Genomic DNA, 114,720 nt, shown 5'->3' on the forward strand with positions numbered 1-114,720 from the left:
TCAAAGTGCTGCCTCCTGGCGCTCGACGCCCGCCATCAGCAGGCCAAGCTCGCCCTCGGTCGCTTCCGGACCGCGCTCGCCGACGATGCGGCCGGCAAACATCACGAGGATGCGGTCGGAGAGCGAGCGGATCTCGTCGAGTTCGACGGAGACCAACAGCACCGCCTTGCCCTGGTCGCGCATGGCGATCAGGCGCTTGTGGATGAATTCGATGGCGCCGACGTCGACGCCGCGCGTCGGCTGGCCGACGATCAGCACGCCCGGATCCTGTTCCATCTCCCGCGCCAGAACGATCTTCTGCTGGTTGCCGCCGGAGAAGTTCGCCGTCTTCAGGCGTGGATTGCCGGGCCGGATATCGTATTTCTCGATCTTGTCCTTGGCGTCGGCCATGATGGCATCGACGTTGAGGAACGGCCCTTTGAGATAGCGAGGGTCGTCGTGATAGCCGAGGATGGAATTCTCGTTCTCCTCGAAGGCCAGCACCAGCCCGACATGATGGCGATCCTCCGGCACGTGCGCCAGCCCTCGGTCGCGCAATTCGCCGGGGTCGGCGGCACCCGTCAGGTCGATCGGCTTGCCGTCGAGCATGACCGAGCCTGAAACGGCATGCCTGATGCCGGAAATCGCCTCGAGCAGTTCGGATTGGCCGTTGCCGGCGACGCCGGCGATGCCGACGATCTCGCCGGCACGCAGGTCGAAGGAGATGTCGTCGACCATGGTGACGCCACGCGAATCCTTCACCGTCAGGTTCTTGACCGCGAGCTTGACGGCGCCGGCTTCCGCTTCGCCCTTTTCGACCCTCAGAAGCACCCGGCGCCCGACCATCAGTTCGGCCAGTTCGCCCACCGTCGTCTTGCTGGTTTCGCGCGTCGCCACCATCGTGCCCTGGCGCATGACCGAGACATTGTCGGTGATGGCCATGATCTCGCGCAGCTTGTGGGTGATCAGCACCACCGTCTTTCCCTGTTCCTTCAATTGCTTGAGGATGCGGAACAGGTGGTCGGCCTCGGCCGGCGTCAGCACCCCCGTCGGCTCGTCGAGGATCAGGATCTCGGCGCCGCGATAGAGCGCCTTGAGGATTTCGACGCGCTGCTGCAGGCCGACCGGCAGTTCCTCGATGATGGCGTCGGGGTCGACTTCGAGCCCATACTCCCTTTCGAGGCGGTCGAGTTCGGAGCGTGCCTTGGCGATGCTGCTTTTCAAGAGGGCATCGCTTTCGGCGCCGAGAATGATGTTTTCCAGCACCGAGAAATTGTCGACCAGCATGAAATGCTGGTGCACCATGCCGATGCCGAGCGCGATCGCGTCATTGGGGGTCTTGATCGATGCCGGCTTGCCGCCGACATGGATTTCGCCGCTGTCGGCCTGGTAGAATCCGTAGAGGATCGACATCAGCGTCGACTTACCGGCGCCGTTCTCGCCGACGATGCCGTGGATGGTGCCGCGCGCGATCTCCAGATTGATGTCGCGGTTGGCGCGTACGGCGCCAAAACTCTTGTTGATGCCGATCAGTTCGATTGCGGCTTGCGCCATGCAGCCAGTCCCACTCTTATTTTTTTATCGCTTGGTCAAAATGCCTAGCATGACGCCCGGCCCGTGCCAATTGGCCGGAGCAGTATCCACTCTCGGCAAATCCCGGTGCGCTTGTCAATTTCCAACGTGTCCGCAGGCTTCATATTCGCTAATATGACGGCGTCGAAATTCGCATCACGACGCAAGGCATTGTGGTGCAAGATCAGGGACTGCGAATGAACATGCCCGCCGACCGGCTGACGACGCTGGAAATCCGCGCCGCCGAGCAGGAAAGGACCATCGAGGAACTGTCGGGACAGATCGCCGAGCAGTGGACGGTGATCGAGCGCATGCAGCGCAAGCTCGACGCGCTGACCGATCGCTTCCTGGCGCTGGAGGAGCAGGCGGCGCCCGACGTGCCGGTGACCAAGCCGCCGCATTGGTGAGGACGAGGGGAGGGAACAAGCCATGGTCGGTGAAAGGGATCGTATCGCGCGAGCCGGCGACTACGTGCTCGGCCTGATGAACGATACCGATCGCGAACGGGCCGAGCGCGATCTGGAGATAGACCCTGCCTTCCGCGACGCGGTGCTGCAGCTTGCCGAACGCATGCATGTTTTCGACCGCGCCGAAAAACCTGCCTTGCCTGCCAATCATTGGGCGCTGGTGACGCAACGCCTCGCCGAATTGCCGCAGATGCGCAGCGTTGGGCTCGGCAATGATGCCAAACCGCAAACGGTGATCCGAAGCCTGTCCCGGTCACCATACGGCGTTGGCGTGCATTCGCTTGGCGGTCGGCGCGGATTTGTCGTCGCCGTCGTGCTGATCGCGGTCTTCGCGCTCGGCTATTTCGTCGGAAAACTATAGGCCGACGCAAAACCGCCGGGCTTTCACCCGGCGGTTCGCAAATCAGTCTCTGCCGATCAATAAGGGCAGGCGTTGTCTGCCGTGTAGTCGTGCACCTGAATCTTGCCGGAGATGATGTCGGCCTTGGCCTTCTCGACCGCCGCCTTCATCTCGTCCGTCACCAGCGCCTTGTTGTTGTCGTCCATGGCGTAGTCGACGCCGCCTTCCTTGAGGCCGAGATTCTCGACGCCACCCTTGAAGGTGCCGTTCTTGCCGTCCATGAAGGCGGTGTAGACGGCAATGTCGACGCGCTTCATCATCGAGGTCAGCACCTTGCCGGGCTGCAGGCCGTTCTGGTTGGAATCGACGCCGATGCCGAGCTTGCCGGCATCCGCCGCCGCCTGCAGCACGCCGACGCCGGTGCCGCCGGCCGCGGCGTAGACCACGTCGGCGCCCTGGTCGATCTGCGTCTTGGCGATCTCGCCGCCCTTGGCCGGATCGTTCCAGGCGGCCGGGGTGTCACCGGTCATGTTCTGAATGACGTCGGTAGCGCCGGCCGACTTGGCGCCGCCGACATAGCCGCATTCGAACTTGCGGATGAGCGGGATGTCCATGCCGCCGATAAAGGCAACCTTCTTGGTCTTCGAGGCCATCGCCGCCATGATGCCGACGAGATAGGAACCCTCGTTTTCCTTGAACACCAGCGAGCGGACATTGGGCATATCGACGGCATCGTCGATGATGGCGAAGTTGAGGTCGGGATAATCTTTCGCGACCGCTTTCAGCGCATCTTCCCAGGCAAAGCCCGCCATGACGATCGGGTTGTGGCCGTCCTCGGCGAAGCGGCGCAGCGCCTGCTCGCGCTGCGAGGCGTTGGACACTTCGAACTCGACATAGGGCGTGCCGGTCTCGGTCTTGAACTTCTCGGCGCCATGGAAGGCAGCCTCGTTGAAGGATTTGTCGAACTTGCCGCCCAGATCATAGAGGATGGCCGGCTGGACATCCGCGGCGAAAGCCGGAAGAACCATTGCGGTTGCGGCCAGGAGGCCGAGAACGATACGTTTCATGTGATCCACACCCTGTCGGTTATTTTTTCCGTTACGCCCCGCCTGCCTGCCCGGTTCTGCGGCCGGCATGCGACGTCAGCCAGGAGTGTATTCCCCTCCCGCTCGGCGGCAATCTGGCACGGCCCGAAACAAAATTCACGCGGAATTTTGACCTTTTGGAAAAGCGTGCCGGGGCAGGCCGCGCCGCAGCTCGATCTTGCCTGGCGAACCTTTGCCGATCAGTTGGCGGCGAATTGGCCGGTGCGCCGCTGGCGCCTGTAGCCGATGGCGTAGAGCAGGAAGGCCAGCACCGCGAACACGGCAAATCCCGGCTGGTCGAGCACCCAGGCGATGGCGCCATCCCACAAAAGCGGGCTGGCCTTGGCGCGGACGAAGGTTTCGAAGGCCGCCCGCGTTTCCGGCGACACCGCCAGCCAGCTGGCATTGAGCGGGGTCAGCACAAGCGCCGAAGCCGCCACCGTGCGCGTCGTGTCGAGCACCGCCATGATGACGGAGACCGACAGCGCGACCATCGCGGCAAGGCGGAAAATGAAGCGAAACATCCAGGTTCTCCCCCGGCCGATCCTGGATGCTTTCCCAAGGGATCTCCGGCACGTGTCCCGAAACGAGAAATAGAATTTGTCTGGCCCGCCCGCAACCGCGATACGCGAATTTGAAGGCCCGCGCTTTTCTGTCCCTATGCCACGGGCTTGCGCCTGCGCCGATGGACGAGCCAGACGGCGAGAATGCCGCCGCCAATGGCGCCGACCACCAGCCCGGCCAGGCCGATGAAGGCGGCGAAATAGCCGCAGCCACCCTCGAAGCAGCTCACCTCGGCGACATCGGCGATCACCGAGCCGGCGAAGAAGCCGACCAGGGCACCGATGACGGCGCCCAGAATGATGCCGAGCAAGGCGGCGATGATGGAAACGAAGACCGGCGGCGCTTCGGTTTGCGGCCTGGCGTAGACGGTCCCGGCGCCGGAGCCGGGGCGCAACAGGTAGATGCAAAGCAGGCCGATGCCGATCTCGATGGCGGTGATGCCGAGGCTCCTGGCGGAGAAGGCGAATTCCGGCACGGTCAGCACATAGGCCTGTCTCGCCAGCACCCAGACGATGGTGGCGATCTGCCAGATGGTGAAATGGCGGGGGAAACGCCCAGAACGGCCAAAGGCGAGGCCGAGCAGGTAAAGCCCCCACAGGATGGTGATGACATTGGCGACGAGCCCGCCAACGAGGAAATAGAAGATCCTGTCGGGCAGGCCGGAATTGCCGACCAGCCACCATGCCGACGCCAGGCCATAGACCGACCACGCCATGACGAAGATGAGCCAGCCCACCGGGACGTAAAAAAGGTCGCCGCCCGGGCGGCCGGCCGGCGCCTGCCCACTCGGTTGTTCGCTGCTCGATGTCATGTCCGGACGATGCCCCCGCAAAGCCTCTGCCTCACTCGACAGGTGGCCGGCGGCGAAGTCAAGCGCGGCGGCTCTTGCGGGCTTGCCTGTGCACATCATTCGGCGCCGGCGCCCCGGAAACCGGTGCGAGGGCGGCCCCGCGAACCGCCATGTGGCCGGCAAAGCGAATAGAGCGCCGTTATGGCTTGGCATTCGGCGCGGGATCGACTAGATGAGCCCCGCGCCTGTTGCTTCGACGGCTCAGGTGCCGGGGAAGGATGTCCGCTGGTTGGGCGGCATCCATGGCGTGGGCATTCCGCGCCGCTGCCCCCAGGAGATGCATCTCCCCAACCCGCGCGGCGAAACCGGCCGGCGCGAAGGCACGGACGGAGAGGTGGCCGAGTGGTTGAAGGCGCACGCCTGGAAAGTGTGTTTACGGGAGACCGTAACGCGGGTTCGAATCCCGCTCTCTCCGCCAGTCTCCTGCTGGCACCTTAAGTAACTGATTTATTTACGCTTATAAGCTGCCTTGGAATTCCGATGCCCCACGCTGGTGCCCCACGATTGCCGTTGGAGAATGGCGCTCCCGTCCGCTAATTGCAGCAGACCCTGCGAACATACGTGTTACCGTTGGTCGAATACGCGTCATTCGGGATGGCGCCTCTATCTTTCATCTCCTTGGTTAGACTCTTGGCCATCGGCTCTGCAAAAGTGTCTTTAAGCGTAATCGCGAACCAACCGTTAGTAACGAGGTAGGCGGAAAGCGGCACTGACGAGGAACGAACATATGACTCCGCCTCGGCGAGGTTGTCGAAGCTCTTAACCTGGACGTGAAACTCTCCGAGGGGCCCGCTGTCGTACTGGTCAACATGGACCCATGTGTCGTGCATATAGCCTACCTGATTTCCCGACTGCACTCGATACCAGCGGCCACTGTTCCCCAGGATCGTTACGGAGCTCCCGTTCCTAAGCACCGCGACACTCACCGACTTTCCATCCGGTTGTGCCTTAACTGGGGCTGAACCCTTTGGGTGCTCTATGTGTCCCGAGCGTGCTGGCGGGATGGCAAGGGACGAGTTGTCAGGCGTTGGTGGCAAAGACGCGACTTGTGGCTGTGGCGGTGCTTGGGGAGGGGGTGGCGTCTGGGATGGCACTTGGTCGGCAGCTGGTTGCTGAACTCCAGGTTCCAACGTGACTATCTTGTATTTCGTCATCTCGCTTTTGGAGAGATACCTGATATCGTCGCTGTCATACTGAAGCGAAAGCTGAAGTAGCGCGGGATCGACACCCATCTCAATCATGTAAGTGATTATATCAGCTGTCATTTGTTGGACACCGGAAACCGCGTCTTTAGTGTTCAGCGAAATGTCGTTGCTAAATGATGATCTGTGAACGCCGATGGAGCCAGCCTCGGCGAATCGCATTACTCCTCCAAAGAAGGCTAGAGAACAGGCCGAGGCGCACTCCACAGCTCTGAATTGGATGGTGGAAAGTCCAAGCCTGCGGATGAGCCGCCCAAGGTCCATTGCCTTTTGGATGTTGCCGCCGGGCGATTGGAAGGTGACCGCGACTGAGGCATTGGACCGCGCCAGATTCTCAAAAGTCGACAGATCATCCTGATATGCAAAGTCACCTGAAACGACGATATAGTGGATTCCAGCGTCCGTTTGCCCCGCCTGGAACTGCAAAGCGGCATGTGCCGCTGGAGCTACCAGCAGCGACAAGGTAACATACAAAAGGACTCTGAGGACGCGATACATAGCCCAAAATAACCCCAAGCCTATGTGTAGCTCCGGTCGACCAACTCTGTCGAATCATACTTTTTAGTTTCAAAGAAGCCCCTCACGGCGCGGTCTATTCATCACCAAGAGCAGACGGCGGAGTGGGAACCAATATCGCGCTCTGCGGCAGGATAAGAGCCGCTCAGCAGCGTGTCATCGAGGCCAGAGAGCGCCTGACGAAGATCGATCCACTCGCGAACTCCAGTTCTACATAATTCGGGCTTCGTTCGGCGTCACGAGCAAGGCGGTGCGCGCCACGGCGCGGTCACCGAGGTTGTGACTTTCTCCACGCTGGTTATCGTCACCGTCTTGCGGTCTCCACAGTTCCCGTTCCAGCATCACGGCAAGCATGGCCAGCAAGCGCGGTGCATTGTGGGCGGCCTTGTGCTCGACAAGAACCGGTCGTCGTGCAAGCGCTCGACGGCTTCGGCCAGGGCAGGCCAATGATTGTTCGGTTGGCGGATGGTGGCGAGCGCTTGTGCCGGCTCCGGGCAAGGTTGCATAGTCCAACAAGGCGACTCAGCGTGCTGTGCGCATCGGCTCGGAGCAATCGTGATTGGACTTTATGACATCTGGCCCGCTTTCGTGGTCGTCGCGCTGCTTTGGCCGCTTGCGGGCATGCCGCTGTTTCAGCGGGTAGGTTTCGAATCGAACTCCTCCAGGGTGCGGGCAATAGACGGAATGCGAGGCTATCTGGCGCTTGCCGTCGTGCTTCACCACGCCGTCATCTACCATGAAATGCTGGCGACCGGCGCATGGAAGTATCCGCCTTCGGCTTTCTATGGCCCACTGGGACAGGTGGGCGTATCCTTGTTCTTCATCATCTCCGCCTATCTGTTCTGGGGGAAACTGCTGTCGGCAAAGTCCTCCGTGGATTTTCCGACCCTGTTCCTCAAGCGGGCTTTCAGGATCGGGCCGCTCTATGTTCTGGCCGTCGGTACGGCGATGGCTTTGGAGGTCGCCGATGGCGCGATCGACTATTCGGCCTTCGCGACCTACGAGCGGGCATTTTTCAATCTGCTGTTCGGTGTCTTCGGCTATGTCCCGCTTTCGAGTTCCCGCGTCTGCGTATTAGCCTGCGTAACCTGGACCTTGCCCTATGAATGGCTGTTGTATTTCAGCCTGCCGATCGCGGCGATATTCAGCCGGCATCCGGTGGCCCGCATGGGCTTGCCAGCCTTTCTCCTGGCGTTTTCAATTCTCATGTCAGTGAACGGGGGCCGCCCCGCCTACGGCTTTCTGGGGCTTTTCGCGGGCGGAATGTTGTGCGCAACGCTTGAAGCGCAAGGCCTGCTGGTGAAGTGGCATCGGCATGCCTTGTCCGCCGCCGCCCTGGTGATGCTGGTGTGTATCTTCGCCGTTTATAAGACTGCCTACGCGCCGGGGCCGATGCTGCTATGCATTGCCACCTTCTTCCTGGTGGTGACGGGCGCTGATTTCTTTGGTCTGCTGACGGCCTCCCGCTCAGTGCGGCTGGGCGAGATCAGCTTTGGCATCTATCTCTTGCAAGGGCTTGCCTTCGTCTCGACGTTCTCCATCGCCCCCCTGCGGGCCTTCGCCATGGACAATGCCGCCCAATATTGGCTCGTGATATTGATTGCGATGGTACTTCTGGTTCTCATGGCGCTGGTCGCGCACCTTGTGATCGAAAAGCCGGGCGTCTCGCTGGGAAACCGTCTTGCGGCAGTTCTTCGCCTGTCGACGCAGCGCGAGGTGCGTGAGACGACAGCCGCTGACGCAGCGCAGCCCTGGCGCACCGCGGACGTCTCACAAGACAGTCTGCAGGCCGCGCACAACGCCCAAGAGCGATGATTTCCGGGCCATTCGAACGCTGTTTGGCCTGGGCTGACGCGAACGATGCGGGCATCGCGATCAGAGCACGACCGCCGCATTTCATATGAAATGCTCCCGGCCCGGAACCTCTTGGCCCGCAGCGCGTTTCACGGCGTCCCGTCCGTGGACCAGCCCGGATATTTCTCCTGGCGCTGCTATAATCAGGAGCCTGCTTCATGTACGACAAGCTGTTTCATTCACCGGTCGCACTGACCGTCGGCCTTGGCTTCAAGCGCGAGATTGCCTCGCTGGCCGAAATGCACGATTTCCTGACCGATTGGACGACCTCGCGCCGTGGCCCCCTCCATCGCAATGCCGTGGAGGCGTGCGGCCTTGCGCTGGAAGGCTGTATCACCAGGGACGAGGCGCGCCATGCGCTCGTCGAGTTCGCACAAGCAACCGGCATCCTCTGGCCCGAAGTCGAGCCGGACATCGTGGCGCGCGCCGTCGCGCGCGGCTATGGCGGCTACGCCGCCTGAGTTTGAGGCCACCTCCCGTCGTGGCGGCTAACGCCGCCACCACCGAAAGCCCGGCTTGGCCTTCCCGAGCCGGGCTTCGCTTTGTTGCAAGGCGATCACAAGGATCGCCGTCATCTGCCGATGATGTTTTGCCCAACGGTGTAGGCGATCAACCTTTCGAAGGCGCGCGCCGACGCGTCGGCTTGGGCCTCGTCGGATCGGGCTCTTGCGATGACTGCGCTGCGAGGCGCAGCTCTCTCAATCTGGCTGTCTTCGCTTCGCGGGCCGCCCGCTCGGCGTCGAGTACGATCTGCGATTCACGCTTGGCGCGCTCATCGCGCTGGGTGTCGACTTTTGCACGGACCATGTGCTGCTAACTCCATTACGAACCAGCGTTGATTTGGAACAAATCGCCGCCTCCATCATCTTCCGGCCCCGCATGGTGCAGCGTTGCGGCGGGGGCGGCGATTACAAATGATGGTTGGAAGGCTTTTGTCATCGATGTTCCGGGATAGAGAGGTGTCAGTCACACCAACCTGACGAGACGACGAGCGACGCCTCGAATATCTGGTGTCCCTCCTCGTCGCGTACCTTGACGGTGATGGCGGTGTGGCCGTTTTCGATGATCTCGTCGCGGACGATGTCGGGCAGAATGCGGATCGCTTCGCGCCGTAGGCGTTCGCGGGTCTCGAAGACCTGGCCGTCATCATCGACCGTCAGACCGTCGCCATTGTAGAGGTCAAGATAATATCGAGGCATGATGGGCTGAACCTCAGACTGATGAGATGGCGAAATATTCAACCGACAATTCGCGGACCAACCAGTTGTTCCGTCAGAGGGGCATTTGCCGCGGAACAAGCAGGCGCTAACAAATGTTAATGCTTAGCAGCGGCCAACGGCGTATGCAGCCGAAGCCGCCTTTGCTTCCGACAGAACAAGATGGCGATCGGCTGTCGAAGCCCTTTCGCCGGAGATTGCGGTGCTTGAATCCCTCTATCTGAACCTGGGGCAGCATGACGCGCTGTCAGACGCCGAGAAGGCGCTGCTCGCCGGCGCCATGACGTTCGAGAGGCATTTCGCCACCGGCCAGGACATCGTCGCATCGGGGTCGCGTCCGACTTATTCGACGCTGATCCTCGATGGGCTGGCGGCGCGCTACAAGGTGCTGGAGAATGGCGGCCGGCAGTTCACCTCATTGCAGGTGTCCGGCGATTTCGTCGATCTCCACGCTTTCCTGCTGAAGACCATGGATCACGGCATCGTCGCTCTGTCGCCCTGTCATGTCATGTTCGCGGACCATAGCCGGCTTCGCGCCATCACCGAGCAGGCGCCGCACCTGACCCGGCTGTTGTGGCTGGACACGCTGGTCGACGGCGCCATCCACCGCGAGTGGATCGTCGCCATGGGGCGGCGCTCCAAGACCTCGCATCTGGCCCATCTCGTCTGTGAACTCTTCGTGCGGCTGCAGGTCGTGCAGCGGACCGGTGGCATGAGCTTTCACCTGCCGCTCTCGCAGGCTGAACTGGCCGATGTGCTAGGCTTGTCGGTGGTGCACATGAACCGGGTTATCGGCGCCTTGCGCAAGGTCGGGGTCGTCAACTGGGCAAACCACACGGTGACCATTCTCGACTGGCACCGGCTGCAGGAAATCGCCGAGTTCGATCCCACCTATCTCAGCATGATGCGGGAGCCGCGTTAGTTTATTCCAGACGCGGCTCCCCGATCCTGTGGGCGAGACGTTCAAGCCGCTTCGGCTGCTACGTTGACCGCCGTCTCCGCGATCTTGGTCAGGGCCTCGTCCGTGGCCTTCTCTTCCTTCAGCGTTGCTTCGAGAAGCGTCACGGCTTCGTTCAGGCCGAGTTCACCGCCCCACGTCCTCAGCGTGCCATAGCGTGAGATCTCGTAGTGCTCGACCGCCTGCGCGGCGGCCAGCAGACCGGCATCGAGCGCGGGAGATCCCTTGTACTCCTCCATGATCTCGCCGCCTTCCTCGGTGATACCCATGATCGCCGCACAGGTCTTGCCGACCGGCTTCTTGCCGATCACGCCGAAGACTTTCTCCAGTCTGGCGACGTGGCCCTCGGTCTCGGTGCGGTGCTTTTCGAAGGCGGCCTTCAGCTCGGCGCTTTGCGCGGCCTTGGCCATTTTCGGCAGTGTCGCCAATATCTTCTTTTCGGCGAAATAGATGTCCTTCAGCGTGTCATGAAACAGGTCGTCGAGCATTTTCTGCTTTGCCATCGTCATATCCTCTGATGCGTGAACCCTCAGGGCGACAATCTCCCGCAGAATGATTCGTTCCATCCGCGCCGCATAGCGCGGTCGAGCGGTCCAACCCGACAAATCCTCATCGGGACGCCATCTCCCCCGACACCGACGGCCGGCAAAACCTTTATAAAATTCCTATTTCTTTCCGCCCCGCGCCGTCTCGAACGTTTATGGCGAACGGGTCCATATTCCGCAGGGGAAAAACGTCGAACGCCGCCAATCGGAATGCGGCGCGCCGTTTTCACGTAATTGCAAGCCTACTCCGGCAGTTGCCGAATAGAAAAATCAAAGCAAGGAACAAGCACAATGGACATCGTTGTTCTCGGGATAGGGGCTTTGTTTTTTGCCCTGTCCTTAGCCTACGTCAAAGCCTGCGACAGAATTTGAGCTGAAGGATCGAGCCATGCTTTTCGATTACATCCTCGGCGGCGGCGTGACCTTGTTCCTGCTCGCCTACCTCACATACGCCCTCGTTCGTCCAGAACGCTTCTGAAGGCACGGAAAGCCACAAGCCATGACACTGAACGGTTGGATACAGATCCTTGTCTTCTGCGCGATCATCGTTTTGCTGACGAAGCCGCTTGGCTTCTACATGCACCGCGTCTTCAACGGCGATCGCACGCCGCTTTCACCGATCTTCGGCCCGCTCGAGCGTGGGCTCTACCGCATTTGCGGCACCAGCGAACGCGAGGAACAGCACTGGACCGCCTATGCGGTGGCCTTGCTGCTGTTCAACCTTGCCGGGTTCCTGGTGCTTTATGCCCTGCAGCGCCTGCAGGGCAGTCTGCCCTACAATCCCGCCGGCATGGGCGCGATCGATCCGGCGCTCGCCTTCAACACCGCCGCCAGTTTCGTGACCAACACCAACTGGCAGAACTACGGTGGCGAAAGCACGATGTCCTATCTCCTGCAGATGGCCGGGATGACGGTCCAGAATTTCGTTTCGGCGGCCACCGGCATTGCCATCGCGATTGCACTGATCCGAGGCTTTGCCCGCGCCTCCGGCAAATCGATCGGCAATTTCTGGGTCGATATGACCCGCTGCACGCTCTACGTACTCCTGCCGCTCTGCATCGTGCTCACCCTGGTCTATGTCCGGCTCGGCATACCGCAGACGCTTGGGCCGTATGTCGACGCCACCACGCTGGAAGGCGCCAAGCAGACCATCGCGCTTGGCCCGGTGGCCTCGCAAGTCGCCATCAAGATGCTCGGCACCAATGGCGGTGGCTTCTTCAATGCCAATGCCGCGCATCCGTTCGAAAATCCCGACGCCATCTCCAACCTGATCCAGATGGTGACGATCTTCGCGCTGGGTGCCGCGCTGACCAACGTCTTCGGCCGCATGGTCGGCAACCAGCGCCAGGGCTGGGCGATCCTGGCATCGATGGGCGCGCTGTTCATCGCCGGCGTCGCCGTCTGCTACTGGGCAGAGGCCGCGGGCAATCCGCTGATCCATGCGCTGGGCATCGACGGCGGCAACATGGAAGGCAAGGAAACCCGCTTCGGCATCGCTCTGTCGGCGCTGTTCGCCGTCATCACGACGGCCGCTTCCTGCGGTGCGGTCAACGCCATGCATGACAGCTTCACCGCGCTCGGCGGCATGATCCCGCTCATCAACATGCAGCTTGGCGAGGTCATCGTCGGCGGCGTCGGCGCCGGCTTCTACGGCATCCTGATGTTCATCGTGATTGCGGTCTTCGTTGCTGGCCTGATGGTTGGCCGTACGCCCGAATATCTCGGCAAGAAGATCGAGGCCAAGGAGGTCAAGATGGCGATGCTGGCCATCCTGTGCTTGCCGCTCGCCATGCTGATCTTCACGGCGATCGCCGTTGTCCTGCCGAGCGCCGTGGCCTCGATTGCCAATGGCGGTCCGCACGGCTTCTCCGAGGTGCTCTACGCCTACACCTCGGCGGCGGCGAACAACGGTTCGGCCTTTGGCGGCCTCAGCGGCAACACGCCCTGGTACAACATCACCATCGGCATCGGCATGTTGATGGGCCGCTTCCTGGTCATCATCCCGGCGCTCGCCATCGCCGGCTCGCTGGCGGCGAAGAAGACCGTGCCGGCTTCGGCAGGCACCTTCCCGACCGATGGGCCGCTGTTCGTCGGGCTGCTGATCGGCGTCATCGTCATCGTCGGCGGCCTTACCTTCTTCCCTGCGCTCGCCGTCGGGCCGATCATCGAGCACCTGGCGATGATCCATGGGCAAACCTTCTGAGGCGGCCATGCCCTTGTTCAGCAGCAAGCGTCGCAAGGCCAGGCCGCCGGCCGACAGCGAGGGGGAGGCCAAGCCTCCTCCCTTCCCGACCGTGTCGACGTTCCTGGGCATTGCGGCCGTCATGATCGTGATCTGGCTGCTGGTCTACGGCCCACCCTTTTCGGCATCCAATCACCCGGTGCCGCCCAACAACAGCGAAGCCGGAGCTTCAAAATGAGTCACACAAAATCAGCCAGCATCGTGGATGCCAGCATTCTTTGGCCCGCCATTGGCGGTGCCTTCCGCAAACTCGACCCGCGCACGCTGGCCCGCAACCCGGTGATGTTCGTCGTCGCAATCGTCTCGGCGCTGACGTCAGTGCTGTTCGTCAGGGACCTCATCACCGGCGGCGGCGACCTGCGCTTCACATTGCAGATCATTATCTGGCTGTGGTTCACCGTGCTGTTCGCCAATTTCGCCGAAGCGGTCGCCGAGGGGCGCGGCAAGGCGCAGGCCGACTCGCTGCGCAAGGCGCGCACCGAGACCCAGGCCAAGCTGCTGGCCGGCGAGGACCGCTCCAAATTCAAGCTGGTGCCCGGCACCAGCCTGAAGGTCGGCGACATCGTGCTGGTCGAAGCCGGCGACATCATCCCGTCCGACGGCGAGGTGATCGAAGGCGTGGCCTCGGTCAATGAGGCGGCAATCACCGGGGAGTCCGCACCGGTCATCCGCGAATCCGGCGGCGACCGTTCTGCCGTCACCGGCGGCACGCAGGTTCTGTCCGACTGGATCCGCGTGCGCATATCAGCCGCGTCCGGCCACACCTTCCTCGACCGCATGATCTCACTGGTCGAAGGGGCCGCGCGCCAGAAGACACCGAACGAGATCGCGCTCAACATCCTGCTCGTCGGCATGACGCTGATCTTCGTGCTGGCCACCGCGACCATCCCGAGCTTTGCCTCCTATTCCGGCGGCTATATCTCGGTGACTGTGCTGGTCGCGCTGTTCGTCACCTTGATCCCGACCACCATCGGCGCGCTGCTCTCGGCCATCGGCATTGCCGGCATGGACCGCCTGGTGCGCTTCAACGTGCTGGCCATGTCGGGTCGTGCCGTGGAAGCCGCCGGCGACGTCGACACGCTGCTCCTCGACAAGACCGGCACCATCACGCTCGGCAACCGCCAGGCGACCGAATTCCGCCCGGTCAAGGGCGTCACCGAGCAGGAACTGGCCGACGCGGCGCAACTCGCCTCGCTCGCCGACGAGACGCCTGAGGGGCGCTCGATCGTCGTGCTGGCCAAGGAGAAATACGGCATCCGCGCCCGTGACATGGCGACATTGCACGCCACCTTCGTGCCCTTCACGGCGCAGACCCGCATGAGCGGCGTCGACATCGACGGCTCGTCGGTACGCAAGGGCGCCGTCGATTCCGTGCTTGCCCACGTCAATCAGTCGACGGTCGCCGCCCACGGCACGCGTCCCGGCAGCGATACCGTCAGGGATCTCCAGGCGATCGCTGACGAGATTGGCAAGTCTGGCGGCACGCCGCTGGCGGTCGAGCGCGATGGTCGCCTGCTCGGCGTCGTCCACCTCAAGGACATCGTCAAGGGTGGCATCAGGGAGCGCTTTGCCGAGTTGCGCAAGATGGGTATCCGCACGGTGATGATCACCGGCGACAATCCGATGACGGCAGCGGCGATCGCGGCGGAAGCCGGCGTCGACGACTTTCTCGCCCAGGCAACGCCCGAGGACAAGCTGAAGCTGATCCGAGACGAACAGGCCAAGGGCAAGCTGGTCGCCATGTGCGGCGACGGCACCAACGATGCGCCGGCCCTTGCCCAGGCCGATGTCGGCGTCGCGATGAACACCGGCACGGTCGCCGCCCGCGAGGCGGGCAACATGGTCGACCTCGACAGCGATCCGACCAAGCTCATCGAGATCGTCGAGATCGGCAAGGCGCTGCTGATGACACGCGGCTCGCTGACGACCTTCTCCATCGCCAATGACGTTGCCAAGTATTTTGCCATCATCCCGGCGATGTTTGCGATCTTCTACGTCGCGCCGGGACAGACGACCGGCCCGTTGCAGGCGCTCAACATCATGCATCTGGGCACGCCGCAGAGCGCCATCCTGTCGGCCATCATCTTCAACGCGCTGATCATCATCGCGCTGATCCCGCTGTCGCTGAAAGGCGTCAAATATCGCGCCATCGGCGCCGGCGCGCTGCTCCGCCGCAACCTCCTCGTCTACGGCCTCGGCGGCATCATCGTGCCGTTCGTTGGCATCAAGGCGATCGATATGATCGTCACCGCCCTCGGCCTCGCTTAAGGAATAGATCCATGCTCACCCAGATAAGACCCGCGGTCATCATGATCGTCTTCTTCACGGTCCTGACCGGACTGATCTATCCGATCGGCATGACCGGCATTGCCCAGGCGCTGTTTCCGCACCAAGCCAATGGCAGCCTGATCGAGAAGGACAAAACGGTCATCGGCTCCGAGCTGATCGGCCAGGTCTTCGCCAGCGACAAGTATTTCCATGGCAGGCCTTCGGCGGCCGGCAATGGTTACGATGCCACCGCCTCCGGCGGCACCAATCTCGGCCCGACCAATCCCAAGCTGATCGAGCGCATCAAGGGCGATGCCGAGAAGCTGAAGGCGGAGAATCCGAACGCACCGGTCCCAATGGATCTGGTGACGACGTCGGGCAGCGGCCTTGACCCGCAGATCAGCCCGGAGGCCGCCTATTTCCAGGTTCCGCGCGTGGCCAAGGCCAGGGGCATCGACGAAGCCAAGGTCAAGGCGCTCGTCGACGGCCAGGTCGAGGGCAGGGAGCTCGGCTTCATGGGAGAGCCTGTCGTCAACGTGCTGGCGCTCAACCTGGCGCTCGACGCGGCTAAATAGGTGATGGAGAGGTCCGGGGATCGACAGCATCCCCGGACCTCGCCATGATCGATCCTGATGCCGGACGACAGAAGCAACGAAAACCGACCTTCCCCCAACGCGCTGCTCGAGCACGCCGAGCGGGAAGGACGCGGCCGCCTGCGGATATTCCTCGGCGCCGCGCCCGGTGTCGGCAAGACCTACGAAATGCTGATGTCGGGCCGTGCCAGGCTGGCGGACGGCATCGATGTGGTGATCGGCGTCGTCGAGACGCATGGCCGCAGGGAAACCCAGACCCTGGTCGAGGGTTACGAAGTCATCCCCCGCCGCAAGATCGACTACAAGGGGCGCGTCCTCGACGAGATGGACATCGACGCCATCCTCGCCCGGCGCCCCGCATTGGTTCTGGTCGACGAGCTCGCCCACACCAACGCGCCCGGCAGCCGCCACCCCAAGCGTTATCTCGACGTCCAGGAGATCCTGGCGCGCGGCATCGACGTCTACACGACGCTCAACATCCAGCATGTCGAAAGCCTGAACGACGTCGTCGCGCAGATCACGCGGGTCAGGGTGCGCGAGACGGTTCCCGATTCCATCATCGATCAGGCCGACGATGTCGAAATCATCGACCTGACGCCCGACGACCTGATCAAGCGGCTGGAAGAGGGAAAGGTCTATTTCCCCAACACGGCGCAGCGCGCCATCGAGAACTATTTTTCGTCGGGCAATCTGACGGCTTTGCGCGAACTGGCGCTGCGCCGCACCGCCCAGCGTGTCGACGAGCAGTTGCTCAATCACATGCAGTCGCACGCCATCCAGGGCCCATGGGCCGCGGGCGAGAGGGTGCTCGTCTGCGTCGACGCGCGTCCGGGCGGCGCGGCCCGCATCCGCTACGCACGCAGGCTGGCCGACCGGCTTCGCGCGCCGTGGACGGCGCTGCATGTCGATACGCCGCGCTCGGCCGGCATGTCCGAGGAAGACAAGGACCGGCTCGCCACGCTGATGCGCCTTGCCGAGCAACTCGGCGCCGAGGTGACGACCATTCCCGGCCAGAACGTCGCGCAGGACATCGTGCGCCACGCGGCGGCCAACAATTTCACCCATATCGTGGTTGGCAGGCCGACCCGGTCGCGCTGGCGCGAACTGATCGAGGGCTCGCTCACCTATGATTTGATCCGCAACGCCGGCGACATCAGCGTCCACGTCATTTCGGGGACCGAGCGGGATGCCGAAGCGACCTCGAGAAGGGTCAAGGCAGCGGCCGAGCAGAAGCAATTCCAGATCTGGCCCTATCTGCTGGCCACGACCTATGTTGCGGGTTCATTGGCCGTCAGCGCCGTCCTCGACCAGTTCCTGGACGTCCGCAATCTGGCGATCGTCTTCCTCCTGGCGGTGCTGACATCGGCGGTGGCCGGCGGCCTTTGGCCGGCGCTCTATGCGTGCTTCCTCAGTGCCCTTGCCTTCAACTATTTCTTCCTCGAGCCGCGCTACACACTGACGATCCGGGATCCCGAGAGCATCGTGGCGCTCGCCGTCTTCCTTGCCGTGGCGGTGATCGCCAGCAATCTCGCCGCGCGCATGCAGCGCCAGGCCGTCGCCGCCCGCTCGCGGGCACGGGCCACCGAGGACATCTACCTCTTCTCCAGGAAGCTCGCCGGCGCCGGCACGCTCGACGACGTGCTGTGGGCCACCGCCTTCCAGATCGCCTCGATGCTGAAGCTGCGCGTGGTGTTGCTTCTGCCCGAAGACGGCACCATCACCGTCAAGGCAGGCTATCCGCCGGACGACACGCTGGCCGAAGCCGACATCGCCGCAGCCCGCTGGGCCTGGGAACACAACCGCGCCGCCGGGCGCGGCGCCGATACGCTGCCTGGCGCCAAACGCCTTTATCTGCCTTTGCGTACCGGGCGCACCGCGATCGGTGTCGTCGGTCTCGACAATGACAAGCAGGGCCCGCTGCTGACGCCCGAGCAACAGCGCCTGCTCGATGCGCTGGCCGACCAGGCGGCGGTGGCGATCGAACGCGTCCAATTGGTCGCCGATGTCGACCGCGCCAAGCTCGCCGCCGAAGCCGACCGGCTACGCTCGGCCCTGCTGACCTCGATTTCGCATGATCTGAAAACGCCGCTCTCGGCGATCATGGGAGCGGCGGGCACGCTCAAGGAATTCGCGCCGGATCTGCCCGAGCCGGACCGGGCGGAGCTCCTGTCGACGGTGATCGACGAATCGGAGCGGCTGAACCGCTTCATCGCCAATCTGCTCGACATGACCAAGATCGAATCCGGGGCCATGGAGCCGAACTATGCCCTGCATTATGTCGGCGATATCGTCGGCACGGCGCTCAACCGCGCCCGCAAGATCACCAGCGAGCACAAGATCGAGGTCGATATTCCGCCCGACCTGCCGATGCTGAAGCTCGATCCCGTGCTGTTCGAGCAGGTTCTGTTCAACCTTCTCGACAATGCGTCGAAATATTCGCCGTCCGGCTCGACGATCCGCGTGCAGGGATGGGCCGACAATGGATCCGTCATCGTGCAGATCATGGATGAGGGGCCGGGTATTCCGGGGCATGATTTGGAACGTGTGTTCGACACCTTTTACCGGGCGCGCAAGGGCGATCAGGTGCGCGCCGGCACCGGCCTTGGCCTGTCGATCTGCCGCGGCTTTGTCGAATCGATGGGCGGCACCATCTCGGCCGCCAACCGGACCGACCGCACAGGGGCTGCGTTCACCATCAGGATCCCGATGCCGGCGGAAGCACGCGATGCCGGCAATCGCGGCGAAGAGACCAGCGTGGATCGGCCTTCATGACAAATTCGAATGTCAGGATACTGGTCGTCGATGACGAGCCGCCGATCCGCAAGCTGCTTCGGGTCGGCCTCGGCAGCCAGGGCTATGTCATCAGCGAGGCGCCGAACGCCAAGGTGGCGATCGAACTGATGGAACAGGAAAAGCCGGATCTGGTGCTGCTCGACCTCGGCCTACCTGGCATGGGCGGTCATGAGCTCCTGCGCAAATGGCGTGACGAGGGCCTCGACATTCCCGTCGTCATCCTCTCCAGCCGCACCGACGAGGCCGGCATCGTCAATGCGCTCGAACTCGGCGCCGACGATTATGTCACCAAACCGTTCGGCATGAACGAACTGGTGGCGCGCATCCGCGTGGCGTTGCGTCACAAGTTCCAGCAACAGGGCGAGAAGCCTGTATTCCAAAGCGGCGACCTCAGCGTCGATCTGGTCAAGCGCATCGTCAAGGTCGAGGGCAAGGAGATAAAACTCTCGCCGAAGGAATACGACATATTGCGCATCCTGGTGCAGCATGCCGGCAAGGTGCTGACCCACCATTTCATCCTGAAGCAGATCTGGGATGATTCGACCGACGTGCAGTATCTCCGGGTCTATGTCAGGCAGCTCCGGCAGAAGATCGAGAAGACCCCCGACCAGCCGCGCTACATCACCACCGAGACCGGTGTCGGCTATCGGCTGCGTGTCGATTGAGACAGCTCGAATTGAAGTTCTAACTTTTTGTTTTGACGCAATTCCGGGCGGAAAACCGTACACACTTTTCCTGGAATTGCTCCAGTCAGACGACGGCTTCCAACGGCCGAGTTGCGGCCACCGACGTCCGCAAGGCGGCGAGACAGCCGAGGATGCCAAGCGGGACGAAGGCAAGGAACAGCCAGCTCGCGACATTGGCCGCCGCGTCGTGGTTCAAGCCTTGCGAGAAGCCGCTGGCATTGGCGACGATGCCGGCAAGGGCGGCCCCCACGGCGTAGCCGATGCGCTGCATGGTCGGCACCGCGGCCGAGGCGATGGTCTGCTCGTCGTCCGGGGCGGAGGCGACGATGACGCGGGTCAGGAACGGCCAGGCAATGCCGAAGCCGCCGCCCTGCAGCAAGGCGCAGACCAGGATCAGCGGGATCGAGCCCAGGGGTATCGTATAGGCAAAGCCGGCGATGCCCGCCGCGATCATCAGCGCGCCGGTAACAATGATCAGCCGTTCACGCTGCGGCGGCGCGTTGGCGACGAGGATCGACAGGATCGACCAGGCGATCGATTCGGCGGCGATGATGTAGCCGGTGGTCAGCAGCGGGATGTCGTGCAGGCTGGTCAAAAGCAGCGGCCCGTAGACGCCGAAGGAGCAGGTCGCGACGGAAAAGGCGGCGACCATGGTCATGCCGGCACCGACCGGAGTGCGCCACGAAAACAGCCGCGCCGGGAACAGCCGCGAGCGCGGCTTCAGCGCGTCGATGGTGAAGAACAGCGCGAGCCCGGCCAGGCCCAGCACGATCAGCAGAGAGGAACGCAGCAGGGCGATGTCGATGCCGGCCGAGGCGATCAGCACCACGGCGACGGCCAGGCAGGCAAGGGCGGCGAAGGGGAAGGGCGGGGTCTTGCCGGCGCTCGTGCTGGGTTTCTTCGCCTCCGGCGTGTTGAGCACGAGGAAGCTTGCCAACGCCATGGCGGTACCGCCGAGGGTGAAGACGCCGAAGGCCCAGCGCCACGACAGGAATTCGGTCATGATAGCGCCCAGCAACGGGCCGCCGAACGCCGCGACGCCCCAGATCGCCGACATGATGCCGAAGAGCTGCGGCCAGATGGTGCGCGAAAACAGCCGCTCGACCGAGACGAAGGCGAGCGATACCAGCGCGCCGCCGCCCAGCCCCTCGATCAGCCGGCCGGCCAGGAACAACTGCATGGAAGGCGAGGTGGCGCAGATCAGCGCGCCGGCGGCGTAGAGCAGGGCCGCGACCACCATATTGGTGCGCAGCGCCACGTAGCTCACCAGTCGCCCGGCGGCGGCACCGGCGACGATGGCGCCGAGCTCGTAGATCGCCAATGACCAGCCGACGAGCTGCACCCCGGCCAGTTCGCCGACCATCGCCGGCATGACGGTTGCCACCATCGTCTCGTTGGTGGCGTGCAGCAGGATGCCGAGGCTGATGAAGCAGAAGCGCGCCAGGTCGCCGCTCGCCCACAATGCGCGCCAGTCGACCCTGTTTGTGCTGATTTCAGTCATGTCCACCCCATGCTTTTGCATATCGCGATGCCGGCGCATGGCACCAGAAGCCAGCAAGGCTTTCCGGCAGGACCATGCGCGGCAACAGCGCCGGATAGCGTGCCCATCGGGGGTGCCGGTCCGGTCGGGCTGGGCTTGTAGGACCTCAACCGCGGTTGAGCTCAAGCGGTTTTTTCAAGGCGGTCAGTTCTCGGTGCTGCGCAGCTGGAACTGGCTGACGCCGATGGCGAGATTGATGCCGGTCTGCGTCTGCAGGCTGAGCGGCTGGAGGGTGAAGGCCTGCGAGGAGCCGCCGGCCAGGAGATTGGCGCCGGCGCCGACGGCGGCCGTCACCTCGGCGCTGGCGCCGATATAGTCGCCCGCCAGCGCACCCGGCGCGTAGATGTTCTTCAGCGGCGTCAGCACCAGCCAGCGCATCACCGACTGTTTTGTCGTGCCGATGTCGAGGCCGTATTTGTTGACCGCGCCAAAATAGGCCTCCGGCGCGAAGCTCTTGTCGGTCGGCGTGAAGGTGCAGCTCAGATCCTTGGTCGAGCCGAAGATGAAGCCGGTGCCCCCGCCAATGGCGCATTCAAGGGTACCAAGTTCGATGCCTCGGTCCTGCGCCTGCGCCTGTGTCGCGCCGAGCACGAGTACGATCACGGCAGCGGCGATGGCTGTCTTCGGCATATCGTTCCCCTCAAAATCAAACGGCGCGGAACCATCCTATATGGTTCCGCGCCGTAAGGTAGAGAGGAGCGCGTGGCTCCGTTCGATCACTTCAGCGAATGAATCAGCTGAAGCGAGGTCACGGCCACGGCGAGATTGACGCCGGTCTGTGCCTGGACGCTGAGCGGCTCCAGCATGAAGGCGCCGTCGAAGCCGCCGACCAGCAGGTTGGCGCCGCCGCCGGTGACGACGCTCGCCTCGGCATTGACGCCATAGTAGCTGCCGGCAAGGTCGCCCGCGTCGCGGTCACGGGTCGCGGCAAGAACCGCCCAGACGAGCTGGCCCTGATGCGTCTGGCCGAGATCGACACCGATCTTGGAGATGACGCCGGTGTAGATCTCCGACGGACCGTGGTGGTAGGGACGGAAGACGCAGGACACGCCCTTGTTGGAGGCGACGATATAGGCGGTGCCGCCGTCGATGGTGCAGTCGAGAGTGCCGAGCTGCAGCTTTCCGGCGCTGGCCGGAGCGGCAGCGAACACGGTCGTTGCAAGGGCAGCGGCGCTGACGAGTTTCTTGATCATGGGAGGGTCCTTTCGCAAATCGCTTGGAATAACGGCTCGAGTGACCAGACCGTTCCGCTGAAAACTTGGCGCGAACAAGGCAAGGGTTAACGGCTTGGTGCGGGGGTTAACGCGCGGTTGCCGGATGGGCGGCGATCTTCAGCGCGGCGTGTCCTTTCGGACACGCCGACGTCGCCATAATGCTTAGCCGGCTCTGCTAACGCCGATATCAGCTGACGCGGGCGAGGCCGTCCTTGGCCGGCTGGTAATTGGGGTTGAGGCGCACGGCTTCCTTATAGGATTTCGCCGCCTTCGCCTTGTCGCCGCGCCGCTCGTAGATGAGCGCCTGATTGGCCCAGGCCTCGGCGTTCTTGCCGTCGAGCTTGATGGCCATGTTGAAGTCGGAGAAGGCGTTGTCCTCGTCGCCCGTCGCCAGATAGGAGAGGCCACGGCCGTTGTAGGGCTCGGCGGCATCCGGCGCCAGTGAGATGGCGGTCGAGAAATCCTCGATGGCGAATTTGTGCTGGCCCTGGCTTTGATAGATCAGGCCGCGATTGTGGTAGGCGCGGGCGTCCGTCGTGTCGAGCTGGATCGCCTTCTGGAAATCGTTGAAGGCGTCCTGGGTGCGGCCCGCCTTGCGGTAGAGATTGCCGCGGCCGATATAGGCGGCGTCATAATTGCCGTTGATCTGGATCGACTTGTTGTAGTCGTCGAGCGCGGCCGCCTGATTGCCGAGGAAGCGCTGGATGAGCGCGCGGTTGGAATAGGCCTGGTAGAAATTCGGATTGAGCTGGATGGCCTGGTTGAAGTCCTTGAGCGCCGCCTGATACTGGCCACCGCGGCCATAGGCCGAGCCGCGCACATTGTAGCCTTCGGGATCCTGGGGATTGCGCTGGATGACGGCCGACAGCGAGGAGATGTTCTCGCTCGACCCTTGCGCCTTGTCGATGTTGTTGAACTCGCCGGTCGGGCCCGATGTCTGGCAGCCGGCCAGCACCAATCCGGAAAGCAGGGCTGCCGTCAGGGCGAAACCACGCAATGCGGTCCCGCGCTCCACGCTTATTGCGTTCATGTCTGCCCTGTCCTCACTTATGCCGCGTCGTTCAGGTCCGGATCCCCCCTCCGGGCCGGGTCACAATCAAAATAAAAAGGTGGCGGCGATTCCGCATCGCGCCACCTTGGTATCCTTCGAAAAGGACGAAATATTGGCGATAATCAGCGCGGCGGACGCGCTGCGCCAGCAGCACCACCGGCAGCCACCGGACGCGGCGTCATCGGCAGCAGGCCTTCGCGCTGGGCGCGCTTGCGGGCCAGCTTGCGGGCGCGGCGCACGGCTTCTGCCTTTTCGCGGGCGCGCTTCTCGGAAGGCTTCTCGTAGTGGCCGCGCATCTTCATTTCGCGGAAAATGCCTTCGCGCTGCATCTTCTTCTTGAGCGCGCGAAGCGCCTGATCAACGTTATTGTCGCGGACGAGTACCTGCACGGGCAATCCTGTCTTTCGGGTTTGATATCAACAGGCAAGTAGCCATAGCCACTAGCCTCCGCGGCGGTCGACACCACGAATTGTGGCGGCTGATAGCAGAATCAGGCCGCGCTGTCCACAGCCGAAATGCAGGACAACAGCCAAATTGCCACGGTCGCCCCGAGATAGGGCGCCAACTACGCCGTGGCCAGGTGCAGCCGTTCGAAATCCTCGAAGAATTCGCCGTAGTCACAAGTGATCTCTTCGCCGGCGGCAATGTCGCGGGTAGCTGTCGCGCCGCCATATTGCGAAAAATCGGTGTTCGGCGTCGCCGAATGGTTCATGAAGCGGCCATTGTCGACCTCATAGACCATGAAGCCCGGCCGATCCGGGCTCGGATAAGCATAGCGGTCGAGCAATTCCTTCAGAGGCTGGGGTGCGGCCTCGTATTCGTCCATCGGGATCAGCCGGTCGAAATCCGGGTTAAGCCGCCAGATCGACGCGCCCTTCCGGATTGGCTCGGCGGCGAACATGCCGACGCCCTCGATCGCGCTCGCGGCCACATAGGTTCGGATCAGCATCATGGTTTCGGGACCCGTTTCGACAGGAAACGGAATCGCCAAATCGCGCGGAAAAAGCAAGACCGGCTGCCTGCGTCAAAGCGGTGAACCGGCCTGTTCGCCGCAAAAAAACTTCACGTCCGGTTGATCGAGACCCCGCCATCGGCGAACAGCGCGGTTCCCGTTGTGAAGCTCGAGGCATCGGAGGCGAGATAAAGCGCCGAGCGGGCAATCTCCTCCGGCTGCGCCATGCGCTTCAGCGCATGGATGCCTTCGACGAAAGCGCGGGCTTCGGGCGTCGTTGTCGTTGCGCCCGGTGTGTCGGTGCCGCCCGGCAGCAATGCGTTGACGCGCAGGCCTTTCGGCCCGTATTCGGCGGCCAGCACCTGTGTCAGGCCGATCAGGCCGGCCTTGGCGGCGGCGTAGGCGGCCATGCCCGGCATGCCGGCAGTGTAGCCGACAAAGCTCGAAGTGAAGATCAGCGAGCCGCCGCCGCGCTCCAGCATGGCCGGTATCTGATACTTCGCGCCGAGAAAGGCGCCGGTCAGATTGACGTCCATCGTCTCGTGCCATGCCGTCGGCATCATGTCGGGCAGGGGCGCCATCAAGCCGACGGCGCCGGCATTGTTGAAGGCGATATCAAGGCCGCCGAAGCGTTCGACCGCCAGATCGACAAGTGCCTTCGCATAGGCTTCGTCCCTGACGTCGCCGGCAAGCGCGATGGCCTTGCCCTCCACGTCCGATATCTCGGCGACAAGCGTATCGAGCTCGGCCTGGCGACGGGCGGCGACGACGAGCCTGGCCCCTTCCTCAGCGAAGAGTTTTGCCGTGGCGCGGCCGATGCCGGAACTGGCGCCGGTGACGATGGCGATCTTGTTGGCGAGTGCGAGCATTTTTGGCATCCCTGTTTTTCGCGCCAGTCTGGCCGGCAATCGGGATGTTGGTCGCAGATGGAGCAGGTCGGAGCCACCCGATACCTGCGAAGGTCGCGTCGTCCTGACTATTGCTTCAGCAGCCAGCCCAGCCGGTCGTGCGAAAATGCGTAGCTGATGGCTACGAGCAAGGCGACGACGATGCCCGCGGTCGTGTGACCCGCGGCATAGAATCCGGCAGCGCCGCCGAACAGGATGACCAGTTCGAGCGCCAGCCGCACCGTGCCCGGAACCGGCACAGGTGCGCGTCCCGACCGGCTTGGGTCGTTGAGCACCGCGAAAGTACCCCAAAGCAGGGCCGCAATGATCGGCAAGGCCAAAGCGAGGACCCAGCGCCACCATCCGTCGGAAAGGTGCCAGCCGGCATTGCCGAGACCGAGCAAGGCGGCAAGCTCCAGCAGGAAGCGCAAGGTCAGATTCCACCAGGCATTGCCCATATTCGTCCTCCAGAATCGCCCGACGGATAATGTGGCTGAACCCAACCACGGCAGCCAGCCCGCATGGGTCTTTTTCGTCGTGGCGCAAAACGGCAAGCGCCGTCGCAAACAGCGCAAGGGTGGAAGCGCTGTTTCGCTAGTGATACACCTCGCGCACCGGGCCGAACAAAAGCCCGGCTGCAATCCGCGAGATCTGTTGGCGCGAGGCTGGGACGTTGAAAAAATATTCGGTATTCGCCATCGCCCGCGAGGCCATGCGCGGCCACAAGGGTTGGGAGGAACAATGGTCCTCGCCTGAGCCCAAGAAGGAATACGACGTCATCATCGTCGGCGCCGGCGGCCATGGCCTGGCCACCGCCTACTATCTCGCCACGGTGCATGGCATCACTAATGTCGCGGTGCTGGAAAAGGGCTGGCTCGGCGGCGGCAACACCGGCCGCAACACCACCATCATCCGCTCCAATTATCTCTATGACGAAAGCGCCGGCATCTACGACCATGCGCTGAAGCTGTGGGACGGGCTTAGCCAGGAGCTCAACTACAACGTCATGTATTCGGCGCGCGGCGTCATGATGCTGGCCCACAATGTGCACGACATCCAGGTGCTGAAGCGCCATGTCCACGCCAACCGGCTGAACGGCATCGACAATGAATGGCTGTCGCCTGAGCAGGCGAAGGAATTCTGCCCGCCGCTCAACATCTCCAGGGATGCGCGTTATCCGGTCGTCGGTGCCGCGCTGCAGCGGCGCGGCGGCACGGCGCGCCATGACGCGGTCGCCTGGGGCTATGCGCGCGGCGCTTCGGCGCGCGGCGTCCACATCATCCAGAATTGCGAGGTCACCGGCGTCAAGCGCGCCGCCAACGGCGCGGTCACGGGCGTCGACACGACGCGCGGCTTCATCGGCGCCAAGAAGGTCGGCGTGGTTGCCGCCGGCCATTCCTCGGTCATCATGAACATGGCCGGCGTGCGCATGCCGCTGGAAAGCTATCCGCTGCAGGCGCTGGTGTCGGAGCCGGTCAAGCCGGTGGTGCCATGTGTGGTCATGTCGAACACGGTGCACGCCTATATCTCGCAGTCCGACAAGGGCGAGCTGGTGATCGGCGCCGGCACCGACCAGTATGTCTCCTATTCGCAGACCGGCGGCCTGCACATATTGCAGCATACGCTGGACGCCATCTGCGAGATGTTCCCGATCTTCACGCGCATGAAGATGCTGCGCTCGTGGGGCGGCATCGTCGACGTGACGCCCGATCGCTCGCCGATCCTGGCCAAGACGCCGGTGCCCGGCCTCTACGTCAATTGCGGCTGGGGCACGGGCGGCTTCAAGGCGACGCCTGGTTCGGGCCATGTCTTTGCCCACACCATCGCCAGGGACGATCCGCATCCGATCAATGCGCCCTTCACCATCGAACGCTTCCGCACCGGCCGGCTGATCGACGAGGCGGCGGCGGCGGCAGTGGCGCACTGATGATGGCGCAGATGGCTGTCGCGATGCCGCTGATGCTGGCGGGGGAACAAGGCATGTTCCACATGCCTTCGGCTGAAGAGGTGCGGCTGCAGCCGATCACGCGCGCCGGCAACGAGGCCGGATGGCCGTTTTCGGTCGACGAGGGAATGCTCGCTTGCGTCTGGGGCGGCGGCCAGAAAGTTGTGATGTTCTTCGAAGGCCGGCCGAAGGGCCTGGATGAAGACGAGGATTTCAACCCGCGTGGCGTCATCGTCACGACCGACCCGATGCAGCTGACGCTCGGCAACATGGCCAACCGCGCCCTGTTTCGCGATTCCGCTGACGTCGAGGAGCGGCTGCGGCTGGTCGCGCCGTTCGTGACCATGGGCCAGAAGCTTTGCGACCAACCCCCCGGCGCCCGCGTCGGCCACGGCGAATTGTAGGAACAAACAGAATGCTTCTCATCCGCTGCCCCTATTGCGAGGAAGAGCGCCCGGAGCTCGAATTCCGCAACGCCGGCGAGGCGCATATTGCGCGCTCGACCAACATTGCCGGCGAGAGCGACGACGATTTCGAGAAGTTCTTCTTCATCCGCTCCAACCCCAAGGGCATCATCTATGAGCGCTGGCGGCACATGCATGGCTGTGCGCGCTTCTTCAACGCGGTCCGCGACACCGTCACCGACAAGTTCGTCATGACCTACAAGGCCGGCGAACCCAAACCCGCCAAGCTGCCGGGAGTTGCCAAATGAGCGGCGCGTTCCGCATCCCGAGAGCCGGTCGCCTCAGCCAGGCCAAGACCGCGCGGTTCAGCTTCGACGGCCAGTCCTATACCGGCATCGAGGGCGACACGCTGGCCTCCGCGCTGCTTGCCAATGGCGTGCATCTGGTCGGCCGCTCCTTCAAGTACCATCGGCCGCGCGGCTTCCTGTCGGCCGGCGCGGAAGAACCCAATGCGCTGGTGCAGATCGTGCGCGACGACGCGCGCAAGACGCCGAATGTACGCGCCACCGTGCAGGAGCTCTATGACGGGCTCGCAGCCAATTCGCAGAACCGCTGGCCGTCGCTGTCCTTCGACGTCGGCGCGGTCAACGACCTGGCATCGCCGCTGTTTTCGGCCGGCTTCTACTACAAGACCTTCATGTGGCCGAAGGCCGCCTGGAAAAGCCTTTACGAGCCGAAGATCCGTGAAGCCGCCGGCCTTGGCGTTTCGCCCGACAAGCCCGATCCCGACCATTATTCGTCGCGCTACGCGCATTGCGACGTGCTGGTGCTGGGCGGCGGTGCGGCCGGCCTCGCGGCGGCCTTGGCGGCAGCGGAAACCGGCGTGCGCGTCATCCTCGCCGACGAGCAGGCCGAATTCGGCGGCAGCCTGCGTTTCGAGACAGGTGCGAAAATCGACGGCCAGGACGGTTTCGTCTGGGCGCAAGCGGCGATCGCCAAGCTCACAGCCATGGACAATGTCCGTGTGCTCTCGCGCACCACGGCCTTCGGCTATTACGCGCAGAATTTCGTCGGGCTGGTCGAGCGCGTCAGCGATCACCTGAAGGCACCCGGCCATGATTTGCCGCGCGAGCGGCTGTGGCAGGTGCGGGCCAAGCGCGTGGTGCTGGCTTCGGGCGCCATCGAACGCCACATGGTGTTCGCCAACAACGACCGACCGGGCATCATGCTGGCGAGTGCCGCGCGCACCTTCCTCAATCACCATGGCGTGGCGGTCGGCAGGAATGTCGGCGTCTACACCGCCAATGACTCGGCTTACGCCGCGGCGATCGACCTGAAAAAGGCTGGCGTCAACATCGCGGCGATCGTCGATCTGCGCGACAACCCGACCGGTCCGGTAATCGACGAGGCGCGGGCGCTCGGCATCGAGATCAATTTCGGCCGTGCGGTGATCCGTGCCGGCGGCAAATTGCGCGTGTCCTCGATGACCGTGCAGCCGAAGAATGGCGGCGGCGAGCGCACCATTTCCGTCGATGCGATCCTGATGTCGGCCGGCTGGACACCGTCGGTGCATCTGTTCTCGCAGTCGCGCGGCAAGGTCGCCTTCAACGACGAGACCAAGCGCTTCGTGCCCGGCACCTATGCGCAGGATTGCGTCTCCGTCGGCGCCTGCAACGGCACGGATGGCTTGTCGGCGACGGTGGACGAGGCCTATGCGGCCGGGGCCAAGGCGGCCAAGGATGCCGGTGCGAAAACCGCCAAGGGCGCCAAGCCGAAGGTCGACGCCTCGGAAAGCTGGTCGCGCGGCATGCTGGGCGCCGCGCCCGGCGCCGGCCCGGACACGACGGTGAAGGCCTTCGTCGACTTCCAGAACGACGTCACCGCCAAGGACATCCGCCAGGCGGTGCATGAGGGCATGCGCTCCATCGAGCACGTCAAGCGCTTCACCACCAACGGCATGGCGACCGACCAGGGCAAGACCTCCAACATGCACGGCCTGGCGATCGCCGCGGAGACGCTGGGCAAGCCGATCCCCGAGGTCGGCCTGACGACCTTCCGCGCGCCCTACACGCCGGTCACCTTCGGCGCGATCGTCAGCCATGCGCGTGGGCCGCTGTTCGACCCGACGCGCAAGACGGCGACGCATCCGTGGGCCGAAGCGCAAGGCGCGGTCTTCGAGGATGTCGGCCAGTGGAAGCGTGCCTGGTATTTCCCGAAAGCCGGCGAGGACATGCATGCCGCGGTCGACCGCGAATGCGTTGCGGTCCGCACCACGGCCGGCCTGTTCGATGCCTCGACGCTCGGCAAGATCGAAGTGGTCGGGCCGGATGCGGCCAAGTTCATGGAACTGCTCTACACCAATCCGTGGGAGAAGCTCGAGCCCGGCCGCTGCCGCTACGGCATCATGCTGCGCGAGGACGGCTTCATCTACGATGACGGCGTCGTCGGCAGGCTGGCGCCGGACCGTTTCCATGTGACGACGACGACCGGCGGTGCGCCGCGCGTCATGAACCACATGGAAGACTATCTCCAGACCGAGTTCCCGCATCTGAATGTCTGGCTGACCTCGATCACCGAACAGTGGGCGGTCATCGCGGTGCAGGGGCCGAAATCGCGCGACATCATCGCGCCCCTGGTCGAAGGCATCGACATGTCCGACGAGGCGCTGCCGCACATGTCGGTGCGCGAAGGCAAGATCTGCGGCGTGCCGACAAGGCTGTTCCGCATGTCGTTCACCGGCGAGCGCGGCTTCGAGGTCAATGTGCCGGCCGATTACGGCCAGGCCGTCTGGGAAGCGCTGTGGGCGGAAGGCCAGAAGCACGGCGCCACCGCTTACGGCACGGAGTCCATGCACGTGCTGCGCGCCGAGAAGGGCTACATCATCGTCGGCCAGGACACGGATGGCACGGTGACGCCGAACGATGCCGGTCTCGACTGGGCGGTCGGCAAGAAGAAGACCGACTTCGTCGGCATCCGCGGCATGGCGCGGCCGGACCTGGTCGCCAAGGGCCGCAAGCAACTGGTCGGCCTCAAGACCAAGGACCCGAAGGCGGTGCTGGAGGAAGGCGCGCAGATCGTCGAGGATCCGAAGCAGGCAATCCCGATGAAGATGATCGGCCACGTGACGTCCAGCTACTGGTCGCAGAATTGCGGCCGTTCGATCGCGCTGGCGCTGGTTGCCGGCGGCCGCGACCGGATGGGCGATACGCTCTACGTGCCGATGCCGAACGGGGTGATCGAAGTGGAGGTTACCGGCATGGTGTTCTTCGACGAGACGGGAGGCCGCCTCAATGGCTAAGGCTGCTGCAAAGAAGACGGCTGCGGCCGCATCGCCTTCGGTCGACCGCCGTCCGGCATTGGCTGGACGCAGTACGACAGCGACGGGCGTGAAGGTTGAAGTCCTGCCGCCAGCCGGGCGCATCTCGTTGCGCGCGCCGGAGGCTTCGGTCGCGGCGCTGTCGAAGGCGCTTGGCCTGACCTTGCCGAAGAAGCCGAAGACTTCCGCGTCGAAGGGCGGGCGCACCGCTTTGTGGCTCGGCCCCGACGAGTGGCTTGTCATCGACGAAGGCGGAAACGATCCGCTCGCCGACTGTGCGACGGTCGCCGCGCTTCATTCGGCTGTCGGCATCTCACACCGCAACATCGCGATCTCCGTCGCCGGTCCGGCGGCCGAAGCCACGATCAATGCGGGCTGCCCGCAGGACCTGTCGCTCGACGCCTTCCCGGCGGGCGCGGCTTCGCGCACCATCCTCGGCAAGGCCGAGATCGTGCTGTTGCGCACGTCGGACGATGCCTTCCGGGTCGAGTGCTGGCGTTCGTTCTCGGACTATGTCTTTACTTTCCTGTCCGAGGGAGCCCGCGACGCGGCTGGCTGACCCGGAACGTTTTGCCGCCCGCGTTCGTTGTGCGGCGACAGGTCGAGGGAGAAGTGTCGATGCCGTCGAAGTCCGCGCCGAAATCGCCGCAGTCGAAAGCCAAAACCGACGCGGTGCGCTCGCTTGAACATGAGCGGCATCGCGAGGCCGACGCCGAAGAGGAACTCGAGGAAGGCTTGGAGGACACGTTCCCGGCCAGCGATCCTGTGTCCATCACCAGTTCGGCGATCCCCGGCGCGCCCGCCAAGCCGGGCAAGGCCAAGACCGTTTCTGGTCGAAAAACCCGCAAGCCCTGATTTTCAGCAATTTTGGTCGACAGGCATCTTTCCAAGGCATCGCCAGTTGGGATATTCAAAGCGCTTTGGAGGAGGAAAAATGCCGATAAAAGCTGTTGTCTGGGGCGAGAACGTCCATGAACAGACCAATGCCGCCGTGCGTGACCTCTATCCGTTGACCATGCATGGCACCATTGCCGCGGCGCTCAACCAGGACAAGGGCATCGAGGCAACCACCGCCACCTTGCAGGAGCCGGAGCACGGGCTGAGCGAGAAGCGCCTGGCCGCCACCGACGTGCTTTTGTGGTGGGGCCATGCCGCGCATGGCGAGGTCAAGGACGAGATCGTCGAGCGCGTGCAGAAGCGGGTCTGGGAAGGCATGGGGCTGATCGTGCTGCATTCCGGCCATTACTCGAAAATCTTCAAGCGGCTGATGGGCACGCCCTGTTCGCTGAAATGGCGCGAGGCGGGCGAGCGCGAGCGTGTCTGGGCGATCAACCGTGGTCACCCGATCGCCCAAGGCATCGGCGAATGCCTGGAGATCGGCGAGACGGAAATGTATGGCGAGCCCTTCGCGGTGCCGGAGCCGCTGGAGACGGTCTTCGTCTCCTGGTACGAGGGCGGCGAGGTGTTCCGTTCCGGGCTGACCTACCAGCGTGGCGCGGGCCGCATCTTCTATTTCTCACCCGGCCACGAGACCTATCCGATCTACCACAATGAGGGCGTGCAGCAGGTGCTGCGCAATGCCGTGCACTGGGCGCACAATCCGGCACCCACATGGTCCGGCATCACCAATGCGCCGAACGTGCCGACGGACAAGGCCAAGGAGAAGATCGTGCAGAAGGGCCTGCGCCTGCATGCCGATGGCGATAAGGGGTTGAGTTGATGGGGAACCTGATCTGATGCATCGCCTGCTCTTGCTCGGCACCGGCTGGATCGCCGGACATCATATCGAAGAGTTCGCAAAGGTTCCTGGTTGCAGCATCGTCGCCTGCGTCGATCAACTGCCTGGCCGCGCCGCGGCGTTTGCCGCTGCCAACGACATCGGCGCTTCTTTCGAGAGCCTTGAAGCGGCGATCGCCTGGGGCGATTTCGACGCCGCCATCAACGCCACTCCGGACGGTGTGCACAAGGCGACGACGCTGGCGCTGCTTGCAGCGGGAAAACATGTCTTTTGCGAAAAGCCGCTGGCACCGAACCATGCCGATGCGCTTGCCATGACCGAAGCGGCCGAGGCCGCCGGCCTCGTCAACATGGTCAATCTCACCTACCGCAATTCACCGGCGATCCAGGAAGCAAGGCGTCTGGTGTTGGCGGGCGCGATCGGCGAATTGCGCCATGTCGAGGCGAGCTACAAGCAGAGTTGGCTGGTCAGCAAATCCTGGGGCGACTGGCGCGTCGAGGACAAATGGCTGTGGCGATTGTCGACCCGGCACGGTTCGACCGGGGTTCTGGGCGATGTCGGCATCCACATACTGGACTTCGCCACCTATGGCGCGGCCCAGGATATTGTCAGCCTGCACGCCGACCTAGTGACGTTTCCGAAGTCCGAAGGCGACCGGATCGGCGACTATGTGCTGGACGCCAATGACAGTGTGGCGATGACGGCACGGCTGGCATCCGGCGCGCTGGCGACGATCATGGCGAGCCGCTACACAACCGGCCATGGCAATGACCTGTCGCTGACGCTGCACGGCACCAAAGGAGCGCTCAAGGTCGAGACCGATGGCAAGGCAGCGCGGCTGTCGGCGTGCCTGGGTGAGGATGTCGATGTTCAGCTCTGGCGAGAGCTGGCCCTGCCGGATGTCAAGCGCAACGCCCGGCGTTTTGTCGACGCGCTGGATGCCGGGCAGAATGGCGCCCCGTCCTTCCGGCGCGCCGCCGACATTCAGAAGCTTATCGACGCCGCCTTCGAGAGTTCGGCGAGCAGGCTGCCGATCTCGGTCGGCTGACATCCGGCCATCGCAGCGGTTGGCAGTCTTGGCGCCTTCAGCACCGCGTCCAGCGGCAAGGTCGGCTGCGCACGAACTCAGGCGCAGACCCTGGGCTGGCTGCGAGTCTCGTCCATGCCCGGGGAAACCCCGGGCGGGTATGCGGTCGATCTTAGAACGCGCTCGGCAGGATCCAGGGATTGATGCTGATCCCAAGGCGCGGGCCCTTGCCTTCAGCGGTATTTTCCGCGGCGCCCTTCTTCTCGACCGAGCCGGTCGAGGCGCAATCCAGCTTCACATTGGTCTTGGTGTCGACGCAGGTCGCGGCCGGCAGGTGCTTGACCGGCTGGGTGGTGCCGGCGGCGAAGGCCGAACCGGAAAGTGCCAGCATGGCGGCGAGGGTGAGGAGTGTCTTTTTCATCGTCAGTCTCCGTTTTCGACGAGTGAATTTCTTTCGTACATGTACGGTGCTGCGTACAGATACGTCCGCCGATCGCGAAGTTCAAGTCAGGTTCGTACGCGTACGATAAATTTTTTGTTAACCAAGAATTTGCCCTCGGTTTGGTTCGAAAGGTGGCGAGGAAGCGTGGAAACGAAGGAGATGTCGTTCAGCAGTTGACCGGTGTGTCGGTCAATGGCGGCACGTTCTGGGTGCTGAGTGCGGCCAGTTGGAAATCGCACATGCGTTTCACGAAAGCCTGCGGGTCGCCGAAGGGGTAGAAGGGAAAGGTGATCAGCAGCGAGATCGTGCCGTGGCCGACCGCCCACAACATGGTGGCGATGGCGCGCGGATCGCCTTGCAGTTTTCCGGCGGCGACGCAGGCTTCGACCCGCGTGATCAGCACCTTCATCGCCGGGTTGGCCTCGTGCATTTCTTGAAAACTCCGACCTTCCGGCGGCCTGGTCTTTTCGGTCATGAAAACGGTGCGGTATTCATTGGGATTGCCGAGGCCGAAGGCGGCATATTCAGTCATCACCGCCTGCAAGGCCTCGATCGGATCGTCGGACGGATGCTCCTCGATGCGGCGGGCGAGCGTTTCGAAGGCGTCTTCGGCCAGCGCGAACAGGATGTCCTGCTTGTCGGCGAAATAGGAATAGACCGACATCGGCGCATAGCCGACCCGCTTGGCCAGTTTGCGGATGGTCAGGCCCTCATAGCCTTCTTCCTGAACGAGCTTATGCGCGGCTTCGACCAGTTCGGAACGCAGCTCGGCCTTCTGTTTTTCGCGGCGTTTCTGGACGCTCAGCGGCAAGTCCGGTGCCTTTCGGTGGTGTCTGGGGTTGGCGGTATCTGGGCTAAATTATATACGCTGTACGGAAACGGACAAGGGCGCCGCAGGTTCCCAAGCGGGAAGCATCAGATCGCCCCGACGCCACCGTCTATGGCCAGCGCATGGCCGGTCATGAAGGAGTTGGCCGGGTCGGCGGCGAAGAGGATGGCGGCGATGATTTCGTCGACCTCCGCCACGCGTTTCATCGGCACGCCGCGTGTCAGTTCGGCCAACGCCTCTGCCTCCGGGGCACCCGAGGCGCGCACGAAACTGTCCACCATTGCCGTCCTTGTGTGGGCCGGGCAGATGGCGTTGATGCGCACACCCTTGGTGGCATATTCGGCGGCCGCCGATTTGGTCAGCCCGACGACGCCATGCTTGGCGGCCGCATAGACCGAGAGTTTCGGCGCGCCGACCAGTCCGGCAACCGAGGCGATATTGACGATAGCGCCGCCCTTGGCCGTCGCCCCGAACTGGCGCTCCATCTGCGGGATCTGGTGCTTCATGGCATAGAAGACGCCAAGCAGGTCGATCTCAAGCACGCGGCGGGCCTCGTCCGACGCAACCTGCGGCAGGCGCACGAAACTCTGGACGATGCCGGCATTGTTGATGGCGACATCCAGCCTGCCGAATCTTTCGACCGCCAGCCGGACCAGTTCCTCGGACAATTTTTCGTCCGCTACGTTGCCGGCCAGGAACGCCGTCTCGGCCGGCAAGGTTGCGGCGAGATCGGTGAGCGCCTTTTCATCGATGTCCGACAGCACCAGCCGCGCGCCCTCGGTGGCAAAGCCTTTCGCAGCACCCCGGCCGAGGCCGCCGGCGGCGCCTGTGATCAGCACCGTTGCCCCGTCAAAGCGGCCCATAATGGCTCCCCGTCATGTCTGCTTGTCGATCAGTCTGGCGGCGAGATGCGACAGCAGCTTCACCGCCTCGCCATAGGTCCTGGCCTTTTCGGGATTGGAGGCATTGCCGTCCAGCGCGCGCTTGTAGACGCCCTGGCAGATCGCCGCCAACCGGAAGAAGGAGAAGGCGAGGAAGAAGGTCCAGTTGCCGATGCCGCTGAGGCCGCGCTGCCGGCAGTAGGCAGCGACGTAGTCTTCCTCGGAAGGCAGGCCGAGCGCGGCGCGGTCGACGCCGCCGAGGCCGCGAAAGCCGGAAGCATGCGGCAGGCGCCATTGCATGCATTGATAGGCGATATCGGCAAAGGGGTGGCCAAGCGTCGACAACTCCCAGTCGAGCACCGCGATGACCCTTGGCTGGCCCGGCGCGAAGATCAGATTGTCCAGCCGGTAGTCGCCATGCACCAGCGATATCAGGCCGTCATCGGCGGGCAGGTGCGTTTCCAGCCAGGCGATCAGTCGGTCCATGTCGGCAATGATGGCGGTTTCGGAGGCGCGGTACTGGCTGGTCCAGCGTGCCAGCTGCCGTTCGAAATAGTTGCCCGGCCGGCCGAAATCGGAGAGACCCACCGCGTCGACATCGACATCGTGCAGGGCCGCGAGCGTGCCGTTCATGGCGTCGTAGATGGCGGCGCGTTCTTCGTTGTCACGTGCCTCGGGCAATGCCGGATCCCAGAAGATACGGCCGTCGAGGAAATCCATGACATAGAACATGCGGCCGATCGGCGAGTCCTCGGCCGATAGATGCAGCATTTCGGGCACCGGAACGGCGGTGCCGGCAAGCGCCTTCATCACGCGGAATTCGCGGTCGACCTGATGCGCCGATTTCAGCAACGGCCCCGGCGGCTTGGCGCGCAGCACATAGCGGCCGCTGGCCGCCGTGATGAGATAGGTCGGGTTGGACTGGCCGGATTTGAATTTTTCGATTGAAGCAAGCCCGGAAAAGCCGGGTATTTCCGCCTCGAGGTAAGGCGCAAGCGCTGCCTGGTCGAGCGCGTTGGGGTCGATCATGCGGTCTCGGGCTGGCGCTCGATCAGCGTCAGCGTCAGCCAGCGGGCGGTCAGGGCCGGTTTCTTCGAGCCCTCGATCTCGATCGTCACGTCGTGCGCCGTCTGCACCCAGCCCGAGGGTCTCACCTTGACGTCGGCCAGCACGAAACGGGTGCGGATGCGCGCGCCGGTCTTCACCGGCGCCAGGAAGCGCAGCGAATCGAAGCCGTGGTTGACGCCCATCTTGCTGTTTTCCAGCGGCGGCATTGTCTCGAACGTCATTGCCGACAGCAGCGACAGCGACAGGAAGCCGTGCGCGATGGTGCCGCCGAACGGCGTCTCGCGCTTGGCCCGCTCGGGATCGCAGTGGATGAACTGGTGGTCGTCGGTGGCGTCGGCGAACTGGTCGATCATGCGCTGCGTCACCACCCGCCACGGCGAAACGCCAACCTCCTTGCCGACACTGGCCAGAAGCACATCGAGACTGATCGGTTCCACGCTCATGTCCTCCAGTTCACCTCCGGCTTCTACGGCCGGAAAATGTCATTCCTTGAACAAGGTCAATCCATGCTGCACCGACTGCCCGCCGTCGATCGGCAGGATGGCGCCGGTGACATAGCTGCCTGCACGGCTGCACAAATAGAGCGTTGCGCCGGCAATGTCATCCGGTGCGCCGATACGGCCGATCGGAACATGGTTGCCGACATGTTTGGCCTGCTCATCCGTACCGGTGGCAAAGGCCGTCATGCGGCTCTGGAAAGGGCCGGGGGCAAAGGCGTTGACGGTGATGCGGCGGGCGGCGAATTCGAGTGCGAGCGTACGCGTCAGGTGATGCACCGCGGCCTTGGACGCCGTGTAGGAATAGGCGTCGTCGGCCAGCGGCTGCGTCCCCATCACCGAACCCAGATTGATCACCCGTGCCGGATCGGCGTCGCTTGCCGCGGCCTCGAGCAGCGGCAGCAACTCGCGGGTCAGGTGGAAGACGGCGGTGACATTGACGCCGAGCACCTTGGCCCATGCCGAATAAGGAAAACTCTCCAGCGGCGCGCCCCAGGAAACGCCGGCATTGTTGATCAGGATATCGAGCTTGGCGGTCCGCGCCTTGACCTCGGCGACAAGTGCGGCGATGCCGGCTTCGCTGGAGACGTCGCCGGCAAAGCCCTCGGCCCGGCCAGGGGCGCCAAGTCCGTTCAACGCATCGGCGACCCTGATGCAATCCTGGCCCTTGCGCGAAGCGATCATCACGCTGGCGCCGGCCTTGACCAGCGCTGTCGCCGCCATGCGGCCGATGCCGGTCGCCGCGCCCGTCACCAGCGCGGTCTTGCCGGCCACCGAAAACAGCTCGTCGAGATAGGCCATTCCAATCCTCCGCGCTCTGCCCTGGGCAAAGAGTTCGCGTTGACAAGGCTATCCGAAGTACGGTCATCCTTGCCACGGGTAAATTGCCGGGCCTCTATGAAGGGTTAGCGACCGATGACGGAGATGAATCTCGGCATGACCGAGCGGCTGAAGCCGATCCACGCGCGCGTCGCGGCCATGGTGCGTGACGAGATCATGCCGCTCGACAAGGAATTCTTGGGCGAAGTGGGCAAGGCAGGCGACCGCTGGGTCTACAGCCCACGCCAGGGCGAAATCCTCGAAGGGCTGAAGAAGACCGCAAGGGAGCGCGGCCTGTGGAATTTCTGGCTGACCGGCTCGGAACGCGGCTATGGCCTGTCCACCGTCGAATATGCCTATCTCGCCGAGGAAATGGGCAAGGCGCATCTCGGCGCCGAAACCTTCAATTGCTCGGCGCCGGACACCGGCAATATGGAGGTGCTGGAGCGCTACGGCTCGGCCGACCACAAGAAGGAGTGGCTTGAGCCGCTTTTGGACGGAAAAATCCGCTCGGCCTATCTGATGACCGAGCCGGATGTCGCCTCGTCCGACGCCACCAACGTTGCGATGCGCTGCGAGCGGCAGGGCGACGACTATGTGCTCAACGGCGAGAAATGGTGGGCCTCGGGCGCCGGCGATCCACGCTGCGCCATCTACATCGTCATGGTGCGGACCGGCGGCGACGGCGAGCCGCAGCACCGCCGCCATTCGATGATCCTAGTGCCTTCGGACACAAAGGGCGTGACCAAGGTTCGGGCCATGCAGGTCTATGGCGACGACGACGCGCCGCATGGCCATATGCACCTGCGCTTCCACAATGTCAGGGTACCGGCAGCGAACCTGATCCTCGGCGAGGGCAGGGGTTTCGAGATCGCGCAAGGACGGCTCGGTCCCGGGCGCATCCATCACTGCATGCGCGCCATCGGCCAGGCCGAGATGGCGCTGGAGATGCTGTGCCAGCGCTCCGTGCGCCGCGAGGCCTTCGGCCAGAAGCTGGCGAAACTCGGCGCCAATTTCGACATCATCGCCGAATGCCGCATGGAGATCGAGATGGCCCGGCTGCTCTGCCTCAAGGCGGCTTGGATGATCGACCAGGGCGATGCGCGCGCCGCTGCCCCCTGGATCAGCCAGATCAAGGTCATCGCGCCGCGCGTCGCGCTGAGGATCACCGACGAGGCGGTGCAGATGTTCGGCGCGCAAGGCATCAGCCAGGACACGCCTCTGGCGCGCTCGTGGACGCATCTGAGGACATTGCGCCTGGCCGACGGGCCCGACGCCGTGCATCGCCGGCAAGTGGCGCGGACGGAGCTGAAGAAGTACACGCAGGAGAAGCTCTGAGCAGGCGCTCGGTCAACTGCGCTATGGGCCTTCTGCCAACAACAAGGAGTGTCACCGATGACCATTCCCTCCGAAATGAAGGCGTTGCTCCTGGTCGGCGACGGCTACACCAAGACGCCGAGCGGCAGCGCGCTCGCGTCGATGGAGCCCTATCTCGAGCCGGGCCGCATCGCGGTGCCTACGCCGGGCCTGAGCCAGGTGCTGATCAGGGTCAGCCTGGCTTCGATCAACCCATCCGACGTCGCCTTCATCAAGGGTCAGTACGGCCAGCCGCGCGTCAAGGGCCGGCCAGCCGGCTTCGAGGGCGTCGGCACGGTCGTTGCCGGCGGCGACGACCCCTATGCCAAAAGCCTCGTCGGCAAGCGCGTCGCCTTCGCCACCGGCCTTAGCAACTGGGGCTCGTGGGCTGAATATGCCGTCGCCGAAGCGGCGGCCTGCATTCCGCTGCTCGACACGGTGCGCGACGAGGACGGCGCGGCGATGATCGTCAATCCGATTACCGCCATCGCCATGTTCGACATCGTCAAGCAGGAGGGCGAAAAGGCCTTCGTCATGACCGCCGGCGCCAGCCAGCTTTGCAAGCTGATCATCGGCCTGGCCAAGGAGGAAGGGTTCCGGCCTATCGTCACCGTGCGCCGCGATGAGCAGATCGCGCTGCTGAAGGAGATCGGCGCTGCCCATGTGCTCAACGAGAAGGCGCCGGATTTCGAGGCCACGCTGCGCGAGGTGATGAAGGCGGAGCAACCGCGCATCTTCCTCGATGCGGTCACCGGGCCGCTGGCTTCGGCCATCTTCAACGCCATGCCGAAGCGCTCGCGCTGGATCATCTATGGACGGCTCGATGCCGACGCCACCATCATCCGCGAACCCGGCCAACTGATCTTCCAACACAAGCATATCGAGGGCTTCTGGCTGAGCGAATGGATGCGGCAATTCAAGGAGCGGCGCGGTCCAGCGATCCTGGAAGCGCAGAAGCGCTTTTCCGACGGACGCTGGTCGACCGATGTCACGGCTGTCGTGCCGCTCGCCGAGGCGATCGCGCGGGTGCCGGCGGAACTGGCCAAGCCCAACGGCAAGGTTTTCATTCGGCCTTGATGCTGTTCGAAGCAACGCCAGAGGCGCGAATACGAGGCCGTTCAGAGGTTCTTCCCGGTCAGAAGCCGCGGCGTCCAACCATCCGCGGCGGCCCGCGGAGATGATGGCCGCGTCTTTCAGCCCCTATGCCACTTCGCTTTGTCCGTGATATGCCGCCATCGAAATGCCGGACGGTGCGGGCAAGGGCTTGTTCCGGAATGTGTGGGGTGCCTTTGATGACGATTTCCAAGCCGGTTTTCGACCGTCTGGGACTTGGCCTGTGGATGGGAGCGTTCCTGGTCGTCCTTGCCATGATCCTGTGGTCACCCGACACGCGTTCGGTGTTGCAGGCCTACAGATACGGCAGTCAGGAATTCCTGGCCGGCCGGCCGCTCTACGATATCCAGTCCGAGATGGGATATCTCTACGCCCCGGCCTTTGCCGCGCTCTATGTTCCCATACTCGAGCTCGGACCGCATCTGGGTGGACTGGCGTGGCATATCATCGGTTTCGCGGTGCTGACCTACGCCGCGATGCGGCAGGTGCGCAGGCTCGGCGGCGGGGAATTGCCATGGCTGCTTTCCTACGGCCTGTTCCTTGCCTTGCCGATGGCACTGGGGGCGATCCGCAACGGCCAGGCGACGATCCTGCTGACCGGCGCCTGTTGGCTTCTCACCTTGTCGGCGCTCGAAGGGCGGCGTGCAGAAACCTTCTTCTGGGCTTCGGTCGCCATCATCGCCAAGCCGACCGCGATCATCATGCTTTTGCTGGTCGGCGCCCTGCGCCTGCGGCTGATACCGGTGCTGGTGCTGGCGGTGCTGTTCGTGCTCGCCTTGCCCTATGCGTTCGCTCCCGCGAGCTATCTCAACGACCAGTATCGTGTCTTTGGCGGGATGCTGACCTCGATGGCTGTCGACAATACCAGCCACTTTGTTCCCACCGACTTCACGGCGCCCTTCACCACAATCGGCTTGCCCCTCCCGGAATTCGGCGCAACCATCGTGCGTATCGTCATGGCCTTGTTCACGCTTTCATTCGTCATCTGGTTCGATCGCAAGCTCGAACGCGGGACGGCTGGTCTTGTCATCTTCCTGGCGGCGACGTTCTACATGTGCGTCTTCAACCCGCGCGTCGAGCCCAACACCTATGCCATGATCGCCGTGCCGGCCGGTCTCGCTATCGCCTTGTTGTGGCGCGAGGAACGGGGCGGCGTCCTGGCTTCGGTGCTGTCCGTGATGCTGTTCCTGACCGGATTGACGGGCGTCGAACGTCACATCCATGATTTCCTGTACCCCTGGTTCCGGCCGATCGCGGTGACCCTCATTGCCGGTCCCCTGATCTGGTGGTTCTGGGCCAGGGCGCGAGGCAAGGTGAGGGGAGTCAAGGTGATGAATGAAAGGCCTGTCGCAAATGGCTGAGGCGCGGCCCATTCTCGATATCGTCGCGCCGTTCTTGAACGAGGCGCAGTCGGCATCGGCCTTTGCCGCATTGCTCGACAAGCTCGAAGCGGAAGTGTCGCAGCGTTTCGGCATGGAAGTCCACAAGATTCTGGTGGACGACGGCAGCCGAGACGATGGCGCCGAGCGGTTTTCTCAGGCGCTGTCGGGTTCCTGGGAGATCGTCCGGCTCAGCCGCAATTTCGGCAAGGAGGTCGCGGTGCTCGCCGGCCTCGACCAGTCGCGCGGCGACATGGCGCTGGTCATGGACGCCGACCTCCAGCATTCGATGGACATCAGCCTGAAGATGATCGCCGAACTGGTGGAAAATCCGGATATCGACGTCGTCTACGCACAGAACGACCGCCGCGAGGCCAGTTGGCGGCGCAGCCAGCTGGCGAAGCTGTTCTACAGCCTGATCAACAGCAGCCAGCGTTTCGACATTCCAGAAAATGCCGGCGACTTCCGCGTCATGCGTGGCGCCGTGGTGCGCGCACTGACCAGCCTGCGTGACAAAAGGCGCTTCAACAAGGGCCTGTTCGCCTGGGCCGGCTTCCGCCAGAAGGCCATAAGCTATTCGCCGGAAAACCGTGTCACCGGCAAGTCGAAGTGGAGCCGGCTCAACCTGATCGCCTTCTCGCTGGAAGGGTTTACGTCCTTTTCTGTCATCCCGCTGCGCATCATCAGCCTGAGCGGGATGCTGGCGGCGCTGGCGGGGATCCTCTACGGAGCCAAGGTGTTCTTCGAGGTGCTGTTCTACGGCATCGCCGTCCCCGGCTATCCCAGCCTCATGGTCGCCGTCGTCCTGCTCGGCGGCCTCAACCTCACCTTGCTCGGCCTGATCGGCGAATATGTCTGGGTCACGCTTTCGGAAAGCAAGGACCGCCCGATCTATATCGTGCGCGACGTCGTGCGCGGCGTTTCGGACAGGCCGCCAGGCGCGTCCGGCGCATGACGCGGCGCATCCGCCTGATCGCCGACGATTACGGCCTGGCGCCCGGCGTTTCCGCCGGAATTCTCGACCTGCTCGATCGCGGCCGCCTGACCGGCACCAGTTGCATGACCGGCTTTCCGGAATGGCGTGATGCGGCGGCGCGCATAAAGCCGCTGCGCGGCCGCGCAGCGGTGGGGCTGCACTTGACCCTCACCGACCAGCCAGCCGTCACCGGCCGGTCGAGCCTGGCGCCGGAAGGCCGGCTGCCGCCGCTGCGTTCGCTGGCGCTGCCGGTGCTGCGCGCAAGCATTGACGAGCGCGATGTCCATGCCGAGCTGGACGCGCAGCACAGCCGCTTCGTCGAGGCGCTTGGCCGCCAGCCCGACTTCATCGACGGGCATCAGCACGTGCATTTCCTGCCCGTCGTGCGCACATGGCTGCGGGGGTGTTTTCCCGAAGCCGGCGGCCGGCCGGCGCTGCGTGGCGCTCCGGCGCTGGGCGATGCCGTCGTCGCGCCGAAGGTCGCGGCAATCGCCGCCGTGGCCGCCGGCTTCAACCGGTCGATGGCACGCGCCGGCTTTACCCTTTTCGAGCCGCTCGCCGGCATCTATGACTGGCGGCAGCCCGAACGGTTCGCGCCGGTTCTGCAGGCCGCCCTCGAGGCGCTGCCGGAACGAGGCCTGTTCATGTGCCATCCCGGCCATGTTGACGAGACGCTGCGGGCGCGCGACCCGATGCAAGGCGTGCGCGAGGTGGAATACGCGGTGCTGGCCTCCGACGCGTTCGGTGCGAGCCTCGCACGCGCCGGCGTCGAGATCATGGACGGCAAGGGATGAGCGGCGCCGACCAGCCCCGGCGTTCGACCGGCAGCAAGATCGTGCGCTTTGCCATTGTCGGACTGGCGAACACGGCCATCGACCTTGCCGGCTTTTTTCTGCTGCTCAAGCTGCATGTCCCGCCGCTGCCGGCCAATGTCGTCTCATGGTCGATCGCCGTCATCTTCTCTTTCTTGGCCAACGGCTTCTGGTCGTTCGAGCGCAACCAGGCCATCCGGCTGCATGACGCCTTCCTGCGTTTCGTCTCGCTTGGTGCGTTGATTTCGCTCGGCGTCTCCAGCCTGTCGATCGCACTTTTTGCCGGTATTGCCGGCGTGTGGCCGGCAAAGATCGGCGGTGTCATCGTGGCGGCGGTGCTGAATTTCCTTGCCGCGCGCTGGTCGATCGAAGGCCGGTTGCTGAAATAACGGCTACTGCGCCGGCTCCACACCGACATAGGCGGCTTCCTCGAGCTCGCGCTTCAGGCGTGTTTCCTCATGGGTCTTCGGTGTGACGAAGCGGCCAAGCAGGAGATAGGCGACCGGCGTCAGGAACAGTGTCGAGACGGTGGCCAGCCCCAGCCCGCCGACGATGACCCAGCCGAGCGCCACGCGTGCCTCGGCACCCGCGCCCGCCGCCAGCACCAGCGGCACGCCGCCAAGTATGGTGCAGATCATCGTCATCATCACTGGCCGCAGGCGGATGGTCGAAGCCTGCTCGATCGCCTCGCGCACGCCGAGCCCGCGATCGCGCAGCTGGTTGGCGAACTCGACGATCAGGATGCCGTTCTTCGCCATCACGCCGACCAGCAGCACCAGGCCGATCTGGCTGTAGGCGTTGAGGCTGGTGCCCGACAGCAGCAAGGCGAAGATGGCGCAGGCCAGGCCGAGCGGCACGGTCGCCACGATGATGACGGCGCTGACGAAGCTTTCGAACTGGGCGGCCAGCACCAGGAGGATGATGACCAGCGCAAAGCCGAAGATGGTGACCATGGCGCTGTTGGTTTCGCCCAGCGTGGCGGCTTCGGCCAGCGGCAGGATGCGGCTGCCCGGCGGCAAGAGCGGCGTGGCGATCGCCTCGGCGCGGCCCAGCGCGTCGCCAAGCGCGGAATTGCCCGAGAGGTTGGAGGTGATGGCCACCGATGGCTGCTGCTGTTCGCGCGACAGCGATGGTGGCACGGCGCGTTCGGTCAGCGTGGCTATGGTCGACATCGGCACGAAGCGGCCGTCTCCCGTCTTCAGGAAGACGTTTTCCAGATCGGTCGGATCGTTGATCGGATTGGTGGTCGAGACCAGTTTCACGCCATAGCTGCGGTCGGCGATGTAGACGTCGACGACATCGTTGCCGTCGAGCATGGCCTGCATGGTGTTGGCCAGCCCCGTGATGTCGATGCCGAGGTCTGAGGCGCGCTCGCGGTCGATGGCGACGGCCAGCTGCGGCTGCGTCGGGTCGATCGACAAGCGCGGCGTCTGGAAGCCCGGATCCTTCTGCATCTCGGCGATGATCTTCACCGCCGCGTCGCCGAGCGCCTTGCGGTCGTTGCCGACCAGCGCAAATTGCAGGCCGTTGCCGGCGCCGCGGATGCCGAGGCTGTTGGGCTGCACCGGGAAGATGCGCACGCTCGGCACCTGCCTGGTCAGCTGGCTGATCTCGGCCATGATCTCCTGCTGGCTGCGGCTGCGCTCGTTCCAGGGCGCCAGCGTCATCACCATGAAGCCGGAATTGTAGGAGCCGTTCTGGCCGGCATTCTCGAAGGTCGAGCGGATCTCGCCGGAATCGCGCATCGGCTGGATCAGCTTCTCGATCTTCTGCATCTGCTGCGTCGTGTAATCGAGGCTGACGCCTTGCGGCGCATTGATGCGCAACAGCACGGCCGCGCGGTCCTCGGTCGGCGTCAGTTCCTGGCGGATGGTGCCGAACAGGGTGAAGGCAGTGCCGGCAAACAGCACCGCGACCAGGACCACGATCCAGGGCGCATCGAGGCAAGCGTGCAGGGTGCGCCTGTAGGCGGTATTCAACACGCCGCCGATACGGGCGCCGAAGCCGTGGCCGCCCTCGTGGTGAAGTGAGGCGCCGGTCAGCATGCGCGAGGCGAGCATCGAGCAAAGCGTCAGCGCCACCACGCAGGACAGCAGCACCGACATGGCAAGCACGAAGCCGAATTCGCGGAACAGGCCGCCGGTCTGGCCGGGCAGGAAGGAGATCGGCACGAAGACGGCGACCAACGTCAGCGTCGTGGCAACGACGGCGAAAAACACTTCCTGCGCGCCGAGCACGGCGGCCGCACGCGGCCCCATGCCTTCGTTGCGCCGTCGCACGATGTTTTCAAGCACAACTATGGCGTCGTCGACGACAAGGCCCGTCGCCAGCACCATGGCGAGCAGCGTCAGGATGTTGACCGAGAAGCCGGCCAGATAGATGGCGGCGATGGTGCCGATCATGGCGACCGGCATCGACAGGCCGGGGATGAGCGTGGCGCGCCAGTCGAGCAGGAAGATGTAGATGACGATCAGCACCATGGTCACCGACAGGCCGAGCGCGATCTCGACCTCGTGGACCGCGCCCTTGACGAAGACGGCGTCGTCGCTGGTGATCTTGATCGCCATGCCCTTGGGCAGGTTTTCCTGCAGCTTGGCGACAGCGGCCTGAACGCCGGTCGAGATGTCCAAAGTGTTCGATTCCGCCTGGCGGATGATGCCGATGCCGATGCCGGTCTTGCCATCGGAACGCAGCGTGGTCTGGCCGACATCGGGGCCGAGCGTGACGGTGGCGATATCGCGGATGCGCGTCGTGCCGCCGATGATGATGTTTTCGAATTCCCCGGGCGTGGTCACGTCCGCCGTGGTGCGGACGATGAGGTCCTGGTTGGTCGTGGTGATCGATCCGGCAGGGGAATCGAAGGCGACCGACGCCAGGGCTGTCCGGAGGTCGGCGACGGTGAAGCCGAGGCTCGCGAGCTTGTTCTGGTCGACGTCGATGCGGAAGATCTTGTCGCGGTCGCCATAGACCTGGACGTCGGCGACGCCGGGCACGGCTGCCAGTTCGTCCTCGATCTGATCCTGCACCACCACGGTCATGTCCTGGACCGACATGTTGTCGGACGTCACAGCAAGCCGCATCACCGCATCGGAATTGGCATCGGCCTTGACGATGCGCGGCGGATCGGCGGTGTCCGGTATCTGGTTGGCGACGCGGCCGACGGCATCGCGCACGTCGGAGGCCGCGACGTTGAGGTCGACGCCGTCGTTGAATTCGATGGTGACGCGGCTCTGGCCGAACGAGGAGGAAGACGAGATCGACTTGACGCCGGAGACGCGGGCGACGGCACCTTCGATCGTGTCGGTGAGCTCGCGGTCGACGGTTTCGGCCGCGGCGCCCTGGAAGGTGGTGGAAACGGTGACCACGGCGCGGTCGACGTCCGGAAGTTCGCGGATCTCGACGCCGTAGAAGGCGGCGAGGCCGGCAACCGCGATGAGGACGTTGAGCACGAAGGCCATGACCGGCCTGCGGATGAACAGCGCGGTGAAGCCGGTATCGCCGGCGGCGTTGACGGGTCCGGTCATGAGCCTTCGGCGGTGTCGGCGGCGCGCTGCTCCTGGCCGGCGATGCGGACCTCGCCGCCCTCGCTGACGCTCTGCGTGCCTTCGGTGACCACCATGTCGCCGCTGTCGATCTCGGCATCGATCAGCACGGTCTCGGTGTTGCGCTGGATGATGCGCACCGGCACGCGCTTGGCCTTGCCGTCCTCGATCTGCCAGACATAGGCGCCGTCCGAGCCCCACAGGATCGCCAGCGGGCTAACGGCCGGGTAGGTCTCGCCAGGGAATTTCATGGTGATGGAGAATGACATTCCGGCGCGCAGCGAATCGGCGGGATTGGCGATCTTGGCCTTGACCAGCAACGTGCGGCTCTTCTCGTCGATGTGGTTGTCGATGGCCGAGACCGTGCCGGTATAGGCGCTGCTCGGATTGGCGATCGGCGTCGCCGTCAGTTGCGCGCCGACCTTGACGGCGGCGGCGAAGCGCTCGGGCACCTGGAAATCAACCAGGATCGAGGAGCGGTCGTCGAGCGTGGCGATGGCCGACTGGTTTGTCACGTAGTTGCCGGCCGAGATCGGCAGGATGCCGACGGTGCCTGATATTGGCGCCAAAATGGAGCGGCGCTGCAGCGCAAGCTCGGCGTCCTGCAGCGCCAGCTTGGCGCCCGCCAGAATCACCTCTGCATCAGCGACGGCGACCGGCGTCGCGGCATTGGAAGCGCGCAGCGATTTGACGCGGTCGAGCTTGGACTGCGCATCCTGCAAGGCGAGCTTGGCGCGGTTCTGTGCGATGATCTCGGTCTCGGAATCGAGCGTCGCGATCATCTGTCCCTTGTCGATATGGCCGCCGGATTCGACCAGCAATTCTGCAAGGCGGCCGGAACTGTAGGGATTGACGGTCACCGAAGCGTTGGCGCGGCCGGTGCCGATCGCCTGCAGGCGGTCGTTGATGACAGCCGAGGCGGCCGGCGATGCAACGATGGTGGCAATCCGGAGGCCGTTGCGCCCTGCCTGCCGGGAGCCAGCCGCCGCAGTGTGCTGCGCCGAAGGTGTCGCGCCATAAGCCCAGTCGATGCCCCAACGCGCCAGCACTTGAGGAGCGCCGGGGTAGAAGCGCGCCCACACAGCCGCTGCTGCGACCACGACCACAAACGCAAGGACAATCTGTTTCCAGCTCGGCATCGACACTCCAGCGGCAAGAATCGCCTGCCGGTTCCAGACGGAAGCGGATGCAGCGACGATACGGGCTGGCGGCGAAAACCGGCCACGCCACATCCCGGTATCAGCGGTTTATGGCAATTATCACGCAATCGTGCACATTAAATCTCGGTAACGTGAATTCGAGATGCCCGCCTGGAACGGATGCGATTGGCAGGTGACCTTGCTAACGCAGACCTTCCATCTCGCGGATGCGCCGGGCGCCGTCGGCCTCGAGCTGTCTGGTGACGGCGCCGATCAGCGTTTCGGCGACGACGAAGAGCGCGGCCGAGGAATCCCAGGCGGAAGGCACCGCGGTTCGTCCGGCGATGACATGGCGGGCAAACCGGGCGATCGGCGACAACCACTGGTCGGTGAACAGCACGATCTGGACGCCGCGCTGATGCGCCTTTTCGGCGAAGCGGACGAGGCTGTCCTGGTAGCGCCGGATGTCGAAGATCACCAGAACGTCGCGCTTGCCCATGTCGATCAGCCGGTCGCGCCACATGCTCTCCTGGCCGGCTAGGTGAAAGACGTCGGGCTGGATGACGGCAAGGTGGGCGGCCATGTAGCGCGCCAGCGGATCGGTGAAGCGGCCGCCGATGAGGAATGTCTTGCCACGCCGGTCGGCAAGTCGTGCCGCGATGTCCGCCAGCTGCTTGTCGGAGAGGTGGCGAAAGGTCTCGCGCATATTGTCGAGCGTCGCTTCCAGCATCGGCGAGACCGTGCCGCCGCCGGGCGAGGGCGGGTTGAGCGTTCGTATTGCCGGCGACTGCAGCTGCGCCGCCAATTCGTCCTGCAGGCTCGACTGGAACTCCGGATAGTTCTGGAAGCCGAGCCGGGCCACGAAGCGCAGGATCGTCGGCGAGGAGACGCCGGCCGCAGTCGAGAATTCGGCGACCGTCTTCAGGCCGATCATCGGATAGCTGGCGATCAGCGTCTGCGCCGCGCGCCGTTCGCCGGCCGGCATCGTGCCGATGCGGTCGGCTATCAGTTCGGCAATGCTGGAAATCATCTTTTCCCCCACCCCTTGGCCTGGCCCATGAGATCGCATTTGACAAAGCCTGGTAAACTGTATGAAATCATCCATAGGGACGCAATGAGGCAAAATACGTAACATACGATACAGCGCTCCCCGGGGACGACAGACTATGGAGAAAGCACGGCCCGCCAGCCTTGCATCGCCCGATACCGTGAGGGTCACGAACCCGGGCGGATCGAGCCCTTTCGTGCTGACTTGCGACCACGCCTCCAATTTCCTGCCCGCCGAATTCGGCACGCTCGGCCTTGCCGCCGAAGACCTGTCCCGCCACATCGCCTGGGATCCAGGCGCGCTGCCGGTGGCAACGCGCATGGCGCAAGCGCTCGATGCGACGCTGGTCGAAACCCGCATTTCGCGTCTGGTCATCGACTGCAACCGGCCGCTCGACGCGCCGGACCTCGTGCCGCCGGTCAGCGAGACGACATCCATACCGGGCAATGCCGGCCTGTCGGAAAAGCAGCGCGCGGCACGGATCGCCCTGTCATGGCAGCCATTTCACGGCACCATCGAACGCATCGTCGAGGAACGGCTGGCGCGCGGCCAGGAGACCCGGCTGGTGTCCGTGCATTCCTTCACACCGGTCTACAAGGGCCGCGACCGGCCCTGGCATATCGGCATCATCCATGACGAGGATCGCCGGCTGGCGTCGCCACTGATATCGGCGCTCAAGCGGCTTGCCGGCATCACCGTCGGTGTCAACGAGCCCTATTCGCCGGCCGACCGCGTCTATTTCACGCTGGAACGGCATGCACGCTCGCGCGGGTTGCCCTGCGCGATGATCGAAATCCGCAACGATGAAATCTCCGGTGAGACCGGGCAGCGGAAATGGGCGGATCTGCTCACCGGCATATTTTCGAATCTGGAGCCCGAGGAGGCCAGGGGCTCCCGACAACGCGCCATGGGAAAGTCAGTTCAATCGGCCAGCTAAAAACCAAATAGGGGACTAAAATGTCAGCGCAAGACTACACAGAAGTCGACAAGCACGAGGACCTAAAGGTTCTCCACGGGATGGGCTACGCCCAGGAATTGTCGCGAAGCATGAGCCGCTTCTCGAATTTCGCGATATCGTTCTCGATTATTTGCATTCTGTCGGGCGGCATCAATTCCTTCGCCCAGGCCATCTCGTCGATCGGAGGCGCCGGCGCCGGCATCGGCTGGATCGTCGGCTGCGCCGTGTCCGGATTCTTCGCCCTTGCCATGGCGCAGATCGCATCCGCATTTCCGACCGCGGGCGGCCTCTACCACTGGTCGTCGATTCTTGGAAACCGCTTCACCGGCTGGCTTACCGCCTGGCTCAATCTGCTCGGGCTGATCACCGTGCTCGGTGCCATCAATATCGGCACCGCATTCTTCTTCGTTGGTACGTTCGGAAGCTGGTTCGGCATCACCGGCACGCCGGGCGAGATCGTCGGATTTGTTGCCATCATCACGGTCATCCAGGCGCTCTGCAATCATTTCGGCATCAGACTGACTGCCATGCTGACGGATGCCTCTGGCTTCCTGATCCTCGGCGCCACGGCCGTGCTGATCGTGGCCTGCCTCGTGTTTGCTCCGGCGATCGACGTCACGCGGCTGTGGACCTTCACCAACTATTCCGGCGATGCCGGCGGCGGCGTTTTCCCGCAGTCGGATTCCATGACCTATCTGTTCCTGCTCTGCCTGCTGCTGCCGGTCTATACGATCACCGGTTATGATGCGTCGGCGCACACTTCGGAAGAAACCCTGAAGGCGGCGCACTCCGTGCCGCGGGCGATCATCTCGTCGGTGCTGTGGTCGTCGCTGATCGGCTGGGTGATGGTTTGCGCGATCACTCTGGCCATTCCGGACCTGGCGGCAGGTGCCAAGCAGGGCTGGAGCGTGTTCTTCTCGACCATGGACACAATCCTGCCGGTTTGGCTCAAGGAACTGCTCTACCTTGCGATCCTGATCTCGCAGTTTCTGTGCGGCCTTGCGACCGTCACCTCCGCCTCGCGGATGCTGTTTGCGTTCTCGCGTGACGGCGGCATGCCCGTCGGATCGGCCGGACTGGCGAAGGTCTCGCCGAAATATCGCACTCCCGTCAACGCGATCTGGACGGCCGCGATTCTTGAGATCGTCTATGTTTTCCTGGCCCAGTTCATCTCGATCGGCGGTACAAACATCTACACCATCGTCGTCAACTCGACGCTGGTCTTCCTGTTCCTGTCCTTCACCATTCCGATTGTGCTCGGCATGATGACTTTCGGAACCGCCAAATGGCCGAATCCCGGACCGTGGAATCTCGGCAGCGGCCTGTTCAAACTATTCTGCCTCCTGTCCGTCATCGGCATGGCGATTATCTTCTACATCGCCGTCCAGCCGCCGAACGACAAGGTGCTCTACATTACCATCGGCTTCCTCGTGCTGACCGCGGTGCTCTGGTACGGCTTCGAGAACCGCCGCTTCCAGGGGCCGCCGATTGGCGACCAGATCGCAGCGCGTCAGGCGGCGATCAAGGCCGCCGAACAGGCGGTCGGCGAGACCGGAAACTGATACTTTTCTTCATGACCATGGCCGGCATCGTGCCGGCCATGGTTTCGTTACTCCCTCTCAATCGACCAGCGCTGGAGTGCCACAGGAATGGCCGGAAATTTCTCGTTCGATCAGTTGAAGAAAGCGGTCTCCGGCGGTGAGATCGACACGGTGCTGGCCTGCATCGTCGACATGCAGGGGCGGCTCGCGGGAAAGCGGTTCCTGGCGCAGTATTTCGTCGATTCCGCGCATGACGAGACGCATGGCTGCAACTATCTCCTGGCCGCCGACATCGATATGGAGCCGGTGCCGGGCTACAAGGCGGCAAGCTGGTCGAAGGGCTATGGCGATTTCGTCATGAAGCCGGATCTCGCCACGCTGCGGCGCATTCCATGGTTGGAAAAGACGGCGCTGGTGATCTGCGACGTGCTCGATCACCACGACCATGAGGATTTGGCACACTCGCCCCGCGCCATCCTGAAGAAGCAGGTCAAGCGGCTCTCCGAGCGCGGCTATATCGGCTACTTTGCCTCCGAGCTCGAATTCTACCTGTTCAGCGAGACCTACGACTCGGCCCGCAAGAAGCACTGGCAGGGCCTCGACACCGCCTCGCCCTATATCGGCGACTACCAGATCGGCATCACCACCAAGGAAGAAGGCGTCATGCGCCGGCTTCGCAACGAGATGGAAGCGGCCGGCATTCCGATCGAGAACTCCAAGGGCGAATGGGGTCCCGGCCAGGAAGAGATCAATGTGCGCTATGCCGAGGCGCTCGACATGGCCGACCGCCACGTCATCCTGAAGAACGGCGCCAAGGAGATCGCCGAGTCCGAGGGCAAGGCGATCTCTTTCATGTCCAAGTACAATTACGGGCTCGCCGGCAACTCCAGCCACATCCACAATTCGCTGTGGAGCGCCGACGGGAAGACGCCGCTGTTCTTCGACAAGAAGGCTGACTGGACGCTGTCGACGCTCGGCCAGCAATGGGCGGCGGGGCAGTTGAAATACGCCAAGGAGTTCACCTGGTTCCTGGCGCCGTACATCAATTCCTACAAGCGCTTCCAGGCGGGCACCTTCGCGCCGACCAAGATCATGTGGAGCGAGGACAACCGCACCGCCGGCTTCCGCCTGTGCGGCGAGGGCACCAAGGGCATCCGCATGGAATGCCGCATCGGCGGCGCCGACCTGAACCCCTATCTCGCCTTCGCGGCGCTGATCGCCGCCGGCCTTGCCGGCATCGACGAGAAGCTCGAACTGCAAAAACCTTTCGTCGGCGATGCCTATCAGGCTTCGCGCCTCCCGGAGATTCCCAAAACGCTGCGCGACGCCACCGAGACGCTGGCCAAGTCGAAGATGCTGAAACAGGCGCTCGGCGAGGACGTGCTCGAACATTATGTCCACACCGCCAAGTGGGAGCAGTTGGAATACGACCGCCGCATTACGGATTGGGAACTGCACAGGGGGTTCGAGCGGTACTAAGATGGATTGGAACAAGCGCCATCGCGGCTACGACATGTCGGCGGCGGAATGGGTTGCGCGCGTTCCAAATGAACTTGACGTTGATGCCGTCGGCTTGTGGCAGATAATTCCGGTCGGGCGGCACGAATTCGGTCTCGACGGTGTGGACTTGGAAACGTTCACTAAGGCGGCCCTGAAGGGCCTCCTGGCAAAGGGAGCGATCCCGATTACCGGTCGGGACAAGATCTGGGTGGCGGAACACAAGTATGGGTCAAGACCGGAAGAGATAATCGAGACTGTCGTGAAAATTTGGCTGTCGAAAAATATGCGCGAACCAGACGTTGGAGACGTCTGGTTCGGCACGTCGGTTGTGTTGGAAGAATGAAGTTCAGGAGCGTTTAATTGGAAACCGTAAAACTCAAATCCCCAATCGATGGTTCGATCTATGCCGAGCGGCCCGTGGCAACGGACCAGGCGGTCAACGCCGCGGTCGAGCGCGCCAAGGCGGCGCAGGAGAAGTGGGCGCAGGTACCGATCGTCGAGCGCGGCAAGTACATTCTCGCGATGCTCGAAGCGCTGGTGGCGATGACCGACGAGATCGTGCCGGAGATCGCCTGGCAGATGGGACGTCCGGTGCGCTATGGCGGCGAGTTCGGCGGTGTCAAGGAACGCAGCAATTACATGGTCGAGATCGCCGAGCTGGCGCTGAAATCCGTGCCGGCCTCAAACCCGAAGGATGGGTTTCGCCGCTATGTGAAGAAGGATCCGCTCGGCGTCGTCATGGTGATCGCGCCGTGGAACTATCCTTACCTGACCGCCGTCAACACCGTCGTGCCGGCGCTGATGGCCGGCAATGCCGTCATCCTCAAGCATGCCGCACAGACGCTGCTCGTCGGCGAGCGTTTTCAGCAGGCCTTCGACAAAGCCGGCCTGCCAAAGGGCGTGTTCCAGAATGTCGTGCTCAACCACGCGCAGACTGAAAAGCTGCTCGGCTCAGGCAAGATCGACCATGTGAACTTTACCGGTTCGGTCGGCGGCGGCCGCGCCATCGAAAAGGCGGCGGCCGGCACTTTCATGACGCTCGGCCTCGAGCTTGGCGGCAAGGACCCGGCCTATGTGCTGCCCGACGCCAAGATGGACCATGCGGTTGCCAATCTGGTCGACGGTGCCTTCTACAATTCCGGCCAGTGCTGCTGCGGCATCGAGCGCGTCTACGTGCACGAGAAGGTCTATGACGAGTTCGTCGAAGGCTTCATCGCCGAGACGAAAAACTATGTCGTCGGCAATCCGCTGGAGCAGGCGACGACGATGGGGCCGATGGCGCAGGCGCGTTTCGCTGACCTGATCCGCGAGCAGAAGGCCGAAGCGCTGCGCAAGGGCGCCAAGGCGCACATCAACATGAAGGTGGCTGACGACAAGGCCGGTTCGCCCTATCTGGCGCCGGAAGTGCTGACCGAAGTCGACCACCAGATGAGCGTCATGCGCGAGGAAAGCTTTGGCCCGATCGTCGGCATCATGAAGGTGCGCAACGACGAGGAGGCGATCGCGCTGATGAACGACAGCGCCTATGGGCTGACCGCCTCGATCTGGACGCGCGATACCGAACACGCGGTGGCGATCGGCAACCGCGTCGAGACCGGCACGGTATTCATGAACCGCTGCGACTACCTCGATCCGGCGCTGGTCTGGACCGGCGTCAAGGACACCGGCAAGGGCGCGGGACTGTCGGCCATCGGCTACGACAACCTGACTCGGCCGAAATCCTTCCACCTGCGCGAAGCCATCTGATTTTTCGAAAGACAAAAAATGTCCAAGCTGATCTCCAAATGGAACTACCCCACCACCGTCCGTTTCGGCGCCGGGCGCATCAAGGAACTCCCAGAGGTGCTTGCAGCCACCGGTATCAAGCGGCCGCTCTTCGTCACCGATCCGGGCCTGGCGAAACTGCCGGTCGTCGCTTCGACGCTGAAAATCCTCGACGACGCCAAGGTGCCTTACGGTGTGTTTTCCGAGGTGAAGCCGAACCCGGTCGATTCCAACCTCACCGCCGGCATCGCCGTGTTCAAGAAGGGCAAGCATGACGGCGTCATCGCCTTCGGCGGCGGCTCGGCGCTCGATCTTGGCAAGCTGATCGCCTTCCAGGCCGGCCAGACGCGGCCGGTGTGGGATTTCGAGGATGTCGGCGACTGGTGGACGCGCGCCAATTCGGATGCGATTGCCCCGATCATCGCCGTGCCGACCACGGCCGGCACCGGGTCGGAAGTCGGCCGCGCCGGCGTCATCACCAATGAGGAGACCCACACCAAGAAGGTCATCTTCCATCCGAAGCTCTTGCCGGCGATCGTCATCGCCGATCCGGAACTGTCGGTCGGCATGCCCGCTTTCATCACCGCCGGCACCGGCATGGATGCGCTTGCCCACTGCCTCGAGGCCTATTGCGCGCCGGGTTACCATCCGATGGCCGACGGCATCGCGGTGGAGGGCATCCGGCTGGTGTTCGAGAACCTGCCGAAGGCCTATGCCAACGGCAAGGACCTGGTCGCGCGCGCTCATATGATGAGCGCGGCCGCCATGGGTGCCGCCGCTTTCCAGAAGGGGCTGGGTGCCATCCACTCGCTGTCGCATCCGATCGGCGCGCTCTACGACACCCATCACGGCATGACCAACGCGGTGTTCATGCCCTATGTGCTCGCCTTCAACCGTGACTCCATCGAGGAGCGTATCGCCCGGCTCGCCGCCTATTGCGGCATCAAGGGCGGCTTCGACGGCTTCGCCAAGGCGATCATCAAACTGCGCAAGGAGTTGAAGGTGCCGCACGCGCTGCCGGGCCTGATCAAGGGGCTCGACATGGACAAGAAGCGCAAGGCGCTGATCGCCGACATGGCGGTGGTCGATCCGACTGCCGGCGGCAACCCCGTCAAGCTGACCAAGAAGGCGGCGCTGACGCTGCTGGAAAACGCCATCGCCGGCACGATCTGAGACGCTTTCCGCATGGAAAATTGATCTGAAAAAGGGGCAGAAAAACAAGGGGAGGAGATGAAGGGCAAGGCACAAACTAATTAGCCGGAAAAAGAATCGCGAGGCGATTGCTACAACCGGTTAAAAAGAGTTTACTTTTTCGCACTGCGAGCAGCCGGTTTCACAAAGCTTTCATCTGGCTGTCACATGAAAACGATACCGCATCGCAGGCGTCCAACGGCGTCAGTTCAACGGAGAGAACACATGTTCAAATTCACGGGGAAGGTGCTTTCCCTTTCGGCCGCGACCCTGATGGTGTCGTCGGTGATTTCGTCCGCGGCTTCGCTGGATGATCTCGTCAAGGCCGCGAAGGCCGAAGGCCAGCTCACCACCATCGCGCTGCCGCATGACTGGTGCGGTTACGGCGCGGTCATCGACGGCTTCAAGGCTAAGTATCCGGAAATCACCATCAACGAACTCAACCCCGATGCCGGTTCCGGCGACGAGGTCGAGGCGATCAAGGCGAACAAGGACAACAAGGGTCCGCAGGCTCCCGACGTCATCGACGTCGGCCTGTCTTTCGGCCCGTCCGCCAAGAAGGACGGTCTGATCCAGGCTTACAAGGTGTCGACCTGGGACTCGATCCCCGACAGCGCCAAGGATGCCGGCGGCTTCTGGACGGGCGATTACTACGGTGTGCTTTCCTTCCAGGTGAACAAGGACCTGGTGAAGGTATCGCCGACGGACTGGGCCGACCTGCTGAAGCCGGAATTCGCCAACTCGGTCGCTCTTGCCGGTGATCCGCGCGCTTCGAACCAGGCCATCCAGGCGGTATATGCCGCTGGTCTCTCGTCGGGCGCGGCGGCTGGTGAAGCTGCTGGCACCGCTGGCCTCGACTTCTTCAAGAAGCTCAACGCCGCCGGCAATTTCGTGCCGGTCATCGGCAAGGCCGCGACGCTGGCCCAGGGCCAGACCCCGATCCTCGTCACCTGGGACTACAACGCGCTCGCCGGTCGCGACACGCTGAAGGGCAACCCGCCCGTCGACGTGGTCGTGCCGAAGACAGGTGTCGTCGCCGGTGTCTACGTGCAGGCAATCAGCGCCTACGCACCGCACCCGAACGCAGCAAAGCTCTGGCTGGAATACCTGTATTCCGACGAAGGCCAGATCGCCTGGCTGAAGGGCTATTGCCACCCGATCCGCTTCAACGATCTCGCCAAGAACGGCAAGATCCCGGCTGACGTGCTGGCCAAGCTGCCGCCGGCCGAGTCCTATGCGGCCGCGGTGTTCCCGACGCTCGACGAGCAGGGCAAGGCCAAGGAAGCCATCACCAAGAACTGGGACGCCGTTGTCGGCGCCAACGTCAAGTAACAGTTGAGATCCACCGGGCGGCTTCACGGTCGCCCGGTTCTTTCTCTCGAAGACGGTAGCCGGCGCATGACCGATATCTCAATGTCCGACCCCGCTGTTACCGGCAAGACGGCGCCTCCCGCCGAGGCGCGCAGCGTGAGGCTGCCGACGCAATGGCTCGGCGTCGCGCCATTCTTCATCTTCGCCATCATGTTCCTGATCTTGCCCACGCTCTACCTCATGCTGGGCGCATTCCAGAACGATGCCGGCGAATTCACACTCGAAAACATAGTCGCATTGGCGCAGCCGTCGATCGTTGCCGCCTACTGGATTTCGATCAAGGTCAGTCTTGCCTCATCGCTGATTGGCGCCTTTGCGGGTTTGGCGATTGCGATCGCCATCGTGCGCGGTGGCCTGCCGGACTGGATACGCTCGGCGACACTGACGTTTTCCGGCGTGGCCTCGAATTTCGCCGGCGTGCCGCTGGCCTTCGCATTCCTCGCCACACTCGGCCGGCTCGGCCTCGCGACGGTCATACTGAACACCCTGTTCGGCCTCAACATTTACGCACACGGCTTCAACATCCTGTCGTTCTGGGGCCTGACGCTGACCTATGTCTACTTCCAGATCCCGTTGATGGTGGTCATCATCGTGCCGGCCATTGACGGGCTGAAGAAGGAATGGGGCGAGGCCGCCGCGACGCTGGGCGCGACCGTGTCCCAGTACTGGCGCATGGTGGTCATTCCGGTGATCTGGCCGAGCTTCCTCGGCACCGTGATCCTGTTGTTCGCCAATGCCTTCGGCGCCATCGCCACCGCCTATGCGTTGACCGGCTCGTCACTCAACATCGTGCCGATCCTGCTCTATGCCCAGATTCGTGGCGACGTGCTGCACAATGCCCATCTCGGCTATGCCATTGCCTTCGGCATGATCCTGATTACCGGTCTTGCCAATGTCTTCTACATCTGGTTCCGCACCCGTTCCGAGAGGTGGCTCAAATGAAGGCTGGCAGATTCTGGGCCTGGGTCGTCTTCGCGCTGGGCGCGGCCTATTTCTTCATCCCGTTGATCGCGACGGTGGAGTTTTCCATGCGCATGCGGCGGGGTGCCTATTCCTTTGATGCCTACAAGGTCGTGCTGGGCGACGCACGCTTCCAGGCGACATTCGGGTATTCGGTGCTTGCCGCCGTTTTCACCATCATTCTCGGCGTACTGATCGTGGTGCCCGCCGCCTATTGGATCCGGCTGCGCCTGCCGCAGCTGCGCCCGATCGTCGAGTTCATCACCTTGCTGCCGCTGGTCATCCCGGCCATCGTCATCGTCTTCGGATACATCAGAATGTATGGCTCGAATTCGCCGTTGCCGTTCCTGGCGACCGACACGGGCACCAATGCCTTGTTGGTGATCGGCTATGCCACACTGTCGTTGCCCTATATGTACCGCGCGGTGGATACAGGACTTCGCACCATCGACGTGCGCACTCTGACGGAAGCGGCGCAGATTCTGGGCGCCGGTTGGGGGACGATCGTCACCCGTGTTATCCTGCCCAACGTGTTGATCGCGGTGTTGTCGGGTGCGTTCCTGACCTTCGCGATTGTCATTGGCGAATTCACCATGGCAAGCCTGCTCAACCGGCCGGCCTTCGGCCCGTATCTGCAGAACATCGGCGCCAACCGCGCCTATGAGCCGGCAGCGCTTGCAATCATTGCCTTCGCCATCACCTGGGGTTGCATGTCACTGATCCAGATCCTGTCCCGCTTCGCGCCGAAATCGGCGAACCGCCCGAACTGATCGAAAGAACACCACCATGGCCGACCCGTTCCTCTCCATCCAGCACGTCCGGAAATCCTTCGGCGCCACCACGGTCGTGGAGGATTTCAATCTCGACGTCGAGCCGGGTGAATTCGTCTCCTTCCTCGGGCCGTCCGGCTGCGGCAAGACCACCGTGCTGCGTATGGTCGCCGGCTTCGAAGAGCCGAGCGCCGGCAAGATCGTCGTCGCCGGCAAGGACATCACCCGGCTGAAGCCCAATCAGCGCAATGTCGGCATGGTGTTCCAGGCCTATGCGTTGTTCCCTAACCTGACCGTCGCGCAGAACATCGGCTTCGGCCTGAAAGTCGCCGGCATGCCCAAAGCGGACATCGACGCCCGCGTTGCCGAGATGCTCGGCATCATCAAGCTGCCGCAGATGGCCGACCGCTATCCCTACCAGCTCTCGGGCGGCCAGCAGCAGCGCATCGCGCTGGCCCGTGCGATCGCGCCGAAGCCGAAGCTGCTTTTGCTCGACGAGCCGCTGTCGGCGCTCGACGCCAAGGTGCGCGTGTCGCTGCGCGAGGAAATCCGCTCGATCCAGAAGAAGCTCGGCATCACCACCATCTTCGTCACGCATGACCAGGAAGAGGCGCTGTCGATCTCCGACCGCATCGCCGTCATGTATGGCGGCAAGGCCGAGCAGGTCGGCACGCCGTTCGAGATCTACAACCGGCCGGCAACCAAATTCGTCGCCAATTTCGTCGGCACGCTCAACGTGCTCGAAGGCAAGGTTACCGACGCCGCGGCCGGCACGGTTCAGGTCAACACGCAGGAAGTCTCGCTCAAGGGCAAGCTCAACGGCTCGAAGTCCGGCGACACGCTGTCGCTGGCGCTGCGGCCCGAGGCGATTTCGCTCGGCCGCCAGCCCGGCCGCGATTCCAGCCTGATCGGAGAGATATCCGAAGTGCACTTCCTCGGCTCGGTGATCCGGGTCCGCGTCGGCATCGGCGGCAACACGGTGTCGCTCGACACCTTCAACAACTCGGCCACGCCGCCACCCGCGGTCGGTGAGAAGGCCGAGATTTCGTTCTCATCGGGCGACATGCTGGTCTTGCACTAGCGGAGCGAACGTCATTCCGCGGCGGTCTCTAATGCGCCGAACAACGCGTCTTGATCGTCGATGCTCGCAACCCTCGATGCCGTGGGTTCGATGTCTGTAGTGACGAACCGTCGGCGCCGCCCCTCAGGTCACTTTTAAATCCCAGGGCAGGCCAAGGCTTCGACAATCAACAGTATCCTGCCGAGGGGTACTGCCAACAGTCGCTCTTCGCCGCTACGATGAGCCATGGCCCTTTTTGAACTCACCCTTGTCCTGCTTTTGACGGCTGTCGCGCTGACGGCGCTGTCGCGGCGGCTGGAGGTCCCCTATCCGTCGCTGCTGGCCCTGGCCGGGGTCGGCATCGCCTTCGTGCCTGGCGCACCGATGATCGAGATCGATCCGGAACTGGCGCTTGCGCTGTTCATAGCGCCGGTGCTTCTCGATGCCGCCTATGACACGTCGCTGCGCGACCTGAAGCGCTACCGGCTGTCGCTGCTGCTGCTGGCGCTTGGCGCCGTCGTCTTCACCACTGTGGTGGTTGCCTTCGTCGGCTGGAAGATGGCCGGCCTGCCGATCGCCGCGGCGATCGCGCTTGGCGCCATCGTCGCGCCGCCGGATGCCGTGGCGGCGAGTGCCGTTCTCGGGCAATTCAAGGTGCCGCACCGCATCACCGCCATCCTGCAGGGCGAAAGCCTGCTCAACGATGCCACCGCACTCTTGATCTACCGGCTGGCGGTTTCGGCAGCACTCGGCTCGATCATGCTGAGCAACGCCATTCCGGTGATCCTGCTGTCAACGATCGGCAGCCTGATTGGAGGTTATCTGCTTGGCCGCCTCTCGCTCTTGACGCTGACCCGCATCGAGGATGCGGCGAGCAGCACCGTGGTGCAGTTCGCCGGGACATTCGGCGTGTGGATATTGGCCGACAAGCTCGGTCTTTCCGCCATCATCACCATCGTCGTCTACGCCATCACGATTGCGCGCAGTGCACCGCGCCGCATGTCGGCGAGACGCCGTGTCAGCACCTATTCGGTCTGGGAGTCGGCGGTGTTCGTTCTCAACGTTTTGGCTTTCGTGCTGATGGGCCTGCAGGCACGGTCGATCGTCGGCCGGCTTTCCGGCGAAGGGCAGGGCGAGGCCTTTCTGTTTGCCGCGACGGTGCTGGTTGTCGTCATCGCTGCGCGCCTCGTCTGGGTGGCGAGTTATGTTGCGATCATCCGATGGCTTGCCCGTCTCGGCGGCGAAGACAGAAAGCGGGATTTGCCGACATTTGGCGGCGCCGTGCTGGTCGGCTGGTGCGGTATGCGCGGGCTGGTGACGCTGGTGGTGGCCATTGCCCTGCCTGCCGGCTTTCCCGGCCGCGATCCGATCGTGCTTGCCGCCTTCGCGGTGGTTCTGGGTACGCTGGTGCTGCAGGGGATGACGCTGAAGCCTCTGCTGCGGATACTCAACTTCGATCCCGACAGAACCGTCGACAATGAGGTTGCGCAGGCGCGCGTTGCCGTCATGCAGGCCGCACTTGACGTGTTGAGCCGCAAGACATCGGCCGCGGCGGCTGTCGTGCGCGAGCAGTACGAGGCTCAGCGCGTGATCGCGGAAAACCCGGAGGACGCACAGGCGGCAACCGAATACGACCGGCTGCGCCTCTACGCCATCAACCGCCAGCGCGACACGCTGGAGGAATTGCGCAGCAACGGCACGATCGGCGACGAGGCCTATCACCGGCTGGAAGAAGAGATCGACTGGGCGGAACTGGCGGCGTCGCCAGCGGGCCGGTTCCAGCCGTTGACGACGGATTAGAAGATCGCGCGGCGGGGCAGGGGAGGCTGCTGGCACAAGCCGCTTGCATTCTCCTGCACATTGCAAGCAATCCACTGAGCCGCTACTGCCATCGCCGAAGGTGAGCCGGATAAGCAATGAAGCTGGTCAGCTACAACATCCAGTACGGGTTCGGCAGCGACGGCCGCTATGACCTTTCGCGCGCGGCGCGCATCGTCGACGGCGCCGATGTCATTGCCCTGCAGGAGGTCGAGCGGCACTGGCAGCGCAGCCATTTCGACGACCAGCCGGAGCTGCTGTCGCGCCTGCTGCCGGACTATCACTGGATCTACGGCCCGGCCTTCGACATGGACGCCAGCGAGCGGCGGGACGGTCGCCTGGTCAATCGGCGCCGGCAGTTCGGCACCATGGTTCTGTCGAAACTGCCGATCGTCTGGACGCGCCTGCATGCGCTGCCGATGCGCCGGACGCTCAGGCCGCTCAACACGCGCAACGCGGCGCTCGAATGCATGATCGGCACACCGGCCGGCCCGGTGCGTGTGCTGTCCTTGCATCTCGCCCATATCGCGGCGGAAGAGCGGCTGGAGCAGATCGACTATCTGCTGGCCGAACACCGCCGTGCGCCGTCCGAAGGCGGGCCGTGGAGCGGCATCGATGACGAGCCTTCGCGCAACTGGACCAGCGGCGAAGCCGAGCCGGAAAATCCGCTGGCGGCGATCTGGATGGGCGATTTCAACATGGAGCCGGGCAGCGCCGAATACCGCCGCATCGTCGGCAGCACGCCCTATCATCGGGGTGCTGCCTATCTCGACGGCTTCGTCGATGCCGCCGTTGTGGCGATCGAACCCGCTGATGACTTCCACACGCATGAGAAGATCATCGACGGCAGGCTGGCAAAGCGCCGGCTCGACCACTGCTTCGTCGGCGGTATGTTCGCGGGGCGGGTCCGCTCGGTCGCATCCGATACAGGCGAGGTGGCGTCCGATCACTTCCCGGTCCGGGTCGACATCGATCTCGAAACGCCACTCGGCTTGGGAGGTCGATAGACCCGAAATGACGCTTTTCGTCTTCTTCGCGGTGCTTGCCGCAGCCGCCATGCACGCGATCTGGAACGCGCTGGTCAAGGTGCATCTCGACCGCTTCCTGTCGATCACGCTGATGACATTGGGCATGGGGTTTGCCGCGCTGTTCGTGCTGCCTTTCGTCGAGTTCCCGAAGGCCGCGGTCTGGCCGTTCATTCTCGCTTCGGTGGTCTTCCACATGGGCTACCGAACCTTCCTGATCGGCGCCTACAAGGCCGGCGATTTCGCCCAGACCTATCCACTGGCGCGCGGCACGGCACCGCTGCTGGCCGCACTTGGTGGCATCGTGGTGGTGCAGGAGGTGCCGGCGCCGTTTGCCATTCTCGGCATCCTGCTTTTGTCGGCCGGCACGCTGGTGATGTCGTTTCGCGGCGGCGCGCATCTGGAGAGGCTCAACCTGCGCGCCGTCGGCTTTGCGCTCGGCACGTCGATCTTCATTGCCAGCTATACATTGTCGGACGGCAGCGGCGCGCGGCTGGCGGCGACGGCGCAAAGCTACGCGGCCTGGCTGTTCGTCTGTGACGCGACATGGGCGCTGGTGCTGTGCCTCATCTTCCGCGGGCCGCAGTCACTGCCCGTGCTGGCGCGCGACTGGAAGGCCGGGCTGTTCACCGGCGTGCTCAGCGGCGCGGCCTACTGGATCGTGATGTGGGCGATGACCAAGGCGCCGATCGCCTCGGTGGCATCGCTGCGCGAAACGTCGATCCTGTTCGCCATGCTGATCTCGGTCTACGCGCTCGGCGAGAAGATGACGGGCTGGCGCGGCGCCGCCGCGCTCAGCATTGTTGCCGGGGTTATCGCGCTCCGGATGGGTTAGGCCGCACTCAACCCAGGACTGTCATCACCTGGCCGCGCCGCTCCGGGCTGAAGCGGATGACGACGATGATGCAGACGGCGACCACGCCGGCGAAAAGCGCCAGCGCATAGCCGTAGCTGCCTCCGGCCGACTCCGCTATGCCCGCCTGATACGGACCGCCATAGGATGCGGCAAGGTTGCCGGCCTGATAGATGAAGCCGGGCAAGGTCGCGCGGACCGCCCCCGGCGACAGTTCGTTGAGATGAACCGGGATGACGCCCCAGGCGCCCTGGACGGCGACCTGCATGACGAATGCGCCGATGGCCAACATGAAGGGCGTGGTGCTGTAGGCCCATAGCGGGATCGACGGCAGGGCGATCAGGCAGGCGAGCGTGATGGCGTTGACGCGGCCGATCCTCTCCGACAGCGCGCCGAAGGCCAGGCCGCCGACGATGGCGCCGATATTGGCGACGATGGTGATCCAGCTCACCGTGTGCGGATCGAAGCCATGCTGCTTCTTCAGGAAGGTCGGGTAGAGGTCCTGCGTGCCATGGCTGAAGAAATTGAAGAACATCATCAGCACGACGGCATAGAGCGCGACGCCCCAGTGCTTCTGCAGCGTTTCCAGGAGCCCCGGCTTGACCGATTTCCGCGCCTCGGCGAAGGCCGGCGATTCCGGCACGTGCGAGCGGATGAAGAGCACGATCAGCGCCGGCAAGAAGGAGAGCAGGAACATGGCACGCCAGCCGATCGTGTAGCCGCCGATCGTCTGCTGGTAGAGCAGGCCGTAGACCACCGCCGCCAGGAGGTAGCCGGCGGGATAGCCGCATTGCAGGATGCCCGATACGAAGCCGCGCGCGCTGGGAGGGATGGATTCCATCGCGAGCGAACTGCCAAGCCCCCATTCGCCGCCCATGGCGATGCCGAACAAAGCGCGCAGGGCGAGGAAAATGCCGAGATTGGGCGAGAAGGCCGCGAGCGCGCCGATCACCGAATAGCTGACGATGTTGAGCATGAGGATGGGCTTGCGCCCATATTTGTCGGCGAGCATGCCAAAGAAAAACGCGCCGATGAAGCGCGTCGCCAAGGTCAGGAACAGTGCCTTCGAGACTGCCGGGACATCGGTGTGGAATTCACTCGCAATATCGGTGAGCAGGAATGTCAGAAGGAAGAAATCAAAAGCGTCGAGCGTCCAGCCCAGGAATGAGGCCAGAACGGTTTTCTTCTGCTCGGCAGTGAGATTCAAGGCGTCCTCCTTTGGTGCCCCCAAAGGAACGATATGTCGCCCCGCTCGCAAAAGAGAACAGCGATCAGCCGGAACCGGCGGTCACTTTTTCGTAAGGTCGAGGTCGAAGACCATCAATCCGTCCGTGCCGCCTTCGAGTGCGGCGACCAGCCGGGCGCCGGCGCGCTGATGGGCTTCATGGACGAGATAGGCGTCGCGGGCGGCGGCATCGCGGAAATCGATGGTGAAGCCATGGCCAAAGCCGCGGGCAAAGGGCTCGGGGCTGACATTGGCACTGAAGTGGACCGTGTCCATGCCGTCGATAACCTTTCGAAGCGCCTCGAGGTCGGCATGGATCGCCGTGCGCTCGCTTTCGGGGACATCGCCGCGAAACCGGGCGAAGACACAGTGCCTGATCATTTCTCCATCCCTTCAAGCAGCCCGGTTGCCGGAAAACACAGCCGGCGGCAGGGGTTCGCGGCCGAGGATCAGGTCGGCACCCTTCTCGCCAACCATGATGGTCGGTGCATTGGTATTTGAGGAGGGCACGCGCGGCATCACCGAGGCGTCGCAGACGCGCAAGCCTTCGATGCCGCGCAGCCGCAAATCCGGCGTCACGACAGCCATCTCGTCATGGCCCATGCGGCAGGTGCCGACAGGATGGTGATCGGTCTTTGCGCTGCGGCAGGCGTAGTCGAACAGTTCGTCGTCGGTCGCCAGCGACGGGCCGGGCAGCACTTCGCGCAGCACGTAGGGCTGAAGCGCCTTCTGCCGCATGATCTCGCGCGCCAGCCGCAGGCCCTTGATCGACATGGCGCGGTCATAGGGATCGGACCAGTAGTTGGGATCGATCAGCGGATGGTCGGCCGGGTCGGCGCTCTTCAGTCGCACCGTGCCGCGCGAGCGCGGCCGCAGGAAGGCCGAGTTCAAGGTGACGCCCGGATTGTTCAACTTCTCGACGCCGGCCTCGATGCCGGAGCCCAGGCCGAGATGGAACTGGATGTCGGGCGAGGCGGCGGTCGGGTCGGCGTACCAGAAGCCGCCGGTCTCGAACAGGCTGGAGGCCACCGGCCCCTTCTTCAAAAGCAGATATTGCAAGCCGGCCCAGGCCGTGCGGTGCAGCTTGGCGTAGTTGTCGTAGGTGTGGTCGCCAGTGCATTCGGCGATGACGAACAGATCGAGATGGTCCTGCATGTTGGACCCGACGCCGGGCAGGTCATGCACCGGCGTCACGCCGACCGATTTCAGGTGGTCGGCCGGGCCGATGCCCGACTGCATCAAAAGCTTCGGCGAGCCGATGGCGCCGGACGAGACGATCACCTCGCGCCCGGCGCGCAGGATCTTCTTCTCGCCACCTGGCCGGTCGACGACTTCAACGCCGACAGCGCGGCCGTTCTCGACGACGATGCGTGTCACCAGCACATCGGTCCGGACGGTGAGGTTCTTGCGGGCGCGGATCGGCTTGAGATAGGCGACCGAGGCGGAGGAGCGCCGGGCATCCTTCTGGGTGAGCTGGTAATAGCCGACGCCTTCCTGGGCAGCGCCGTTGAAGTCGGGGTTGAAGGGAATGCCCATCTCCTGGCCGGCGCGGAAATAGGCTTCGCAGATCGGCAGCGGCGAGATCGGGTTCGACACGCCGAGCGGTCCCTGGTCGCCGTGAAAATCGTTGGCGAAACGCTGGTTGTTCTCGGCGCGCTTGAAGTAGGGCAGCACGTCGCGATAGCCCCAGCCGGCGAGACCCTCTTCCTTCTCCCACGCGTCGTAGTCGCGGGCATTGCCTCGCGTGTAGATCTGGGCGTTGATGGACGAGCCGCCGCCGACCACCTTGGCCTGCGTGTACCAGAAGACGCGGTCCTTCATGTTTTTCTGCGGCACGGTGGACCAGCCCCAGGACGCAATGCCCTTGGTCATCTTGGCGAAGCCCGCCGGCATATGGATGTAGGGGTGCCAGTCCTTGCCGCCGGCTTCCAGCAGCAGCACGGAATTCAAGGGATCCTCGCTCAGCCGGTTGGCCAGAACACAGCCGGCCGGGCCGGCGCCCACGATGATGTAGTCTGTCATGTCGTTTCCACCTATAGCCGCGGCACGGAGAGCGCGCCGTCGACATTGATGATCGAGCCGGTCGAAAAGCCGAGCCTGCCGGCGGCAAGCGTCGCCACCACCGCGCCGATGTCTGACGCTTCGCCCCAGCGTTTGGCCGGCACCAGCCCGCTGTCGATCAAGGCATCGTATTTGGCGGTCACGCCTGCCGTCATGTCGGTGCGGATGATGCCCGGACGCAACTCGAACACGCCGATATTTTCAGGGGCGAGCCTGAGCGCCAGGTTCTTCACCCACATGGAAAGCCCCGCCTTCGATATGCAGTATTCGGAGCGCTCCGGCGAAGCCATCTCGGCGCTGACCGAGGTGACGGTGATGATCGATCTTGCATGGCCGCCGGGTGTGGCCAGCATTGCCTTGGCGACGGCCTGGCTGAGGAAGACCGTGCCGCGCAGGTTGATATCAAGCGTGCGGTCGAAATTTTCGGGCTTCAGCTCCAGCAGGTCGCCGCGCACCACGGCGCCGACGCCGGCATTGTTGACGAGACAGTCGATGCGGCCGAAGACGCGCATCGCGGCATCGACCAACACGGCGTGGCCGTCGAGATTGGCGACGTCACAACTGACATAGGCGAGTTTCGCACCGCGCGCCGAGATATCTGCGTCGAGCCCGTCAGGCGCCTGTTCGGCGAGGTCGGCAACCAGAATGTCAAAGCCTGTATCGGCCAGCGCTTCCGCGCAAGCCAGCCCGATCCCGCGCGCGCCGCCGGTGACGATGGCTGCGGGGCGGGTCATGCGGCAAGCTCCACCTTGCGGATATGGTCAGCCACCCGCAACGCCTGGGCGGCGATCGACAGCGCCGGGTTGACCGCAGCCGAGTTCGGCAAAAAACTGGCATCGACGACGAACAGGTTCCGGTGGTCGAACGACCGGCAGAACGGGTCGAGCGGCGCGGTCGCCGGATCGTCGCCCATCCTGACCGTGCCGCACTGGTGCGAGGGCGTGCGCTTGTCGAAGGGGCGCGACAGCACGATGGGGTAGCCGCAGGCGCGGAAGTTTTCGCGCATCACCTTGGTCAGTCCGTCGAGCGACTGCATGTTGGAGCGCCGCCACTGCATGACTATGTCCTTGCCGTCGACCATGATGCGGCTTTCGGGATCGGGCAGGTCCTCGCACATCAAATACCAGTCGACGGCATGGCCGGCCATGAAGTCGAGCACGAATTTCGGCATCGTCCTCACATTGGCCTTGAGCATGTTGCCGTCGATCTTGCCGAGCAGCTGGACATTGCCGAGCGGCTTGCCGCCCCTGCCGTCCGACAGATAATAGTCGTTCAGCATCAGCGTCTTCTGGTAGACGGCATCGTTCCTGCGGCGCGGATCGATCGCCAGCATGGCACTGGAATTGTGGTTCATGAAGTTGCGGCCGACCTGGTCGGAGCGGTTGGCGAGGCCCTTGCCGCCTCCTTTGCCGTTGCCCGGTGAGGGCGAGCGCAGCAGGATGACGGCGGAATTGACCGCGCCGGCGGACAGGATGACCAGTTTCGGCGACACTTTCTTCAGTTCGCCGTTCTGCCGGTAGTGGATCGCGGCGATGCTTTTGCCGTCGGGCGCCGCCTCGAGATACTCGACGTAGCAGCCGGTCTCGAGCCGGATGTTGCTGTCCCCAAGCGCCGCCGCCAGTGGCGCTGTCTGGGCGTCCATCTTTCCCAGGCCGGTGTTGGGGAAAGCGTCCCAGCCGGTTCTGCCTTCCTTCAGCCAGGTATCGATGTCGACGCCGAGCGGCAGCGAGGCCGGATGCAGGCCGAGGCCCTTCAGTTCAGCACGGGCGCGCGCGATCGGTGCTTCGTCGGGCACCGGCTTGAAGGCGTAGGGGATCGAGTGGAACGGTTCGGTCGGATCCTCACCCAGCGTGCCGCGCACGCGAAACAGCTGCTCCGCCCTGGAATACCAGGGCTCGAACTCGTCGTAGGAAAACGGCCAGGCGGGCGAGACGCCGCCGTAATGCTCCATGGCCGAAAAATCTTCCTTGCGGTAACGGATCAGCACCGCGCCGTAGAATTTCGAATTGCCGCCGACATAGTAGTAATTGCCGGGGTTGAAGGCGGCACCGCCGGCCTCGCGCCACATCTCCTTTGGGCGATAGTGGCCGTCGACGAAGATCGAGCGGGTGTCGCGGGCATGCGGGGTTGCCGGCAAGGGCTCGCCACGCTCCAGCATCAGGATCGAGGCGCCGCTGCCGGCCAGGCCGGAGGCGATCGTGGCGCCGCCAATGCCGGAGCCGATGATGACGATGTCCGGATTTGCCATGGCCGTCAGCGGATGCGGCTCTCGGTCGCCGGATCGAAGAACACCGCCTTGGTCAGGTTGAAGGCGAGCGGCGTGCTGGTGCCAGGCTGGATGTTGGCGTCGGCGCGCAGCCGTGCCACCACGCCCTTGCCGCCGAGATTGGTGACGGCGAACGTGTCGGAACCGGCCGGCTCGACGACCTCGATATGCAGGTCGGCGGTGGCGATGTTCGAGGCGTTGCGCTCGGCGCCCTCCGGATCGGTCAGCGCTTCCGGCCGTACGCCGAAGATGATCGGCTTGCCCTGGAATGCCGAGAGACCTGCTGGCGCATTGGCCATCGGCAGCGTGATCGGCTCGCGGGCCTCACGCTGCAGAACGACGGAGAGCGCATTGCCCGATGTGGTGATGGTCGCCGGGATCAGGTTCATGGCCGGCGAGCCCATGAAGTCGGCGACGAAGAGATTGGCGGGGTTGTTGTAGATCTCGGCCGGGGTGCCGAACTGCTGCACCTCGCCGTCGCGCATGACGGCGATCTTTGTCGCCAGCGTCATCGCCTCGATCTGGTCGTGGGTGACGTAGACGATGGTGGTGCCTGTCGTGGCGTGCAGGCGCTTGATCTCGATGCGCATGTCGACGCGCAGCTTGGCGTCGAGGTTGGACAAAGGCTCGTCGAACAGGAAGAGTTTGGGGTCGCGCACCAGCGCCCGGCCCATGGCGACGCGCTGGCGCTGGCCGCCCGAAAGCTGGCTCGGCTTGCGCTGCAGGAGATGACCGATCTGCAGGACCTTGGCCACCTTGTCGATCGCCTTCTGGCGCTCGTCGGCCGGCACGCCGCGCATCTCCATGCCGAACGAGATGTTCCCGGCCACCGTCATGTTCGGGTACAGCGCGTAGCTCTGGAACACCATGGCGATGTCGCGCTTCGAAGGGTGCAGATCGTTGATGGCGCGGCCGTCGACGCGGATCTCGCCCTCGGTGATCTGCTCCAGGCCGGCGATGGTGTTGAGCAACGTGGACTTGCCGCAGCCGGATGGACCGACCAGCACCAGGAAGCCGCCCTTTTCGAGCTCTACATCGATGCCCTTCAGGATCTCGACATTCCCGAAGCGCTTCTTCAGCCCATCAATTTCCAGAAAAGCCATGGTCGTTCCTTCTGAATTGGTCAGCCTTTGACCGCGCCGGCCATCAGCCCGCGCACGAAATAGCGGCCGGCGACGACATAGACGATCAGGGTGGGCAGGGCGGCGATCATCGCGGCCGCCATGTTGACGTTGTATTCGACGACGCCGGTCGAGGTGTTGACGACATTGTTGAGCGCCACCGTCATCGGCATCGCATCGCCGGTGCCGGCATAGGCCGAGGCGAACAGGAAGTCGTTCCAGATGTTGGTGAACTGGTAGATGACGGTGACGACGAAGATCGGCATCGAGTTCGGCAGCATGATGCGGCGGAAGATCTGGAAGAAGGAGGCGCCGTCGACCTGCGCGGCCTTGATCAATTCGGTCGGGAAGGCCTCGTAATAGTTGCGGAAGAACAGCGTGGTGAAGCCGATGCCGTAGACGACGTGGACGAAGACCAGATTGACCGTCGAATTGCCGAGGCCGAAGCTGGTTCCGACGGAGTTCTGCAAGGTCACGCCGAAGCGGCCGACGCTGCCAAGGATCGTCGCCATCGGCAGCAGCACCGACTGGAACGGAATGAAGCAGGCGAACAGCATCAGCCCGAACACCAGCGTCGCGCCGCGAAAGCGCCATTTGGTCAGCACGTAGCCGTTGAGGGCGCCGAGCATGGTCGAGATCAGCACGGCCGGAACCACCATCTTGATGGAGTTCCAGAAATAGCCCTTGATGCCGGCGCAGGTGAGGCCGACGCAGGTCTCGCCCCAGGCCTTCAGCCACGGGTCGAAGGTCGGCGCCTTGGGCAGCGCCAGCATGTTGCCGTTCTGGATCTCGTCCATGGTCTTGAACGAGGTGACCAGCATGACGAACAGCGGCATCAGGTAGAACAGCGCGAACAGCGCCAGAAGCCCGTAGATGACGATGCGGTTGACGAGCTTGGTGTTGATGCCGCCGGAGGCCTGGCGGGCAGGGGTGGCGACGGCGCTCATCGCGGCTTCTCCCTGAGTTCCGAATAGAGATAGGGCACGATGATGGCGACGATGGTCATCAGCATGATCACCGCACTGGCCGATCCGACAGCCATTTCGTTGCGCTTGAAAGTGTATTCGTACATGAAATTCGAAGGCAGCCAGGCCGAGCCGCCGGGGCCGCCGGACGTCAGCGCCACGACAAGGTCGTATGACTTGATGGCGAGGTGGGCGAGCACGATGAAGGCCGATAGGAAGATTGGCCGCAGCAGCGGGATGACGATGCGGCGGTAGAGCTGGAAGGTTGTGGCGCCATCGATCTGCGCTGCCTTCATGATCTCGCCGTCAATGCCGCGCAGGCCGGCCAGGAACATCGCCATGATGAAGCCGGAGGCCTGCCAGACGCCGGCGATGACCACGGTGTAGATGACGAAATCCTTGTTCTTGATCCAGTCGAAATGGAAGCTCGTCCAGCCCCATTGATGCAGCGTCTGTTCGAGGCCGAGGCCGGGATCGAGGAACCATTTCCAGGCGACGCCGGTGACGATGAAGGACAGCGCCATCGGATAGAGGTAGATCGGCCGCAGCACGCCTTCGCCGCGGATCTTCTGGTCGAGCAGGATGGCCAGGAACAGGCCAAGCGCCAGGCAGATCAGGATGTAGAGAAAGCCGAAAATGCCCATATTGGTTATCGACGTGTACCAGCTCGATGGCGGGTCGGTGTCGAAGGTCCAGCCCCACAGCCGCTGATAGGCGCGCGAACCTGTGATGACGTAGGACGGGAAGGTCTTGGAATTGGTGAAGGACAGATAGATCGTCCACAGGATGAAGCCGTAGACGAAGACGATGGTGATGGCGAAGCTCGGCGCCAGAACGATCTTCGGCAAGGCGTCCTGCAGGCGCGAGCGCACCGAGGTGCGCGACCGCTCCGGCGTCAGCTTGATCTGGCTTGTTGCTACTGTGCTCATGAGCTCCTCCCGTTTCGGGTCGTCCGTGCGCCGCCGTCAGGCGGCAAGGCGGCCCCGTGCATACGGGTCTTCGGTCGGCATGGTGTCGAGCCGGCCAATCCTGAGATAAAACCTTCCCCGCCGAAGCGGGGAAGGTGATTTCGAGCGTTGCGCTTACTTGGCGTCGTCGATCGCCTTGACCAGTTCGGTCACGGCCTCGTCCGAGGTCTTGATCTGACCATGGACGAACTTCGAGACCACGTCCTTGTAGGCATTGGCGACAGCCGGCGGGGCGCCGTAGCCCTGGGCCAGCGAGCCGAACAGCGTGCCGCCTTCGTTGGCCGCCTTCAGGTCGGCGATGCCCTTCTTGCCGCAAGCGTCGAAGTCGGTGTCCGGAACGTCGGTGCGGGCCGGAACCGAACCCTTGACGACGTTGAAGGCCGACTGGAAGCTCTTCGACAGGGTGGCGGTGGCCAGCGCGACCTGGGCGGCCTTGCGGTCGTCCGGAACGTTGAACATGCCGAACATGTCGGAGTTGTAGATCACCGAGCCGTCGGTGCCCGGGAAGCGATAGCACAGGAAGTCGGTGCCCGGGGTCTTCTTGGCGGCGTGGAACTCACCCTTGGCCCAGTCGCCCATGACCTGCACCAGGGCATCGCCCTTGATGACCATGGCGGTGGCAAGGTTCCAGTCGCGGCCCGAGAAGTTCGGGTCGACATAGGTGACGAGCTTGGCGAGGTTGTCGAACGACTTCTTCATCGTGTCGGACTTGAGCGAAGCATCGTCGAGGTCGTTGAAGGCCTTCTTGTAGAACTCGGGTCCGCCGGTCGACAGCACGACGGAGTCGAACATGGTGGCTTCCTGCCAGTTCTGGCCGCCGAGAGCGAGCGGGATCACACCCGCGGCCTTGGCCTTGTCGAGCAGGGCGACAAAGTCGTCGAAGGTCTTCGGCTCGGTGCCGCCGATCTTGTCCATGACGGCCTTGTTGATCCACAGCCAGTTGACCGAGTGGACGTTGACCGGAGCCGCGACCCACTTGCCTTCATAGACCGAGAACTTCTGCAGGGCCGCCGGAACCGACTTGTCCCAGCCTTCCTTCTTCGCCGTCTCGGTCAGGTCGCCCATGACGCCGGCCGCGGCATAATCGAGCACGGTGTAGCCGAGCATCTGCGAGGCGGTCGGATAGTTGCCGGCCGCGACCATCGCCTTCAGGGCGGTCATGGCAGCATCACCGCCGCCGCCGGCGACAGGGACGTCCTTCCAGGCATAGCCTTCCTTGGCCAGGTCGCCCTTCAGCACGTTGAGGGCAGCCGCTTCGCCGCCCGACGTCCACCAATGCAGCATCTGCACTTCCTTGACGTCCGCGGCGTGCGCCGAGAACGCAAAGCTCGTCGCAAGAGCCGTTCCGATAAGCAGTTTGCGCAACATGTACTTCCTCCCTTGTTGCATTACACGACCGGTGGAAGCCCACCGGGTTCTTCCCAACTCAGCCGACCCACCATCCGGTGCGCTGGCCGCGATGAAACTGGATTGTCTTTTCCTCGGTATAGTCCTCGACGGCGCGTTTGCCGAGTTCGCGTCCGAGACCGGACTGCTTGTAGCCCCCGAAAGGCAGCTCGGGATAACCTTCCATGAATGTGTTCACCCAAACCGTCCCCGAACGCACCCCACGCGCCACCGACATGCAGGTGTCCATGCTGGCGCTCCACACGCCTGCAGAGAGACCATAGGGCGTGTTGTTGGCGATGTGCAACGCCTTCTCAATCGATTCAAAGGTGAGCACTGAGAGCACCGGTCCGAACACTTCCTCACGCGCAATGGCCATGTCCTCGGTGACGCCACGCAGGATGGTCGGGTCGAGATATTGGCCGGCATTGGAGGCCAGCTGCTTGCCGCCGCTGAAGACATTGCTGCCTTCGCCCGCCGCTGCCGCAACGTAATCCGTCACCTTGGCCAGATGGTCGGACGAGATCATCGCGCCGACCTTGGTTTGCTCGTCGAGCGGGTCGCCGACCTTCACCCTGGCGGTGAGTGCCTTGACGGCGCTGAGAAAATCTCCGGCGATCGCCTCGTGCACGATCAGCCGGCTGCCGGCATTGCAGCATTCGCCGGCATTGAAGAAGCCACCGAACACCGCCGCGTCGGCGGCGGCCTCGAGGTCGGCATCGGGAAAGACGATCTGGCCGTTCTTGCCGCCAAGTTCCATCGAGACCTTCTTCAGCGATTGCGCGGCGGACGCCATGGTCATCTTGCCGACGCGGGTCGAGCCGGTGAACGACACCATCTCGACCAGGGGGTGGCCGACCATCGGCGCGCCGACATCGGCGCCCAGACCGGCCAGGATGTTCACGACCCCGGCGGGCAGGCCGGCTTCGAGCAGGATGTCGCCCAGCACGAAGGTCGAGGCCGAGGTCATTTCGCTCGGCTTGACCACTGCCGTGCAGCCGGCGGCGAGCGCGAAAGGCAGTTTCTGGCTGACGATGAGGAACGGGAAATTCCACGGCGTGATGATCGAAACGACGCCGATCGGCTCGCGCACGACCACGCCCAGCATGGCATCGCCGAGGTTGGCGTAGCTCTCGCCATGCAGTGTGCGGGCGAGCGAGGCGGCATAGCGCCAGATGTCGACGGCGCCGCCGATCTCGCCGCGCGCCTGGGCGATCGGCTTGCCGGATTCCAGCGCGTCGAGCCGCGCGATGTCTTCCAGCCGTGTCTCGATCAGGTCGGCCGCCCTGAACAGGATCGCGGCGCGCTCGCCGGCCTTCATGCGTGGCCATGGGCCGGTCTCGAACGCCTTGTGCGCGGCCTGCACCGCCGCTTCCACCTCCGCCTCGCCGGCTTGTGCATAGCGCGAAACGGTGAAGCCGTGGCCGGGGCTCTTGCGTTCCAGCGTGCGGCCGTCGCGAGCATCGACGTGCTTGCCGTCGATCAGCAGCCGGTAAGATTTCGGCGCGGCTGAGGCCTCGGCGGGCATGGCGATGTTGAGGGGTGCGTTCATCAGAGGGTTTTCTCTAGCTTCTTGAAAATGCTGGCTTCTGCTTGGTTTTGAAGGCGTCAACGCCAGCCTTGAGGTCGCCGGTAAGCGCGATAAAGCCGCTGGCCAGCGCTTCGGCAGCGGCCGCACTTTCCTCGCCCTCGGCCACCGCGATCATCAGCTTGGCCGCTTCCGTTGCCAACGGGCCGCGCTCGGCGATCTTTTCCCCCCAGCTCTTGGCACCGTCGAACGCCTTGCCGGTTTCGGTCACCCGGTCCACCACGCCAAGGGCCTGCGCTTCGGGAGCGAGAAGTATATCACCACCCAAGGCCATGCGCCGCACCGTCTGTGCGCCGAAGCGGCGCACGGCGCGCTGCGTGCCGGACCAGCCGGGCACGACGCCGATCGAGGTTTCGGGGAAGCCCAATTTCACATGCGCCTCGGCGACCCGGAAATCGCAGGCGACCGCCAGTTCCAGCCCGCCGCCCAGCGCATGGCCGGACAGCACGGCGATGGTCGGTTGCCGCAGCCGCGCCAGCCGGTCGAAGACGCGGTGGCCGTAGCGCACCCATTGCACCTGGAAATCGGCAGCACTCATCGCGCCCCAGGCCTCGACATCGCCGCCGGCGCAAAAGCCCTTGCCTTCGCCGCGCAAGAGCACGACGCGGACGCCTTCGGCCAGCTCTGCCTCGTCGAGCGCGGCTTCGAGCGCGCGCAGCATCGGAATGTCCAGCGCGTTGAACTTTTCCGGGCGGCGCAGCGTGACGATGCCGATGGCGCCGTCCTTTTCGAATGTAACGAGGCGCTCAGCCATGCGCGCCTCCGAGCGAGGCGCCGCCATTGAGCGACAGGCCGATCGGCCCGTCCTGGTAGAGCGCCGCCGGCGTCACCTTGAGGTCGTTGGCGACACCGAGCGGCATCTCGGCCTGCGCCAGGACATCGCGCCCGAGGTCGATGCCCGGCGCCAGCTCGGTGACCATCAGGCCGTCGGGCGTCAGCTTCATCACGCAGCGCTCCGTGACATAGGTGATGTCCTGGCCCTGGGCGACGGCGCGCTTGCCGGAAAACGAGATGTGCTCGACCTCGTTGACCACCTTGTTGACCTTGCCCTCCTGGTCGATGCGGATGCCGCCATCGGCCAGCGAAAGCTTGGCACCGGCATTGAAGAAGCCGGAGAAGACGATCTTCTTCGCCCGCGCGGTAATGTCGACAAAGCCGCCGGCGCCGGCGGTGACATGCGGCCGCGCCGACAGTTTCGACACGTTGACCGAGCCGTGGCGGTCGATTTGCAGGAAAGACAGCAGCGAGGCGTCGAAACCGCCGGCCTGGAAATAGATGAACTGGTGCGGCGAGGGCATGATCGCCTCGGCGTTGGAGGCGCAGCCGAACTTGAAGTCGAGCAGCGGCACCCCGCCGACCGCGCCCTGCTCGATCACCCAGGTGACCTTGCCGTGCTGGCCTTCTTCCAGAAGGATGCGCGGCACATTGGCCGAGATGCCGAAGCCTATGTTGACGGCCATGCCGTCGCGCAATTCCATGGCGACGCGGCGCGCGATCACCTTCTGCACGTTCATCTCGGCGTTGCGGAAGGTCGACAGCGGCCGGAAGATCTCGCCCGAAATCGCCGGGTCGTAAGGCGTCAGCGTCGTCTGCAGCTGGTCGGGCGCCACCACGATATGGTCGACCAGCACGCCCGGCACACGCACATCATGCGGCTTCAGCGTGCCGTTCTCGACGACGCGTTTGACCTGCGCGATGACGATGCCGCTATTGTTGCGGGCGGCGAGCGCCTGTTCGAGGCCGCCGAGATAGGCGCCTTCATGCTCATAGGTGAGGTTGCCGCGCTCGTCCGCCGTGGTGGCGCGGATGATCGAGATGTTGGGCACGATCGAGCGGAAATAGAGCCATTCCTCGCCGTCGAACTGCTGTACCGACACGATCGGCTCGCTGGCCGCGGCGTTCATGGCGCAGCCCTGATGGCGCGGGTCGGCAAAGGTGTCGAGACCGACCTTTGTCAGCACGCCCGGCCGTTTGGCGGCGGCCTCGCGGTGCATGTCGAACAGGATGCCGGATGGCACGTTGTAGGCGGCGACCGAATTGTCGCCGATCATCTTCCATATCTGCGGCGGCTCGGACGAGGAGGGGCCGGAAGGATAGGAACCGCATAGCGTGCGCTTCAAGAGGCCCGGCTTGGCCAGATGATCGATTCCCTTGATGCCGTACATGTCGCCGGCGGCGATCGGGTGCAGCGTGGTGATGTTCTTGGGGTGACCTTCGCCATCGAAGCGCTCGCCGATGGCGGCCAGCACCGCGTCCGGACAGCCAAGGCCGCTCGACGACGACACGGATACCGTCATGCCATCCTTGATCAGGCTGGCTGCCTGTGCCGCTGAAACGACCTTGCTCACTTCATGCTCCCGAGTTTCGGGTCGATCTTGACGGCCTTGCCGGAGCTGGCCGACTGCAACGCCGCCTCGGCTGATGCGAGCGACCAGATGCCGTCCTCGCCGGCGGCGGCAGGCTGGCCCTTGCCGAGGATCGCGGCATGGAACCGACGCACCGATCTGACGTAGAGATCCTCGCGGTCGAAGCTCAATTGCTCCTCACCCTTGGCTGTGCGCAACAGCACAGAGCCGTCCGGTTTCTGGGTCATCACATCGCTGGCGATCAGCGAGCCTTCCGAACCATGCACTTCGAAGCCGGTGCCGGCGAATTTGGTGGTGAAACCCTCATGCGACTGGGCGATGAGGCCCGACTTGAAGCGCCAGATGCACATGGCACCGTCTTCCAGACCGCCGGCGGCCATGCCGGCCGATTGCGTGAAGGCCGAGACCTCGACCGGATCGTCGCCGAGCACGAAGCGCAGCGTGTCGGCATCGTGGACTGTGATGTCGAGCACCACGCCGCCGCCGGCTTCCGGTTTGGTGATGCGCCAGCCCTGCAGATTCTCCGGCAGATAGACGGAATGGAAGACGCGCGCGGCGATTGGCTTGCCGATGCGCCCCGATGCGATGGCGTCACGCATGGCGCGATGCGCGCCGGCGTTGCGCAGATGATGGTTGGTGCCGAGCACGATGCCGGCCGCCCTGGCCGCCGCGACCATTTTGCGCGCGTCGGCGCTGGTCAGCGCCAGTGGCTTCTCGCACAGCACATGCTTGCCCGCCGCGATGGCGGCAAGCGCCTGTTCGAGATGCAGTTCGTTGGTGGTCGAGATGTAGACGGCGTCGATGTCGGACTTCAGCAAGGCATCCAGCGTAGACACCGCGGCTGGAATGCCGTTTTCCCTGGCATAGGCCGCCGCGCGTTCCGGATTGGAACTCATCACCGCCGCGATCTCGCCGCCCTCTTGCGCGCGAATGGCGTTGATCATGAATTGCCTGGCGATCGTGCTGGCGCCGATCAGCCCCCATTTGACACTCACGCGGCGCCTCCCGTTCCCGTGGGCCTGTTTCGCGTGCGGAGATCCGGACCGCAGCTTTCCCTGACCACGAGATTGACCGCGCCGATATGGTCTTCGGCCCGCGTGGTGCGGGACTGGATCAGCTTGAGCATGACGTGGGCGGCGCGCTCGCCGAGGCCGGCTGTGTCCACCGCGACGCTGGTCAGCGCCGGCATGTAATGTTCGGCCTCGACCACGTCGTCGAAGCCGACGACGGCGAAATCCGGTCCCGGCTCAAGCCGGCGCTTGCGCAATGCCAGCATCACGCCAAACGCGACGGCATCGTTGAAGCAGAGGGCGGCGGTCGGCGGCTCGGCCATTGTAAGGGCGGTCTCCAGGCAAGCGAGGCCGCCTCGGCGGTTTGTTTCGCCCTCGACGACCAATACGTCGCGGGCGGAGATGCCCAGCGTCTCGCAGGCCTCGCGAAAGCCGCCCAGCCGTTCCTGATAAACCACCAGATCCGAGGTGCCGCCGAAGAAGGCGAGCCGGCGATGTCCTTTGGCGATCAGATGGGCCGCGGCAAGATAGGCGCCGCGATGATTGTCGGGCGCGATAACAGGGATGCGGCTTTCAGGCAGGCGGCGCATGGCGAAGACCACCGGCACGCCCGCCAATTCCAGCCGCCGGAAAGCGCCTGGCGTGGTGCCGCGCGCCGGTGACACGATGAGACCGGCGACGCCCTGTTCCATCAGCGACTTGAGCACCTCTTCCTGGCGCACCGGATTCTCCGCCGTGTTGGCGATGAAGGGCACGATGCCGGCCGACTGGAAGACGCGTTCCATGCCGACCGCCAGCTCGGCGAAGAACGGGTTGGTGAGGTCGTTGATGACCATGCCGATGACATTGGAATGGGCCTTGCGCAGATTGGCGGCGCCGCGGTTGTAGACGTAGCCGACATCCTCGATCGCCTTGCGCACCTTGACCGCGGTTTCAGGCCGGATCAGCCCGCTGCCCTGGAGCACGAGCGATACCGTCGATTTGGACACGCCCGCCTCGCGGGCAATGTCGAATATCGTGGCCTTGGCCCGGCTGGCCATCTCGATGCGTCCTCCCAGCTTTTCTCACTCAAATCTATTGGAACGTTCTAATCACTGGTTCAATCTTGAGTCAATCGCGAATTTTTCTCAGCCGCAAAAACTGATTGTGCGTACTCAAATAGCACGGCCGGTAAGGCCTTCCGTGTTGCAACGCAGCATTTGCCGCCAGATTCGCTCCGAATCTTAAAGGTTCTTGATTTATTGGAACGTTCCATTTAATAGGCACGGCGAAGGGAGAGGTCGATGGATATTGTCTTGCCTGGCGAAGGTGGCCGCGGCGCCCGTTACGCGCTTGTCGGACAGCCGGTGCAGCCGGTGGTCGGCGCGCGGTTCTCGCGCATCGCCTATGCCGCCGCGCATGTCGTTGCCGACCCCCTCGAAATGACCGATCCATGGTCGCGGCCGGCGGTCGACTGGGACAGGACGATGGCATTCCGCCATCATTTGTGGCGGCTCGGCTTCCACATTGCCGAGGCAATGGACACGTCGCAGCGCGGCATGGGTTTCGACTGGGCCAATGCGAAGGAATTGATCCGCCGCTCGATCGCCGAGGCGCGCACTGTCGAGGGCGCCGATCTTGCCTCGGGTGCTGGAACCGACCAGCTGGCGCCGACCGCTGCCAGGACGCTCGACGAGGTGATCGCTGCCTATGGCGAGCAATTCGCTTTCATCGAAGGACAGGGCGGCAAGGCGATCATGATGGCCAGCCGTGCCTTGGCGGCCGTCGCGAAGGGTCCGGACGATTATGCGCGCGTCTATGACCGCATCTTGAGCCAGGCCTCCGGCAAGGTCATCCTGCACTGGCTGGGGGACATGTTCGACCCGGCCTTGCAGGGCTACTGGGGCAGCAGCGATTTCGAGGCCGCGCTCGATACGGTGGTCGCCATCATCGAACGCCACGCAGACAAGGTCGAAGGCATAAAGATATCGCTGCTCGATGCCGGCAAGGAGGTCGCGCTGCGCAACCGGCTGCCGGACGGCGTCGTGATGTTCACCGGCGACGACTTCAACTACCCCGAACTGATCGCCGGCGACGGCAACAGGCATTCGCACGCGCTACTTGGCATTTTCGACGCCATCGCGCCTGTCGCCAATGCCGCGCTGGCAAGGCTCGCCGAGGGCGACCGCGCCAGCTATGACGCGCTGATGGCGCCGACCGTGCCGCTGTCGCGAAAAATCTTCGAGGCGCCGACCGAATATTACAAGGCCGGCATCGTCTTCATGGCCTGGCTGAACGGCCACCAGGATCACTTCACCATGGTCGGCGGCATGCAGTCGGCGCGCGGTATCCGCCATTATGCCGAAATCTTTCGCCTTGCCGACCAGGCAGGCCTGCTGGCCGACCCTGACCTTGCCGCATCGCGGATGAAGAACCTGTGTGCCGTCGCAGGCATCTGACGATGGTTCGCGCAGAGATCCGAATCTTCTTTTGAACCAATTTCTCCCGGGACGCGACCGCCATCAGGCGTGCCGAGGTTCAGGCCATCCTTCGCCGATCCAAAGGTTTTCGCGGCTTCGGCATCGCTGCCAGGCCAGTTCGGGAGCCACCATCCGGCGAATGGATCAGGGTGACGCATTTCGCCAGCGGCAGGACGAGTTGGTTCGATGTCCAATATTGACGTTGAAGCGGCACCAATATAGCTGATAGTTTATTTGTAGGTTGCGGGGGCGACAATGAAATGTTTGGTGATTAATCTTGACCGATCAGTTGATCGGATGGCCTCGGCTACAGCTCAGTTTTCTCGTATTGGGATTGATTTCGAGCGCGTCGCCGGTATCGACGCAATGAACGGGGCTCCGTTTACCGCGCCGCCGCTGACCGAAACCGAAATCTGTTGCTTTCTCAGTCACCGCCGCTGCTGGAAAACCATCGCGGATGGTCCCGGCAAGTATGGCGCGGTATTCGAGGACGATGTTGTTTTCAGCCAGGACGCCGGCGGCGTTTTGGCTGATGACTCCTGGGTCCCGCCAGATGCCGATATCGTCAAGCTGGAAACATTCCTCAGCCGAGTAAGACTCGGGAGCCGGCACATCCCCGTCAAAAACGGATACTCAGCAAGGCGGCTTCTCGGGCAACACTTAGGTTCGTGCGGCTACGTGATTTCCAAAAGTGCCGCCTATGGCCTGCTCAGAAATACGGAACGCTTTAGGGCAGCAGTCGACGTCGCCCTTTTCAGCCCAAATCAGATGACGGCCGCGCGCAACACGGTCTACCAATTGATGCCGGCTCTCTGCGCCCAAGCGGCCGTCGTTGGCATCGAGGGACCTTTGAGCTTGATCCAACTTGCTCCCAGGCCCCATGTAAACAAGCGAATGGCCGACAGGATCCATTCAGAGGCGACGCGCATTTTCTGGTACTTGCGTAACAGGAATTTCTTATCGACAGAGAAAGTTGACGCTGTCCGGCTAGGCGGCCCCTCAGCTTACCCCAAATAAAAACGGTAGCTCACGCGGCATGTCGGCCAAGACGCTCGACAAATCGGCCTATGGGCCAAGATCCGTCGTCCACCCGGGCGGCGGATTTTGCTTTTCCCCTAAAAAGCAAACATCATCCGTTTCTGCGCCAAACGGAGGAGGGTGTCAGCTAAGTAGTTGAAAGGATGGTGGGCGTGACAGGGATTGAACCTGTGACCCCTGCAATGTCAATGCAGTGCTCTCCCGCTGAGCTACACGCCCATCCGACGTCGCGCATACACCATTTTTGGTCCGGCGCGTCAATAGCGAGAAAAAGGAAAGAAGGCGTCGTCTCGCCGCACCGGCAAACAAGTGCCGATGCCTCAACTGAAGGCGGCTCAGGCCGCCTGCAGCATCTTCTCGACCTCGTTGACGAGATCGCGCAGGTGGAAGGGCTTCGACAGCACCTTGGCGTCTTTCGGCGCCTTGGAATCCGGGTTCAGCGCAACGGCGGCGAAACCGGTGATGAACATGACCTTGAGGTCGGGATCGATCTCGGTGGCGCGACGCGCCAGTTCGATACCGTCCATCTCCGGCATGACGATGTCGGTCAACAGCAGCGAGAACGGCTCCTCGCGCAGCCGCTCATAGGCGCTGGCGCCATTGTCGAAATCGCTGACCTGGTAGCCGGCGCGTTCCAGCGCCTTGACGAGGAAACGGCGCATATCGTCGTCGTCTTCCGCCAGAAGAATGCGTGCCATGATATCCCGTCCGAATCACCCGCCCGAGACTGCCGCCCAGGCAGCCCGTTAACCATCCTGTATATGAGGCGGTGACGGTAAACATCAAGTGAATACGGCGAAGCGTTATCCGCATTCGGCAGCGCGATGCGGACGGCGAAATGCTGGACATGCGGCCGGCAAGGTGGCACTTTCATACGATGATGCATCGGTGTTTTCGGGTTCGTGCAAATTGAAGACGGCAGCCGAGGATTTTTCGGTCGTTCAACCCTTCGAAATCCGATCGGGCGTCGAACAGCGCGTCCCCTTCCTGTTCAACTCACCGCATAGCGGCCGCTACTATCCGGAACGCTTCCTCGCCATGGCGAGGCTCGACCGCAACGCCATCCGCCGTTCGGAAGATTGCTACGTCGATGAACTGTTCGGCGGCGCCGTGGCGCTTGGCGCGCCGATGCTGGCGGCGAATTTCCCGCGCGCCTATCTCGACGTCAACCGCGAGCCGTGGGAACTCGACCCACGCATGTTCGCCGAGCCGGTGCCGTCCTTCTGCAACATCCGTTCGGCGCGGGTGGCCGGTGGACTTGGCACCGTGCCCAAGCTGGTGGGTGAAGGGCTCGACATCTATTCCGGTCGCCTGCCGCTCGCCGAAGCCGTCGCCCGCATCGAGGCCGTCTACAAGCCCTATCATGAAACGCTGAAGCGGCTTTTGACCAGAACCCATGCCCGCTTCGGCTTTGCAGTGCTGATCGACTGCCATTCGATGCCGGCAAGCATCCGCGTCGGCGACAGCGGCCTGCGGCCGGACTTCATCATCGGCGATCGTTTCGGCATCTCGGCCACCGCCGCCCTGACCGAGACGGCGATCGGCCTCTTGACCGCGATGGGCTATACGGTCGCCCACAACAAGCCGTATGCCGGCGGCTTCATCACGGAACATTATGGCCGCCCGGCGCGCCATCTGCATGCCCTGCAGATCGAGGTCAATCGCGGGCTCTACATGAATGAGCGGACGTTCGAGAAAGTCGCTGGCTTCGACGCGCTAGCCGACGATCTGACGCGATTTTCAGCGGATCTGATGGCGATGCCCGACCATCACTTCATCGACCTGCCGCTGGCCGCGGAGTGAAATAGCCGGCCCGAGGTGCAGGTGTAAAAAAAGACCGCATCGTTTGCACGATACGGTCGAAGTCTAGGGAGGAAACGCCCAAGGAGGGCATGGACAGGAAACCCTGTCCGAGGCTGAGGGTATTGTGCGGTGCACAAATGTCAAGCGATGTTCAGGCTTTTTTAATTCAGAGTGATGTGGAAATTGCCTTTCGATGACGCGGATGTGACATTTGGGCAACAAGTGTCGCCGCGAATAAATCGATAAACAGGCTTGTTTTGGCGGGAAAGTGTCGGCAGAGCCCGATTGGCACTGGGCAATGCGGGAGAATCAATTGGACATCAGCATCGATTTCATGCGCCGCATCGCGCAGGCGGCAGCGGCCGAGACCTTGCCGCGCTTTCGCGCCCAGGGTGCCGTCGCAAACAAGGAAAAGGGTAGTTTCGACCCGGTCACGGAAGCCGACCGTGAGACCGAACGCGCCATCCGCGCACTGATATCGGCGCAGTATCCCGACCATGGCATTCTCGGCGAAGAGCATGGCAGCGAAAACACCTCCAGCCGGCATGTCTGGGTGATCGACCCGATCGACGGCACGCGCGCCTTCATTTCCGGCCTGCCAGTGTGGGGGACACTGGTCGGATTGACGGTCGACGGCGACGCGGTCGCCGGCATGATGGCGCAGCCTTTCACTGGCGAGCTGTTCTACGCCAACGCCTCGGGCTCGCACTATGAGGGGCCGGGCGGTCCGCGCAAGCTTGCGACCCGCAAGACGACAAGGCTCGATGAGGCGACGCTGTTCACCACCACGCCAGCGCTGTTCCAGGGCGAGGCGCGCACGCGCTATGACACGTTCGAGAAACAGGTCCAACTCGCCCGCTACGGCGTCGATTGCTATGCCTTCGCGATGATCGCCTCGGGGAGCGTCGACATCGTCGCCGATCCCGGCCTGAAACCCTATGACATCGTGGCGCTGATCCCGATCATCGAGAAGGCCGGCGGCGTCGTCACCACCTTCGATGGCGGACCGGCGGAAAAGGGCGGCGATGTGCTGGCGGCGGCGACGCCGGAGCTTCACGCGGCCGCCATGGCTGCCCTGCGCGGCTGATATCTCCGGGCTTTCTTCGAAGCAGTCGCTTCAGCGCGACCTGATCGAGCGCTGGAATGCCGCCGGCGTGCGTCCGTAGACCTGTCTGAACGACGCGCTGAAATGGCTGTGGCTTGAAAAGCCGAGGTCCATGCCGAGCGTGGTCAGATTGTCGTAGCGGCCGAGCAGGTCGAGCGCGCGCGCCAGCCGCAGGCGCAGATGATAGCGATAGAGCGGCATCGCCTCGACCTGCTGGAATATTTGCGTCAGATAGACCGGCGAGACTCCGACCTCAGCGGCAATCTCGGCCAGCCTCCAGCGCCGCGACAGATCCGACGCCAGCACCAGCTTGGCGCGGTCGACCAGTTTTTGCCGTCCGGGGCTGGCGCCCGCGACATGCGAGGTGCGCTCGCCGAGCGAGCGCCGCGCCAGCGTTAGCGCCAGCGTCTCGGCCTCCAGCGTTTCGGCGACATTGCAGCTCAGGCTGTGGCGCAGCAGCGCCACCAAGGCTTGCGCGCGCGGATCGATGCGCCGGTGCTGGCGGCGAAACGCCAGGACGCCACTGGCGAACAACTGCTCCTTCGGCGCCAGTTCCCGCAATTGGCCTTCCTCGATGACAAGGTCGAGGCAGGCGTCGCCGCCCTCGATGGGATGGCTGACCTGGTAAGCTTCCGCCTCATTGAAGAACAGAAGCTGATTGGCTTCCGCGACCGCATCATTGCGGCCGACATGGCGCACGAAGACGCCGCGATAGGGGAACACCAGATGCGTGGCAGACGTGCACTCCTCATCGCTCCTGTGACGGCATTCGCCGCTGCAGACGACATCCCGCACCCTGACGGTGCCGGTGTCCAGAAGGAGCTGAACCGTGAATTGCGACATGGCCGTTGCGTTTTCCCTCGCGCCGGAATGATTCCGGCATTGCGGTGGGTACTCTATCCAAACGGCCTGCCCAATCCTGTCAGGAGACTTCTCGACGGACGCTTCTCAGTCCCACGAGCGACGCCTGAATTCCGAATAGGCTTCGCCGCGTGACAGACCGATGTCCTTGAGCTGTTGGTCTGTCATTTCCAACAAGGCAAGCCGGCTTCGGCGCTTCTCCATCTGGCGGCTGATCCATCTCGCCGCCGCGATGCATTGGGCGTGCAAGGCCTGCAGGCTGGTTTCGGTATGGGCTGGCGGCTGGCCAGCCAGGCGTTGTGCCGCCGCGTGATCGGTGCGCATGGCTCAATCCTCGCTCACGCCGGCCGCCGAGACGCCGGCTTCGTTCAGCGCCGTCGCGCATTCCTCGCAGCAGACCTCGACGGTCTTGCCGCCGACCTTGACGCGGATCGGGTCGGCGTCCAACTGGCAATCGCAGGCGGCGCAGGTTTTCTCGGTCATGATCTCATCTCCATGGCGTTCAATTCGACGCGTTGAGATGAGCATTTCGGCGCGAGCGCCGGCTGTCAGAATCTTTAGCGGTTTGCGCGCCGCGGGAAGCGGCTGGCCGATCATCCTGACAACGGTGTGTCAGCTATGCCGGCCTGTGAGAGGACCGCGGTGCCTGTCAGGCCGTCGGATCGTCCGAGCCGGGGATGAAGGCGTCGAAGGCGGCAAGGAATTGTTCGCGGTAGAGATCGACCTCCTGCAGGATTTCGTGCTTGGAGCCGTCGATCATCAGCAGCGAGCCGAGCCTCAGGCTTCTGGCGTAGGCTTCCACCGCCCTGGTCGACACGACCTGGTCGGTGCCGGCGGCGATGATCAGCAGAGGCACCTGAATCCGGGCCATGAAGTCGGGGTCGCTGATGGCTTCCGACGCCTTCGCCGCCGCCTGCAGCCAGCGGATCGTCGGACCGCCAAGCGCCATTCGCGGATATTCTTCGTAGATGCGCGTGTTGCGGCGGTAGCGTCGCGGATCCGACGTTACCTTGTTGGCTAGGAAAGGCAGCGTGTGTCTGGGCCGTGGACCCCAGGCGGCATAGAGCCGGCCCAGCCCCAAAGCGCAGAAAACCGAACAGATACGGCGGACTGTTCGGATCGAGACCGGCAGGTCGGGCAGGGTCAGGAACGGTGCGATCAGCACCATGCGGCGCACGCGGTTCACCATGGACGGCGCGGCAAGCAGCGCGATCACGGCCCCGGCTGAATGGGCAAGGATGTAATACGGTCCGCGGCAATCGGGCAGCACGATCTCCTCGAAAAACTGCTCCAGATCGGCCGTGTAGTCGCGGAAGGACCTGACATAGCCGCGCTGGCGATCGCGGATCAGCCGGTCGGAATCTCCCTGGCCGCGCCAATCGAGGGTGGCGACGCCAAAGCCGCGGGCGGCAAGGTCGCGAATGGTTTCGAAATATTTCTCGATGCACTCATTGCGGCCGGACAGCAGCACCACGGTGCCCCGTATCGGGCGCGCGGCCGCCGGGAACAGGCCATAGCGGATCTTCTTGCGGTCGCGCGTGATGAAAAAGCCACCGGTGGCGTTTTCCGGTCGCGGATTGCCCTCGGTTTCGTGGAAAAGCGGCGTGTCGTGGAGAAGGTCCGTCATGCGGCGCTTTGTGCTCGGCGTCTTCAGGTGCCAGCCTGTCGCGGCTGGCCTCGTCAAGGTGATAGACGCCAATGCATTAAAAGCAAAGCAAATCCGGGTCGTGCCGCAATGGGAAGGCCGGAAGCCGCCCGAGGGCGTGCTTCCGGCCTCTGTCGATCCGGGAGGAAGGGACGTTAACACCCGGTTCGGCCTCGTTGCGGCATCCCTGTAAAATCCGGCGCCGCCAATCCTTGATCTTGACCTCACTCTAGCGGCGGCTGTCTGAACAGGCGCCGAAGCGCCGGTTCATCTGCCGTTCATCAAGGGGCAGGCCATTCAGTTTTTGCAGCCGGGGGAAATCTTGAAATGCATTCGAGCGCTCCCCAAATGTTGAGTGCGGTCGCCAATGTCGGGGCCGCTGGTCCTGCCGAAACGCCGCTTACGGGTTTCGCACCGGCCATACGCAAACCATGTTGCTCAACAGGAGAACACATCATGCGTCACGTTGATTTTTCCCCGCTTTACCGTTCGACCGTCGGCTTCGACCGTCTCTTCACCATGCTGGATTCGCTTGCGCAGCCCGATGGCGCGCAGACCTATCCGCCCTACAATATCGAGCGCACCGGTGAGGATTCCTACCGGATCTCCATGGCGGTTGCCGGCTTTTCGGACGAGGAAATCTCGATCGAAGCTCACCGCAACGTGCTGACCGTCAAGGGTGAGCGCAAGGACGAAGGTGACGGTGAAGGCGCCGAATTGCTCTATCGCGGCATTGCCTCCAGGGCCTTCGAGCGCCGCTTCCAGCTTGCCGACCACGTTGAAGTCGTCGGCGCCACGCTGAAGAACGGCCTGCTCTTCGTCGACCTCAAACGCAACATTCCCGAGGAACTGAAGCCGCGCAAGATCGCGATCACCTCGGCTTCGGCCAAGGCCAAGCAGATCGAGGCCAAGACCGCTGCGTAATGTAGCCCAGGAATAGAAGCGTCTCCTCCCGAGACGAAAGCGGCGCCGAAAGGCGCCGCTTTTTTGTTGTTCGGGGGCCGATTATCCGGCGATCAATTGGCCAAAGCGGTCGACTTCCTCGGCTGACGTCGCGAAGCTGGTGACGAAGCGGTAGAGCAGTTCCTCCTCGCCGATATGGCCGTCAAAGCCATGCGGCTTGTGCCAATCATAGAAGGCGGCGCCCGCCGCCTGCAGTCTCTCGGCCTCGGTCTTCTTGATCACGGCGAACACCTCGTTGGCTTGCGGCAGCCAGGCCAGCTTCGCGTGGGCCGAATCCTCGATCGCCGCCGCGAGGCGGGCGGCCATGGCGTTGGCGTGGCGCGCTGTGTCGAGCCACAGGCCGTCCTTGAAATAGGCTTCGAACTGCGCCGCGACGAAGCGCGACTTCGAAAACAGCTGGGCGGCGCGCTTGCGCAGAAAGGCCAATTCCCTGGCGCGGTCGAGGTCGAACAGCACGATCGCCTCGGCGCACCAGCAACCATTCTTGGTGCCGCCGAAGGACAGGATGTCGACGCCGCGCTTCCAGGTCATTTCGGCCGGCGTCGTGTCGAGCGCGACCAGCGCATTGGCAAAGCGGGCGCCATCCATGTGCAGCGGCACGGAATGCCGTTTTGCGATGGCCGAAATCGTCTCGATCTCATTCAGGCCGTAGATGGTGCCGACCTCGGTCGACTGGGTGATCGAAACCGCCATCGGCCGGCCCCAGTGGACGATTTCGGGCGCGAAGCGGCCAATGGTCCGCTCCAGATTGTGCGCGTCGATCTTGCCCAGTGCGCCGTCGACGGCGTGCAAGCGCGCGCCGCCGGAAAAATGCTCCGGCGCGCCGCATTCGTCCTCGATGGCATGCGATTCGCGGTGCGCGAAGGAAATGCCGCCGGGCTTGTTGAAGGTGGTCAGCGACAGCGCGTTGGCGGCGGTGCCGGTCGCCACGAAGAACACCGCGACCTCGCGTTCGAAAATCTCATTGAAGCGCCGGTAGACCGCCTGGTCGAGCGCGCCGTCGCCATAGGCGGTGGCAAAGCCGCCGGCCGCGGCCGACAGGCCGGCAACGATATTGGGATGGGCGCCTGCCCAATTGTCGGAAGCGAAGAACATGCATCTGCCTATGTCTGGGGAAGATCGGGGAAAATCAGCGCGGAGTTGAACGGTTCCACGCGCCAACCGCAAGGGCCAAGTGCCGGAAAACCGTTAAAGCCAGTCATGCCGACAAGGCAGGGATCGGCGACTGAAGCTTACGTTTTCTCTCAACTTCACGTAATTTTATGTCGTGGAAGGCTCAAGTTTTTTGTGAATCGGTCTTGTGTGCGTCGGGGAATTCTGCCATAAAAATTTAGGACAGTAGTGCTGTCTTATTTTGTCGCACAAAACAGGCTGGATTGGCGTAACATATTGGCCTCTCCGGCTGTTGCTGCGAGCGACAGGTGGACGGCCAGACTCTGGCCTGTACGATACCAGACGCGAACCATGTGGAAAGCCGCCTGGTTCGGCAAGGATTTCGCAAGACGTGCCGCAAGGATCAGGGTGAGCCAAGCGCTTGCCGAGGCAAACCAGCGCCTGAAGGGCTGGAACGGAGGACAGGACAATGACGGACATGACGCTCTCTGCGACGAACGGCCAGGCCGCGCAGACGAAAGCGGCTGCCGTCAAAAATACCTCTCGAACCGACATTGACCGGACCGATATCGGGCGAACCGGTTTTGCCCCTCGGGGCCTCTACGATCCGCGCAACGAGCATGACGCCTGCGGCGTCGGTTTCATTGTTAACATGAAGGGCGTGAAGTCGCATCAGATCGTCAAGGACGGGCTTGCCGTGCTCGAAAACCTGACGCATCGCGGCGCCGTCGGCGCCGACCCGCTGGTCGGCGACGGGGCCGGCGTGCTGGTGCAGCTTCCCGACCAGTTCTTCCGTGAGGAGATGGCGGCCCAGGGCATCGAACTGCCGCCTTCGGGCCAATATGGCGTCGGACACTGGTTCATGCCGCAGGACGCGGCGCTGCGCGCCCATATCGAGGACATCATCGCCGAATCGGCACAGTCCGAAGGACTGCCGCTCATCGGCTTCCGCGACGTGCCCGTCGACAATTCGTCGCTGTCGAAGGCGCCCGATATCGTCGCGTCCGAGCCGTTCCATCGCCAGGTCTTCATCGGCCGCACGGCCGATATTCCAGATGACGAGGAATACGAGGCCCGGCTTTATCTGCTGCGCAAGGTCATTTCGGGCCGCATCTATGCCGAGAACGACAACAAGGACATCGGCGCCTATTGCGTGTCGCTGTCGGCGCGCACCATCGTCTACAAGGGCATGTTCCTGGCCTATCAGGTCGGCGCCTATTACAAGGATCTCAAGGACCCGCGCTTCGAGACCGCGCTGATCCTCGTCCACCAGCGTTTCTCGACCAACACCTTCCCGTCATGGAAGCTGGCGCATCCCTACCGCATGGTCGCGCACAATGGCGAGATCAACACGGTGCGCGGCAACAACAACTGGATGGCGGCGCGCCAGGCCTCGGTCGATTCCGAGCTGTTCGGCAACAACATCTCGAAGCTGTGGCCGATCTCCTATGACGGCCAGTCCGACACGGCGTGCTTCGACAATGCGCTCGAATTCCTGTTCCAGGGCGGCTACAGCCTCAGCCACGCCATGATGATGCTGATCCCGGAAGCCTGGGCCGGCAACAAGCTCATGGATGCCGATCGCAAGGCTTTCTACGAATACCACGCCGCCCTGATGGAGCCGTGGGACGGGCCGGCGGCGGTCGCCTTCACCGATGGCCGCCAGATCGGCGCCACCCTCGACCGCAACGGCCTGCGCCCTGCACGCTACATCGTCACCGACGATGGCCGCGTCATCATGGCTTCCGAAGCCGGCGTGCTGCCGGTAGCGGAGGAGAAGATCGTCCAGAAGTGGCGGCTGCAGCCCGGCCGCATGCTGTTGATCGACCTTGCCAAGGGACGCATCGTGCCCGACGAGGAGATCAAGTCGGAGATCGCCACCAGGCACCCCTACAAGACCTGGCTCGCCAACACGCAGCTCATCCTGGAAGACCTGAAGCCGGTCGAACCGCGCGCGCTGCGCAAGGATGTCAGCCTGCTCGATCGCCAGCAGGCGTTCGGCTACACCCAGGAAGACACCAAGCTGTTGATGTCGCCAATGGCGACCACCGGCCAGGAGGCCGTTGGTTCGATGGGCACCGACACGCCGATCTCGGCGATGTCGGACAAGTCGAAGTTGCTCTACACCTATTTCAAGCAGAACTTCGCCCAGGTCACCAACCCGCCGATCGACCCGATCCGCGAGGAGCTGGTGATGAGCCTGGTGTCCTTCATCGGGCCGCGGCCGAACATCTTCGACCTGGTCGGCAATTCGCGCCGCAAGCGGCTCGAAGTGCGCCAGCCCATCCTGACCAATGGCGATCTGGAGAAGATCCGTTCCATCGGCCACACCGAGGACCGTTTCGACACCAAGACCATCGACATCACCTATGGCTCGAATGAGGGCGCTGCCGGCATGCAGGGCGCCATCGACCGCCTGTGCGAACGCGCCGAGGCGGCGGTCGCCGGCGGCTACAACATCATCATCCTGTCCGACCGTCAGCTCGGCCCGGACCGTATCGCCATCCCGGCGCTGCTGGCGACGGCGGCGGTGCACCATCACCTGATCCGCAAGGGGCTGCGTACTTCCGTCGGCCTGGTCGTCGAATCCGGCGAGCCGCGCGAAGTGCACCATTTCTGCTGCCTTGCCGGCTACGGCGCCGAGGCGATCAACCCCTATCTCGCCTTCGATACGTTGCTCGACATGCACAAGCGCGGCGAGCTGCCGGAAGAGGTCGACGCCTACGAGGTCGTGTCGCGCTACATCAAGTCGATCGGCAAAGGCATCCTCAAGGTGATGTCCAAGATGGGCATCTCGACCTACCAGTCCTATTGCGGCGCGCAGATCTTCGACGCCATCGGGCTGAAGTCCGATTTCGTCGAGAAGTATTTCACCGGCACAGCGACGCTGATCGAAGGCGTCGGGCTGGATGAGGTCGCGGGCGAAACCGTCAGCCGCCACACGGACGGTTTCGGCAACGATCCGGTGCTGCGCAACAGCCTCGAGGTCGGCGGCGAATATCTCTTCCGCATGCGCGGCGAGGCGCATATGTGGTCGCCCGACGCGGTCGCCACCCTGCAGCACGCCGTGCGCCAGGGCTCGTGGGAGACCTTCAAGGAATATTCCGCGCAGATCGACAGCGAGACCGCCCGCGCGCAGACCATACGTGGCCTGTTCAAGATCAGGCTGGCTGAAGAGACCGGCCGCAAGAAGGTCGCGCTCGACGACGTCATGCCGGCGGCCGAGATCGTCAAGCGCTTCTCGACCGGGGCGATGTCGTTCGGTTCGATCTCCAGGGAAGCGCACACCACTTTGGCGCGCGCCATGAACCAGATCGGCGGCAAGTCGAACACCGGCGAGGGCGGCGAAGAGGCCGACCGCTATTTGCCGCTGCCCGGCGGCGGCAAGAACCCGGAACGCTCGGCCATCAAGCAGGTCGCCTCCGGGCGGTTCGGCGTGACGGCCGAATATCTGGTCAATTCCGATGTCATGCAGATCAAGGTGGCGCAGGGCGCCAAGCCCGGCGAGGGCGGCCAGCTGCCCGGCCACAAGGTCGACGCGACCATCGCCAAGGTCCGGCATTCGACACCGGGCGTCGGCCTGATCTCGCCGCCGCCGCATCACGACATCTATTCGATCGAGGATCTGGCGCAGCTGATCTACGATCTGAAGAACGTCAACCCGGCGGCCGACGTGTCGGTCAAGCTGGTGTCGGAAGTCGGTGTCGGCACGGTCGCGGCCGGCGTCGCCAAGGCGCGCGCCGACCACATCACCATCTCGGGCTATGATGGCGGCACCGGCGCCTCGCCGCTGACCTCGCTCAAGCATGCCGGCAGCCCGTGGGAGATGGGCCTGGCCGAGACGCATCAGACGCTGGTGCTGAACGGCTTGCGCAGCAGAGTGGCGCTGCAGGTCGACGGCGGCTTGCGCACCGGGCGCGACGTCATCATCGGCGCGCTGCTCGGCGCCGACGAGTTCGGCTTCTCGACCGCGCCGCTGATCGCGGCCGGCTGCATCATGATGCGCAAGTGCCACCTGAACACTTGTCCGGTTGGTGTCGCCACCCAGGACCCGGTGCTGCGCAAGCGCTTCAAGGGCACGCCCGAGCATGTCATCAACTTCTTCTTCTACGTGGCGGAAGAGGTGAGGGCGCTGCTGGCCGAGATGGGCTACACCCATATCGACCAGATCATCGGCGACAGCGATCTTCTGGAAAAGCGCGACGTGATCCAGCACTGGAAGGCGCGCGGCCTCGATTTCTCGAAGATGTTCTACAAGCCCGATGCGCCGCACGAAGCGGTGCACTGGACCGAGCGGCAGAAGCACCCGATCGACGACGTCCTCGACCGCAAGCTGATCGAGCTGGCCAAGCCGGCACTGGAGGCCAAGCAACCGGTCAAGATCGAGGTCGATATCCGCAATGTCGACCGTTCCACCGGCGCAATGCTGTCGGGCGAAGTCGCCAAGCGCTTCAAGCACAAGGGGCTGCGCGAGGACACGATCCAGGTGAGACTGACCGGCACAGCCGGCCAGTCCTTCGGCGCCTTCCTGGCGCGCGGCGTCTCGTTCGAACTCGTCGGCGCCGGCAACGACTATGTCGGCAAGGGCCTGTCGGGCGGGCGCATCGTCATCCGGCCGCCAGAAGAGGCCAGGATCGTGGCGGCGGACTCCATCATCGTCGGCAACACGGTGCTTTATGGCGCGACCGAGGGTGAAGCCTATTTCGCCGGTGTCGCCGGCGAGCGTTTCGCGGTGCGCAATTCGGGCGTCGCCGCCGTCGTTGAAGGCGTCGGCGACCATGGCTGCGAATACATGACCGGCGGTGTCGTCGTCGTCATCGGCAAGACCGGCCGCAACTTCGCCGCCGGCATGTCGGGCGGCGTCGCCTATGTGCTGGACGAGGCGGGCGATTTCGCCGAGCGCTGCAACATGGCCATGGTCGAACTGGAGCCGGTGCCGGAAGAAGACGACCTGATGGAAAGGCTGCTGCACCATGGCGGCGACCTCGACCACAAGGGTCGCGTCGACGTGTCCGGCGACATGACCAGCCATGACGAGGAACGCCTCTACCAGCTGATCTCGAACCATGTGCACTATACGGGGTCGGTGCGCGGCCGCGAGATCCTCGACGACTGGGCGACGTTCCGGCCGAAATTCCGCAAGATCATGCCGGTCGAATACCGCCGCGCGCTGATCGAGATGGAACGCATGCGCATGGGCGTCGCGGCCGAATAGATTTGCGAGAATTGCCGGGGAGCCCAGGCTTCCCGGCCCCCTTCATCGACAGTTTGACCTCTGGCGCAAGGTTGCCATGGCTGCCTCAAGAGGTTAACGGGTGCGGCGAAAACCGCACCATCTGGACAGCAGGAACTGGACTATGGGCAAGGTGACAGGCTTTCTCGAAATCGACCGGCAGGTGCACAAGTACCAGCCGGCCTCCGACCGAATCCGGCACTTCCGCGAGTTCACGCTGCCGATGTCGGACAAGGAGGTCGAGAAACAGGCCGCGCGCTGCATGGATTGCGGCATCCCGTTCTGTCACGGGCCGACGGGCTGTCCGATCCACAACCAGATCCCGGACTGGAACGACCTCGTCTACAACAGGGACTGGGACAACGCGATCCGCAACCTGCACTCGACCAACAATTTCCCGGAGTTCACCGGCCGCATCTGCCCCGCCCCTTGCGAGGAAGCCTGCACGCTGAACCTCGAGGACATTCCGGTCGCCATCAAGACGGTGGAACAGGCGATAGCCGACAAGGCTTACGAGACCGGCCATATCAGGCCCTATCCGCCGGAGAAGAAGACCGGCAAGCGGGTCGCCATCATCGGCTCCGGCCCTGCCGGCATGGCCGCCGCACAGCAGCTCGGTCGCGCCGGCCACGACGTCCATGTCTATGAGCGCGAGAGCCGCCCGGGCGGGCTGATGCGCTACGGCATTCCCGACTTCAAGATCGAGAAGCACTATATCGACCGGCGCATCGAACAGATGCAGGGCGAGGGCGTGACCTTCCATTGCGGCGTCAATGTCGGTGTCGACAAGCCCGTCGCCGAACTGCTCGCCGAACATGATGCGGTGCTCTATTGCGGCGGCTCGGAAACACCGCGTGCGGCCAACATTCCGGGCGACGATCTCGGCGGTGTGCATGATGCCATGCCCTATCTGGTGCAACAGAACCGCCGCGTCGGGGGCGAGCCGATCCAGTCGGTGGCGTGGCCGTCGCACCCGATCATCGCCGGCGGGCAGCATGTCGTCGTCGTCGGCGGCGGCGATACCGCCTCCGACTGCGTCGGCACCGCCTTCCGCCAGGGCGCGGTGCGCGTCACCCAGCTCGACATCCGCCCGCAGCCGCCCGAGAAGGAAGACAAGCTCGCGGTCTGGCCCTACTGGGCGACCAAGATGCGCACCTCGTCCTCGCAGGCCGAGGGTGCGGAGCGCGAATTCCAGGTGGCGACGCTCGAGTTCATCGGCGAGGACGGCCAACTGACCGGCGTCAAATGCTGCGAGGTCGACGACAAGCGCAAGCCGATCGCCGGCACCGAATTCGTCATCCGCGCCGATCTCGCCTTCATCGCCATCGGCTTTGCCGGACCGGCGATGGTGGGCGTGGCGAAGGAACTCGAGGGCGAGATGAAGATCGTCACCGACAGCCGCCGCTCGCGGAATGTCGAGGCCGATGACCGCGACTACAAGACCAGCGTCGACCGGCTCTACGCGGCGGGCGACGTGCGCCGTGGCCAGTCGCTGGTCGTCTGGGCGATCCGCGAAGGACGCCAGGCGGCGCGCTCGATCGATGAAGCGCTGATGGGGACGAGCGTATTGCCCCGCTGAGTTGCGGGACGATCTCAAGAGTCCTGCGTGATTAAGGGGTGATCGCCGTCGTCGTGTCGGTCGCCGCGGCTGTCGCTGGCGGCTCTGCCTTCGGCGGCCAGGAGAAATCGTCGGCGCGGCCGGGCGCGGCCTCCGGCGCCTTGCCTTCGATCACCAGTCGCTCCCCGGGAAGAGCCGGATTGGCGTTTGCCGGCGGGGCGGCGCCGAGCAGCTCGGTGCCGCCGTCGAGCGCCGGGTCGCTGAGCAGCATGGGTGCGGTGCGGTCGATGACAATGGGTGCCGCGGCCGGCGCCGGTGCCTCGACGGGCGCGCCGGCCGGTGCCGTCGCCGGGGCCACGCTGCCCGGCGCGGCGAGGCCCAGGATCTTGGCCAGCGGCTTTTCGGTGTAGAAGGCGAGCTTGCGCTTGCCGGCCTTGGAGACGTTTATGCCGTCATCGGCCCGCAGCCGCACCGGCTGGCCGTTCATGTCGGGGCCGTTGGTGACGAAGGCGCCGTTCTCGTCGACGAAACCATCCCAGACATCGACGAATTCGCCGCCATGGTTTTCGGCGGCCTGATGGTAAATGTCGTTGAAGGCCAGCATGTCGGAGGTCATCTTCGGCACCCGGAAGGCCGGCATGCCGACCCACAGGAAAGGCACCTTGGCGGTGGCAATGGCCTTGCCGAGTTCGTCGGTGCGGCGCTCGTATTCCTTGGTCCAGTTCTCGGACCGGGGCTGCTCGCGCACGTCACCCACCTTCATCTGCTGGCGGTCGTTGGAGCCCAGCATGACGACCACCGCGGCCGGTTTCTCGGTCTCGATCAGCGATTTGATCTGTTCGGGCCAGTTGTAGAAATCATCGCGCACGAAGCCCGACGAGCCATTGCTGCGCACGACGATCCTGACGCTTGGATTGTCGGCGAAGGCGGTGTCCAGGCCCTCGGCAAGACCTGTCGCCATGAAGTCGCCGACCACCAGCACGGTGCGGGCGTCCGGCGCCTTTTCGACCGCGGGGGTTTCAGGCTCCGCGGGCGGACGCGGGGCGCGCTTTTTCGCCTTGGCCTTCGGTCTTGCCTTCTGGATGTCGAGCGGCGGCTCGACCCGCTCGCTGCGGCGCGGAAACAGAAGGTCACGCAACGACCATCCACGATCTTGCTGCGGCTGCTCCTGCGCCATGGCCGGCACATGGAAGGCGCCGGCGGCGCCGATCGCCAACAGGATGATCGCCAGAAAAAGGATCGGCGTGCGACGAGCAAGGATCGCGATACGCGCGGCCGAAACCAATCACTCCTCCATCCCCTTGCGCCTGGTCCGGCAAACCGGAGCCGGTTTTGCGGCCGGGCGCAAGTTCAAAGTGCCATGGCGCCTGATATGCGCGCCCCAAAATACGCGCGGCGCCGTGGCCGGCTCTATTTTTGCCTGAGCCATTTGAGCACTTCCATGCTCGGGTAGCCGTCCTGGCTCAAGCCGACCTTTGCCTGATAGGCCATGATGGCGGTCTTGGAGCCGTCACCGATCTTGCCGTCGAACTTGCCGTCGTAAAGGCCGTGCTGCGAAAGCCGCTTCTGCAGCTCCTGCCGTTCCTCGAAGGTGAGCTTGGTGAAGGGTCGCTTCCAGTCCTGGACAAGGCCGTTGCCACCGGCGATCTCGTCGGCAAGAAGGCCAACGGCCAGGGCATATTTGTCGGCGTTGTTGTAGGCCTTGATGACCGAGAAATTCCGGATCATCAGGAAGGCTGGCCCGCCGCGGCCGTCAGGCACTTTCAGCGTCGCCTTGTCGGTAAGGTTCTTGAACGGCTTGCCGCTGGCCCTGACGACGCCAAGCGCCTGCCATTGCGCCAGCGACTTCGCTCCGCCCGGCAGCTTGCCGGCCGGTATGGTGACTTCGTAGCCCCAGGTCTTGCCGGCCTGCCAGCCATTCTTCTTCAACAGATTGGCTGATGTCGCCAGGGCATCGGGGATGGAATTCCAGATGTCGCGCTTGCCGTTGCCGTCCATGTCGACGGCATAGTGCTGGTAGCTGGTGGGGATGAACTGGGTCTGGCCCATGGCGCCGGCCCAGGAGCCCATCAGATGGCTTTCATCGATGTCGCCGGTCTGCAGGATCTTCAGGGCTGCGACCAGCTGGGTGCCGGCATATTTCGACCGCTTCGGATCGCCATAGCCCAGCGTCGCCAGCGACCGGATGACGTTGCGCATGATGTCGTCGCGCTTGAGGATCTCGCCATAGTTAGATTCCATCGACCAGATGGCGAGCAGAATGTAGCGGTCGACGCCGAACCGCGCCTCGATCCTGTCCAGCCACGGCTTCCACTTCTTCGCCATCTGCTGCCCGACGGCGACGGACTGGTCGTGGACGCGGTTGTCGAAATAGTCCCAGGCGGGTGCCGTGAATTCGGGCTGTGTGCGTGCCTTCTCCAGCACCACCGGATCAGGCTCCTTGATGTCCCGGAAAGCCTGGTCGTAGACAGCGCCGGAAACGCCGCCGGCCACGGCGGTGGCGCGGAAGCCGGCGACCCATTGGCGGAAACCGGCGTCGGCGAAAGCGGGTCCGGCAGGCATCAACAGAGCGAGCGAGAGGCTGGCGGCCGTCATGACGCTGGTGAAACGTTTTGCGGCATTGCGAACGGACATGTTTTCCTCCTTCTCTGTCTCAGGAAAGACCATTCATCGCCGAACCGGGTTAGGAATTAGTTTACCATAGGTGTCTCCTGGAACGAAAAGACACCTCGATGCTTTAACCGGTGGAAATTTCCCTCACCCGCTCCCACTAATCTTCAATTCCGGCGTGAAAATGTCGCGGGACAGGGATTGCGAAGCCGGCCAGCAAACGGATAATTGAAAGCATGAAGAGAGTTCGCAAGGCAGTTTTCCCGGTCGCCGGTCTCGGCACGCGGTTCCTCCCGGCCACCAAGGCTGTTCCCAAGGAAATGCTGACAGTCGTCGACCGGCCAGTCATCCAGTATGTGGTGGACGAGGCGCGCGAGGCGGGCATCGAGCATTTCATCTTCGTGACCGGCCGCAACAAGGCGGTCATCGAGGACCATTTCGATATCCAGTTCGAGCTCTATGACACGCTCGCCCAGCGCGGCAAGGACGAGCAGCTTGCCCGCCTGCAGCGGTTGCAGCCGGCGCCGGGGCAGACCAGCTTCACGCGCCAGCAGGTGCCGATGGGACTCGGCCATGCCGTCTGGTGCGCGCGCGAACTGGTCGGCGACGAGCCGTTCGCGCTGCTCTTACCCGACATGATCATGCAGTCGGAAAAGAGCTGCATGAAATCGATGGTCGAGCTCTACGAGGAAACCGGCAACAACATCATTGCCGTGCAGGAATGCGATCCGGCGGAGGCTCACAAATACGGCATTGTCGGCCGTGGCGAGGATACGCATCACGGCTTCCGCATCACCGAGATGGTGGAGAAGCCGAAGACAGGCACGGCGCCGTCCAATCTCTACATCAATGGCCGCTACATCCTGCAGCCCGAGATATTCAACATCCTCGAGGACCAGGAAAAGGGCGCCGGCAACGAAATCCAGCTCACCGATGCGATGCTGAAGCTGGAAAAGCAGCAGGCCTTCTACGGCTATCACTATCAGGGCCGCACCTTCGACTGCGGATCGCCGGAGGGTTTTGTCGAGGCCAATGTCGCCTTCGCGCTGTGGCGCAGCGATATGAAGGAGAACATGGCCGGCGTCATCCGCACGCTTCTCGACGAGATGACGCCATCGGATCGGCGAGTCGCGGTATCTTAACTGGATGGGTCATGCCAGCGCGAGCGGCTGACCGCCCCTGCGCAGGCGTGTTTCAGCGCTGCACCTTCAGGCCGAGGTAGATGCTGTTGGCGGTGTAGTCGCGGCCGGGCAGGTTGCTGGTCAGCTTTTCGGTTCTGACCCGGCCGGTGAGGCCGGCATAGCGGTTCAGCCACCAGGTCAGCCCGGTCTCGGCGCTCAGGATCCTGTCATGGCCGTCGATGCCGACATAGTCGCGCCAGTCGAGCCCCAGAGCCGCATTCGCGGTAAGGTTGGCACGGATCTGCCGTTCGGCCGTCAAGCGGCCGGAATAGAGGATATCGCCGCTTTCACCCGCCGTCGTGGTGGTCTCGACGGTGGTCTTGCCGGTCAGGCCGATCGTGGTTCCGCGTTCCGGCGACCATTTGAGATCGGCGTTGACGGTGGCGCCCGAAATCGCCTCCAGGCTCTTGTCGTCGATCGCTTCCCTCAGCCAGCCGGCGGAGAACTCGCCGGAGAGCTTCTCGCCCATATCGAGTTGCAGACCGGCGCGGGCGCCGAGCCGGGTCGAGGACCGCTCGAAGCCTTCATTGTCGATGCGTTGATCGTAGGCCCGGCGGCCGACCTCGATTTCGCTGAACGGGGTGAGGACCGGGGAGATTTCGTAGCCGGTGCGCAGGGTCGCCGTATAGAGCGTGTTGTCCTGATCCTTCTGTGACAGCGTGGTGCCGTCCGAAAGCTCGGCGTCGCCGTAGAAGTCGTGCGAGACCGCGCCGGTCAACGTGTACTGCATCTTGCCGACGGCCTTTTCGACGCCGAGGCTGCCGTCGATGGTCTGCCGCAGCGGCTGGGTGCTGACGCCGGCAATGGCGTTGGGCGAGGACGCCGTTTCAGGCACGGCCTCATAGCCGAGCTTGGCTATGGCGCGCAGCTCGTTGTCGAGGTCGACATTGAGCTGGCCTTCGATGCGGCCCTGCGCATCGTGAACGCGGTAGCCCGACACCGTCTCGCGGAACAGGCCATAGCCGTCGATGGTGGCGGCGTTTTCGCGCCAGTCGGAGACGGCGGTAAAGCGCAACGCCGTCTCCGACAGCAGCGCCGAGGTGCCGGCACTGCTCGAATCGCCGTTCGTGGTGGCGGTCATGCCCTGTTCGATCGACGGGCGGATGACGAAGGAACCCCATTTGACGCCGGTGGGCTGGAACGGATCCTCCTCGGCCTTCTTGTTCTGGCCTTCGATGGCGGCGGTGCGTTCGGCGCCGGGGTCGAGCTTCTGCCTGTCGGCGCTGTCGACGGTGAGGGCACGGCGGTTGGCCGCTTCCTGGTCCGCGCCGTCGGTATCGTCGGTCGCGGCCTGAGTGGTGTCCGTGGTCGCGGTGGTCGCTTTCTTCTTTTTCTTCGACTTGCCGGTCGCTCTGGGGTCCGTCTTGGTCTTGTCCTGGTCCGCAGCATTCTGGCCGGCGCTCGACGGACGGCGACGAGGCTTGGGCGACGTCGGATTGTCGGTGGCCGTGTCGTCGGTCGCCTGCGGCGGATCGAAAATGCTGCCGGTGGCGGCATCGGTGTTCGTGTCGTCAGGGACAGCGCCGGCACTGGCCGGCAAATAGGTGCGCGGCGGCGCATCGTCCTGCGCAGAGTTGGCCGACTGCTGCTGGCGCTGGGTGGCAAGGGCGAGCTGCTTTGCCTTGCGCTGCTGGTCGGACAGGATCGCCGATTCGGACACCTCGCCGCGCAGCTCGGTTTCCTGGGCATGAAGCTGCCCCGGGCGCAACAAGGCAAACATGCTGGTCGCCAGCAACAAGGCGCAGACCGCCTTGCCCTGTCGTCCTCTTGATTTCTCTGGCTGGGCCCCGGACATCGCCACCACTGCTTGCGCGGCGCTGTGCGCGCCATACTTACCGAACCGTAAATGGGGATGGTTAACGGAGGGTTGAGGCGGCGATCGTTCGGCCGGTTAAAGTGCCGCTGTTTGCCGATCCCGTGACCTGTCCGAAGCCTCCGCCGCCTGGGCGCCAGCGGCATTTCTGTTGGACAGGCGGGCGGCAACGCGCTAATCGCATCATCCATGCATGCGAGATCCCTCGATAAGAAGCCCCTGGACAGGCAAGCGTCGATCGATTCGGCACTGAGAACGGTGGCGACCGAGCAGGCCGGCATCGCCGCCCTTGCCGAGGCGCTCGAGAACGGGCTGGCCGCGCCTTTCGCGCAGGCCGTCGGCATGATTTCGAAGATCGAAGGCCGGCTGATCGTCACCGGCGTCGGCAAAAGCGGCCATATCGGCTCGAAGATCGCGGCGACGCTGGCTTCGACCGGCACGCCGGCCTTCTTCGTCCATCCCGTCGAGGCCAACCATGGCGATCTCGGCATGATCGCCAAGGACGACGCCATCATTGCCATCTCATGGTCGGGCGAAAGCAAGGAACTGCTCGGCATCGTCGCTTATTCCAGGCGTTTTTCCATTCCGCTCATCGCCGTCACGTCAGGCGAGACATCGGCGCTGGCGCGCGCCGCCGACGTCGTGCTGCTTTTGCCGCGCACCCCGGAGGCCTGTCCGCACGGGCTGGCGCCGACGACGTCGACGCTGCTGCAGCTGGTCATCGGCGACGCCCTGGCGATCGCGCTGCTCGAGGCGCGGGGTTTCACGCCAGACCATTTCCGCACCTTCCATCCCGGTGGCCAGCTCGGCGCCAATCTGACCATGGTCTCCGAGATCATGCGGGTCGGCGACCAGATGCCGCTGGCTGTGCTCGGCACCAAGATGCCGGAAGCGGTAATGACGCTGTCGCAGAAGAAGGTCGGCTGCGTGCTGATCGTCGACGCCAATGGAGAACTGGCGGGGATCATCACCGACGGCGATGTCGCGCGCAACCTGCACCGCAACCTCGCCGACGTCATCGTCGACGAGGTGATGACCCGCACGCCCAAGACAGTCGACCCGCAGACGCTGGCCGGCACGGCGATCGCGCTGCTCAACGAGCACAATATCGGCGCGCTGGTGGTGACCAGGAACAACATGCCGCTGGGCGTGGTGCATTTCCACGACCTGCTGCGCATCGGCGCTGCCTAGGCATGCCAATATTCAGGTGAGGCCGGTTGCAAACGGCTGATACCTGCGCTTCCGGCCTTCGCCGGCCGAAGCACTCATGAGGGATCGTCGCTACTAAGGCTACGGCCGGGTTAGGCCGGTGCTCAAGTACTTAAGTACGCTCCGCTCCGGTTCTCGGAACCCGCCTTGTTTGGTCGCTTCGCGCCCGTCTTCGACTCCGGCTCGGCCTGTCCTGGATCTCAAAACATCTTTCGCACCGGCGCCGTCTGGAAACTCAGACGCGCTCCACCGTCAGTTCCAGGTCCGTGTCGGCGGCACTTGTCACGCGCACCTGCGTGCCGGCGGGCAGGTCCGGGCCGGAGACGCGCCATAGCGTGTCGCCGAGCTTGATGCGGCCGCGGCCGTCCTTGATCGGCTCGGCAAGCGTCGCCATGCGGCCGACCATCTGGGCGCCGCGCCGGTTGAGCAGCGGCTGGTCGGTCGGCTGGTCGCGTCCGCCCATGAGTTTCTTGCCGACGAAGGCTGAAACCAGCGACAGTGCCAGGAAGGCGAGGACCTGGACCTGCCAGCTCCAGATCGCCGCATCCCAGATCAGCAGCGACACCGCGCCGATGATGAGCGCGGCGATGCCGATCCACAGCATGAAGAAGCCCGGCGCGATGACCTCCACCACCAGCAGCACGAAGCCCAGAACCATCCAGTTCCACGGACCGAGTTCGGAAATGATGCGATCGAACATGGGAGTGAGCTCCTGCGGACTCAGTTGTCGCTCGGGCGCACAACTGGCGGGCGCGCGGCCTGCCTTTGCGCGCCGGTCGTGCCCTCGCTGCGGAAGACTTCCTTGGCGATCTCGCCGATGCCGCCGAGCGAGCCGATCAGCGACGACGCCTCGAAAGGCATCAGCACGATCTTGCTGTTGGTGGCCGTGCCGATCTTGCCCAGCGCCTCGGTGTATTTCTGCGCGACGAAGTAGTTCAGCGCCTGCACGTCGCCCTTGGAAATCGCTTCCGACACCACCTGGGTGGCGCGGGCCTCGGCCTCGGCCGAGCGCTCGCGCGCCTCGGCGTCGCGGAAGGCGGCCTCCTTGCGGCCCTCGGCCTCGAGGATCTGCGACTGCTTGAGGCCTTCGGCGGCCAGGATCTGGGCGCGCTTGTTACGTTCGGCGGTCATCTGGCGACCCATCGATTCGATGAGGTTGGCCGGCGGGTTGATGTCCTTGATCTCGACGCGGGTGATCTTGATGCCCCACGGATGCGCCGCCTCGTCGACGACGCGCAGCAGGCGCTCGTTGATGGCGTCGCGGTTGGACAACAGCTCGTCGAGGTCCATCGAGCCCATGACGGTACGGATGTTGGTCATCGTCAGGTTGAGGATGGCGTTCTGCAGGCCGGCAACCTGGTAGGCGGCCTGCGCCGCATTGAGGATCTGGTAGAAGGCGATGCCGTCGACACCGACGATGGCGTTGTCGCGGGTGATGATTTCCTGGCTCGGAACGTCGAGCACCTGCTCCATCATGTTCATCTTGGCGCCGATGCGGTCGACGAACGGCGTGATGATGTTGAGGCCGGGGCTCAGTGTCTTGGTGTAACGACCAAAACGTTCGACCGTATAGTTGTAGCCTTGGGGAACTGTCTTGATGCCTTTGAACAGCACCAGCACGACAAGCGCGACAAGAACAACGACCGCAATATCGAAACCACTGAAATCCATTTGGCTCTCCCTCAGAAGCGGGCCGCGAGAGCCATTCCCGCGCAGCCGACTTCATCAAAGACTTAAGTGTGTTTCAGGAACGTTACAATCAGGTGATGAAGGATTGTTTGTTGCTCTGCACTCAGCGGTTGAAGGCGAAGAGTTCCGCATCGATGTCGGTCATCCCTTTGATCGAAGCCGAAATAATTTCGGAAGCGATGCGCGAGAAGGTGATGCCATTGCCGCCGTAACCCATGACTGCATGGATGCGCGGATGCCGGGGGACGGCGCCGATATAGGGCAGGCCGGTGCTGGTTGTGCCGAACGAGCCGGTCCAGGCGAATTCGGGCCTGACGTCGAGACGGGGGAACAGCCGGCCCAGCTTGTCGGCAATGCGGGCACTCTTGTCGGCGATCAGTCCGTCGCGCCGCGTCTCGTCGACAAAATCCTCGTCCTCGCCGCCGCAGATGACCCTGCCGTCGGCCGTAGAGCGCATGTAGAGATACGGATCCGACGCCTCCCAGATGAACGACGGACCCGGCCAGAGTTTTCGCGGCTGCGGGCGTGTCGCGATCGCCCAGGTCGAGATGATCCGGTGGGCGGCCGCCGGCACGATGTCGACCAGTTCGTAGCCGGTGGCCAGGACAACATGCCGTGCGGTGATGGTCGGGCCGTCGTTTGTCGTCACGACCACCTCATCGGCATTGTCCTCGATCGCCGTCGCTTCGGCGGGAGCGTAAAGCCGTGCCTTGCGCTCCAGCGCCTTGAGCAGCAAGCCGGCCGTCAGCTTGCGCGGGTCGAGCGCGATGTTGCCATGGCTGAGGATGGCGCCGCCGCGGTCTATGCCGAATGTCTGCGCCAGCGGCTGCGACGTCAGATAGGCGGCCGCAATGCCCGCATGTCGCCGCGCTTCGGCTTCCTCACGCAGTTCCGACGGTCCGAGCAGCGTGCCGGCCAGATAGAGCGACGGGGTGCGGCGCAGGCGACAGTCGATTGCGAGATATTCGATGCGGCCGGCCAGGTTGGAAACGGCGAGCCGCGAGCGGCGCCAGGCCTGTTGTGCCTTGATCCTGCCGATCATCTCCGAGAGCACGGAAAGCGGTTGGTCGATTTCGAACTGGACCAGCGCCGTGGTCGCCGCGGTCGAGCCTTTCAGCGGACCACGCCGGTCGATGCAGATTAGCTGATGACCGTCCGCCGTCAGCGCCTCGGCCGTCATGGCGCCGCTGATGCCCATGCCGATGATCAGGACGTCGGTCTTGACGTCGCGGGTCAACCTGTCCGTCGGCACGGCAGGTGCCCGATAGGCGGACCAGACGGGCCGGCCAGTTCTGAGGTCGAGTTTGCGGGGCATCGAATTCTCCGGAGGAACTGCTCAACGCCCCGGAGTGGCCCTTGTTCCGGTGTCAGAGCGGCGAGCCGCTCCAACTCTCTGGTTGACGAAATTCCCAAGGGAAAGCGCTATGCGCTTTTCCCGGGAAGACCGTTTCACACTTTTCCTGGAATTTCTCCTAGACCCAGCCGGACAGTTCGCGTCGCACCATCGCCTCGATCACCGCCATGCCTTCGACGCTGTCGTTGAGGCAAGGGATGTGAGCGAAGTTCTTGCCGCCGGCATGATGGAAGGTCTCGGCCGCTTCCCGGCCGATTTCGTCCAGCGTCTCGATGCAGTCGACGGAAAAGCCGGGATTGACGATGGCGATGGATTTGACGCCGTCCTTGCCGAGTTTCTCCACCGTCTTGTCGGTGTAGGGCTGCAGCCATTCCTGGGCGCCGAAGCGGGACTGGAAGGTGGTGATCAGCTTCTTCTCGTCCCAGCCGAGCCTGTCGCGCAACAGCCGGGTCGTCTTGAGACAGTGGCAATGGTAGGGATCGCCTTTTTCGAAATAGGGTCTTGGGATGCCGTGGTATGAGGCGATGACCACTTCAGGCTCGAAATCCAGCGTCGCGATATTCTGCTCGATCGAACGCGCCAGCGCCTCGATATAGACGGGCTCGTCATAGTAAGGCGGCACGCTGCGGATGGCAGGGGCCGCGCGCATCTTCATCAAGGCGCGAAACAGCTGGTCATTGGCGGTGGCCGTCGTCGTCGCGGAGTATTGCGGGTAGAGCGGAAACGAAAGAAAACGATCGCAGCCCTGCGCGACCAGCCTTTCGGCGACACTCGCGGTCGAAGGATTGCCGTAGCGCATCGCCCAGTCGACGACGACATCGGGCAGGTCGCGCAACGCCTCGGCCAGCTTTTCGCCCTGCGCGCGGGTGTAGGTGCGCAGCGGCGACTCGTTCTTTTCCTGGTTCCATATCCGGGCATAGTTGGCGCCGGACTTCTTCGGCCGCGATGTAAGCACCAGGCCGTAGAGGATCGGATACCAGATCGCCCTGTTGAGTTCGATGACGCGCGGATCGGACAGGAATTCCCTGAGATACCGCCACATCGGCTTGAAGTCGGTGCCGTCAGGCGTGCCGAGATTGATCAGCATGACACCGATCTTGCCGGTCTTGACCGGCGGATGCCCGGCCGGCAGTGGGCCGAGGGCCTTCGCGGCTTTGGGATCGACAGCGGTTGTGAACGTCATAGCGGTCCTCCAGGAGGCGCGAACCTAATCATCCTGCACGGGCTTTCAATGCCGCGTCTGGCCGCACCTTAACGCGTGTCCAGCTGAAAACAGAACACCCGCCCGGTTTCCCAGGCGGGTGTTGGATGGAAGAGGCGAAGTGAGGTTACTTCGCCGGGATGGTCAGCGTCGCGCCGGGCATCAGCCGATGCGGCCTTTGACCCTTGTTGGCCTCGTAGATGAGTTTCCACTTGGTGGCGTCGCCATAGGCCTTCTTGGCCAGATCCCAATAGGTGTCGCCGGTAACGATGACATGGCTGCCCGTTGCTGGTGCGGCTTCAGCGGGCTTTGCCGGCTCTGCCGGCTTGGCAGGTTCCGCCGGGGCCGGCGCTGCCGGTGCAGGGGCGGCCTCGGCCGGCTTTGCCGGCTCGGCTGGTGCAGGTGCCGGAGCAGCGGGAGCCGGCGGGGCCGGTGGCGCAGGTGCATTCTCCGTCGATACGGCCGGCGGCGTGTTGGCGATATCGCCTGAGTTCGCGGGCAGTTCAGGCATTGCCGGTGCCGCTTCCGCGGGCTTTGCCGGTTCAGCCGGTTTCGCGGCCTCGGCCGTTTTGGCAGGTTCCGCCGGCGCGGGGGCCGGAGTTGCCTCGGCTGGCTTTGCCGGCTCTGCAGGCTTGGCTGGTTCCGCCGCCGGGGCCGCCGCGACGGTCGCGGCGATCTCGGTGATGCGGCCGTCGAGCTTGGGCGTGTAGGGCCGGTGGGCGCCGAGATAGTCGGCCACGACCTGTTCGAGACCGGGGCCGTAGTCGTAGGCGTTCTTGGCCTTTTCGGCGAAGACCTTGTAGCCGTCGCCGCCCTGGCGCACGTAATTGTTGGTGGCGACGAGATAGTCCTTGTCGGGCTTGATCGGCGTCCAGGCGCCGTTCTCCATGACCTCGACGGATTTGACGCGGCCGGCATTCGGCGCGACCGATTTGTCGAAGGCGTATTTGAGGCCCGCCACCTGCGGGAAGCGCCCGGCGCCGTCCTCGATCTGGCTGAGGCCGCTTTCGAGGCCGGCGACCAGGTCCTTGCCCGAAATCTGGAAGGTCGCCAGCGTGTTCTGGAACGGCAGCACGGTCAGCACCTCACCCATGGTGACGGTGCCCTTGTCGATCGAGGCGCGGAGGCCGCCGCCATTGGAGATGACGATCTCGACGCCCTGTCCCTTGACGCGGTCGAGTATGGCATCGGAGACGAGGTTGCCCATCGCGCATTCCTTGGCGCGGCAATTCTCGCGGCTGCCGTCGATGACGTCGGTGGTCTCGGCCACTTCCTTGTTCTTCAAAGCCTCGATCGGCGCGCCGAGTTCCTTGATGCGGGCGAGCACAGCGGGATCGGGTGTGATCGACTTGTCGAGAAAGATCGGGTCGCCGCTGGCCGATTTGACGACGCCATTGTCGTCGAACACCACCTTGAACTCGCCGAGATATTTCGAATAGGAGGCCGCCTGCACCACCGGCACCTTGTAGCCGTCCGGGTTGTCGACCATCGTCGGGTAGGGGCCTGCCGCCTTCGGATCGGTGTTCGACAAGAGCGTATGGCTGTGGCCGCCGACAACCACGTCGATGCCCGGGATCTTGGCAATGATGTCGCGTTCCCTGTTATAGCCGATATGGGTCACGGCGATGATCTTGTTGACGCCTTGCGCCTTGAGCTTCTCGACCTCGGCGGTGATCGATTTGACGTCGTCCGCAATGGCGATGTTGGGACCGGGCGAGGCGAGTTCGGGCGTATCGTTGGTGACGGCGCCGACAATGCCGATCTTCTGCCCGCCGACATCCACGACGATCGACGGCTTGATCTTGCCGGCCGCGCCGGACTTGTCGTTGGGCACGACATTGGCACTGACGATCGGGAACATCGCCTTGTCGAGGTAAGGCACCAGCGCGCTCTCGCCATCGTCGAATTCATGGTTGCCGAGCGTCACCGCGTCGGGTTTCATCTGATTGAGGAATTCCTCCTCCACGGTGCCCTTGTAGGTGGTGTAGAACAGCGATCCCTGGAAACTGTCACCCGCATTGAGCAGCAGCACGTTCTGGCCTTCGAGCTTCTTGCGCTCCTGAGCGATCGCCGTGATCAACCGGCCGGCGCCGCCGATGCATTCGCCCTTGGTCTCCTCGTCGGCCGAACAGGTCGACTCATATTTGTTGTTGCCTTCGATGCGGCTGTGCCAGTCATTGAAATGCAAAATGTTCAATGTGTAGTCGGCAAAGGATGCGCCGGCCGACAGGCCAAGCGTCGATGCGGACAGGGCGGCAATGGCGGCAAGCTTCTTCATCTTCGTCTCCCGGTAGGCTGATCAGAGGCGTTTAGCGCCCTTGCTTGACTGGGGTATAACAGCCAGCGTTTTGACCATGTTCCCATCGCGTTTCGGCTGACGCAAGCGGAAATGCCGCCACTCTTTGCAGGCGCAAAAAAGGACGGCGGCCAATCGGCCGCCATCCTCGATGAGTCCAGCGTTCGCTCGTTCAGACGCGTCGCGTCAGCACGAAGTTCTGGCCGGACGAGCTGGTGCAGTTCAGCTGGCTGGTGGAGATCAGCAGGCAGTTGAAGCTGACCGGCGTCTGGCGGATCAGCGACGTCCCGTTGATCTCGACCGATGTGGCTCCGGTCATCGTGTAGCTGCCATCGGACAGCTTCTGGCCGGTGTCGGTGGCGACGGTCGTGAACTTGCCGCCGGTGAAGGTCGACAGACCGGTGCCCTTGGCATCAATCCAGGAACCCTCGACGCCTTTCGGCGTGGCCGCCATCGGCGGTGCCTCGGGACCGCCTGTGGTGCAGGCGGCGAGGATCATGGCAAAGGAACCCGCCACGCCCATCGAAAGAACTTTGCGCGCAATAGTCATCTTAAATCCTCTCCAAACGCATCGGCCCAAAAATCGGTTTCGATTTTGAGAGGCACGATGCGAACGTCCAAAGTGCTGGAACGGGCGTGCGTCCCGCAAGACGTGCGCTGCCCCAGGCCGCATCTCTTCAATCGCCCGATTTCCGGGCGATTGCAAGGCAATGGCGCATGGTGCGCAGGATGCTATCGGACGAGGATGTTGCGGAATTGCCACGGATCGCTGCGGTCGAGGTCCTCCGGGAAGAGGCCCGGGCGTCGGTCGAGCGGCGTCCAGTCGGTGTAATGGCCTTCGACCGGTCCGAGATAGGGCGACTGGACTTCCAGGCAGCGCTTGTAGTCCATCTCGTCGGCCTCGACGATGCCGGCATCGGGATTTTCCAATGCCCAGACCATGCCGGCCAGAACCGCCGAGGTGACCTGAAGGCCGGTGGCGTTCTGATAGGGCGCCAGGTTGCGCGCCTCGCCCAGCGACAGGTGCGAGCCAAACCAGTAGGCGTTCTTGTCGTGGCCGTAGAGCAGGACACCGAGTTCGTCGACGCCGTCGACCAGTTCGTTCTCGTCGAGCACGTGGTGCACCGGCTGAGGCTTGCCGGCGGCGCCGAACATCTCGTCCAGCGACAGGATCGCATCGTTGCAGGGATGGTAGGCGTAATGGCAGGTCGGCCGGTACTGCACCTTGCCCTTCTTCGAGCGAACGGTGAAGAAGTCGGCGATCGAGATCGACTCGTTATGCGTCACCAGCAGGCCGTATTGCGCTCCCGGCGTCGGGCACCACGAGCGAACGCGCGTGTTGGCGCCGGGCTGCTCCAGGTAGATCGCGGCCTTGGAGCCGTGCTTGTGCTTCTTGGCGTTCTTCGGCATCCACTTCTCATGCGTGCCCCAGCCGAGTTCGGCCGGCTGCAAGCCCTCGGAGATGAAGCCCTCGACCGACCAGGTGTTCCAGAACACATCCATCGGCTTCGGCTTCTTGGTGCGCTGGGTGTCGCGCTCGGCGATGTGGATGCCCTTGACGCCGGCCTTTTTCATCAGCTTGGCCCAGCCCTCGCGGTCTTCCTGCGCCGGCTCCGAGAACTCAAGGCCAAGATCGGTGGCGAGGTTGACCAGCGCCTGCTTGACGAACCACGAGACCATACCGGGATTGGCGCCGCAGGTGGAGACGGCGGTGGCGCCGCCGGGCTTGTCGTGCTTTTCCTTGATCATCGCCTCGCGCAGCGCATAGTTGGTGCGGCTGGCATTGTCGGCCTTGGCGTCGAAATAGAAGCCGAGCCACGGCTCGACGACGGTGTCGATGTAAAGCACGCCGAGCTTGCGGCAGAGACGCATCAGATCGACCGAGCCCGTGTCGACCGACAGGTTGACGCAAAAGCCCTGGCCGCCGCCATTGGTCAAGAGCGGCGTCAGAAGCTTCTTGTAGTTCTTCTCGGTCACCGCTTCCTGGACGAAGGCGATGCCGCGCTCGTCGAGCAGCGTGCGATCGGTGTCGCGTGGGTCGAGGACCGTCATGCGCGACTTGTCGAACTTGAAATGGCGTTCGATGAGCGGCAGCGTCCCCCGTCCGATCGAGCCGAAGCCGATCATCACCACCGGGCCGGTGATCTCACCGTAAACGGGCCAGTTTTCATTCGCCATTTTATCGAGCACTCCTTCAGGCACATGCAAAAGCCGGGCAAACACCCGCAAAACCCGGGCATTTTCACCCGACGGTCATGCGCTACATCACAGATCATTGTCATAAACCAGCGAAAAGCGCCAACCCGTGGCTAGCCGTCCCTGGCCATGTGGTTAAGGACCATGATCAGCCCGTCGCGGTCGGATGTCAGGCCCTTGTAGTCGAGCTGATCGAGATCGAGCGCCTCGAGCTGGGCGGCAAAGGACAGTGCCAGCGTCGCCCTGTCCGGGTGCCGCGCCAGCACGGCGAGCGGATCGAGATGGATGCGGATGGTGAACAGGATGTCGCGCGAGGACGGCAGCTTGCGCAGCGTCTGCCGTTCGACTCGGATGAAGGCATGCGCCTTGACATCACCGTCGGGGAAGCGCGTCGGCCGGTTGGTGGCACGGTCGATGCGCTCGACGTTGGACAGCGGATGGTAGAGCACATTGTCGGCCTGGATCGACCAGTTGAAGCGCTCGACCGCCTGTCCCTGCAGGCCGTCGAACATGCGGTTGATCAATTCGGCGGGACGCGTTCCGGGACCGAAGCCCGGCACGGGCTCGTGAATCTGCTGCAGGGGCTTGCCGAATTTTTCGAGCAGTGACCAGGACGAGGGAAAGCACAGCGAGCCGGCGGCGAGCCGCCAGCCGCTGTCGTCGCGGCGCATCAGGATCAGGTCTTCCTGGACCAGCAGCGAGGCCGCGACCAGTGGCGCGTCGGCAAGACCCGGAGGCAAGGCAGGGTGGTTCGCGGCGCCCTCGATCTCGACGCCCACATCGGTGCGACGATGGGTGTGCGGAAATCGCTCCGGTAGAGACGCGCCGAGCAAGTCGAGCACTTCCTGCTGGGCTTCCCTGGTGCCGTCCTCCTCGACGAAAACCCGTTCGGGGATTTCGGCATAAAGCCGGCGCTTCTCGGCGAGATAGGGCAGGAGATAGCCGTCGACCTCGATCCAGTTTGCCGGGTCGAGCGGCTTCAGCCCGATGTTGAACAGCTTCGACGAGCCGTCATAAGGGGTGTGGGTGGGCAGGGCCTCGACCAAGCTCATGCTTCCTTGAAAGCGTCAAGACCGGCGGCGGTCATCCTGGCCAGGAATTCGGTGACCTCGTAGTCCGCGGCGCCCGCCTTGGCGAAGGGGTCGGCCGCCAGCCTGGCGTCGAGGATCTCGCGTGGGCATTGCGCGATGATGATGCCGCCGGTCCGCGGTTTCTTCGGCCCGGAAGCGATGAAGATGCCCTCCGCGTAGCAGACCTTCAGCCATTCGACATGCGCTGCCTGCAGTCGGTCGATCTCGGTCAGGGCCACCTTGTAGTTCAGCGAAACGACGAACATGGCGTTCTCCTAGTCATACCAACTTTGCGGGAACCAGGCCGCGCAGCGAATTGCCGACGAAGAGTGCCTTGGCCGACTTCAGGTCGTCGTAGCTGTAGATCGCTTCTCCCGCCCGGCCTTCATCCAGAAGCTCGGCGCGCAATACGCCAGGCAGCAGGCCGCAATCGAGCCGTGGCGTTGCCAGCACGCCCTCGCCGAAATCGGCGAAGACATTGGTGATGGTCCCTTCGCAGATTTCGCCGCGCTCATTGGCCAGCAGCACTTCGTCGGCCTGGGTGACGAGATACTCGGAACGGGCATGGGTGTAGAGCTGGCGCCGGCTGGTCTTGTGGCGCAGCAGCGTGTTTTGCGAATCGAGCCGTGTCCGCGCCAGCCGCAATATCCAGACCTTGTCGGCGGCGAGCGGTTCGTAGGGCTGTGCCGAGGCCGTCGCGTCGCCGTTGCGCGCCAAGGCGAGCCGCGTGCGCATGGCGGTTCGGGCGCCGTCGACCGCCTTGCCCAGCACGGCGCCTATCTTCTGTGGATCGCAGGCAAAGCCAAGCTCCGCCGCCGAGCCATAGAGGCGCGCAAGGTGGCGATCGAAG

Annotated in this window: 106 protein-coding genes and 2 tRNA genes (2 of these 108 running past the window's edge); 49 read left to right on the plus strand and 59 right to left on the minus strand. The window is 63.7% G+C overall.

Annotated features, from left to right (window positions below):
* Positions 1–4, minus strand: the 5' portion of a protein-coding gene (locus tag FJV83_RS20550) for an ABC transporter permease (RefSeq protein WP_142884542.1). 1,136 nt of this gene lie to the left of the window's left edge; only the first 4 of its 1,140 coding nucleotides appear in the window; the start codon lies at positions 2–4; its stop codon lies beyond the left edge, outside the window.
* Complete coding sequence (locus FJV83_RS20555; RefSeq protein WP_142884541.1) at positions 1–1,533, minus strand: ABC transporter ATP-binding protein; 1,533 nt, start codon at positions 1,531–1,533, stop codon at positions 1–3. Before FJV83_RS20555 ends, FJV83_RS20550 begins: the two co-directional genes overlap by 4 nt.
* Before the next feature lie 215 nt (positions 1,534–1,748).
* On the opposite strand from FJV83_RS20555, the gene FJV83_RS20560 reads away from it, so the two are divergent.
* Positions 1,749–1,958: a SlyX family protein gene (locus FJV83_RS20560; RefSeq protein ID WP_095772518.1), complete on the plus strand. Its 210-nt coding sequence runs from the start codon at positions 1,749–1,751 to the stop codon at positions 1,956–1,958.
* Positions 1,959–1,980: 22 nt separating this feature from the next.
* On the plus strand, positions 1,981–2,379 hold the full coding sequence (locus tag FJV83_RS20565; protein ID WP_142884540.1) for a hypothetical protein: 399 nt from the start codon (positions 1,981–1,983) through the stop codon (positions 2,377–2,379).
* Between the two features lie 56 nt (positions 2,380–2,435).
* On the opposite strand, the gene FJV83_RS20570 is transcribed toward FJV83_RS20565, so the two are convergent.
* The 3 genes from FJV83_RS20570 to FJV83_RS20580 form a co-directional block, all read right to left on the minus strand.
* On the minus strand, positions 2,436–3,425 hold the full coding sequence (locus FJV83_RS20570; protein WP_095772520.1) for a BMP family ABC transporter substrate-binding protein: 990 nt from the start codon (positions 3,423–3,425) through the stop codon (positions 2,436–2,438).
* Between the two features lie 218 nt (positions 3,426–3,643).
* Positions 3,644–3,967 (minus strand): hypothetical protein, encoded by a 324-nt coding sequence (locus FJV83_RS20575; RefSeq protein WP_095772521.1) that lies wholly within the window; start codon positions 3,965–3,967, stop codon positions 3,644–3,646.
* 134 nt (positions 3,968–4,101) lie between these two features.
* Positions 4,102–4,818 (minus strand): hypothetical protein, encoded by a 717-nt coding sequence (locus FJV83_RS20580; protein ID WP_246691896.1) that lies wholly within the window; start codon positions 4,816–4,818, stop codon positions 4,102–4,104.
* Positions 4,819–5,185: 367 nt separating this feature from the next.
* Between FJV83_RS20580 and FJV83_RS20585 the strand changes: the two genes are divergently transcribed.
* A tRNA-Ser gene (locus tag FJV83_RS20585) sits at positions 5,186–5,275 on the plus strand.
* Positions 5,276–5,390: 115 nt separating this feature from the next.
* Here the strand turns inward: FJV83_RS20585 and FJV83_RS20590 are convergent.
* Positions 5,391–6,557, minus strand: a complete 1,167-nt coding sequence (locus tag FJV83_RS20590) for an SH3 domain-containing protein (protein ID WP_142884538.1) — start codon at positions 6,555–6,557, stop codon at positions 5,391–5,393.
* Between the two features lie 573 nt (positions 6,558–7,130).
* Between FJV83_RS20590 and FJV83_RS20595 the strand changes: the two genes are divergently transcribed.
* Positions 7,131–8,390, plus strand: coding sequence for an acyltransferase (locus FJV83_RS20595; RefSeq protein WP_095772527.1), 1,260 nt, complete (start codon positions 7,131–7,133; stop codon positions 8,388–8,390).
* A 197-nt stretch (positions 8,391–8,587) separates the two neighbouring features.
* Positions 8,588–8,890: a DUF982 domain-containing protein gene (locus FJV83_RS20600; RefSeq protein WP_142884537.1), complete on the plus strand. Its 303-nt coding sequence runs from the start codon at positions 8,588–8,590 to the stop codon at positions 8,888–8,890.
* A gap of 501 nt (positions 8,891–9,391) precedes the next feature.
* Here FJV83_RS20600 and FJV83_RS20610 read toward each other — a convergent pair.
* A complete protein-coding gene (locus tag FJV83_RS20610) occupies positions 9,392–9,628 on the minus strand; it encodes a hypothetical protein (protein WP_095772530.1) in 237 nt (78 codons plus the stop codon).
* Between the two features lie 220 nt (positions 9,629–9,848).
* Here FJV83_RS20610 and FJV83_RS20615 point away from each other — a divergent pair, with 220 nt between their 5' ends.
* Entirely contained in the window at positions 9,849–10,568 is a 720-nt protein-coding gene (locus FJV83_RS20615; protein WP_142884536.1) for a Crp/Fnr family transcriptional regulator, read from the plus strand.
* Between the two features lie 41 nt (positions 10,569–10,609).
* Here FJV83_RS20615 and FJV83_RS20620 read toward each other — a convergent pair whose 3' ends face one another.
* Positions 10,610–11,107 (minus strand): ferritin-like domain-containing protein, encoded by a 498-nt coding sequence (locus FJV83_RS20620; protein WP_185973273.1) that lies wholly within the window; start codon positions 11,105–11,107, stop codon positions 10,610–10,612.
* 430 nt (positions 11,108–11,537) lie between these two features.
* Between FJV83_RS20620 and kdpF the strand changes: the two genes are divergently transcribed.
* Genes kdpF through FJV83_RS20655 form a run of 7 tightly spaced genes read left to right on the plus strand, consistent with a single transcriptional unit; the run spans position 11,538 to position 19,710 of the window.
* Positions 11,538–11,627: a K(+)-transporting ATPase subunit F gene (gene kdpF, locus FJV83_RS20625; protein ID WP_019861144.1), complete on the plus strand. Its 90-nt coding sequence runs from the start codon at positions 11,538–11,540 to the stop codon at positions 11,625–11,627.
* A 21-nt stretch (positions 11,628–11,648) separates the two neighbouring features.
* Entirely contained in the window at positions 11,649–13,352 is a 1,704-nt protein-coding gene (gene kdpA / locus FJV83_RS20630; RefSeq protein WP_142884534.1) for a potassium-transporting ATPase subunit KdpA, read from the plus strand.
* 7 nt (positions 13,353–13,359) lie between these two features.
* Positions 13,360–13,569, plus strand: a complete 210-nt coding sequence (locus tag FJV83_RS20635; protein WP_245433474.1) for a hypothetical protein — start codon at positions 13,360–13,362, stop codon at positions 13,567–13,569.
* Positions 13,566–15,659 carry a potassium-transporting ATPase subunit KdpB gene (kdpB, locus tag FJV83_RS20640; RefSeq protein WP_095772535.1) on the plus strand — a complete coding sequence of 698 codons (2,094 nt, stop codon included), beginning with the start codon at positions 13,566–13,568 and terminating at the stop codon, positions 15,657–15,659. Before FJV83_RS20635 ends, kdpB begins: the two co-directional genes overlap by 4 nt.
* A gap of 11 nt (positions 15,660–15,670) precedes the next feature.
* On the plus strand, positions 15,671–16,234 hold the full coding sequence (kdpC, locus tag FJV83_RS20645) for a potassium-transporting ATPase subunit KdpC (RefSeq protein WP_095792624.1): 564 nt from the start codon (positions 15,671–15,673) through the stop codon (positions 16,232–16,234).
* 57 nt (positions 16,235–16,291) lie between these two features.
* On the plus strand, positions 16,292–19,024 hold the full coding sequence (locus FJV83_RS20650; RefSeq protein ID WP_142884533.1) for a sensor histidine kinase KdpD: 2,733 nt from the start codon (positions 16,292–16,294) through the stop codon (positions 19,022–19,024).
* Positions 19,021–19,710, plus strand: a complete 690-nt coding sequence (locus tag FJV83_RS20655) for a response regulator transcription factor (RefSeq protein WP_142884532.1) — start codon at positions 19,021–19,023, stop codon at positions 19,708–19,710. Before FJV83_RS20650 ends, FJV83_RS20655 begins: the two co-directional genes overlap by 4 nt.
* 85 nt (positions 19,711–19,795) lie before the next feature.
* Here the strand turns inward: FJV83_RS20655 and FJV83_RS20660 are convergent, their stop codons facing one another.
* The 8 genes from FJV83_RS20660 to FJV83_RS20695 all read right to left on the minus strand — a co-directional run bounded on the left by FJV83_RS20660 (position 19,796) and on the right by FJV83_RS20695 (position 25,833).
* Entirely contained in the window at positions 19,796–21,232 is a 1,437-nt protein-coding gene (locus FJV83_RS20660) for an MFS transporter (RefSeq protein ID WP_142884531.1), read from the minus strand.
* Positions 21,233–21,415: 183 nt separating this feature from the next.
* Positions 21,416–21,901 (minus strand): DUF992 domain-containing protein, encoded by a 486-nt coding sequence (locus tag FJV83_RS20665; protein WP_142884530.1) that lies wholly within the window; start codon positions 21,899–21,901, stop codon positions 21,416–21,418.
* Positions 21,902–21,987: 86 nt separating this feature from the next.
* Complete coding sequence (locus tag FJV83_RS20670) at positions 21,988–22,464, minus strand: DUF992 domain-containing protein (protein WP_095772540.1); 477 nt, start codon at positions 22,462–22,464, stop codon at positions 21,988–21,990.
* Positions 22,465–22,672: 208 nt separating this feature from the next.
* Positions 22,673–23,515, minus strand: a complete 843-nt coding sequence (locus tag FJV83_RS20675) for a tetratricopeptide repeat protein (protein WP_095772541.1) — start codon at positions 23,513–23,515, stop codon at positions 22,673–22,675.
* 143 nt (positions 23,516–23,658) lie between these two features.
* Positions 23,659–23,925, minus strand: a complete 267-nt coding sequence (rpsU, locus tag FJV83_RS20680; protein WP_010911429.1) for a 30S ribosomal protein S21 — start codon at positions 23,923–23,925, stop codon at positions 23,659–23,661.
* A gap of 176 nt (positions 23,926–24,101) precedes the next feature.
* Positions 24,102–24,488, minus strand: a complete 387-nt coding sequence (locus tag FJV83_RS20685; protein WP_010911428.1) for an SET domain-containing protein-lysine N-methyltransferase — start codon at positions 24,486–24,488, stop codon at positions 24,102–24,104.
* 110 nt (positions 24,489–24,598) lie between these two features.
* Positions 24,599–25,357, minus strand: coding sequence for an SDR family oxidoreductase (locus tag FJV83_RS20690; RefSeq protein WP_142884529.1), 759 nt, complete (start codon positions 25,355–25,357; stop codon positions 24,599–24,601).
* Between the two features lie 107 nt (positions 25,358–25,464).
* Positions 25,465–25,833 carry a YrdB family protein gene (locus FJV83_RS20695; RefSeq protein WP_142884528.1) on the minus strand — a complete coding sequence of 123 codons (369 nt, stop codon included), beginning with the start codon at positions 25,831–25,833 and terminating at the stop codon, positions 25,465–25,467.
* 215 nt (positions 25,834–26,048) lie between these two features.
* Here FJV83_RS20695 and FJV83_RS20700 point away from each other — a divergent pair, with 215 nt between their 5' ends.
* The 8 genes from FJV83_RS20700 (at position 26,049) to FJV83_RS20735 (ending at position 33,826) form a co-directional block, all read left to right on the plus strand.
* Entirely contained in the window at positions 26,049–27,302 is a 1,254-nt protein-coding gene (locus FJV83_RS20700; RefSeq protein WP_095772544.1) for a sarcosine oxidase subunit beta, read from the plus strand.
* Complete coding sequence (locus FJV83_RS20705) at positions 27,302–27,724, plus strand: hypothetical protein (protein ID WP_142884527.1); 423 nt, start codon at positions 27,302–27,304, stop codon at positions 27,722–27,724. Before FJV83_RS20700 ends, FJV83_RS20705 begins: the two co-directional genes overlap by 1 nt.
* A gap of 11 nt (positions 27,725–27,735) precedes the next feature.
* Positions 27,736–28,032: a sarcosine oxidase subunit delta gene (locus FJV83_RS20710; protein ID WP_140890181.1), complete on the plus strand. Its 297-nt coding sequence runs from the start codon at positions 27,736–27,738 to the stop codon at positions 28,030–28,032.
* Positions 28,029–31,022 (plus strand): sarcosine oxidase subunit alpha, encoded by a 2,994-nt coding sequence (locus tag FJV83_RS20715; protein ID WP_142884526.1) that lies wholly within the window; start codon positions 28,029–28,031, stop codon positions 31,020–31,022. The genes FJV83_RS20710 and FJV83_RS20715 overlap by 4 nt, the downstream gene beginning before the upstream one ends.
* Positions 31,015–31,599 carry a sarcosine oxidase subunit gamma gene (locus FJV83_RS20720; RefSeq protein ID WP_142884525.1) on the plus strand — a complete coding sequence of 195 codons (585 nt, stop codon included), beginning with the start codon at positions 31,015–31,017 and terminating at the stop codon, positions 31,597–31,599. The genes FJV83_RS20715 and FJV83_RS20720 overlap by 8 nt, the downstream gene beginning before the upstream one ends.
* Before the next feature lie 59 nt (positions 31,600–31,658).
* The gene (locus tag FJV83_RS20725; protein WP_142884524.1) at positions 31,659–31,895 is read left to right on the plus strand and encodes a hypothetical protein; all 237 of its coding nucleotides are present in this window, start codon (positions 31,659–31,661) and stop codon (positions 31,893–31,895) included.
* Positions 31,896–31,974: 79 nt separating this feature from the next.
* Positions 31,975–32,760 (plus strand): ThuA domain-containing protein, encoded by a 786-nt coding sequence (locus tag FJV83_RS20730; protein ID WP_142884523.1) that lies wholly within the window; start codon positions 31,975–31,977, stop codon positions 32,758–32,760.
* 16 nt (positions 32,761–32,776) lie between these two features.
* A complete protein-coding gene (locus FJV83_RS20735; protein ID WP_142884522.1) occupies positions 32,777–33,826 on the plus strand; it encodes a Gfo/Idh/MocA family oxidoreductase in 1,050 nt (349 codons plus the stop codon).
* A 151-nt stretch (positions 33,827–33,977) separates the two neighbouring features.
* Here the strand turns inward: FJV83_RS20735 and FJV83_RS20740 are convergent, their stop codons facing one another.
* The 6 genes from FJV83_RS20740 to FJV83_RS20765 form a co-directional block, all read right to left on the minus strand.
* Positions 33,978–34,226: a DUF680 domain-containing protein gene (locus tag FJV83_RS20740; RefSeq protein ID WP_142884521.1), complete on the minus strand. Its 249-nt coding sequence runs from the start codon at positions 34,224–34,226 to the stop codon at positions 33,978–33,980.
* Positions 34,227–34,413: 187 nt separating this feature from the next.
* Positions 34,414–35,058: a TetR/AcrR family transcriptional regulator gene (locus tag FJV83_RS20745; RefSeq protein WP_095787029.1), complete on the minus strand. Its 645-nt coding sequence runs from the start codon at positions 35,056–35,058 to the stop codon at positions 34,414–34,416.
* A gap of 104 nt (positions 35,059–35,162) precedes the next feature.
* Positions 35,163–35,939 carry an SDR family oxidoreductase gene (locus FJV83_RS20750; RefSeq protein WP_142884520.1) on the minus strand — a complete coding sequence of 259 codons (777 nt, stop codon included), beginning with the start codon at positions 35,937–35,939 and terminating at the stop codon, positions 35,163–35,165.
* Positions 35,940–35,951: 12 nt separating this feature from the next.
* Positions 35,952–36,986 (minus strand): phosphotransferase, encoded by a 1,035-nt coding sequence (locus FJV83_RS20755; RefSeq protein ID WP_142884519.1) that lies wholly within the window; start codon positions 36,984–36,986, stop codon positions 35,952–35,954.
* Complete coding sequence (locus tag FJV83_RS20760; RefSeq protein WP_010911413.1) at positions 36,983–37,468, minus strand: MaoC family dehydratase; 486 nt, start codon at positions 37,466–37,468, stop codon at positions 36,983–36,985. The genes FJV83_RS20755 and FJV83_RS20760 overlap by 4 nt, the downstream gene beginning before the upstream one ends.
* A gap of 39 nt (positions 37,469–37,507) precedes the next feature.
* Entirely contained in the window at positions 37,508–38,323 is an 816-nt protein-coding gene (locus FJV83_RS20765) for an SDR family oxidoreductase (protein ID WP_095792635.1), read from the minus strand.
* A gap of 114 nt (positions 38,324–38,437) precedes the next feature.
* On the opposite strand from FJV83_RS20765, the gene FJV83_RS20770 reads away from it, so the two are divergent.
* The 6 genes from FJV83_RS20770 to FJV83_RS20795 all read left to right on the plus strand — a co-directional run bounded on the left by FJV83_RS20770 (position 38,438) and on the right by FJV83_RS20795 (position 44,366).
* Positions 38,438–39,679, plus strand: a complete 1,242-nt coding sequence (locus FJV83_RS20770) for an acyl-CoA dehydrogenase family protein (RefSeq protein WP_142884518.1) — start codon at positions 38,438–38,440, stop codon at positions 39,677–39,679.
* A gap of 57 nt (positions 39,680–39,736) precedes the next feature.
* Positions 39,737–40,774: a zinc-binding dehydrogenase gene (locus tag FJV83_RS20775; protein ID WP_142884517.1), complete on the plus strand. Its 1,038-nt coding sequence runs from the start codon at positions 39,737–39,739 to the stop codon at positions 40,772–40,774.
* Between the two features lie 215 nt (positions 40,775–40,989).
* Positions 40,990–42,171 (plus strand): glycosyltransferase family 87 protein, encoded by a 1,182-nt coding sequence (locus FJV83_RS20780; RefSeq protein WP_095772559.1) that lies wholly within the window; start codon positions 40,990–40,992, stop codon positions 42,169–42,171.
* Positions 42,146–43,144, plus strand: a complete 999-nt coding sequence (locus FJV83_RS20785; RefSeq protein ID WP_246691897.1) for a glycosyltransferase family 2 protein — start codon at positions 42,146–42,148, stop codon at positions 43,142–43,144. The genes FJV83_RS20780 and FJV83_RS20785 overlap by 26 nt, the downstream gene beginning before the upstream one ends.
* Entirely contained in the window at positions 43,141–43,959 is an 819-nt protein-coding gene (locus FJV83_RS20790) for a ChbG/HpnK family deacetylase (protein WP_095787021.1), read from the plus strand. The genes FJV83_RS20785 and FJV83_RS20790 overlap by 4 nt, the downstream gene beginning before the upstream one ends.
* Positions 43,956–44,366 carry a GtrA family protein gene (locus FJV83_RS20795; protein WP_095772562.1) on the plus strand — a complete coding sequence of 137 codons (411 nt, stop codon included), beginning with the start codon at positions 43,956–43,958 and terminating at the stop codon, positions 44,364–44,366. Before FJV83_RS20790 ends, FJV83_RS20795 begins: the two co-directional genes overlap by 4 nt.
* 3 nt (positions 44,367–44,369) lie before the next feature.
* Here the strand turns inward: FJV83_RS20795 and FJV83_RS20800 are convergent, their stop codons facing one another.
* The 3 genes from FJV83_RS20800 to FJV83_RS20810 all read right to left on the minus strand — a co-directional run bounded on the left by FJV83_RS20800 (position 44,370) and on the right by FJV83_RS20810 (position 49,688).
* The gene (locus tag FJV83_RS20800) at positions 44,370–47,501 is read right to left on the minus strand and encodes an efflux RND transporter permease subunit (protein WP_142884516.1); all 3,132 of its coding nucleotides are present in this window, start codon (positions 47,499–47,501) and stop codon (positions 44,370–44,372) included.
* A complete protein-coding gene (locus FJV83_RS20805) occupies positions 47,498–48,658 on the minus strand; it encodes an efflux RND transporter periplasmic adaptor subunit (protein ID WP_142884515.1) in 1,161 nt (386 codons plus the stop codon). The genes FJV83_RS20800 and FJV83_RS20805 overlap by 4 nt, the downstream gene beginning before the upstream one ends.
* A gap of 202 nt (positions 48,659–48,860) precedes the next feature.
* Positions 48,861–49,688: a MurR/RpiR family transcriptional regulator gene (locus tag FJV83_RS20810; RefSeq protein WP_095772564.1), complete on the minus strand. Its 828-nt coding sequence runs from the start codon at positions 49,686–49,688 to the stop codon at positions 48,861–48,863.
* 136 nt (positions 49,689–49,824) lie between these two features.
* Here FJV83_RS20810 and FJV83_RS20815 point away from each other — a divergent pair, with 136 nt between their 5' ends.
* The 13 genes from FJV83_RS20815 to FJV83_RS20875 all read left to right on the plus strand — a co-directional run bounded on the left by FJV83_RS20815 (position 49,825) and on the right by FJV83_RS20875 (position 64,499).
* A complete protein-coding gene (locus tag FJV83_RS20815) occupies positions 49,825–50,643 on the plus strand; it encodes an N-formylglutamate amidohydrolase (RefSeq protein ID WP_095772565.1) in 819 nt (272 codons plus the stop codon).
* 20 nt (positions 50,644–50,663) lie between these two features.
* The gene (locus FJV83_RS20820) at positions 50,664–52,226 is read left to right on the plus strand and encodes an amino acid permease (protein ID WP_142884514.1); all 1,563 of its coding nucleotides are present in this window, start codon (positions 50,664–50,666) and stop codon (positions 52,224–52,226) included.
* Between the two features lie 87 nt (positions 52,227–52,313).
* Positions 52,314–53,684 carry a glutamine synthetase family protein gene (locus tag FJV83_RS20825; RefSeq protein ID WP_095787016.1) on the plus strand — a complete coding sequence of 457 codons (1,371 nt, stop codon included), beginning with the start codon at positions 52,314–52,316 and terminating at the stop codon, positions 53,682–53,684.
* Between the two features lies 1 nt (position 53,685).
* Positions 53,686–54,048, plus strand: a complete 363-nt coding sequence (locus FJV83_RS20830) for a hypothetical protein (protein ID WP_095772568.1) — start codon at positions 53,686–53,688, stop codon at positions 54,046–54,048.
* A gap of 17 nt (positions 54,049–54,065) precedes the next feature.
* Positions 54,066–55,451: an aldehyde dehydrogenase family protein gene (locus FJV83_RS20835; protein ID WP_142884513.1), complete on the plus strand. Its 1,386-nt coding sequence runs from the start codon at positions 54,066–54,068 to the stop codon at positions 55,449–55,451.
* A gap of 18 nt (positions 55,452–55,469) precedes the next feature.
* Positions 55,470–56,642, plus strand: a complete 1,173-nt coding sequence (locus FJV83_RS20840; protein WP_095792644.1) for an iron-containing alcohol dehydrogenase — start codon at positions 55,470–55,472, stop codon at positions 56,640–56,642.
* A 243-nt stretch (positions 56,643–56,885) separates the two neighbouring features.
* Entirely contained in the window at positions 56,886–57,992 is a 1,107-nt protein-coding gene (locus FJV83_RS20845; RefSeq protein ID WP_142884512.1) for an ABC transporter substrate-binding protein, read from the plus strand.
* 81 nt (positions 57,993–58,073) lie between these two features.
* Positions 58,074–58,973, plus strand: coding sequence for an ABC transporter permease subunit (locus tag FJV83_RS20850; RefSeq protein ID WP_179295817.1), 900 nt, complete (start codon positions 58,074–58,076; stop codon positions 58,971–58,973).
* A complete protein-coding gene (locus tag FJV83_RS20855; RefSeq protein ID WP_095772573.1) occupies positions 58,970–59,761 on the plus strand; it encodes an ABC transporter permease in 792 nt (263 codons plus the stop codon). The genes FJV83_RS20850 and FJV83_RS20855 overlap by 4 nt, the downstream gene beginning before the upstream one ends.
* 16 nt (positions 59,762–59,777) lie before the next feature.
* On the plus strand, positions 59,778–60,842 hold the full coding sequence (locus FJV83_RS20860) for an ABC transporter ATP-binding protein (protein ID WP_142884511.1): 1,065 nt from the start codon (positions 59,778–59,780) through the stop codon (positions 60,840–60,842).
* Positions 60,843–61,067: 225 nt separating this feature from the next.
* Entirely contained in the window at positions 61,068–62,621 is a 1,554-nt protein-coding gene (locus tag FJV83_RS20865) for a sodium:proton antiporter (protein WP_095772575.1), read from the plus strand.
* A 116-nt stretch (positions 62,622–62,737) separates the two neighbouring features.
* A complete protein-coding gene (locus FJV83_RS20870) occupies positions 62,738–63,646 on the plus strand; it encodes an endonuclease/exonuclease/phosphatase family protein (protein ID WP_142884510.1) in 909 nt (302 codons plus the stop codon).
* A gap of 7 nt (positions 63,647–63,653) precedes the next feature.
* Positions 63,654–64,499 carry an EamA family transporter gene (locus FJV83_RS20875; protein ID WP_095787011.1) on the plus strand — a complete coding sequence of 282 codons (846 nt, stop codon included), beginning with the start codon at positions 63,654–63,656 and terminating at the stop codon, positions 64,497–64,499.
* Positions 64,500–64,506: 7 nt separating this feature from the next.
* Here FJV83_RS20875 and FJV83_RS20880 read toward each other — a convergent pair whose 3' ends face one another.
* The 14 genes from FJV83_RS20880 to FJV83_RS20945 all read right to left on the minus strand — a co-directional run bounded on the left by FJV83_RS20880 (position 64,507) and on the right by FJV83_RS20945 (position 80,513).
* Entirely contained in the window at positions 64,507–65,724 is a 1,218-nt protein-coding gene (locus FJV83_RS20880; protein WP_179295808.1) for an MFS transporter, read from the minus strand.
* A gap of 81 nt (positions 65,725–65,805) precedes the next feature.
* Positions 65,806–66,123, minus strand: a complete 318-nt coding sequence (locus FJV83_RS20885) for a Dabb family protein (RefSeq protein WP_095772579.1) — start codon at positions 66,121–66,123, stop codon at positions 65,806–65,808.
* Between the two features lie 12 nt (positions 66,124–66,135).
* On the minus strand, positions 66,136–67,764 hold the full coding sequence (locus tag FJV83_RS20890) for a choline dehydrogenase (RefSeq protein ID WP_095792646.1): 1,629 nt from the start codon (positions 67,762–67,764) through the stop codon (positions 66,136–66,138).
* A gap of 11 nt (positions 67,765–67,775) precedes the next feature.
* Positions 67,776–68,537 carry a 3-ketoacyl-ACP reductase gene (locus FJV83_RS20895; RefSeq protein ID WP_095772581.1) on the minus strand — a complete coding sequence of 254 codons (762 nt, stop codon included), beginning with the start codon at positions 68,535–68,537 and terminating at the stop codon, positions 67,776–67,778.
* A complete protein-coding gene (locus FJV83_RS20900; protein ID WP_095772582.1) occupies positions 68,534–70,051 on the minus strand; it encodes a GMC family oxidoreductase in 1,518 nt (505 codons plus the stop codon). Before FJV83_RS20900 ends, FJV83_RS20895 begins: the two co-directional genes overlap by 4 nt.
* Before the next feature lie 5 nt (positions 70,052–70,056).
* On the minus strand, positions 70,057–71,172 hold the full coding sequence (locus FJV83_RS20905; protein WP_095772583.1) for an ABC transporter ATP-binding protein: 1,116 nt from the start codon (positions 71,170–71,172) through the stop codon (positions 70,057–70,059).
* Between the two features lie 20 nt (positions 71,173–71,192).
* Entirely contained in the window at positions 71,193–72,137 is a 945-nt protein-coding gene (locus FJV83_RS20910; RefSeq protein ID WP_064980812.1) for a carbohydrate ABC transporter permease, read from the minus strand.
* Positions 72,134–73,084 carry a sugar ABC transporter permease gene (locus FJV83_RS20915; protein WP_027047381.1) on the minus strand — a complete coding sequence of 317 codons (951 nt, stop codon included), beginning with the start codon at positions 73,082–73,084 and terminating at the stop codon, positions 72,134–72,136. Before FJV83_RS20915 ends, FJV83_RS20910 begins: the two co-directional genes overlap by 4 nt.
* 153 nt (positions 73,085–73,237) lie before the next feature.
* Positions 73,238–74,491 (minus strand): ABC transporter substrate-binding protein, encoded by a 1,254-nt coding sequence (locus FJV83_RS20920; RefSeq protein WP_095772584.1) that lies wholly within the window; start codon positions 74,489–74,491, stop codon positions 73,238–73,240.
* A gap of 58 nt (positions 74,492–74,549) precedes the next feature.
* Positions 74,550–76,061: an aldehyde dehydrogenase family protein gene (locus tag FJV83_RS20925; protein ID WP_095772585.1), complete on the minus strand. Its 1,512-nt coding sequence runs from the start codon at positions 76,059–76,061 to the stop codon at positions 74,550–74,552.
* Between the two features lie 13 nt (positions 76,062–76,074).
* On the minus strand, positions 76,075–76,851 hold the full coding sequence (locus FJV83_RS20930) for an enoyl-CoA hydratase/isomerase family protein (RefSeq protein ID WP_095772729.1): 777 nt from the start codon (positions 76,849–76,851) through the stop codon (positions 76,075–76,077).
* A complete protein-coding gene (locus FJV83_RS20935; RefSeq protein WP_142884509.1) occupies positions 76,844–78,445 on the minus strand; it encodes an acyl CoA:acetate/3-ketoacid CoA transferase in 1,602 nt (533 codons plus the stop codon). The genes FJV83_RS20930 and FJV83_RS20935 overlap by 8 nt, the downstream gene beginning before the upstream one ends.
* Positions 78,442–79,458 (minus strand): Gfo/Idh/MocA family oxidoreductase, encoded by a 1,017-nt coding sequence (locus FJV83_RS20940; protein WP_095772587.1) that lies wholly within the window; start codon positions 79,456–79,458, stop codon positions 78,442–78,444. Before FJV83_RS20940 ends, FJV83_RS20935 begins: the two co-directional genes overlap by 4 nt.
* Complete coding sequence (locus FJV83_RS20945) at positions 79,455–80,513, minus strand: LacI family DNA-binding transcriptional regulator (RefSeq protein WP_095772588.1); 1,059 nt, start codon at positions 80,511–80,513, stop codon at positions 79,455–79,457. Before FJV83_RS20945 ends, FJV83_RS20940 begins: the two co-directional genes overlap by 4 nt.
* A gap of 243 nt (positions 80,514–80,756) precedes the next feature.
* Here FJV83_RS20945 and FJV83_RS20950 point away from each other — a divergent pair, with 243 nt between their 5' ends.
* Positions 80,757–81,911 carry a dihydrodipicolinate synthase family protein gene (locus FJV83_RS20950; protein ID WP_142884508.1) on the plus strand — a complete coding sequence of 385 codons (1,155 nt, stop codon included), beginning with the start codon at positions 80,757–80,759 and terminating at the stop codon, positions 81,909–81,911.
* Between the two features lie 288 nt (positions 81,912–82,199).
* Entirely contained in the window at positions 82,200–82,949 is a 750-nt protein-coding gene (locus tag FJV83_RS20955; RefSeq protein ID WP_185973272.1) for a glycosyltransferase family 25 protein, read from the plus strand.
* Positions 82,950–83,114: 165 nt separating this feature from the next.
* Here the strand turns inward: FJV83_RS20955 and FJV83_RS20960 are convergent.
* Both FJV83_RS20960 and FJV83_RS20965 read right to left on the minus strand, forming a co-directional pair.
* Positions 83,115–83,189 (minus strand) — tRNA-Val (locus tag FJV83_RS20960).
* A 116-nt stretch (positions 83,190–83,305) separates the two neighbouring features.
* Positions 83,306–83,668 carry a response regulator gene (locus tag FJV83_RS20965; protein ID WP_006199474.1) on the minus strand — a complete coding sequence of 121 codons (363 nt, stop codon included), beginning with the start codon at positions 83,666–83,668 and terminating at the stop codon, positions 83,306–83,308.
* A gap of 163 nt (positions 83,669–83,831) precedes the next feature.
* Here FJV83_RS20965 and FJV83_RS20970 point away from each other — a divergent pair, with 163 nt between their 5' ends.
* Complete coding sequence (locus FJV83_RS20970; RefSeq protein ID WP_095786999.1) at positions 83,832–84,773, plus strand: N-formylglutamate amidohydrolase; 942 nt, start codon at positions 83,832–83,834, stop codon at positions 84,771–84,773.
* Between the two features lie 313 nt (positions 84,774–85,086).
* Positions 85,087–85,860, plus strand: coding sequence for a histidinol-phosphatase (hisN, locus tag FJV83_RS20975; protein WP_095772731.1), 774 nt, complete (start codon positions 85,087–85,089; stop codon positions 85,858–85,860).
* Positions 85,861–85,890: 30 nt separating this feature from the next.
* Here the strand turns inward: hisN and FJV83_RS20980 are convergent, their stop codons facing one another.
* From FJV83_RS20980 to FJV83_RS20990, 4 genes are all read right to left on the minus strand, one after another.
* The gene (locus tag FJV83_RS20980) at positions 85,891–86,721 is read right to left on the minus strand and encodes a helix-turn-helix domain-containing protein (protein WP_095792655.1); all 831 of its coding nucleotides are present in this window, start codon (positions 86,719–86,721) and stop codon (positions 85,891–85,893) included.
* 105 nt (positions 86,722–86,826) lie between these two features.
* Positions 86,827–87,063, minus strand: coding sequence for a DUF1127 domain-containing protein (locus FJV83_RS20985; RefSeq protein WP_095792656.1), 237 nt, complete (start codon positions 87,061–87,063; stop codon positions 86,827–86,829).
* Positions 87,064–87,066: 3 nt separating this feature from the next.
* The gene (locus tag FJV83_RS36495; protein WP_179295806.1) at positions 87,067–87,222 is read right to left on the minus strand and encodes a hypothetical protein; all 156 of its coding nucleotides are present in this window, start codon (positions 87,220–87,222) and stop codon (positions 87,067–87,069) included.
* Between the two features lie 166 nt (positions 87,223–87,388).
* On the minus strand, positions 87,389–88,366 hold the full coding sequence (locus tag FJV83_RS20990; RefSeq protein ID WP_142884506.1) for an alpha/beta hydrolase: 978 nt from the start codon (positions 88,364–88,366) through the stop codon (positions 87,389–87,391).
* Positions 88,367–88,840: 474 nt separating this feature from the next.
* Here FJV83_RS20990 and FJV83_RS20995 point away from each other — a divergent pair, with 474 nt between their 5' ends.
* Entirely contained in the window at positions 88,841–89,308 is a 468-nt protein-coding gene (locus FJV83_RS20995) for an Hsp20 family protein (RefSeq protein WP_095772596.1), read from the plus strand.
* Between the two features lie 81 nt (positions 89,309–89,389).
* Here the strand turns inward: FJV83_RS20995 and FJV83_RS21000 are convergent, their stop codons facing one another.
* Positions 89,390–90,442, minus strand: a complete 1,053-nt coding sequence (locus FJV83_RS21000) for a low specificity L-threonine aldolase (protein WP_142884505.1) — start codon at positions 90,440–90,442, stop codon at positions 89,390–89,392.
* Positions 90,443–90,929: 487 nt separating this feature from the next.
* Between FJV83_RS21000 and gltB the strand changes: the two genes are divergently transcribed.
* On the plus strand, positions 90,930–95,675 hold the full coding sequence (gene gltB, locus FJV83_RS21005) for a glutamate synthase large subunit (protein ID WP_142884504.1): 4,746 nt from the start codon (positions 90,930–90,932) through the stop codon (positions 95,673–95,675).
* A gap of 142 nt (positions 95,676–95,817) precedes the next feature.
* Positions 95,818–97,272: a glutamate synthase subunit beta gene (locus FJV83_RS21010; protein ID WP_142884503.1), complete on the plus strand. Its 1,455-nt coding sequence runs from the start codon at positions 95,818–95,820 to the stop codon at positions 97,270–97,272.
* A 31-nt stretch (positions 97,273–97,303) separates the two neighbouring features.
* Here FJV83_RS21010 and FJV83_RS21015 read toward each other — a convergent pair whose 3' ends face one another.
* Together FJV83_RS21015 and FJV83_RS21020 are read right to left on the minus strand one after the other, a co-directional pair.
* On the minus strand, positions 97,304–98,536 hold the full coding sequence (locus FJV83_RS21015; RefSeq protein ID WP_142875585.1) for a DUF459 domain-containing protein: 1,233 nt from the start codon (positions 98,534–98,536) through the stop codon (positions 97,304–97,306).
* A gap of 125 nt (positions 98,537–98,661) precedes the next feature.
* On the minus strand, positions 98,662–99,885 hold the full coding sequence (locus FJV83_RS21020; protein WP_095787133.1) for a lytic murein transglycosylase: 1,224 nt from the start codon (positions 99,883–99,885) through the stop codon (positions 98,662–98,664).
* Between the two features lie 203 nt (positions 99,886–100,088).
* On the opposite strand from FJV83_RS21020, the gene galU reads away from it, so the two are divergent.
* Positions 100,089–101,003: a UTP--glucose-1-phosphate uridylyltransferase GalU gene (gene galU / locus FJV83_RS21025; RefSeq protein WP_179295816.1), complete on the plus strand. Its 915-nt coding sequence runs from the start codon at positions 100,089–100,091 to the stop codon at positions 101,001–101,003.
* A 52-nt stretch (positions 101,004–101,055) separates the two neighbouring features.
* On the opposite strand, the gene FJV83_RS21030 is transcribed toward galU, so the two are convergent.
* On the minus strand, positions 101,056–102,837 hold the full coding sequence (locus tag FJV83_RS21030) for an outer membrane beta-barrel protein (protein WP_185973271.1): 1,782 nt from the start codon (positions 102,835–102,837) through the stop codon (positions 101,056–101,058).
* A 207-nt stretch (positions 102,838–103,044) separates the two neighbouring features.
* Between FJV83_RS21030 and FJV83_RS21035 the strand changes: the two genes are divergently transcribed.
* Entirely contained in the window at positions 103,045–104,046 is a 1,002-nt protein-coding gene (locus FJV83_RS21035; RefSeq protein ID WP_142875583.1) for a KpsF/GutQ family sugar-phosphate isomerase, read from the plus strand.
* 253 nt (positions 104,047–104,299) lie between these two features.
* Here the strand turns inward: FJV83_RS21035 and FJV83_RS21040 are convergent, their stop codons facing one another.
* The 10 genes from FJV83_RS21040 to FJV83_RS21085 all read right to left on the minus strand — a co-directional run.
* Positions 104,300–104,764, minus strand: coding sequence for an NfeD family protein (locus FJV83_RS21040; RefSeq protein ID WP_140890123.1), 465 nt, complete (start codon positions 104,762–104,764; stop codon positions 104,300–104,302).
* Between the two features lie 20 nt (positions 104,765–104,784).
* Positions 104,785–105,735 (minus strand): SPFH domain-containing protein, encoded by a 951-nt coding sequence (locus FJV83_RS21045; RefSeq protein ID WP_095772605.1) that lies wholly within the window; start codon positions 105,733–105,735, stop codon positions 104,785–104,787.
* A gap of 121 nt (positions 105,736–105,856) precedes the next feature.
* The gene (locus FJV83_RS21050; protein WP_142884501.1) at positions 105,857–107,068 is read right to left on the minus strand and encodes an FAD-binding oxidoreductase; all 1,212 of its coding nucleotides are present in this window, start codon (positions 107,066–107,068) and stop codon (positions 105,857–105,859) included.
* 157 nt (positions 107,069–107,225) lie between these two features.
* Positions 107,226–108,290, minus strand: coding sequence for a ferrochelatase (hemH, locus tag FJV83_RS21055; RefSeq protein WP_142884500.1), 1,065 nt, complete (start codon positions 108,288–108,290; stop codon positions 107,226–107,228).
* A gap of 145 nt (positions 108,291–108,435) precedes the next feature.
* Positions 108,436–110,586 (minus strand): bifunctional UDP-sugar hydrolase/5'-nucleotidase, encoded by a 2,151-nt coding sequence (locus FJV83_RS21060; protein ID WP_142884499.1) that lies wholly within the window; start codon positions 110,584–110,586, stop codon positions 108,436–108,438.
* Between the two features lie 190 nt (positions 110,587–110,776).
* A complete protein-coding gene (locus FJV83_RS21065; RefSeq protein ID WP_095772609.1) occupies positions 110,777–111,154 on the minus strand; it encodes a hypothetical protein in 378 nt (125 codons plus the stop codon).
* Between the two features lie 182 nt (positions 111,155–111,336).
* Positions 111,337–112,782: a homospermidine synthase gene (locus FJV83_RS21070; protein ID WP_142884498.1), complete on the minus strand. Its 1,446-nt coding sequence runs from the start codon at positions 112,780–112,782 to the stop codon at positions 111,337–111,339.
* A gap of 131 nt (positions 112,783–112,913) precedes the next feature.
* Positions 112,914–113,852 (minus strand): DUF3445 domain-containing protein, encoded by a 939-nt coding sequence (locus tag FJV83_RS21075; protein WP_142884497.1) that lies wholly within the window; start codon positions 113,850–113,852, stop codon positions 112,914–112,916.
* Positions 113,849–114,136 carry a YciI family protein gene (locus FJV83_RS21080; protein ID WP_142884496.1) on the minus strand — a complete coding sequence of 96 codons (288 nt, stop codon included), beginning with the start codon at positions 114,134–114,136 and terminating at the stop codon, positions 113,849–113,851. Before FJV83_RS21080 ends, FJV83_RS21075 begins: the two co-directional genes overlap by 4 nt.
* A gap of 13 nt (positions 114,137–114,149) precedes the next feature.
* Positions 114,150–114,720, minus strand: the 3' portion of a protein-coding gene (locus FJV83_RS21085; RefSeq protein WP_142884495.1) for an aminotransferase class IV family protein. 92 nt of this gene lie beyond the right edge of the window; the window shows 571 of its 663 coding nt (coding positions 93–663); the start codon falls outside the window, past its right edge; the stop codon is at positions 114,150–114,152.

Source organism: Mesorhizobium sp. WSM4307, from assembly GCF_007003945.1.
GTDB lineage: Bacteria > Pseudomonadota > Alphaproteobacteria > Rhizobiales > Rhizobiaceae > Mesorhizobium.

Coding starts and splice junctions, on each gene's coding strand:
- FJV83_RS20705 (WP_142884527.1), top strand. CDS start 27,302: ATGATGGCGCAGATGGCTGTCGCGATGCCGCTGATGCTGGCGGGGGAA.
- FJV83_RS20730 (WP_142884523.1), top strand. CDS start 31,975: ATGCCGATAAAAGCTGTTGTCTGGGGCGAGAACGTCCATGAACAGACC.
- FJV83_RS20600 (WP_142884537.1), top strand. CDS start 8,588: ATGTACGACAAGCTGTTTCATTCACCGGTCGCACTGACCGTCGGCCTT.
- FJV83_RS20620 (WP_185973273.1), bottom strand. CDS start 11,107: ATGGCAAAGCAGAAAATGCTCGACGACCTGTTTCATGACACGCTGAAG.
- FJV83_RS20750 (WP_142884520.1), bottom strand. CDS start 35,939: ATGGGCCGCTTTGACGGGGCAACGGTGCTGATCACAGGCGCCGCCGGC.
- FJV83_RS21070 (WP_142884498.1), bottom strand. CDS start 112,782: ATGGCGAATGAAAACTGGCCCGTTTACGGTGAGATCACCGGCCCGGTG.
- hemH (WP_142884500.1), bottom strand. CDS start 108,290: ATGACGTTCACAACCGCTGTCGATCCCAAAGCCGCGAAGGCCCTCGGC.
- FJV83_RS20720 (WP_142884525.1), top strand. CDS start 31,015: ATGGCTAAGGCTGCTGCAAAGAAGACGGCTGCGGCCGCATCGCCTTCG.
- FJV83_RS20690 (WP_142884529.1), bottom strand. CDS start 25,357: ATGCTCGCACTCGCCAACAAGATCGCCATCGTCACCGGCGCCAGTTCC.
- FJV83_RS21030 (WP_185973271.1), bottom strand. CDS start 102,837: ATGTCCGGGGCCCAGCCAGAGAAATCAAGAGGACGACAGGGCAAGGCG.
- FJV83_RS21060 (WP_142884499.1), bottom strand. CDS start 110,586: ATGAAGAAGCTTGCCGCCATTGCCGCCCTGTCCGCATCGACGCTTGGC.
- FJV83_RS20775 (WP_142884517.1), top strand. CDS start 39,737: ATGACCATTCCCTCCGAAATGAAGGCGTTGCTCCTGGTCGGCGACGGC.
- FJV83_RS21050 (WP_142884501.1), bottom strand. CDS start 107,068: ATGCCCCGCAAACTCGACCTCAGAACTGGCCGGCCCGTCTGGTCCGCC.
- FJV83_RS20830 (WP_095772568.1), top strand. CDS start 53,686: ATGGATTGGAACAAGCGCCATCGCGGCTACGACATGTCGGCGGCGGAA.
- FJV83_RS20560 (WP_095772518.1), top strand. CDS start 1,749: ATGAACATGCCCGCCGACCGGCTGACGACGCTGGAAATCCGCGCCGCC.
- FJV83_RS20980 (WP_095792655.1), bottom strand. CDS start 86,721: ATGTCGCAATTCACGGTTCAGCTCCTTCTGGACACCGGCACCGTCAGG.
- FJV83_RS20665 (WP_142884530.1), bottom strand. CDS start 21,901: ATGCCGAAGACAGCCATCGCCGCTGCCGTGATCGTACTCGTGCTCGGC.
- FJV83_RS20990 (WP_142884506.1), bottom strand. CDS start 88,366: ATGACGGACCTTCTCCACGACACGCCGCTTTTCCACGAAACCGAGGGC.
- FJV83_RS20895 (WP_095772581.1), bottom strand. CDS start 68,537: ATGACCCGCCCCGCAGCCATCGTCACCGGCGGCGCGCGCGGGATCGGG.
- FJV83_RS20825 (WP_095787016.1), top strand. CDS start 52,314: ATGGCCGGAAATTTCTCGTTCGATCAGTTGAAGAAAGCGGTCTCCGGC.
- FJV83_RS20850 (WP_179295817.1), top strand. CDS start 58,074: ATGTCCGACCCCGCTGTTACCGGCAAGACGGCGCCTCCCGCCGAGGCG.
- FJV83_RS20590 (WP_142884538.1), bottom strand. CDS start 6,557: ATGTATCGCGTCCTCAGAGTCCTTTTGTATGTTACCTTGTCGCTGCTG.
- FJV83_RS20735 (WP_142884522.1), top strand. CDS start 32,777: ATGCATCGCCTGCTCTTGCTCGGCACCGGCTGGATCGCCGGACATCAT.
- FJV83_RS20715 (WP_142884526.1), top strand. CDS start 28,029: ATGAGCGGCGCGTTCCGCATCCCGAGAGCCGGTCGCCTCAGCCAGGCC.
- FJV83_RS20670 (WP_095772540.1), bottom strand. CDS start 22,464: ATGATCAAGAAACTCGTCAGCGCCGCTGCCCTTGCAACGACCGTGTTC.
- FJV83_RS20865 (WP_095772575.1), top strand. CDS start 61,068: ATGGCCCTTTTTGAACTCACCCTTGTCCTGCTTTTGACGGCTGTCGCG.
- FJV83_RS20800 (WP_142884516.1), bottom strand. CDS start 47,501: ATGACCGGACCCGTCAACGCCGCCGGCGATACCGGCTTCACCGCGCTG.
- FJV83_RS20840 (WP_095792644.1), top strand. CDS start 55,470: ATGTCCAAGCTGATCTCCAAATGGAACTACCCCACCACCGTCCGTTTC.
- FJV83_RS20785 (WP_246691897.1), top strand. CDS start 42,146: ATGAAAGGCCTGTCGCAAATGGCTGAGGCGCGGCCCATTCTCGATATC.
- FJV83_RS20675 (WP_095772541.1), bottom strand. CDS start 23,515: ATGAACGCAATAAGCGTGGAGCGCGGGACCGCATTGCGTGGTTTCGCC.
- FJV83_RS21045 (WP_095772605.1), bottom strand. CDS start 105,735: ATGGATTTCAGTGGTTTCGATATTGCGGTCGTTGTTCTTGTCGCGCTT.
- FJV83_RS20815 (WP_095772565.1), top strand. CDS start 49,825: ATGGAGAAAGCACGGCCCGCCAGCCTTGCATCGCCCGATACCGTGAGG.
- FJV83_RS20685 (WP_010911428.1), bottom strand. CDS start 24,488: ATGATGCTGATCCGAACCTATGTGGCCGCGAGCGCGATCGAGGGCGTC.
- FJV83_RS20855 (WP_095772573.1), top strand. CDS start 58,970: ATGAAGGCTGGCAGATTCTGGGCCTGGGTCGTCTTCGCGCTGGGCGCG.
- FJV83_RS20995 (WP_095772596.1), top strand. CDS start 88,841: ATGCGTCACGTTGATTTTTCCCCGCTTTACCGTTCGACCGTCGGCTTC.
- FJV83_RS21065 (WP_095772609.1), bottom strand. CDS start 111,154: ATGACTATTGCGCGCAAAGTTCTTTCGATGGGCGTGGCGGGTTCCTTT.
- FJV83_RS20890 (WP_095792646.1), bottom strand. CDS start 67,764: ATGACAGACTACATCATCGTGGGCGCCGGCCCGGCCGGCTGTGTTCTG.
- FJV83_RS20820 (WP_142884514.1), top strand. CDS start 50,664: ATGTCAGCGCAAGACTACACAGAAGTCGACAAGCACGAGGACCTAAAG.
- FJV83_RS20565 (WP_142884540.1), top strand. CDS start 1,981: ATGGTCGGTGAAAGGGATCGTATCGCGCGAGCCGGCGACTACGTGCTC.
- FJV83_RS20575 (WP_095772521.1), bottom strand. CDS start 3,967: ATGTTTCGCTTCATTTTCCGCCTTGCCGCGATGGTCGCGCTGTCGGTC.
- FJV83_RS20710 (WP_140890181.1), top strand. CDS start 27,736: ATGCTTCTCATCCGCTGCCCCTATTGCGAGGAAGAGCGCCCGGAGCTC.
- kdpA (WP_142884534.1), top strand. CDS start 11,649: ATGACACTGAACGGTTGGATACAGATCCTTGTCTTCTGCGCGATCATC.
- FJV83_RS20965 (WP_006199474.1), bottom strand. CDS start 83,668: ATGGCACGCATTCTTCTGGCGGAAGACGACGACGATATGCGCCGTTTC.
- FJV83_RS20795 (WP_095772562.1), top strand. CDS start 43,956: ATGAGCGGCGCCGACCAGCCCCGGCGTTCGACCGGCAGCAAGATCGTG.
- FJV83_RS20695 (WP_142884528.1), bottom strand. CDS start 25,833: ATGGGCAATGCCTGGTGGAATCTGACCTTGCGCTTCCTGCTGGAGCTT.
- FJV83_RS20910 (WP_064980812.1), bottom strand. CDS start 72,137: ATGAGCGCCGTCGCCACCCCTGCCCGCCAGGCCTCCGGCGGCATCAAC.
- FJV83_RS21020 (WP_095787133.1), bottom strand. CDS start 99,885: ATGTCCGTTCGCAATGCCGCAAAACGTTTCACCAGCGTCATGACGGCC.
- FJV83_RS20810 (WP_095772564.1), bottom strand. CDS start 49,688: ATGATTTCCAGCATTGCCGAACTGATAGCCGACCGCATCGGCACGATG.
- gltB (WP_142884504.1), top strand. CDS start 90,930: ATGACGGACATGACGCTCTCTGCGACGAACGGCCAGGCCGCGCAGACG.
- FJV83_RS20885 (WP_095772579.1), bottom strand. CDS start 66,123: ATGATCAGGCACTGTGTCTTCGCCCGGTTTCGCGGCGATGTCCCCGAA.
- FJV83_RS20860 (WP_142884511.1), top strand. CDS start 59,778: ATGGCCGACCCGTTCCTCTCCATCCAGCACGTCCGGAAATCCTTCGGC.
- FJV83_RS20875 (WP_095787011.1), top strand. CDS start 63,654: ATGACGCTTTTCGTCTTCTTCGCGGTGCTTGCCGCAGCCGCCATGCAC.
- kdpF (WP_019861144.1), top strand. CDS start 11,538: ATGCTTTTCGATTACATCCTCGGCGGCGGCGTGACCTTGTTCCTGCTC.
- FJV83_RS21080 (WP_142884496.1), bottom strand. CDS start 114,136: ATGTTCGTCGTTTCGCTGAACTACAAGGTGGCCCTGACCGAGATCGAC.
- FJV83_RS20740 (WP_142884521.1), bottom strand. CDS start 34,226: ATGAAAAAGACACTCCTCACCCTCGCCGCCATGCTGGCACTTTCCGGT.
- kdpC (WP_095792624.1), top strand. CDS start 15,671: ATGCTCACCCAGATAAGACCCGCGGTCATCATGATCGTCTTCTTCACG.
- FJV83_RS20790 (WP_095787021.1), top strand. CDS start 43,141: ATGACGCGGCGCATCCGCCTGATCGCCGACGATTACGGCCTGGCGCCC.
- FJV83_RS20555 (WP_142884541.1), bottom strand. CDS start 1,533: ATGGCGCAAGCCGCAATCGAACTGATCGGCATCAACAAGAGTTTTGGC.
- FJV83_RS20650 (WP_142884533.1), top strand. CDS start 16,292: ATGCCGGACGACAGAAGCAACGAAAACCGACCTTCCCCCAACGCGCTG.
- FJV83_RS20985 (WP_095792656.1), bottom strand. CDS start 87,063: ATGCGCACCGATCACGCGGCGGCACAACGCCTGGCTGGCCAGCCGCCA.
- FJV83_RS36495 (WP_179295806.1), bottom strand. CDS start 87,222: ATGACCGAGAAAACCTGCGCCGCCTGCGATTGCCAGTTGGACGCCGAC.
- FJV83_RS20870 (WP_142884510.1), top strand. CDS start 62,738: ATGAAGCTGGTCAGCTACAACATCCAGTACGGGTTCGGCAGCGACGGC.
- FJV83_RS21035 (WP_142875583.1), top strand. CDS start 103,045: ATGCATGCGAGATCCCTCGATAAGAAGCCCCTGGACAGGCAAGCGTCG.
- FJV83_RS20655 (WP_142884532.1), top strand. CDS start 19,021: ATGACAAATTCGAATGTCAGGATACTGGTCGTCGATGACGAGCCGCCG.
- FJV83_RS20905 (WP_095772583.1), bottom strand. CDS start 71,172: ATGGCTTTTCTGGAAATTGATGGGCTGAAGAAGCGCTTCGGGAATGTC.
- FJV83_RS21040 (WP_140890123.1), bottom strand. CDS start 104,764: ATGTTCGATCGCATCATTTCCGAACTCGGTCCGTGGAACTGGATGGTT.
- FJV83_RS20950 (WP_142884508.1), top strand. CDS start 80,757: ATGGATATTGTCTTGCCTGGCGAAGGTGGCCGCGGCGCCCGTTACGCG.
- FJV83_RS20770 (WP_142884518.1), top strand. CDS start 38,438: ATGACGGAGATGAATCTCGGCATGACCGAGCGGCTGAAGCCGATCCAC.
- FJV83_RS20755 (WP_142884519.1), bottom strand. CDS start 36,986: ATGATCGACCCCAACGCGCTCGACCAGGCAGCGCTTGCGCCTTACCTC.
- FJV83_RS20845 (WP_142884512.1), top strand. CDS start 56,886: ATGTTCAAATTCACGGGGAAGGTGCTTTCCCTTTCGGCCGCGACCCTG.
- FJV83_RS20760 (WP_010911413.1), bottom strand. CDS start 37,468: ATGAGCGTGGAACCGATCAGTCTCGATGTGCTTCTGGCCAGTGTCGGC.
- FJV83_RS20780 (WP_095772559.1), top strand. CDS start 40,990: ATGACGATTTCCAAGCCGGTTTTCGACCGTCTGGGACTTGGCCTGTGG.
- kdpB (WP_095772535.1), top strand. CDS start 13,566: ATGAGTCACACAAAATCAGCCAGCATCGTGGATGCCAGCATTCTTTGG.
- FJV83_RS21000 (WP_142884505.1), bottom strand. CDS start 90,442: ATGTTCTTCGCTTCCGACAATTGGGCAGGCGCCCATCCCAATATCGTT.
- FJV83_RS20920 (WP_095772584.1), bottom strand. CDS start 74,491: ATGTTGCGCAAACTGCTTATCGGAACGGCTCTTGCGACGAGCTTTGCG.
- FJV83_RS20925 (WP_095772585.1), bottom strand. CDS start 76,061: ATGAACGCACCCCTCAACATCGCCATGCCCGCCGAGGCCTCAGCCGCG.
- FJV83_RS20635 (WP_245433474.1), top strand. CDS start 13,360: ATGCCCTTGTTCAGCAGCAAGCGTCGCAAGGCCAGGCCGCCGGCCGAC.
- FJV83_RS20900 (WP_095772582.1), bottom strand. CDS start 70,051: ATGGCAAATCCGGACATCGTCATCATCGGCTCCGGCATTGGCGGCGCC.
- FJV83_RS20805 (WP_142884515.1), bottom strand. CDS start 48,658: ATGCCGAGCTGGAAACAGATTGTCCTTGCGTTTGTGGTCGTGGTCGCA.
- FJV83_RS20580 (WP_246691896.1), bottom strand. CDS start 4,818: ATGACATCGAGCAGCGAACAACCGAGTGGGCAGGCGCCGGCCGGCCGC.
- FJV83_RS20765 (WP_095792635.1), bottom strand. CDS start 38,323: ATGGCCTATCTCGACGAGCTGTTTTCGGTGGCCGGCAAGACCGCGCTG.
- FJV83_RS21010 (WP_142884503.1), top strand. CDS start 95,818: ATGGGCAAGGTGACAGGCTTTCTCGAAATCGACCGGCAGGTGCACAAG.
- FJV83_RS20725 (WP_142884524.1), top strand. CDS start 31,659: ATGCCGTCGAAGTCCGCGCCGAAATCGCCGCAGTCGAAAGCCAAAACC.
- FJV83_RS20930 (WP_095772729.1), bottom strand. CDS start 76,851: ATGGCTGAGCGCCTCGTTACATTCGAAAAGGACGGCGCCATCGGCATC.
- FJV83_RS21075 (WP_142884497.1), bottom strand. CDS start 113,852: ATGAGCTTGGTCGAGGCCCTGCCCACCCACACCCCTTATGACGGCTCG.
- FJV83_RS20660 (WP_142884531.1), bottom strand. CDS start 21,232: ATGACTGAAATCAGCACAAACAGGGTCGACTGGCGCGCATTGTGGGCG.
- FJV83_RS20570 (WP_095772520.1), bottom strand. CDS start 3,425: ATGAAACGTATCGTTCTCGGCCTCCTGGCCGCAACCGCAATGGTTCTT.
- FJV83_RS20610 (WP_095772530.1), bottom strand. CDS start 9,628: ATGCCTCGATATTATCTTGACCTCTACAATGGCGACGGTCTGACGGTC.
- FJV83_RS20915 (WP_027047381.1), bottom strand. CDS start 73,084: ATGAGCACAGTAGCAACAAGCCAGATCAAGCTGACGCCGGAGCGGTCG.
- FJV83_RS20945 (WP_095772588.1), bottom strand. CDS start 80,513: ATGGCCAGCCGGGCCAAGGCCACGATATTCGACATTGCCCGCGAGGCG.